Source organism: Paraburkholderia sp. 35.1 (assembly GCF_050436525.1).
Lineage (GTDB): Bacteria > Pseudomonadota > Gammaproteobacteria > Burkholderiales > Burkholderiaceae > Paraburkholderia > Paraburkholderia tuberum.
Genome location: NZ_JBNDMJ010000003.1, coordinates 1,947,105 through 2,062,123 on the forward strand (window position 1 = coordinate 1,947,105; position 115,019 = coordinate 2,062,123).

General features: G+C 63.7%; 102 protein-coding genes, 2 tRNA genes and 4 pseudogenes (2 of these 108 cut by a window edge). 55 read left to right on the top strand and 53 right to left on the bottom strand.

The annotated features are described in order from the left end of the window. Positions 1-352: the start of a LysR family transcriptional regulator gene (locus OKW27_RS29140; protein WP_090802307.1), read on the bottom strand. The gene continues 626 nt to the left of window position 1, outside the view; only the first 352 of its 978 coding nucleotides appear in the window; it begins with the start codon at positions 350-352; the stop codon falls past the left edge of the window. A gap of 172 nt (positions 353-524) precedes the next feature. On the opposite strand from OKW27_RS29140, the gene OKW27_RS29145 reads away from it, so the two are divergent. From OKW27_RS29145 to araH, 4 genes are all read left to right on the top strand, one after another. After that, positions 525-1,982, top strand: coding sequence for an aldehyde dehydrogenase family protein (locus OKW27_RS29145; RefSeq protein WP_429335541.1), 1,458 nt, complete (start codon positions 525-527; stop codon positions 1,980-1,982). A 151-nt stretch (positions 1,983-2,133) separates the two neighbouring features. Beyond that, the gene (locus OKW27_RS29150) at positions 2,134-3,138 is read left to right on the top strand and encodes an arabinose ABC transporter substrate-binding protein (RefSeq protein WP_429335542.1); all 1,005 of its coding nucleotides are present in this window, start codon (positions 2,134-2,136) and stop codon (positions 3,136-3,138) included. Positions 3,139-3,230: 92 nt separating this feature from the next. Further along, a complete protein-coding gene (gene araG / locus OKW27_RS29155; protein ID WP_429335543.1) occupies positions 3,231-4,790 on the top strand; it encodes an L-arabinose ABC transporter ATP-binding protein AraG in 1,560 nt (519 codons plus the stop codon). A gap of 74 nt (positions 4,791-4,864) precedes the next feature. Then, a complete protein-coding gene (gene araH, locus OKW27_RS29160; RefSeq protein ID WP_429335544.1) occupies positions 4,865-5,869 on the top strand; it encodes an L-arabinose ABC transporter permease AraH in 1,005 nt (334 codons plus the stop codon). Between the two features lie 252 nt (positions 5,870-6,121). Here araH and sap1 read toward each other — a convergent pair whose 3' ends face one another. Then, entirely contained in the window at positions 6,122-6,460 is a 339-nt protein-coding gene (gene sap1, locus OKW27_RS29165) for a surface attachment protein Sap1 (protein ID WP_018418921.1), read from the bottom strand. Between the two features lie 621 nt (positions 6,461-7,081). On the opposite strand from sap1, the gene OKW27_RS29170 reads away from it, so the two are divergent. Further along, a complete protein-coding gene (locus tag OKW27_RS29170; RefSeq protein ID WP_090805511.1) occupies positions 7,082-7,261 on the top strand; it encodes a hypothetical protein in 180 nt (59 codons plus the stop codon). Between the two features lie 204 nt (positions 7,262-7,465). Here OKW27_RS29170 and OKW27_RS29175 read toward each other — a convergent pair whose 3' ends face one another. Continuing rightward, positions 7,466-7,891, bottom strand: a complete 426-nt coding sequence (locus tag OKW27_RS29175; RefSeq protein ID WP_090805510.1) for an HIT family protein — start codon at positions 7,889-7,891, stop codon at positions 7,466-7,468. A gap of 102 nt (positions 7,892-7,993) precedes the next feature. Then, positions 7,994-8,929: a GlxA family transcriptional regulator gene (locus OKW27_RS29180; RefSeq protein WP_429335545.1), complete on the bottom strand. Its 936-nt coding sequence runs from the start codon at positions 8,927-8,929 to the stop codon at positions 7,994-7,996. A 175-nt stretch (positions 8,930-9,104) separates the two neighbouring features. On the opposite strand from OKW27_RS29180, the gene OKW27_RS29185 reads away from it, so the two are divergent. Continuing rightward, on the top strand, positions 9,105-9,944 hold the full coding sequence (locus OKW27_RS29185; protein ID WP_429335546.1) for an SDR family NAD(P)-dependent oxidoreductase: 840 nt from the start codon (positions 9,105-9,107) through the stop codon (positions 9,942-9,944). 29 nt (positions 9,945-9,973) lie between these two features. Here OKW27_RS29185 and OKW27_RS29190 read toward each other — a convergent pair whose 3' ends face one another. Then, positions 9,974-11,089 carry a diguanylate cyclase gene (locus OKW27_RS29190; RefSeq protein ID WP_429335547.1) on the bottom strand — a complete coding sequence of 372 codons (1,116 nt, stop codon included), beginning with the start codon at positions 11,087-11,089 and terminating at the stop codon, positions 9,974-9,976. Positions 11,090-11,374: 285 nt separating this feature from the next. Between OKW27_RS29190 and OKW27_RS29195 the strand changes: the two genes are divergently transcribed. Further along, positions 11,375-11,704, top strand: a complete 330-nt coding sequence (locus OKW27_RS29195; RefSeq protein ID WP_090802296.1) for an ecotin precursor — start codon at positions 11,375-11,377, stop codon at positions 11,702-11,704. A 99-nt stretch (positions 11,705-11,803) separates the two neighbouring features. On the opposite strand, the gene OKW27_RS29200 is transcribed toward OKW27_RS29195, so the two are convergent. The 3 genes from OKW27_RS29200 to mnmE form a co-directional block, all read right to left on the bottom strand. Next, a complete protein-coding gene (locus tag OKW27_RS29200; protein ID WP_167368611.1) occupies positions 11,804-11,965 on the bottom strand; it encodes a hypothetical protein in 162 nt (53 codons plus the stop codon). A 245-nt stretch (positions 11,966-12,210) separates the two neighbouring features. Next, on the bottom strand, positions 12,211-13,401 hold the full coding sequence (locus OKW27_RS29205; RefSeq protein ID WP_429335548.1) for a tyrosine-type recombinase/integrase: 1,191 nt from the start codon (positions 13,399-13,401) through the stop codon (positions 12,211-12,213). 183 nt (positions 13,402-13,584) lie between these two features. Next, complete coding sequence (gene mnmE, locus OKW27_RS29210) at positions 13,585-14,979, bottom strand: tRNA uridine-5-carboxymethylaminomethyl(34) synthesis GTPase MnmE (protein WP_429335549.1); 1,395 nt, start codon at positions 14,977-14,979, stop codon at positions 13,585-13,587. Positions 14,980-15,361: 382 nt separating this feature from the next. On the opposite strand from mnmE, the gene OKW27_RS29215 reads away from it, so the two are divergent. Continuing rightward, positions 15,362-15,769, top strand: a complete 408-nt coding sequence (locus OKW27_RS29215) for a helix-turn-helix domain-containing protein (RefSeq protein ID WP_018418931.1) — start codon at positions 15,362-15,364, stop codon at positions 15,767-15,769. A gap of 137 nt (positions 15,770-15,906) precedes the next feature. On the opposite strand, the gene yidC is transcribed toward OKW27_RS29215, so the two are convergent. From yidC to rpmH, 4 genes are all read right to left on the bottom strand, one after another. Continuing rightward, positions 15,907-17,565 (bottom strand): membrane protein insertase YidC, encoded by a 1,659-nt coding sequence (gene yidC, locus OKW27_RS29220; protein ID WP_429335550.1) that lies wholly within the window; start codon positions 17,563-17,565, stop codon positions 15,907-15,909. A gap of 30 nt (positions 17,566-17,595) precedes the next feature. Next, entirely contained in the window at positions 17,596-17,826 is a 231-nt protein-coding gene (gene yidD / locus OKW27_RS29225; RefSeq protein ID WP_167050029.1) for a membrane protein insertion efficiency factor YidD, read from the bottom strand. Between the two features lie 112 nt (positions 17,827-17,938). Then, the gene (gene rnpA, locus OKW27_RS29230) at positions 17,939-18,418 is read right to left on the bottom strand and encodes a ribonuclease P protein component (RefSeq protein ID WP_090802287.1); all 480 of its coding nucleotides are present in this window, start codon (positions 18,416-18,418) and stop codon (positions 17,939-17,941) included. 19 nt (positions 18,419-18,437) lie between these two features. Further along, complete coding sequence (rpmH, locus tag OKW27_RS29235) at positions 18,438-18,572, bottom strand: 50S ribosomal protein L34 (protein ID WP_004198824.1); 135 nt, start codon at positions 18,570-18,572, stop codon at positions 18,438-18,440. Between the two features lie 383 nt (positions 18,573-18,955). Between rpmH and dnaA the strand changes: the two genes are divergently transcribed. The 5 genes and pseudogenes from dnaA to OKW27_RS29260 all read left to right on the top strand — a co-directional run. Further along, positions 18,956-20,554, top strand: coding sequence for a chromosomal replication initiator protein DnaA (dnaA, locus tag OKW27_RS29240; protein ID WP_221309137.1), 1,599 nt, complete (start codon positions 18,956-18,958; stop codon positions 20,552-20,554). A gap of 530 nt (positions 20,555-21,084) precedes the next feature. Further along, positions 21,085-22,188 carry a DNA polymerase III subunit beta gene (dnaN, locus tag OKW27_RS29245; RefSeq protein ID WP_090802283.1) on the top strand — a complete coding sequence of 368 codons (1,104 nt, stop codon included), beginning with the start codon at positions 21,085-21,087 and terminating at the stop codon, positions 22,186-22,188. Between the two features lie 114 nt (positions 22,189-22,302). Then, on the top strand, positions 22,303-24,774 hold the full coding sequence (gene gyrB / locus OKW27_RS29250; protein WP_090802282.1) for a DNA topoisomerase (ATP-hydrolyzing) subunit B: 2,472 nt from the start codon (positions 22,303-22,305) through the stop codon (positions 24,772-24,774). A gap of 486 nt (positions 24,775-25,260) precedes the next feature. Next, positions 25,261-26,256 (top strand): dienelactone hydrolase family protein, encoded by a 996-nt coding sequence (locus OKW27_RS29255; RefSeq protein ID WP_429335551.1) that lies wholly within the window; start codon positions 25,261-25,263, stop codon positions 26,254-26,256. Positions 26,257-26,399: 143 nt separating this feature from the next. After that, positions 26,400-27,095 (top strand): annotated as a pseudogene (locus OKW27_RS29260) (IS256 family transposase); the annotation flags it as partial. Between the two features lie 59 nt (positions 27,096-27,154). Here OKW27_RS29260 and OKW27_RS29265 read toward each other — a convergent pair. From OKW27_RS29265 to OKW27_RS29295, 7 genes and pseudogenes are all read right to left on the bottom strand, one after another. Further along, a pseudogene (locus OKW27_RS29265) lies at positions 27,155-28,107 on the bottom strand (IS3 family transposase); the annotation flags it as partial. 72 nt (positions 28,108-28,179) lie between these two features. Beyond that, positions 28,180-29,315 (bottom strand): IS3 family transposase gene (locus OKW27_RS29270; protein WP_429333642.1). Its coding sequence is split into 2 segments (ribosomal slippage): positions 28,180-29,051 and positions 29,051-29,315, totalling 1,137 coding nucleotides; the frame shifts between segments, so codons are not numbered across the junction. A gap of 24 nt (positions 29,316-29,339) precedes the next feature. Continuing rightward, on the bottom strand, positions 29,340-29,750 hold the full coding sequence (locus OKW27_RS29275) for an AraC family transcriptional regulator (protein WP_429335552.1): 411 nt from the start codon (positions 29,748-29,750) through the stop codon (positions 29,340-29,342). Positions 29,751-29,764: 14 nt separating this feature from the next. Beyond that, entirely contained in the window at positions 29,765-31,321 is a 1,557-nt protein-coding gene (gene tnpC, locus OKW27_RS29280; RefSeq protein WP_429332362.1) for an IS66 family transposase, read from the bottom strand. A gap of 30 nt (positions 31,322-31,351) precedes the next feature. Continuing rightward, positions 31,352-31,660, bottom strand: a complete 309-nt coding sequence (tnpB, locus tag OKW27_RS29285; RefSeq protein ID WP_429332363.1) for an IS66 family insertion sequence element accessory protein TnpB — start codon at positions 31,658-31,660, stop codon at positions 31,352-31,354. A gap of 32 nt (positions 31,661-31,692) precedes the next feature. Beyond that, positions 31,693-32,121 carry an IS66-like element accessory protein TnpA gene (gene tnpA / locus OKW27_RS29290; protein ID WP_244144879.1) on the bottom strand — a complete coding sequence of 143 codons (429 nt, stop codon included), beginning with the start codon at positions 32,119-32,121 and terminating at the stop codon, positions 31,693-31,695. A 24-nt stretch (positions 32,122-32,145) separates the two neighbouring features. Further along, the gene (locus OKW27_RS29295) at positions 32,146-32,946 is read right to left on the bottom strand and encodes a helix-turn-helix domain-containing protein (protein ID WP_429335553.1); all 801 of its coding nucleotides are present in this window, start codon (positions 32,944-32,946) and stop codon (positions 32,146-32,148) included. A gap of 36 nt (positions 32,947-32,982) precedes the next feature. On the opposite strand from OKW27_RS29295, the gene OKW27_RS29300 reads away from it, so the two are divergent. Both OKW27_RS29300 and eutC read left to right on the top strand, forming a co-directional pair. Further along, positions 32,983-34,377: an ethanolamine ammonia-lyase subunit EutB gene (locus OKW27_RS29300; protein ID WP_429335554.1), complete on the top strand. Its 1,395-nt coding sequence runs from the start codon at positions 32,983-32,985 to the stop codon at positions 34,375-34,377. Further along, positions 34,374-35,165: an ethanolamine ammonia-lyase subunit EutC gene (gene eutC / locus OKW27_RS29305; RefSeq protein WP_429335555.1), complete on the top strand. Its 792-nt coding sequence runs from the start codon at positions 34,374-34,376 to the stop codon at positions 35,163-35,165. Before OKW27_RS29300 ends, eutC begins: the two co-directional genes overlap by 4 nt. 31 nt (positions 35,166-35,196) lie before the next feature. Here the strand turns inward: eutC and OKW27_RS29310 are convergent, their stop codons facing one another. Continuing rightward, entirely contained in the window at positions 35,197-37,515 is a 2,319-nt protein-coding gene (locus tag OKW27_RS29310; protein WP_429335556.1) for a heavy metal translocating P-type ATPase, read from the bottom strand. A gap of 81 nt (positions 37,516-37,596) precedes the next feature. On the opposite strand from OKW27_RS29310, the gene cadR reads away from it, so the two are divergent. The 6 genes and pseudogenes from cadR to OKW27_RS29340 all read left to right on the top strand — a co-directional run bounded on the left by cadR (position 37,597) and on the right by OKW27_RS29340 (position 42,963). Then, positions 37,597-38,028, top strand: a complete 432-nt coding sequence (gene cadR / locus OKW27_RS29315) for a Cd(II)/Pb(II)-responsive transcriptional regulator (RefSeq protein ID WP_090802273.1) — start codon at positions 37,597-37,599, stop codon at positions 38,026-38,028. Between the two features lie 122 nt (positions 38,029-38,150). Continuing rightward, positions 38,151-38,351, top strand: coding sequence for a hypothetical protein (locus OKW27_RS29320; RefSeq protein ID WP_090802271.1), 201 nt, complete (start codon positions 38,151-38,153; stop codon positions 38,349-38,351). A 23-nt stretch (positions 38,352-38,374) separates the two neighbouring features. Beyond that, complete coding sequence (gene dbpA / locus OKW27_RS29325) at positions 38,375-39,778, top strand: ATP-dependent RNA helicase DbpA (RefSeq protein ID WP_429335557.1); 1,404 nt, start codon at positions 38,375-38,377, stop codon at positions 39,776-39,778. A 341-nt stretch (positions 39,779-40,119) separates the two neighbouring features. After that, positions 40,120-41,274: a pyridoxal phosphate-dependent aminotransferase gene (locus OKW27_RS29330; protein WP_429335558.1), complete on the top strand. Its 1,155-nt coding sequence runs from the start codon at positions 40,120-40,122 to the stop codon at positions 41,272-41,274. Positions 41,275-41,338: 64 nt separating this feature from the next. Beyond that, entirely contained in the window at positions 41,339-42,133 is a 795-nt protein-coding gene (locus OKW27_RS29335; protein WP_090802267.1) for an ABC transporter substrate-binding protein, read from the top strand. 141 nt (positions 42,134-42,274) lie between these two features. Continuing rightward, a pseudogene (locus OKW27_RS29340) lies at positions 42,275-42,963 on the top strand (AraC family transcriptional regulator). A 40-nt stretch (positions 42,964-43,003) separates the two neighbouring features. On the opposite strand, the gene OKW27_RS29345 reads toward OKW27_RS29340, so the two are convergent. Then, positions 43,004-43,591, bottom strand: coding sequence for a LysE family translocator (locus tag OKW27_RS29345; RefSeq protein WP_429335559.1), 588 nt, complete (start codon positions 43,589-43,591; stop codon positions 43,004-43,006). 494 nt (positions 43,592-44,085) lie between these two features. Between OKW27_RS29345 and OKW27_RS29350 the strand changes: the two genes are divergently transcribed. The 3 genes from OKW27_RS29350 (at position 44,086) to OKW27_RS29360 (ending at position 46,922) form a co-directional block, all read left to right on the top strand. After that, a complete protein-coding gene (locus OKW27_RS29350; protein WP_429335560.1) occupies positions 44,086-45,543 on the top strand; it encodes a sensor domain-containing diguanylate cyclase in 1,458 nt (485 codons plus the stop codon). Positions 45,544-45,924: 381 nt separating this feature from the next. After that, a complete protein-coding gene (locus OKW27_RS29355) occupies positions 45,925-46,401 on the top strand; it encodes a hypothetical protein (protein WP_429335561.1) in 477 nt (158 codons plus the stop codon). Next, complete coding sequence (locus OKW27_RS29360; protein ID WP_429335562.1) at positions 46,398-46,922, top strand: hypothetical protein; 525 nt, start codon at positions 46,398-46,400, stop codon at positions 46,920-46,922. The genes OKW27_RS29355 and OKW27_RS29360 overlap by 4 nt, the downstream gene beginning before the upstream one ends. Positions 46,923-47,140: 218 nt before the next feature. On the opposite strand, the gene OKW27_RS29365 is transcribed toward OKW27_RS29360, so the two are convergent. Continuing rightward, a tRNA-Lys gene (locus OKW27_RS29365) sits at positions 47,141-47,216 on the bottom strand. 201 nt (positions 47,217-47,417) lie between these two features. On the opposite strand from OKW27_RS29365, the gene OKW27_RS29370 reads away from it, so the two are divergent. After that, the gene (locus OKW27_RS29370) at positions 47,418-47,822 is read left to right on the top strand and encodes a PaaI family thioesterase (protein WP_018418954.1); all 405 of its coding nucleotides are present in this window, start codon (positions 47,418-47,420) and stop codon (positions 47,820-47,822) included. A gap of 75 nt (positions 47,823-47,897) precedes the next feature. Beyond that, on the top strand, positions 47,898-48,776 hold the full coding sequence (locus tag OKW27_RS29375) for a patatin-like phospholipase family protein (protein ID WP_429335563.1): 879 nt from the start codon (positions 47,898-47,900) through the stop codon (positions 48,774-48,776). Between the two features lie 54 nt (positions 48,777-48,830). Here OKW27_RS29375 and OKW27_RS29380 read toward each other — a convergent pair whose 3' ends face one another. Next, positions 48,831-49,844 (bottom strand): D-2-hydroxyacid dehydrogenase family protein, encoded by a 1,014-nt coding sequence (locus OKW27_RS29380; protein ID WP_429335564.1) that lies wholly within the window; start codon positions 49,842-49,844, stop codon positions 48,831-48,833. 387 nt (positions 49,845-50,231) lie between these two features. Here OKW27_RS29380 and OKW27_RS29385 point away from each other — a divergent pair, with 387 nt between their 5' ends. Then, positions 50,232-52,088, top strand: a complete 1,857-nt coding sequence (locus tag OKW27_RS29385) for a phosphoenolpyruvate carboxykinase (GTP) (protein WP_429335565.1) — start codon at positions 50,232-50,234, stop codon at positions 52,086-52,088. A gap of 341 nt (positions 52,089-52,429) precedes the next feature. Further along, positions 52,430-53,536: a LysR family transcriptional regulator gene (locus tag OKW27_RS29390; protein ID WP_090802249.1), complete on the top strand. Its 1,107-nt coding sequence runs from the start codon at positions 52,430-52,432 to the stop codon at positions 53,534-53,536. A gap of 195 nt (positions 53,537-53,731) precedes the next feature. On the opposite strand, the gene OKW27_RS29395 is transcribed toward OKW27_RS29390, so the two are convergent. The 3 genes from OKW27_RS29395 to dprA all read right to left on the bottom strand — a co-directional run bounded on the left by OKW27_RS29395 (position 53,732) and on the right by dprA (position 58,416). Then, positions 53,732-56,398 carry a DNA topoisomerase III gene (locus OKW27_RS29395; RefSeq protein ID WP_090802248.1) on the bottom strand — a complete coding sequence of 889 codons (2,667 nt, stop codon included), beginning with the start codon at positions 56,396-56,398 and terminating at the stop codon, positions 53,732-53,734. Positions 56,399-56,707: 309 nt separating this feature from the next. Beyond that, the gene (locus OKW27_RS29400; RefSeq protein WP_018418960.1) at positions 56,708-57,085 is read right to left on the bottom strand and encodes a thioredoxin family protein; all 378 of its coding nucleotides are present in this window, start codon (positions 57,083-57,085) and stop codon (positions 56,708-56,710) included. Between the two features lie 101 nt (positions 57,086-57,186). Further along, positions 57,187-58,416 carry a DNA-processing protein DprA gene (gene dprA / locus OKW27_RS29405; protein ID WP_090802245.1) on the bottom strand — a complete coding sequence of 410 codons (1,230 nt, stop codon included), beginning with the start codon at positions 58,414-58,416 and terminating at the stop codon, positions 57,187-57,189. 277 nt (positions 58,417-58,693) lie between these two features. Here dprA and def point away from each other — a divergent pair, with 277 nt between their 5' ends. From def to OKW27_RS29475, 14 genes are all read left to right on the top strand, one after another. Continuing rightward, positions 58,694-59,197, top strand: coding sequence for a peptide deformylase (gene def / locus OKW27_RS29410; RefSeq protein ID WP_429335566.1), 504 nt, complete (start codon positions 58,694-58,696; stop codon positions 59,195-59,197). A gap of 30 nt (positions 59,198-59,227) precedes the next feature. Next, positions 59,228-60,223 (top strand): methionyl-tRNA formyltransferase, encoded by a 996-nt coding sequence (gene fmt / locus OKW27_RS29415; RefSeq protein WP_429335567.1) that lies wholly within the window; start codon positions 59,228-59,230, stop codon positions 60,221-60,223. Positions 60,224-60,339: 116 nt separating this feature from the next. After that, positions 60,340-60,981 (top strand): LysE family translocator, encoded by a 642-nt coding sequence (locus OKW27_RS29420; RefSeq protein WP_429335568.1) that lies wholly within the window; start codon positions 60,340-60,342, stop codon positions 60,979-60,981. A gap of 105 nt (positions 60,982-61,086) precedes the next feature. Then, entirely contained in the window at positions 61,087-61,944 is an 858-nt protein-coding gene (gene htpX, locus OKW27_RS29425) for a zinc metalloprotease HtpX (RefSeq protein ID WP_018418965.1), read from the top strand. Positions 61,945-62,143: 199 nt separating this feature from the next. Next, entirely contained in the window at positions 62,144-63,583 is a 1,440-nt protein-coding gene (gene rsmB, locus OKW27_RS29430) for a 16S rRNA (cytosine(967)-C(5))-methyltransferase RsmB (protein ID WP_429335569.1), read from the top strand. Then, on the top strand, positions 63,580-64,179 hold the full coding sequence (locus OKW27_RS29435) for a DUF4390 domain-containing protein (protein WP_090802240.1): 600 nt from the start codon (positions 63,580-63,582) through the stop codon (positions 64,177-64,179). Before rsmB ends, OKW27_RS29435 begins: the two co-directional genes overlap by 4 nt. Continuing rightward, positions 64,169-66,595 (top strand): ATP-binding protein, encoded by a 2,427-nt coding sequence (locus OKW27_RS29440; protein ID WP_429335570.1) that lies wholly within the window; start codon positions 64,169-64,171, stop codon positions 66,593-66,595. The genes OKW27_RS29435 and OKW27_RS29440 overlap by 11 nt, the downstream gene beginning before the upstream one ends. Continuing rightward, entirely contained in the window at positions 66,596-67,285 is a 690-nt protein-coding gene (gene esaR, locus OKW27_RS29445; RefSeq protein WP_184051110.1) for a response regulator transcription factor EsaR, read from the top strand. 93 nt (positions 67,286-67,378) lie between these two features. Then, positions 67,379-67,454, top strand: a tRNA-Phe gene (locus OKW27_RS29450). 395 nt (positions 67,455-67,849) lie between these two features. Next, the gene (gene queC, locus OKW27_RS29455) at positions 67,850-68,581 is read left to right on the top strand and encodes a 7-cyano-7-deazaguanine synthase QueC (protein ID WP_090802235.1); all 732 of its coding nucleotides are present in this window, start codon (positions 67,850-67,852) and stop codon (positions 68,579-68,581) included. 64 nt (positions 68,582-68,645) lie between these two features. Then, positions 68,646-69,278, top strand: coding sequence for a 7-carboxy-7-deazaguanine synthase (queE, locus tag OKW27_RS29460; protein WP_090802234.1), 633 nt, complete (start codon positions 68,646-68,648; stop codon positions 69,276-69,278). 9 nt (positions 69,279-69,287) lie between these two features. Next, positions 69,288-69,743, top strand: a complete 456-nt coding sequence (queD, locus tag OKW27_RS29465) for a 6-carboxytetrahydropterin synthase QueD (RefSeq protein ID WP_090805502.1) — start codon at positions 69,288-69,290, stop codon at positions 69,741-69,743. Between the two features lie 192 nt (positions 69,744-69,935). Further along, positions 69,936-70,718 (top strand): HpcH/HpaI aldolase family protein, encoded by a 783-nt coding sequence (locus OKW27_RS29470; RefSeq protein WP_187612103.1) that lies wholly within the window; start codon positions 69,936-69,938, stop codon positions 70,716-70,718. Further along, entirely contained in the window at positions 70,715-71,461 is a 747-nt protein-coding gene (locus OKW27_RS29475; RefSeq protein WP_429335571.1) for a tetratricopeptide repeat protein, read from the top strand. The genes OKW27_RS29470 and OKW27_RS29475 overlap by 4 nt, the downstream gene beginning before the upstream one ends. An 83-nt stretch (positions 71,462-71,544) precedes the next feature. On the opposite strand, the gene rodA is transcribed toward OKW27_RS29475, so the two are convergent. From rodA to OKW27_RS29500, 5 genes are all read right to left on the bottom strand, one after another. After that, positions 71,545-72,693: a rod shape-determining protein RodA gene (gene rodA, locus OKW27_RS29480; RefSeq protein ID WP_184025834.1), complete on the bottom strand. Its 1,149-nt coding sequence runs from the start codon at positions 72,691-72,693 to the stop codon at positions 71,545-71,547. Between the two features lie 10 nt (positions 72,694-72,703). Further along, positions 72,704-75,079, bottom strand: coding sequence for a penicillin-binding protein 2 (mrdA, locus tag OKW27_RS29485; RefSeq protein ID WP_429335572.1), 2,376 nt, complete (start codon positions 75,077-75,079; stop codon positions 72,704-72,706). A gap of 79 nt (positions 75,080-75,158) precedes the next feature. After that, the gene (gene mreD / locus OKW27_RS29490; RefSeq protein ID WP_090802227.1) at positions 75,159-75,671 is read right to left on the bottom strand and encodes a rod shape-determining protein MreD; all 513 of its coding nucleotides are present in this window, start codon (positions 75,669-75,671) and stop codon (positions 75,159-75,161) included. Continuing rightward, positions 75,668-76,804, bottom strand: a complete 1,137-nt coding sequence (gene mreC, locus OKW27_RS29495; RefSeq protein ID WP_187612099.1) for a rod shape-determining protein MreC — start codon at positions 76,802-76,804, stop codon at positions 75,668-75,670. Before mreC ends, mreD begins: the two co-directional genes overlap by 4 nt. A gap of 154 nt (positions 76,805-76,958) precedes the next feature. Beyond that, positions 76,959-78,002 (bottom strand): rod shape-determining protein, encoded by a 1,044-nt coding sequence (locus OKW27_RS29500; RefSeq protein WP_004189550.1) that lies wholly within the window; start codon positions 78,000-78,002, stop codon positions 76,959-76,961. A 372-nt stretch (positions 78,003-78,374) separates the two neighbouring features. Here OKW27_RS29500 and gatC point away from each other — a divergent pair, with 372 nt between their 5' ends. The 5 genes from gatC (at position 78,375) to OKW27_RS29525 (ending at position 83,616) form a co-directional block, all read left to right on the top strand. Then, positions 78,375-78,674, top strand: a complete 300-nt coding sequence (gatC, locus tag OKW27_RS29505; protein ID WP_018419087.1) for an Asp-tRNA(Asn)/Glu-tRNA(Gln) amidotransferase subunit GatC — start codon at positions 78,375-78,377, stop codon at positions 78,672-78,674. 158 nt (positions 78,675-78,832) lie between these two features. Beyond that, positions 78,833-80,320, top strand: coding sequence for an Asp-tRNA(Asn)/Glu-tRNA(Gln) amidotransferase subunit GatA (gene gatA, locus OKW27_RS29510; protein WP_429335573.1), 1,488 nt, complete (start codon positions 78,833-78,835; stop codon positions 80,318-80,320). A gap of 5 nt (positions 80,321-80,325) precedes the next feature. Next, positions 80,326-81,801 carry an Asp-tRNA(Asn)/Glu-tRNA(Gln) amidotransferase subunit GatB gene (gene gatB, locus OKW27_RS29515; RefSeq protein WP_429335574.1) on the top strand — a complete coding sequence of 492 codons (1,476 nt, stop codon included), beginning with the start codon at positions 80,326-80,328 and terminating at the stop codon, positions 81,799-81,801. Positions 81,802-81,944: 143 nt separating this feature from the next. Then, positions 81,945-82,784 (top strand): PPK2 family polyphosphate kinase, encoded by an 840-nt coding sequence (locus OKW27_RS29520; protein ID WP_429335575.1) that lies wholly within the window; start codon positions 81,945-81,947, stop codon positions 82,782-82,784. Between the two features lie 52 nt (positions 82,785-82,836). Next, the gene (locus OKW27_RS29525; RefSeq protein ID WP_090802219.1) at positions 82,837-83,616 is read left to right on the top strand and encodes an exodeoxyribonuclease III; all 780 of its coding nucleotides are present in this window, start codon (positions 82,837-82,839) and stop codon (positions 83,614-83,616) included. A gap of 59 nt (positions 83,617-83,675) precedes the next feature. Here the strand turns inward: OKW27_RS29525 and OKW27_RS29530 are convergent, their stop codons facing one another. The 7 genes from OKW27_RS29530 to argB form a co-directional block, all read right to left on the bottom strand. Continuing rightward, the gene (locus OKW27_RS29530; protein ID WP_429335576.1) at positions 83,676-84,980 is read right to left on the bottom strand and encodes a M48 family metallopeptidase; all 1,305 of its coding nucleotides are present in this window, start codon (positions 84,978-84,980) and stop codon (positions 83,676-83,678) included. Next, a complete protein-coding gene (locus tag OKW27_RS29535) occupies positions 84,977-86,371 on the bottom strand; it encodes an AmpG family muropeptide MFS transporter (RefSeq protein WP_429335577.1) in 1,395 nt (464 codons plus the stop codon). The genes OKW27_RS29530 and OKW27_RS29535 overlap by 4 nt, the downstream gene beginning before the upstream one ends. 14 nt (positions 86,372-86,385) lie before the next feature. After that, positions 86,386-86,994 (bottom strand): methionine biosynthesis protein MetW, encoded by a 609-nt coding sequence (metW, locus tag OKW27_RS29540; protein WP_090802214.1) that lies wholly within the window; start codon positions 86,992-86,994, stop codon positions 86,386-86,388. Then, positions 86,991-88,136, bottom strand: a complete 1,146-nt coding sequence (metX, locus tag OKW27_RS29545; protein WP_429335578.1) for a homoserine O-succinyltransferase MetX — start codon at positions 88,134-88,136, stop codon at positions 86,991-86,993. The genes metW and metX overlap by 4 nt, the downstream gene beginning before the upstream one ends. A 321-nt stretch (positions 88,137-88,457) precedes the next feature. Then, on the bottom strand, positions 88,458-89,168 hold the full coding sequence (gene slmA / locus OKW27_RS29550; RefSeq protein WP_429335579.1) for a nucleoid occlusion factor SlmA: 711 nt from the start codon (positions 89,166-89,168) through the stop codon (positions 88,458-88,460). Positions 89,169-89,209: 41 nt separating this feature from the next. Next, entirely contained in the window at positions 89,210-89,977 is a 768-nt protein-coding gene (locus tag OKW27_RS29555; RefSeq protein WP_429335580.1) for a pyrimidine 5'-nucleotidase, read from the bottom strand. 157 nt (positions 89,978-90,134) lie between these two features. Continuing rightward, positions 90,135-91,034, bottom strand: a complete 900-nt coding sequence (gene argB, locus OKW27_RS29560) for an acetylglutamate kinase (protein WP_018419098.1) — start codon at positions 91,032-91,034, stop codon at positions 90,135-90,137. 265 nt (positions 91,035-91,299) lie between these two features. Between argB and OKW27_RS29565 the strand changes: the two genes are divergently transcribed. From OKW27_RS29565 to OKW27_RS29575, 3 genes are all read left to right on the top strand, one after another. Beyond that, positions 91,300-91,524: a cysteine-rich CWC family protein gene (locus tag OKW27_RS29565; protein ID WP_429335581.1), complete on the top strand. Its 225-nt coding sequence runs from the start codon at positions 91,300-91,302 to the stop codon at positions 91,522-91,524. A 335-nt stretch (positions 91,525-91,859) separates the two neighbouring features. Beyond that, a complete protein-coding gene (locus tag OKW27_RS29570; protein WP_429335582.1) occupies positions 91,860-93,170 on the top strand; it encodes an ATP-binding protein in 1,311 nt (436 codons plus the stop codon). Beyond that, positions 93,167-93,709 carry a response regulator transcription factor gene (locus OKW27_RS29575; RefSeq protein ID WP_184025882.1) on the top strand — a complete coding sequence of 181 codons (543 nt, stop codon included), beginning with the start codon at positions 93,167-93,169 and terminating at the stop codon, positions 93,707-93,709. The genes OKW27_RS29570 and OKW27_RS29575 overlap by 4 nt, the downstream gene beginning before the upstream one ends. Positions 93,710-93,842: 133 nt before the next feature. On the opposite strand, the gene hslU is transcribed toward OKW27_RS29575, so the two are convergent. The 9 genes from hslU to OKW27_RS29620 all read right to left on the bottom strand — a co-directional run bounded on the left by hslU (position 93,843) and on the right by OKW27_RS29620 (position 103,529). Continuing rightward, positions 93,843-95,189 carry an ATP-dependent protease ATPase subunit HslU gene (gene hslU, locus OKW27_RS29580; protein WP_090802203.1) on the bottom strand — a complete coding sequence of 449 codons (1,347 nt, stop codon included), beginning with the start codon at positions 95,187-95,189 and terminating at the stop codon, positions 93,843-93,845. Positions 95,190-95,199: 10 nt separating this feature from the next. Continuing rightward, entirely contained in the window at positions 95,200-95,736 is a 537-nt protein-coding gene (gene hslV, locus OKW27_RS29585; protein ID WP_027199403.1) for an ATP-dependent protease subunit HslV, read from the bottom strand. 335 nt (positions 95,737-96,071) lie between these two features. Continuing rightward, entirely contained in the window at positions 96,072-96,491 is a 420-nt protein-coding gene (dksA, locus tag OKW27_RS29590) for an RNA polymerase-binding protein DksA (protein ID WP_090802202.1), read from the bottom strand. 682 nt (positions 96,492-97,173) lie between these two features. Further along, positions 97,174-98,274: a CobW family GTP-binding protein gene (locus tag OKW27_RS29595; RefSeq protein ID WP_429335583.1), complete on the bottom strand. Its 1,101-nt coding sequence runs from the start codon at positions 98,272-98,274 to the stop codon at positions 97,174-97,176. 230 nt (positions 98,275-98,504) lie between these two features. Next, the gene (locus OKW27_RS29600; RefSeq protein WP_429335584.1) at positions 98,505-99,707 is read right to left on the bottom strand and encodes a class I SAM-dependent rRNA methyltransferase; all 1,203 of its coding nucleotides are present in this window, start codon (positions 99,705-99,707) and stop codon (positions 98,505-98,507) included. Between the two features lie 61 nt (positions 99,708-99,768). Beyond that, a complete protein-coding gene (xerC, locus tag OKW27_RS29605; protein ID WP_429335585.1) occupies positions 99,769-100,692 on the bottom strand; it encodes a tyrosine recombinase XerC in 924 nt (307 codons plus the stop codon). 28 nt (positions 100,693-100,720) lie between these two features. Continuing rightward, complete coding sequence (locus OKW27_RS29610) at positions 100,721-101,479, bottom strand: DUF484 family protein (protein WP_187612090.1); 759 nt, start codon at positions 101,477-101,479, stop codon at positions 100,721-100,723. Positions 101,480-101,536: 57 nt separating this feature from the next. After that, complete coding sequence (gene dapF / locus OKW27_RS29615; protein ID WP_429336605.1) at positions 101,537-102,472, bottom strand: diaminopimelate epimerase; 936 nt, start codon at positions 102,470-102,472, stop codon at positions 101,537-101,539. Between the two features lie 172 nt (positions 102,473-102,644). Next, positions 102,645-103,529 (bottom strand): lipid A biosynthesis lauroyl acyltransferase, encoded by an 885-nt coding sequence (locus OKW27_RS29620; protein WP_429335586.1) that lies wholly within the window; start codon positions 103,527-103,529, stop codon positions 102,645-102,647. A 285-nt stretch (positions 103,530-103,814) separates the two neighbouring features. On the opposite strand from OKW27_RS29620, the gene metK reads away from it, so the two are divergent. Further along, positions 103,815-105,005, top strand: a complete 1,191-nt coding sequence (metK, locus tag OKW27_RS29625; RefSeq protein ID WP_090802193.1) for a methionine adenosyltransferase — start codon at positions 103,815-103,817, stop codon at positions 105,003-105,005. Positions 105,006-105,837: 832 nt separating this feature from the next. On the opposite strand, the gene OKW27_RS29630 is transcribed toward metK, so the two are convergent. Next, positions 105,838-106,206, bottom strand: a complete 369-nt coding sequence (locus OKW27_RS29630) for a hypothetical protein (RefSeq protein ID WP_429335587.1) — start codon at positions 106,204-106,206, stop codon at positions 105,838-105,840. Between the two features lie 572 nt (positions 106,207-106,778). Here OKW27_RS29630 and OKW27_RS29635 point away from each other — a divergent pair. Further along, positions 106,779-107,540, top strand: a complete 762-nt coding sequence (locus OKW27_RS29635; RefSeq protein ID WP_090802623.1) for a phytanoyl-CoA dioxygenase family protein — start codon at positions 106,779-106,781, stop codon at positions 107,538-107,540. 31 nt (positions 107,541-107,571) lie between these two features. On the opposite strand, the gene OKW27_RS29640 is transcribed toward OKW27_RS29635, so the two are convergent. After that, positions 107,572-107,778, bottom strand: coding sequence for a DUF3185 family protein (locus tag OKW27_RS29640; protein ID WP_018419114.1), 207 nt, complete (start codon positions 107,776-107,778; stop codon positions 107,572-107,574). A 228-nt stretch (positions 107,779-108,006) separates the two neighbouring features. Between OKW27_RS29640 and mgrA the strand changes: the two genes are divergently transcribed. Beyond that, positions 108,007-109,050, top strand: coding sequence for an L-glyceraldehyde 3-phosphate reductase (mgrA, locus tag OKW27_RS29645; protein WP_090802624.1), 1,044 nt, complete (start codon positions 108,007-108,009; stop codon positions 109,048-109,050). Positions 109,051-109,150: 100 nt separating this feature from the next. On the opposite strand, the gene OKW27_RS29650 is transcribed toward mgrA, so the two are convergent. From OKW27_RS29650 to OKW27_RS29660, 3 genes and pseudogenes are all read right to left on the bottom strand, one after another. Next, positions 109,151-109,333, bottom strand: coding sequence for a hypothetical protein (locus OKW27_RS29650; protein WP_090805541.1), 183 nt, complete (start codon positions 109,331-109,333; stop codon positions 109,151-109,153). A gap of 326 nt (positions 109,334-109,659) precedes the next feature. Next, positions 109,660-110,850: an MFS transporter gene (locus OKW27_RS29655; RefSeq protein ID WP_244145078.1), complete on the bottom strand. Its 1,191-nt coding sequence runs from the start codon at positions 110,848-110,850 to the stop codon at positions 109,660-109,662. 282 nt (positions 110,851-111,132) lie between these two features. Beyond that, a pseudogene (locus OKW27_RS29660) lies at positions 111,133-112,477 on the bottom strand (efflux RND transporter permease subunit); the annotation flags it as partial. Positions 112,478-112,895: 418 nt separating this feature from the next. On the opposite strand from OKW27_RS29660, the gene OKW27_RS29665 reads away from it, so the two are divergent. Then, positions 112,896-113,108: a hypothetical protein gene (locus OKW27_RS29665; protein ID WP_018419122.1), complete on the top strand. Its 213-nt coding sequence runs from the start codon at positions 112,896-112,898 to the stop codon at positions 113,106-113,108. Positions 113,109-113,317: 209 nt separating this feature from the next. Beyond that, a complete protein-coding gene (locus OKW27_RS29670; protein WP_429335588.1) occupies positions 113,318-114,364 on the top strand; it encodes a serine/threonine protein kinase in 1,047 nt (348 codons plus the stop codon). A gap of 11 nt (positions 114,365-114,375) precedes the next feature. Here the strand turns inward: OKW27_RS29670 and OKW27_RS29675 are convergent, their stop codons facing one another. Continuing rightward, positions 114,376-115,019 carry the final stretch of a DUF3857 domain-containing transglutaminase family protein gene (locus tag OKW27_RS29675; protein ID WP_429335589.1) on the bottom strand. Its footprint extends 1,255 nt past the window's final position, so 644 of the gene's 1,899 nt are visible here — the last part of the coding sequence; its start codon lies beyond the right edge, outside the window; it ends in the stop codon at positions 114,376-114,378.

The following is a 115,019-nucleotide window of genomic DNA, read 5'->3' on the forward strand; positions in this document are numbered from 1 at the left end:
TCGTCGCGGCGGCCGCGGCGATCACGCCGATACGCACCTGACCCGCGAGCCCCGAGCGCAGCGCCGAGATTTCGTCGTGCGCCTGGCTCAGGTTCGACAGCACCATGCGCGCGTGGCGGATCATCACCTCGCCGTACAGCGTCGCATGCATACCGTGCGGCGTGCGGTCGAACAGGCTCACGCCGAGCATGTCCTCGAGCTCTTTCAACAGGCGCGACGCGGCCGGCTGCGTCATGCCGAGCACGTCGGCCGCGCGGCGCACGTTGCCCTCCTCCTCCATCGCGGCAAGCAGCAGCAACTGGCGCGTCTTCAGCCGCGCGCGCACGAACCAGTTCGAATAGCTACGCGTCATCGCAGGGTCTCCTGGGTTTTTACGAGCGATTTTTGTACGTTCTTCCTCTGAAGCTCCATGATGCCATACCGAAACTGATATCGGAGAAGCCTAAAAAGGGATTGGAAAGTTATTGGGCCGGCTCATACCATTCGTGGACTTTTGTGAACTTACGGTGCGCTTTTTTTCGCCGATGAACCGCGATCCGCTCGTCCCCCTCGTTGCCAGCCCGTTTCGCCATTACATCAATGGCGGATGGGAGACTGGCGCGACCACGGGCGTGTCGCTCAATCCGTCGGATCTCGACGAGCCGGTCGGCGAATACGTGCGCGCGGACGTGCGGCAGACCGACAGCGCGATCGAGGCTGCGCACGCGGCGTTTCGCGACTGGTCGCTCGCCTCCGCACAGCGCCGCGCCGACGCGCTCGACGCGATCGGCAGCGAAATGCTCGCGCGCCGCGAGGAGTTGGCCCGGCTGCTCGCGCGTGAAGTCGGCAAGGTGCTGCCCGAGGCGCTCGCCGAAGCGACGCGCGCAGGGCAACTGTTCAAGCTGTTCGCGGCCGAGGCGCTGCGCGCGTTCGTCGAGCCGCTCGCGTCGGCGCGTGCCGGCGTCGAAATCGACGTGACGCGCGAGCCGCTCGGGGTGGTCGGCATCATCGCGCCGTGGAGCGCGCCGCTCGCGATCGCCGCGGCGAAGATCGGCGCCGCGCTCGCGCACGGCAACTGCGTCGTCTACAAGCCGGCCGAATCGGCGCCGGCCTGCGCGGCGGCGCTCGCGTCGATCGTCAGTCGCGCGGGCTTGCCGGCCGGCGTGTTCAACCTCGTGATGGGCAGCGGACGCAAGGTCGGTGCGCGCATCGTCGCACATCCGCTCGTCGCGGCGATCAGCTTCACCGGTTCGTCCGATACCGGCACGCGCGTGCTGCAGGCCGCCGCGACGCGCCAGGCGCGCGTGCAGCTCGAGATGGGCGGCAAGAATCCGTTCGTCGTGCTGGCCGACGCCGATCTCGACGGCGCGGTCGACGCGGCGCTCACCGGTGCCTTCAGCGCGACCGGCCAGCGCAGCACGGCTGCCGCGCGGCTGATCGTCGAACGCGCGGTGTTCGCGCCGTTCGTCGACGCGTTGCAGGCAAAGCTCGCGAAACTCACTGTCGATCACGCGTTGAAGCACGGCACCGATATCGGCCCGGTGGCGAACGTCGCGCAGCTCGAACGCAATCTCGACTACGTGCGCGTCGGCGAGCAGGAAGGCGCGCAGTTGCTGCGCGGCGGGCGGCGACTGGAGCGCGCGACGCGCGGCTATTTTTTCGAGCCGGCGCTGTTTATCGGCGAATCGGAGCATCGCATCGCGCGTGAAGAGATTTTCGGGCCGCTCGCGGTCGTGCTGCGCGCGGACGATTACGAACACGCGCTACATCTCGCGAACGACACCGCCTACGGACTGTGCGCCGGCATCTGCACGCGCTCGCTCGAACGCGCGCGGCATTTTCGCCGCCACGTGCAGAGCGGTCTCGTCACGATCAATCTGCCGACCACGGCCGTCGAGCATCACGGACCCGGCGGCGGGCGCAAGGCGTCGGCCTATGGCGCGAGCGATGCCGCGTTCTGGACCGCCGCGAAAACGGCGTACCTGGCGAGCTACCAGCAATGAGCCGCGCCACCGTTTTCACCGCGACTTGCGCGAACCGCCCGGCGTGCCGCGCGCAGATCCGCCCCGATTCGCGCGACGGCTGACGCCGCCCGCGTTACCCCGCTGCGACTACACGACATCAATGCAGCTTTTCACCCTCAGGAGACAGTAGATGACCAGCAAGCTTCGCCGTTTGACCCTGACCGCGATGGCCGCCGCCGCCCTCGCCGCCCCGTTCGCCGCACAACTGTCCGCCCACGCGGATGAGCCGCTCAAAGTCGGCTTCCTCGTGAAGATGCCCGAACAGGCGTGGTTCATCAACGAACAGAAAGCCGCGACCGCGCTCGGTAAGAAGGACGGCTTCTCGGTCGTCAACATCGGCACGCCCGACGGCGAAAAAGTGCTGGCCGCGATCGACAACCTCGGCGCGCAAGGCGCGAAAGGCTTCGTGATCTGCGCGCCCGACGTGCGCCTCGGACCGGCGATTCAGGCGCGCGCGAAGCGCTACAACATGAAGTTCGTGACCGTCGACGACCAGCTGGTCGATTCGACCGGCAAGCCGCTGGCGAACGTGCCGCACCTCGGCATGTCGGCCTTCAAGATCGGCAACCAGGTGGGCCAGGCGATCACCGACGAAATGAAGCGCCGCGGCTGGAAGCCTGAGGAAGTCGGCGCGCTGCGTATCACGGACTATGAGCTGCCGACCGCGAAGCTGCGCACCGACGGCGCGACGCAGTCGCTGCTCGCCGGCGGCTTCAAGAAGGAAAACGTCTTCGACGCGCCGCAGAAAACCACCGACGACGAAGGCGGCTTCAACGCGGTGTCGCCGGTGCTCGCGCAGCATCCGAACATCAAGAAGTGGGTGATCTTCGCGCTCAACGAGGAAAGCGTGCTCGGCGGCGTGCGCGCGACCGAACAGCTGCATATTCCGGCCGCGGACGTGATCGGCGTCGGCATCAACGGCGCGGGCGAGGCGTTCGCCGAGTTCCAGAAGAAGGAACCGACGGGCTTCTACGGCACGATCGCGGTCAGCTCGACGAACCACGGCAAGGAAAGCACCGAGAACCTTATCGAATGGATCAAGGACGGCAAGCAGCCGCCCGCCGACACGCAAACCACCGGCAAGCTGATGGTGCGCGGCAACTGGCAGGACGTGCGCAAGGAACTGGGTATTTAAGCGAGGTTCTCGCAGCAGACGGCGGGCCGCCTCGTGCCTCGCGTTTAGCGCGAGCGCGGCCCGCTCAGCTTTCATCCGTTCGAGGTTTTTCGATGACGTCCTTATTCACCGGGTCTCGTGCCGGCGAGGCGGTGCGCACGCCCTCGCCTGCATCGACGCCCGCATCCGACGCCCCCTATCTCCGGCTCGACGGCATCACCGTGCGCTTTCCGGGCGTGCTCGCGCTCGACCAGGTCTCGCTAGAAGTGCGCCGCGGCGAGGTGCACGGCCTGATGGGCGAAAACGGCGCCGGCAAATCGACGCTGCTGAAGGTGCTGTCCGGCGTCAATCATCCTGTCTCGGGCACGTTGTCGCTCGACGGCGTCGAGCAGCAGTTCGCGACGACCAAGGCGGCGATCGCCGCGGGCATCGCGATCATCTATCAGGAACTGCATCTGGTGCCGGAGCTGACGGTCGCCGAGAATCTGATGCTCGGCGCCCTGCCGAATCGCTTCGGCGTACTGGACGAAAAGGCTTTGGTCGCGCGTGCGATGCGCGAGCTCGAACGGCTCGGCGAAAAGCTCGATCCGTCGCAGCAGGTCAAGCATCTGTCGATCGGTCAGCGGCAGATGATCGAAATCGGCAAGGCGCTGATGCGCGACGCGCGCGTGATCGCGTTCGACGAACCGACCAGCTCGCTGTCGTCGCGCGAAACCACGCAACTGTTCCGCATCATCCGCGCGCTGAAGGCCGAAGGCCACGCGATCATCTACGTCACGCACCGGATGGATGAAGTCTACGAACTGTGCGATCGCGTCACCGTGTTTCGCGACGGCCGCCGCATCGATACCTTCGAGGCCGGCGCGGGACTCGACCGCGATCGGCTGATCCGCTGCATGGTGGGGCGCTCGATCACCGATGTGTACGGCTATCGCGCGCGCGAGCACGGCGACGTGCAGCTTCAGGTCGACGGCCTGATGGGACCGGGCCTGCGCGAACCGGCATCGTTTTCGGCGCGCAAGGGCGAGATCGTCGGCTTCTTCGGGCTCGTCGGCGCGGGCCGCTCCGAGCTGATGAAGCTGATCTACGGCGCGCTCAAGCCGAGCGCCGGCGAGGTCGCGCTGAAGGGCAAGCGCGTGCAGTTCGCCACGCCGCGCGACGCGGTGCGCGCCGGCGTCGCGCTGTGTCCCGAGGATCGCAAGCAGGAAGGCATCGTGTCGATCGCGTCGGTGTCGGACAACCTGAACATCAGCTGCCGCCGCCACTTCAGCCGCTTCAACGTGCTCAACGGCCGCAAGGAAGCGCAGACCACGCGTGAGTTCATCGGCAAGCTCGCGATCAAGACGCGCAACGGCGACACGCCGATCGGCACGCTGTCCGGCGGCAATCAGCAGAAGGTGATCCTGTCGCGCTGGCTCGCCGAAGAGATCGACGTGTTCCTGATGGACGAGCCGACGCGCGGCATCGACGTCGGGGCGCGCAGCGAGATCTATGGGCTGCTGTATGGGCTCGCCGAGGCGGGCCGCACGGTCATCGTCGTGTCGAGCGATCTCGCCGAGGTGATCGGCGTGACCGATCGCGTGATCGTGATGAAGGAAGGCCGCATCGTCGGCGATCTGCCGAAGGCGCAGGCCACGCCGGATGCGCTGATCAAGCTGGCATTGCCGCGCTGATCGCCCAACGGATCGCGCCACCAGACCTCTTACCGAATATCGCAACGAAAACGGCATTGAATGGAACAGACATCATGAATACACCTTCCACCGATTCCTCGACCCCCGCCGTCGCCTCCGTGGGCTTGACCGCGCGCGCCGCGCGCACCTGGGACCTGATCAACAAATCCGGCATCGTGATGGTGTTCATCGTCCTGTTCGCGGTGCTGTCGTTCACGGTCCCAGACTTTCTGAGCACGCGCAATATCCAGGGCCTGCTGCTGTCGGTCACGCTGATTGGCTCGATCTCCGTCACGATGATGTTCGTGCTCGCGCTCGGCGAGGTGGACCTGTCGGTGGCGTCGATCGTCGCGTTTTCGGGCGTGGTGGCTTCCGTGCTGATCACCGCGACGCACAGCGTGTTAGTCGGCATCACGGCCGGCGTGCTCGCGGGCGGCGCGGTCGGGCTCGTCAACGGCACGCTGGTCGCGCGCTACAAGATCAACTCGCTGATCGTCACGCTCGCGATGATGGAGGTCGTGCGCGGCCTCGCGTACATCACGTCGAACGGCGACGCGGTGATGATCTCCGAAGAGCGCTTCTTCGAGCTCGGCGGCGGCTCGTTCCTCGGCATTTCTTATCCGATCTGGAGCAACATCGTCGGCTTCGTTCTGTTCGGCTTCCTGCTGAAAAAGACCGTGTTCGGCAAGAACGTGCTGGCCGTCGGCGGCAATAGCGAAGCGGCTGTGCTCGCGGGGCTGCCCGTCACGCGGATCAAGATCACCGTGTTCGTGCTGCAAGGCCTCGTGACCGGCTTCGCGGGCGTGATGCTCGCGTCGCGCATGAGCCTCGGCGATCCGAAGACGTCGGTCGGGCTCGAGCTCGGCGTGATTTCCGCGTGCGTGCTCGGCGGTGTGTCGCTGACGGGCGGTGTCGCGACGATCTCCGGCGTGCTGGTCGGCGTGCTGATCATGGGCTCGGTGCAGGACGCCATGAGCCTGCTGAACGTACCGACGTTCTATCAGTATCTGATTCGCGGCGGCATCCTGCTGCTTGCGGTTCTGTTCGACCAGTACCGCCGCAGCAAGCGCGTGCACTGACGCGCCGTTGCTCGTGGCCGGTTTCCTGCGCTTTGCGAGAAGGCGTACTGCCGATGCGGGTCGATAAAACCCGCATCGGCTTTTTTATTGCAGGTGAAGCCTGGCAAGTATCAAAAGCAATAAAAAACGGCTTGGCATCGGAATGCCCAAGCCGTCTCTTTTAGCTCACGCGTTCACGCCTGCGACTTTTAAAGCCGCAGCGGATACGCATGCGACCGTATTCCGGCTTTTGCCGGAATACCGGTGTTGTACTTATTGCTTGATGAATCGGTCGTTCGCCCAGAGCCCCTCGGTATCGCTATTGGCTGAATTCACGAACTCGACGTCGTGGCCGACCACGCGCACCACGCGGAAACTCGAGTCGGTCGGAGTCGACACGCATTGATATCCGGAGAAGAATTCCTGCATCTGCTGCTGTTCACCGGCTTGCGCGTGGTGATCGGCGGCATCGAGCTTGTCCTTCGATACGCAGCCATAGGCATTGGCCTTGAACTGGATCGTTTGCTGCGGCTTGATCACGACGTCTTGCGCCTGAACGCTAGCGGCAGCCAAACCCGCGATGGCGAAAACAACGGCAATTCGAGTTTTCATTCGTTCCTCCGGGGCGGGCCGAAAACATCTCGGTTAGCTATGTATTTAACTTTAACGGTGGACCCGCATCTTGCACTTTAGGAGAACCGATGAGAACGACAAGCACATCTTGTGTGCGATCGCAATAGTGGCGAATTGTCGCACCTGCTGTCGAAGCTGATTAAAGCTTGAGCACACGCCCGACCGAATGGCAATGAAATGAATAACTAAAAATCCACTCTCGAACACGCCTTAGCTGGTAAAGCTTTGCGCGCGCATTCACGTAAACGCGTAGCGTCAATTAAGCGATTTAATACAATTTAATCAATGGGTTTGTGCGTTGCACACAAAGTCATTCCACAGGCAAAAGCGGCGATGCGCAATAACGAGGCAAGTGCAGAAAATAAACAGTGCCAGCCGTCTCTCAGGGCCTTGATGAAACGCTTGCAACGCGCCATTGCCGAAAACGCATGAAAAAAAGCCGCGCGGCGCAAAGCCGCGTGGACAGGCGAGGAGGGCGCGATCGCAGTGCGATGTACCCTTCGCGTGCGGCCTGAATCCAGGTGGATCTTCGTCGAGCCGGTATGCGGGTACAGGCGGTGCTCTACAATGAAAACGAATCTCCTGCACCCGGAGGCTATCGTGAACGAGCACGTCATACTCGGGATTTTTCTGGTCGTTCCGCTGCTGATCGTCATGTTTCTTTTTTCCGACGAACTGTGGCAGGAGCATCGAGACCTGCACGACGGACGGCCGTTGCGAGCGCGTCGCCGACGCATCGACTGGCGGCATCCGCTACGCCGTTCGCGCGAGCGGCTCTGAGATTGCGAAGCGGATCCCTAAAGAAAAAAAGCCTGCCACAGGGGCAGGCTGAAAAAAGAGATCCACACTCAATGCCTTGAACACAAGGCAATAGCAGTCTAGTCGCGACGCGCCAATCGGTGGTTTCAACGGCTTTTACAGTTGTTACCGGGCGTGACCGTAATGCGGGGCGCGACGTTGCGTCGGCAGCCCTCGCGTCGCGCTTCAATGGGCGCGCCAGTGCGCGCGAATCCGTTTGGCGAGCGCTTCGAGCGTGTCCGGATCGGCGACCTCGCGCGCATGCAGCTTCAGCGGTTGGCCTTCCCAGCGCGGAATCACGTGGAAATGGACGTGCGGCACTGTCTGTCCCGCCGCCGCGCCGTTGAACTGGCCGATGAACACGCCGTCAGGACGCAGTGCCGCGCGCACCGCGATCGCGAGCTTTTGCGCCATGCGCGTCGACGCGACGAGCGCCGCATCCGATAGATCGAAAATTTCCGCGACCGCTTCCTTCGGCACGACGAGCAGATGGCCGTCGGCCTGCGGCATCAAGTCCATGAAAGCCAGCGCCTGGTCGTTTTCGGCCACCTTGATGCACGGTAGTTCGCCGCGCAAGATTTTGGCGAACGGGTTGCTGTCGTTGTAGCTCATCGCGTTTCCTTTCATTTGGGCTGGGTTCGATTCACGGGTCGAGCGGGATACTTTTTTTTGCGTAGCTTCGCACCGCGGGTTTCCTATTCTCTACCCGAACGCTTACGCCACGCGTGCGGCACGCCGGATCGCTTGAGGTGGCTGGCCGAACGCGCGCAAAAACGCGCGCCGCATCCGCTCGGGGTCGATGAAGCCAGTGTCGGCTGCGACGGTTTCGATCGAATGACGGCCGGTTTCGAGCATCGTGCGAGCCGCTTCGACACGCAGCGCCTCGATCGCGCGGGCCGGCGACTGGCGCGTCTCGTCGCGAAACGCGCGGCTGAACTGGCGCGGGCTCAGATGCGCGACGTCGGCGAGCTGCTCGACGGTCAGCGGCTCGCGCAGATGGCTCTTCGCATACGACAGCGCGTTCTGGATCCGATCGGATTTCGGTTCGAGTTCGAGCATCGCGGAGTACTGCGATTGCCCGCCGGTGCGCCGGTGATAGACCACGAGCTTCTTCGCGATCGCGCGAGAAACCGCGACGCCGAGGTCGTTCTCGACGAGTGCGAGGCACAGATCGATACACGCGGTCATGCCGGCCGACGTCCACACCGAGCCGTCGACGATGAAGATGCGGTCCTCGTCGACCCGCGCGCGCGGAAAGCGCCGTTGCAAATCGCGCGCATGCGCCCAGTGCGTAGTCGCGTGACGGCCGTCGAGGATGCCCGCTTCGGCGAGCACGAATGCGCCGGTGCAGATGCTCGCGGTGCGGCGCGAGGCGGCGAGGGCGTCGTTCAGAAACGCGAGCAGCCCCGGCGACGACGGCGCGATCTCCATCGCGCCGGTGACGATCACCGTGTCGTAGGCGGGATCGCCGAACGGGCGCGTCGCGACCTCGACGCCCGCCGAACTGCGCACCATGCCGCCGTGCTCGGAGATCACCGCGACGTCGTACGCGGGCTCGCCGGTGTCCTGATTGGCGAGTTCGAAAATCGATACCGCGACCATGTCGAGGATCTGAAAGCCCGGAAAGACCGCCACGCCGATGCGTTTCATTTACGATGTCCGGAAACGAGGGAAATATGACATTTGAGACAAAACAGTACGCGCCTAAACTCAGCTCGTCAACCCCGCCGTATCAGCGCAAAAGCCGCCAGGCGGCGAGTTCACGGATGTTCCCATTCACCGGACAGGGCGGCCGCATCATGCGCAGCCCGCAAGGAGAGCTTCAATGGCAACGCAGGCAAACAAGGGCGCACAAGGCAATTCGAACGAAGGCAAGGGTACGGCGGTGGTCACGGGCGCATCGTCGGGTATCGGCGCGGTCTACGCGGACCGGCTCGCGCGACGCGGCTACGACCTGCTGCTGATCGCGCGCGACGGCGCACGCCTGAGCAGCCTCGCCGACCGGCTGACGAAGGAAACCGGCCGCCGCGTGAGCACCGTCAGCGCCGATCTGACCAACAAGGCCGACGTGCGCCGCATCGAGAACCAGTTGCGCGCCGAGCCAGGCATCACGATGCTGATCAACAACGCGGGCGTCGGCGCGACCGCGACGCTGGTCGACTCCGACATCGATGAACTCGAGCAGATGATCGAGCTGAACGTGACCTCGCTCACGCGCCTGACGGCGGCGGTGTTGCCGGGCTTCATCGCGCGCGGCGCCGGTACGGTGATCAATATCTCGTCGATCGTCGCGCTGGCGCCGGAATTGTTGAACGGCACCTATAGCGGCACCAAGGCCTACGTGTTGAATCTCACGCAGTCGCTGCATCACGAGGTGGGCGGCAAGGGCGTGCGGCTGCAAGCGGTGCTGCCGGGCGCGACGAGCACCGCGTTCTGGGATCGCGCGGGTCTCGCGGTCGAGAACCTGCCTTCGCAGATCGTGATGAGCGCCGAGGACATGGTCGACGCGGCGCTTGCCGGTCTCGATCAGGGCGAACTGGTGACGATCCCGTCGTTGCCCGATGCCGCCGACTGGGAGCGTCTGAACAGCGCGCGTTTGCATCTGCAGCCGAATCTGTCGCGCAGCGCGCCGGCCGGGCGCTATACGCGCGCCGTGGCCGCGTAAGCCGAAGGTTAAGGAGGGCGACGCCAGACTCAGCCGCTCACGGCCACCTGATTCTTGCCGTCGTGTTTCGCGCGATAAAGGCCGACGCCGGCGGCCTCGATCAGCGTCGTGACCGGTTCGGCGGCCGACGGCACCACCATCGCCGCGCCGATGCTGATCGTGACGACGCCCTCTGCCGAGCCCGCATGGGTGATCGCGCGGTCTTCGACCGCGATGCGGATTTTCTCCGCGAGCAGGCGCAAGCCGCCCGCCGACGTGTCCGGCACGACCACCGCGAACTCCTCGCCGCCGAAGCGCGCGGCGAGATCCAGTGAATGGCCGAGGCACGCTTCGATCGTATGCGCGACGCTCTTCAGCACTTCGTCGCCGGCGACGTGCCCATAGGTGTCGTTGTAGGCCTTGAAGTGATCGACGTCGATCATCAGGAGGCCGAGGCCGGTCTTGTCGCGGGTGCCGCGGTGCCATTCGGCCGCCAGATACTGGTCGAGGTAGCGGCGGTTCGACAGGCCGGTCAGACCGTCCGAATGCGTGAGCCGCTGCAACTCCAGATTCGTCGCCAGCAGTTGCCGCTGAGATTGCCGCAGCGCGCGGTACGCCTCGTCGCGTTGCAGCAGGTGTAGATACGAGCGCGAGTGATAGCGGATGCGCGCTATCAGCTCGATGCGGTCGGGCAGCTTCACGAGGTAGTCGCTCGAACCGGCCGCGAACGCCGCGCTTTTGACGAGCGGCTCTTCGTTGGTCGACAGCACGACGATCGGGATGTCGCGAGTGGCGGCATTCAGCCGGTATTGCCGCACCAGCGTCAGACCGTCGGTGCCCGGCATCACGAGATCTTGCAGGATCACCGTCGCGCGCGTTTCCTCGGCGCAGCGCACCGCGTCTTCCCATGACGCGCAGTTGCGAAAGTCGATGCCCGGCTCGTCGGCGAGCGCCTCGCGCACCCCCTCGGCGATGACCGCCTGGTCGCCGACCAGCAGCACCATGATCGGGCACTCGGCCGCCGGCGGGGCGGCGAGGATGCGCGCGAGCGCGTCGTCGCTGGCGAGATTGGGCGCATCCTCAGCGACGAGCGCGTGCGCCTGCGGGCTCCCGTCGTCTGCGGGATGCAGCGTTGCGGCATTCTGGGGCGGTTTAGAGGTATCCATGTGGTTCGGCCAGGATGAAGTTCAGGGAGGGCACGTCAGCTTTCGGGGAGGCGAGACGCTCGTTGACCACTGCCCTTGGTCAGATAATAGTCGGCGCCCGCATCAAGGCCAGCGCGGCGATCTTCCCCCCGATGCCTGGATGAAAAGCAGCGCAATGCCCTGCGTGGGTTAACGCGTCCAACGTTATGCACCTGTTACAGAGTAAATCTCTGGTTACCAACTGCAGCATCTATTTCCGCGCGCGCCGGCGACAATTCGTCCATGCCTGAACGGCGGGAGCTCAATATGAAAAAGATCGCAGTGGCGTTGGTAATGGCGGGTAGTTTGACGGTGGCGGGCCAGGCGTCCGCGCACGGACACGGCGGTGATGTGGTGGGTGCGCTGATTGGCGGCGCGGTGCTGGGCGCGGTGGTTACCTCGGCGTTGACGCCGGCGCCGGTGGTCGCGTATCCGCAGCCGGTCTATGCCGAGCCCGCGTACCAGCCCGCGCCGGCTTACGTGGCACCGCCGCCCGGATATTGCTACGACCAGTATCAGCGCGCCTATGTCGCGTGCGGCGCACCGCCGCCCGGACAGTACGGCTATGCGCAACCGCAACCCGAGCCGCAGTGGTGAGCGCGGCCAGGCTCTGATGCGCGGATGATTCAGCCGAACAACGCGCAGACAAAAAGGCCGTCGCCCAATGCGACGGCCTTTTTCCATTTGAGGCACGGCTTAATGCTTGTGATGCAGCCACTCCGCGTAATGCGTGTCGAGCCAGCGCTCGAGCTTGGGCGGCCTGGACGGGTCGCGGTGACGCGACATCATCCAGATGGCAAGGCCGACCACCAGCATGACGGCGGGCCCCATCAGATAAGCGAGCATTGATTCAGGCATCGGAACCTCCGTATCGGCTTGCATCCATCTCTCAGTGTAGGCGAAGGAAGCGGGGAAAGAACGACGATGTCAAACGTTCCAGAGAAGCTAAAAAAGGCGCATTTGCGCCCGGTCTGGAAACCTGTTTTTTGATGACTTTTCCTTTATTTGCTTAGCGTCTGGGCGAGGTCGCCTTAGCCTGTGTACCATCCTGTTACCGGCCTGACGGCAAGCGTCACATGGCGCCAAAACCCATGACAATGCCGTCAAGCCGTCCCGTTCGCCGTCTGCCGCGCGACTTCCATCTGGCTATCGACAAAGTCCGCCCAACTCTGAAGCATGCGACCCTGCCACGCCGCTTCGTCGGTTGCTTCACGCTTCGCGATGTCGCCCCCCGCAGCTGTTTGCTGTTCCATGTCGCGCAGATGCGACGACGCGGTGCGACGAAAGTCGTGCAGCACGAAATGCTCCACGTCGAGCCCCAATGCCTTGACTGCCTGGTTCAGCGTGCTTTTCGCGATCGGCCGATCGTCGCCCCTGACGCTCGGGAACACGAACGTCTCGCTGGTGCGCCCGCGCTGCAGCTCGCGCAGCAGCGCAACCGCCTGACGCGGCAGACGGACGACGCGGTCCTCGCGCGCGTTCAGGCGCGCGGCGGGGATCGTCCACAGCGCATCGTCGAGATCGAACTCGGCCCATGTCGATTCGACGAGGTCCGCTTTGCGTGCCATCGTCAGCACCAGCAGATGCAGCGCGAGCTTCAGCGGACGGCGGATATTGGATGTGTCGATCGTGCGCAGCATGACACCGATCTCGGCGCCGGACAGCACGCGGGTGCGGCTGTCGAAGGTCGCGATCGAGCGCGCCGGTACGACTTCCGCGGGATTGCTGGTCGCGAGCTGGCGCGCGATCAGATATGCGTACAGGCGCTTCACGACGTTGCGCGTGTGCAGCGCCATTTTCGGCGAGCCGCGGCTTTTGATGCGCTCGCAGATCGCGACGACGTCGTCAGCGGTGACCGCGCCGATCGGCTTGTTGCCGATCGCGGGCAGCACGTCCTTGTCGAGCGCACGCCGCGTGGTGCGGCGATATTCATCCGACTTGCCGGCCAGCGCCGTCGCGAGATAAAGCTCGGCCGCTTCGCGCAGCACGTCGGCCTTGCTCTCGGCACCGCGATCGCGCCGCGCGGTTGCGACCGGCGAGATGCCCTGCGCGACGAGCGCCGCGTACCTCTGCGCCTTCGCGCGCGCGACGCGCAGCGAAATCATCCGGTAATCGCCGATGGTCGCGAGCGGCTGACGCTTGCCGTTCAACGTATAGCGGAAGCGCCAGACCTTGGTGCCGGTCGTCATGACCTCGATCACGAGGCCGTTGCCGTCGGCGACGCAGTAGCGGGTCGCGCGCGGTTCGAGCGCGCGGATCTCGGATTCGGTGAGCGGGGTGGCGAGGCGGGGCATGCTTTGGGGACGCTGTACGTTTAGGCTCGGACAGCTGGATTCTAAACCTTTGCACGGTTGTGTACCAAAAATCCGGTGGCTTTTTGGCCGACGGAGTGCGATTTTCGCGTGTGCGGCAGCGGCGCCGATTCGGCCGAGAGAGCCTATATGACGGCCGCATTGCGGCGACGTACAAGTTCGGCGTTACTTGCCGATACAGAATCGGCTGAAAATCACGCCGAGCAGATCGTCCGAACTGAACTCACCGGTGATCGAGTTCAGTTGATCCTGCGCGAGCCGCAATTCCTCGGCGAACAGATCGAGCGCCTGCGCGTTCTGCTCCGCATGCGCGGCGGCGGTCGCCAGATGCTCGTCGGCCGCGCGCAACGCGATCAGGTGCCGCTCGCGCGCGAGATAGACGCTCTCCGCGCCCGCCTGCCAGCCGGCAATCCGCAGCAGTTCGTCGCGCAGCAGCGCGACGCCGTCACCCTTCTTCGCCGACAGCCGCACCTCGCTAAGTTCGAGGTCGGCGTCGAGCGCCTGCGTCGCGGGCGCGAGCCCTGTCAGGTCGGTCTTGTTCAGCACGCGGACGACGGGCACGCCGCGCGGAAAGCGTCCGGCGATCGTTTCGTCGCCGGCCGTCATTCCGGCGCGCGCGTCGAGCAGATGCAGCACCACGTCCGCGCGCTCGATCTCGCCCCACGTGCGCTCGATGCCGATCTTCTCGACCTCGTCCTCGGTCTCGCGCAGGCCGGCCGTGTCGATCACGTGCAGCGGGATGCCTTCGATCTGGATCGTCTGCGCGACCTTGTCGCGCGTCGTGCCGGCGATCGGCGTGACGATCGCGAGTTCGGCGCCGGCGAGCGCGTTCAGCAGCGACGACTTGCCGACGTTCGGCTGCCCCGCCAGCACGACCGACAAACCTTCGCGCAGCAACGCGCCCTGGCGCGCCTCGCTCAGCACGTGCGCGAGACGCTCGCGTATGCGCACGAGCTTGCCGCGCGCGTCGGCGGCTTCGAGGAAGTCGATTTCCTCTTCCGGGAAGTCGAGCGTCGCTTCGACCAGCATCCGCAGCGTGATCACCTCTTCGACCAGCGCGTGGATGTCGCGCGAGAACGCGCCGTCGAGCGAGCGGCCGGCCGAACGCGCGGCGGCCTCGGTGCTTGCCTCGATCAGATCGGCGACGGCCTCGGCCTGCGCGAGGTCGAGCTTGTCGTTCAGAAACGCGCGACGCGTGAATTCGCCGGGCTCGGCGAGCCGTAGACCGAACGCGCGGCCGGCGTCGATGCAGCGCTGCAGGACCAATTGCAGCACGACCGGGCCGCCATGGCCTTGCAGTTCAAGCACGTGCTCGCCGGTGTACGAGTGCGGCGCCGGAAAGTACAGCGCGATGCCGCGATCGAGCGGATTGCCGCTCGCGTCGAGAAACGGCACGTAGCTCGCGTGACGCGCCGCGAGCGTCTGGCCGGTGAGGGCCTGCATCAACGGCTGGGCCGCCGCCGCGCCAGCGCGGCCGAACGAAATCCGCACGACGCCGATGCCTCCCCGGCCGGGCGCGGTAGCAATGGCAACGATGGGATCGGAGTCGGTCGTGAGCATGTGAAGTCGGCTGAAACGGGAGGGGAGGAGCAGGGCCGCGTCGGTCGAGCCGGCGCGAGGCATTGTAACGCGCGCGCCTCGCACGGAAGGGCTGGCGACAAGGACGCGAAGCGGATGACGCGCCCGTTCGCCCCTATCGTTTGAACAACTCAGATTTATCTCAATTAAGCTAGGATTGTTACCGCGCTACTTAGGAATTGTTGAGACTCGGCAGGAACTGTGGTTCAGGCAAAGCCAAGCCTGGCAATCGAGAGATGAAAAAAATCAAATTCGTGCAACGCGTTACGGGGCGCGCGCTACAAGCTAAAACTATCTCAAATAAGAGAAAACAAAGCTTGATCGGTTGTCAACTGGCTGAACTCCGAATTGCACAATCTCGCCCATGCCGACCGACAAAGAAAAAGCCGCCTTCGCCAAGAGGCTGAAGGATCTGCTCGAGCCGCTGAAAATCCGCGGTGGGACCAAACTCGCCGAGCAATTCAATCTTCGCTATTACGGCGAGCGGCCCGTGACGCCCCAGACCGCACACAAATGGCTGACGGGCACGACGATCCCGAAGCCGGACAAGTTGCGCACGCTGGCCGAATGGTTGAACGTCAAGGAGCACTGGCTCCATTACGGACCACCGCCCGGCGCCAGCGCACGACCGATGGCACGTGGCGAAAAATATCCGCCGACACCCGAAACGATCGAACTCGCTTCGAAGATCGCATCGTTGACCCCGAAGGACCGGAATCTGGTCGAGGAAATGATCGTGCGTTTTTACGGCGAAGATTCCGACGAAGAGTGAACGACGAAACTCAAGCGCAGCCGCCCGCCGCATTTCCTTCAGCCGCACCATAAAAAAAGCCGCCCGGTTCGCACCGGGCGGCTTTTCGTTTTGAGCTTGCGTCACGGCGGCCCTGCGGGCTGCCACCGGACGGAACCTCAGGCCGGCTTCGCCTTCGAGCTGCCCATCATCCGCGTGATGTAGTACTGCTGCGCGATCGACAGCACGTTGTTCACGACGTAGTACAACACGAGACCTGCGGGGAAGAAGAAGAACATCACCGAGAACGCGATCGGCATGAACATCATCATCTTCGCCTGGACTGGGTCCGGCGGCGTCGGGTTCAAGCGGGTCTGCAAGAACATCGACACGGCCATCAGGATCGGCAGGATGAAGTACGGGTCCTGCTGTGACAGATCATGGATCCATAGAATCCACGGCGCGCCGCGCATTTCCACCGACGACAGCAACACCCAGTACAGCGAGATGAACACCGGGATCTGGATCACGACCGGCAGACAGCCGCCGAACGGATTGACCTTCTCGGTCTTGTACAGCTCCATCAGCGCCGCGTTCATCTTCTGCGGATCGCCCTTGAAACGCTCGCGCAGCGCCTGCATGCGCGGCGTGATCGCCTTCATGCGCGCCATCGACTTGTAGCTCGCGGCCGACAGCGGGAAGAACACCGCCTTGATCAGCACCGTGAGCAGCACGATCGACCAGCCCCAGTTGCCGACATAGCCGTGGATCTTCGACAGCAGCCAGAACAGCGGCTTCGCGATGATCGTGACCCAGCCGTAGTCCTTCACCAGATCGAGACCCGGCGCGATACCTGCGAGCATCTTTTCTTCTTCCGGACCGGCGAACAGACGCGCGGACACGCTGACGGTCTGGCCCGGCTGGATGGTCGGCATCGCCTCCTTCATGCCGACGCGATACAGCGACGGATCGATCTTCTCGGCGTAGAACTCGCGCTTCACGCCTTCCTGCGGAATCCAGGCCGACGCGAAGTAGTGCTGGACCATCGCGACCCAGCCGTCGTTGGCCGACGTTGCGAAGTTTTGCTTGTTCTTGTCGAGATCGCTGAACGTCATCTTCTGGAAGTGATGCTCGTTCGTGTAGACAGCCGGTCCGATGAACGTGTGCGAGAAGCGCGGCGTTTCGACCGGCTGGTCGTCGCGCACGAGTTCCATATAGAGCTGCGGCGTCACCGGCGTGGTGCCGACGTTCTGGACCTTCGTCTCGACGCCGATCACGTAGCTGCCGCGCGTGAACGTATACGTCTTGATGACCCGGAGGCCGCCCTTTTCCGGCGACTCGAAGCTCATCTGGAACGAGTTCTGGCCGTCGGCCAGATGGGTCGGCTGATTCGGCATCAGCGTAAAGATGTCGTTGTGATTCGGGAAGTCACCGCCGAGCAGGCCAGTGCGCGCCAGATACGTGTGATTGTTCGTTTTGTCGAACAGCGTGATCACGAGATCCGGCTGCTTGCCGTCGCCCTGCTTGACGAGCGACAGGCGCGACAAGGTGGCACCGCGGGTGTCGATTTCGCCGCTATAGACGTCGGTGCCGAACTTCACGAGCTGCGATTGTTCGGCCGCTGGCGCGTTGCCCGGCGCGGCCGCGTTGGTTGTCGCCAGATCGGCTTGCTGGGTGCCCGGTGTCGTGGTGCCCGGCGCGGCGCTGCCGGCGGTCTGGGTCGGCGTCGTGCTCGGGAAGAACATCGACGGGCGTCCGTGGTCGCGTTGCCAGTTGTCGAACAGCATGACAGCTGACATGAAAAAGATGACCCATAGGACGGTGCGTTTGATATCCATGCGTTGTCTCAGTGTCGATGGAACGGCGCGTCAGCGCTTTTCAGAAGTGGGTGGCGGGACGAGATCGATGCCGCCCGCGGAAAACGGGTGGCAGCGGCAAACACGCCTCACGGCGAGATAAGTCCCGCGCGCGGCGCCATGATACTGGATTGCCTCGCGCGCGTAATCAGAGCAGGAAGGGTAAAAACGGCACCGGTTGCCGAGCATGGGGCTCACGGCAAGCTTGTAAAAGCGCAATAAAGCGAAGAGTACCGTTTGCATGGCAGGTGCGGCCGTACGGCGCCGGGCAACGTGAAGTACAGGACGACGCCCGCGCTCTAAAGCTGCCGGCGCAATGCCCATTGCGGCGACCATGGTGCGGGCGGTCACTGCGTCATTCCGTCTTGGGCGCCTCCGCGGGCGGCGCCTGACGACGGGTAATTTCGCGCGCTGCCTTGTCGAGCAGCGCCTCGATTTCGCTGCGGCACAGCGCCTTCAACGGCGACGACGACGCGCTCGGCAAAGCTTTTTTGTCGAAACGCGTGTGTAGACGCAGCAGCACATCCCAACCGCCGAATTCCGCGCGACGCAGCCGGAAGGCTTCGCGCGCGATCCGGCGCACCAGATTCCGCGTGGCCGCGCGCGGCGCATACTTCTTACCGATCACGAGGCCAAGACGCGCCTCGTTGCCGGTGGGCCGGCCGTACACGACAAAGTGTGCGGTACGGCGCCACGGCCGCAAACGAAAAACGGATGAAAATTCATCCGTTTTTAGCAGCCTTGCGGCTTTGGGGAAGGCGGCTTGCGCTCGCAACGGAACCGAGCCCGGTTGCTGCGCCCCGGCCGCTCCCGCTTCGCCGCGGGTTTCGGTCACAGCGCGCAATCCGCTTGCCTTAGATCGCGAGGCGCTTGCGGCCCTTCGCGCGACGTGCGTTGATGACCTTGCGGCCGCCAGCGGTCTTCATGCGAACGCGGAAGCCATGGGTGCGCTTGCGACGGGTAACGGAAGGTTGGTAAGTACGTTTCATGTTGCTCTCACTTGATCGAAAAAAACCGCGCGATCATCGCTGAAAGCGCAATGGCCGGTGGTTTACTGAAATTGGTTTTCGCGGAACCCGCTATTTAAACTGGTTTTCCGTTGGCCGTCAATAGCTTAGCCGTCGTCTGGCGCAGCCGGGGGTTGCCGGACCAAGCGATCGGTCCCTGTGGATAACTCACTTTCGGGTTCGTTTTGGCGTTAGAATCTCGCCTTACTTCCCAAAAATGTTGCACGCCGCTCCGGCACGCTTGTCCCGCAGACCCTTGTGGCACAGGCGCCCGGGGCCGTTACGCCTGGCTGCTCAGGGCCTTGTTGCGCGTGCGCGACAGGGGCAGCGGCGACCGCCGTGCACACCATAACGATAGCAACTTGATGAACGAATTCTGGCAACACTGTTCCGCATTGCTGGAGCGTGAGCTTACGCCCCAGCAGTACGTGACGTGGATCAAACCCTTGGCCCCGGTCGCCTTCGACGCCGATGCGAACACGTTGAGCATTGCCGCGCCGAACCGCTTCAAGCTCGACTGGGTCAAGAGCCAGTTCTCCGGCCGCATCGCGGATATGGCCCGCGATTTCTGGCATGCGCCGGTGGACGTGCAATTCGTATTGGATCCGAAGGCAGGCATGCGTAGCCCAACGGCCGCGGCGCCGGCTCCGTCGTCGGCACGCCCGGCTTCGGCCGCGCCGCAGGGCGGTAATGCCGGCGGCGTCGCGGCCGTCGATGCGGCTGTCGGCGCCGTGCACGCCGCGCATGCCGCGCGCGCGAATCCCGCAGCCGCGGCTGCGGCGCTCGCAGCGCAAAACGCTAATTCGCGCAGCGCCGCCGAAGACGTCGCAGACCTCGATCTGCCGAGCCTGGACGCGAACGAAGCCGCCGCCGGACGTCGCACGTGGCGCCCAGGCCAAGGCGTGGGCGCGACGGCATCCAGCGAGAGCGACTCGATGTACGAGCGCTCGAAGCTGAACCCCGTGCTGACCTTCGACAACTTCGTGACCGGTAAGGCGAATCAGCTCGCGCGCGCCGCGGCGATCCAGGTCGCCGACAACCCCGGCATTTCGTATAACCCGCTGTTCCTGTACGGTGGCGTGGGCCTCGGCAAGACACACCTGATCCATGCTATTGGAAATCAGTTGCTGATGGACAAACCCGGCGCGCGGATTCGCTACATCCATGCGGAACAGTACGTGTCCGATGTCGTGAAGGCGTACCAGCGCAAGGCGTTCGACGACTTCAAGCGCTACTACCACTCGCTCGACCTGCTGCTGATCGACGATATTCAGTTCTTCTCGGGCAAGTCGCGCACGCAGGAGGAATTCTTCTACGCTTTTGAGGCGCTGGTCGCCAACAAGGCGCAAGTGATCATCACGAGCGATACGTATCCGAAGGAAATCTCGGGTATCGACGATCGCCTGATCTCGCGCTTCGACTCCGGCCTGACGGTGGCGATCGAGCCGCCCGAACTCGAAATGCGCGTCGCGATTCTGATGCGCAAGGCGCAATCGGAGTTCGTGAGCCTGAATGAGGATGTCGCGTTCTTCGTCGCGAAGCATCTCCGCTCGAACGTGCGCGAGCTCGAGGGCGCGCTGCGCAAGATCCTCGCGTATTCGAAGTTCCACGGCCGCGAAATCACGATCGAACTGACCAAGGAAGCGCTGAAAGACCTGCTGACGGTGCAGAACCGGCAGATTTCGGTGGAAAACATCCAGAAAACGGTCGCCGACTTCTACAGCATCAAGGTCGCGGACATGTATTCGAAGAAGCGTCCGGCGAACATCGCGCGGCCGCGGCAGATCGCGATGTACCTGGCGAAGGAATTGACGCAGAAGAGTCTGCCGGAAATCGGCGAGCTTTTCGGCGGGCGTGACCACACGACGGTGCTGCACGCGGTGCGCAAGATCGCCGACGAGCGCAGCAAGGACGCGCAGCTGAATCACGAACTGCACGTGCTGGAGCAGACGCTGAAGGGCTAAACGGGCTGGCCGCACGCGACCGTGAAACGGACGTCGGCGGCAGGAAACGCTGGAAGCGGCTACGCAGTGGTTTGAATGAGGCCGCGAAAACGCTGTAAATCGAGAAACGGGCAGGGGACTCACAACCCGGCGGCGCTGTCGGGTCCGGACGGGAAATGACAAGGAACGCGACGGTAAGCGGGCAGAAGCGACGTAAAAAGCGCGGCAAACCCGTGACGAATTTGCGGCGCAACCGGCCAGAAGTGGCGGAACAACAAGCCTGCGAACCGGTAGCGCCGCGCAGCGGCGCGACAAGTCGGCGGCAGCCCGGACCACGCCCTACAAAATCGACCTGTTTATTCCCGAACTCGCCCCCATTTTAGTGAGGCGGTCCCGTTTTCAGGCACAATACAGGTTTAACCGCCCGGCGGCGACGGGCGGATTTCACGCCGTGTCGGGCGCTTTTCAGGGCGCCGGCGGGGAGCCGTGGCTGCGCGCTGAAACGCTTGTCCCGTAAGGCGTGCAGGCCGTTATACCAACGAAGGAACCCTATGCAACTGGTCAAGACCGAACGCGACAACCTCCTCAGGCCGCTGCAAACCGTGAGCGGCATCGTCGAACGCCGCCATACGTTGCCGATCCTCGCCAATTTGCTGATCACCAAGAACGGTCCTGACGTATCGTTCCTGTCGACCGACCTGGAGTTGCAGATCACCACGCGCGCCGATTTCGGCGTGGGCGGCGATTCGGTCGCGACCACGGTGGCAGCGCGCAAGCTCCTCGACATTCTGCGCGCGATGCCTGACGGCCAGGTCACGCTGACGCTGAACGACAAGCGTCTGACCGTGCAATCCGGCAAGAGCCGCTTTGCGCTGCAGACGCTCGCCGCGGACGAATTCCCGACCGTCGCTCAGGCCAAAGACTACGGCGCGAGCCTGGTGGTTCCTCAAAAGACGTTCCGCCAGTTGCTCGGCATGGTCCATTTCTCGATGGCCCAGCAGGACATCCGCTACTACCTGAACGGCATGCTGCTGGTGGTGGACGGCGATCAGCTGATGGCGGTCGCGACCGACGGTCACCGTCTCGCGTTCTCGTCGATGAAGATCGAGGGCTCCTTCGCGCGCCACGAAGTGATCATTCCGCGCAAGACGATTCTCGAACTGCAGCGCCTGCTCGAAGACATCGACGACACGCTGAAGATCGACATCGCGCAGACGCAGGTCAAGTTCACGTTCGGTCAGGTTGAACTCGTGTCGAAGCTCGTGGAAGGCAAGTTCCCCGACTTCCAGCGCGTGATTCCGAAGTCGCACAAGAACAAATTCCAGATTGGCCGCGAAGAACTGCAGCGTTCGCTGCAACGCGCGGCGATTCTGACGTCGGATAAGTTCAAGGGCGTGCGCTGCATCGTCGAGCCGGGCCAGTTGAAGATCATGTCGACCAACGCCGATCAGGAAGAGGCGCAGGAAGAACTGGAAATCGCATACGACGGCGACAGCGTCGATATCGGGTTCAACGTCACGTACCTGCTCGACGTGCTCGCGAATCTGAAGGTCGACATGCTGCAGGTGAGCCTGGGTGATGCCAGTTCCAGCGCGTTGATCACGATTCCCGAGAACGACGAATTCAAGTACGTGGTGATGCCGATGCGCATCTGACGCGTCCAACATCAAGAAGAACACCAAGGGGCGCAGCGCCCCTTTGGCGTTTTTATGGCGTTTTGAAAAGTCCAGAGCAGCAACCTTGCAGTAACGCAGAACCGGAAAAAATCCATGACTGAAACGAACAATACGCAGCCCGATAACAGCTACGGCGCCTCGTCCATCCAGATCCTCGAAGGTCTGGAAGCCGTGCGCAAGCGGCCTGGGATGTACATCGGGGATACATCGGATGGCACCGGTTTGCACCACCTCGTGTTCGAAGTGCTCGACAACTCGATCGACGAAGCGCTCGCCGGGCATTGCAACGACATCCAGGTGATCATCCACGCGGACAACTCGATCTCGATCACCGACAACGGCCGCGGCGTGCCGACCGGCCTCAAGATGGACGACAAGCACGATCCGAAGCGCAGCGCCGCCGAAATCGTGATGACCGAGCTGCACGCCGGCGGCAAGTTCGACCAGAACAGCTACAAGGTGTCGGGCGGCCTGCACGGCGTGGGCGTGTCGTGCGTGAACGCGCTGTCGGCGTGGTTGCGCCTCACCGTGCGCCGCGACGGCAAGAAGCACTTCATGGAATTCCACCGTGGTGTGCCGCAGAACCGCGTGCTCGAAGAGATCGACGGCGTGACCACGTCGCCGATACAGGTGATCGGCGACACCGAAAACCGCGGCACCGAAGTGCATTTCATGGCCGATGAAAAGATTTTCGGCAATGTTGAATACCACTACGACATTCTCGCGAAGCGGATTCGTGAGCTTTCGTTCCTCAATAACGGCGTGCGGATTCGATTGGTGGATCAGCGCTCGGGTAAGGAAGAGGATTTCGCGTTCGTCGGCGGCGTGAAGGGTTTTGTCGAGTACATCAACAAGAACAAGTCCGTGCTGCACCCGAACATCTTCCACATCATCGGCGAGAAGGATGGTGTGGGTGTCGAAGTGGCGATGCAGTGGAACGACAGCTACAACGAAAACGTGCTGTGCTTCACGAACAACATTCCGCAGCGCGATGGCGGCACGCACCTTACCGGTCTGCGTGCGGCGATGACGCGCGTGCTGAACAAGTACATCGCCGATCACGAAGTCGCGAAGAAGGCGAAGGTCGAAACGTCGGGCGATGACATGCGTGAAGGGCTGTCGTGCGTGCTGTCGGTGAAGGTGCCGGAGCCGAAGTTCAGCTCGCAGACGAAGGACAAGCTGGTGTCGTCGGAAGTGCGCGCGCCGGTGGAAGAAGTGGTCGCAAAGGCGCTCGAGGAATTCCTGCTCGAGACGCCGGGCGACGCGAAGATCATCTGCGGCAAGATCGTCGATGCGGCGCGTGCGCGCGACGCGGCGCGCAAGGCGCGTGAGATGACGCGCCGTAAGGGCGTGCTCGATGGCGTCGGTTTGCCCGGCAAGCTCGCCGATTGCCAGGAGAAGGATCCGGCGAAGTCGGAGATTTATATCGTCGAGGGTGACTCGGCGGGTGGGTCGGCGAAGCAGGGGCGTGATCGGAAGTTTCAGGCTATCTTGCCGCTGCGCGGCAAGGTGCTGAACGTCGAGAAGGCGCGCTACGACAAGCTGCTTTCTTCCGAGCAGATCGTTACGCTGATTACCGCGCTTGGCTGCGGGATCGGCAAGGAAGATTACAACCTCGACAAGCTGCGCTATCACCGCATCATCATCATGACCGATGCTGACGTCGATGGCGCGCACATCCGGACGCTGTTGTTGACGTTCTTCTATCGGCAGATGCCGGAGATGATCGAGCGCGGGTATATCTATATCGCGCAGCCGCCGCTTTACAAGATCAAGGCGGGGAAGGATGAGCGGTATCTGAAGGATGAGTCGGAAGTCAACGCTCATATTCTTCGGCTCGCGTTGCAGGGGTCGGAGTTGGTGGCTTCTGAAGGTGCGACTCCGATTACCGGGGATGCGTTGGGTGAGTTGGCTCGGGCTTATCTGTTGGCGCAGGCAGTGGTTGATCGGTTGAGCCGGCTGTATGACGCGGGTGCGCTCGAGGCCGTGATGGATGGCGTCGTTATCGACCTCTCCAGCGAGCAGGCGGCCGAAGCTTCGGCTCGCGCGCTTGAGGCGAAGCTGCGGGATGATGCGCTGAAGCCGGAAGTGCGCGTTACGACGATGTATGACCCGGTGCGGGAGCTGCGCTCGCTGCGCGTCGCGCGGACGCATCATGGGAATCAGAAGATTTCTGTGATCGATGAAGAGTTTCAGTTGACTGCGGATTATCAGCAGCTTGTGACCACCGCTAATACGTTCAAGGGGTTGATCGGCTCTGGCGCTGTGATCAAGCGTGGGGAGCGGAGTATGGCTGTCACCGACTTTAAGAGTGCGATGAAGTGGCTGCTGGCTGATGCTGAGAGGAATATGTCCAAGCAGCGCTATAAAGGCCTCGGGGAGATGAATCCGGAGCAGCTTTGGGAGACGACTATGGATCCTGCGGTGCGGCGTCTTCTTCGGGTGCAGATCGAGGATGCTATTGCTGCTGATGGCATCTTTACTACGCTCATGGGGGATGATGTGGAGCCGCGCAGGGCTTTTATTGAGTCGAATGCGTTGAGGGCGGGGAATATCGACGTTTGAGGGTGTATGTAGGTAGACGCATAACCTGAGAAAACGGGCCCGTAAGTTGAGAAACTTATGGGTCTTTTTATTAATAGTCAGGCTGATGAACAATACGTCGACGTGCTGATACTGCTTGAGCTTTTCTTCCTGCTCGCGGAGTCGACATTCAGGCCAAACAGCTGTTGGTGGCTTTCTTCGAGTTTTTGCTCCTCTCCCGTTCAGGAATCAACCTGGGGGCGGCGAAGTGAAATGGGCGCTACGCTCGCGCGTCGACCGCGCTCGGCGGTTCCGGACGGCTAAAGCGACTCGAATCCTCGACTTTCTGGACATGCGCGACCCGGCGAATCGATAAAGTGCCTGCCGTCTGCCGTCTGCCGTCTGCCGTCTGCCGTCTGCCGTCACTGTCTGTCGTATCACGACAATTCTGTCATTTGCATTGCATTCCTGCCCGGACCGCCTATAACGCTGCATAAATAACTCTGTCCGTACTCATGGGAGACGGCCATGTTCGCAAGTGTGAGAGGCTTGCCGTTCCTTTTGCTAGTCCTTGTGCTCCTTTGCATTCCGCGCGTCCCCTACGCGCAGGTGGCGCGAATCGAAGTCATTCCATTCGAGTCGATGACGCTCACAGACGAGCAATTTCTGGCCGGAAGCGAAGACGGCAAGCGCGTGACGATAGCCGGTGAATTGCGGCTGCCTCGACCCGGGACCGACAGGCTGCCCGCCGTCATACTGCTGCACCCGTCTGGGGGTATCGGCGGCCAGATAGCGGACTGGGAGCAGTGGTTCCTGTCCTTGGGCGTTGCCACTTTCGTTGTCGACAGTTTCACGAGCCGAGGCATAGAAAACACAATCAATGACCAGAGTCAGCTTGGCAGACTCGCTCAGACAGAAGACGCGTATCGCGCGCTCAGCCTTATTTCCAAAAACCCTCATGTCGACGCGAGCCGCGTGATGCTAATGGGCTTTTCCCGTGGAGGGCAAGACACGCTCTACGCGAGCATGGTGCGCTTCCAGAAAGCGCATGCCGATGCGTCGAGTCCAGGATTTGCAGCCTATGTTCCGCTTTACCCAGACTGCAGTGCCCACTACCTCGATGACGACAACGTATCAAAGGCTCCCATTCGCATATTCCATGGAAGCGCAGACAACTATGACCCGGTCGCGCCTTGCAAGGCCTATGTGGAACGGCTGAAAGCCAAGGGGGCGGACGTAGAGCTGACCGAGTTTGCCGGGGTTAATCATATTTTCGATGCGCGCGCCTTCGCACATCCAACCTCCCTGCCGAAAGCGCAAACAGTGCGCAATTGTGCATGGGAAGAACACAGTGCGGGACATTTGCTTAACGTCAAAAGCAACCTGCCGTTCTCATATGCGGACCCCTGTGTCGAACGGGGCGTGACAATCGGGTACGACGAGAGCGCGACGGAGCAAACGAAGAAGGCAATAGCCAACCTGGTTACCACTACGCTTAAGCCGACACCGACACGTGCCCCGTGATTCCGTCGAGACTGGCGGGAACAGCATTGCTTTGGGCTGTTACGTAAAACGCGCGGAGATTTGCTTTCTGCGAGATCTTGAGGGTGTAAAAATTTTTGTGTAAACGGTCATTTGGCAGGAAACTGTCAGCAACAGGAGCACAGATGACCGTAGCGAAACGCAACAAAAGAGAAAACCCCGATCCTGAACTCGTCAAGCTGGCAGACAGCCTGCTGGCGAACTACCAGAAGCCGGAAGATCTGATAGGCGAGAACGGGTTGCTCAAGCAGCTCACGAAGATGCTGGTGGAGCGAGCGCTTGAGACGGAGATGTCCGAGCACCTGGGCCATGGCAAGAGCGAAGCGGTGACTAATGCCACTGGCAACACCCGGAATGGGCATAGCGCCAAGACATTGCAGGGGGAGTTTGGCGAGTTGCCGCTCAATATTCCGCGCGACCGTCAGGGCGCATTCGAGCCGAAGCTTGTGGAGCGTCATCAGACGCGCTGGACGGGCTTCGACGATAAGATCATTTCGTTGTACGCGCGAGGTCTGAGCGTGCGCGAGATCCAGGGCCATCTGGAAGAGATGTACGGCACGGAGGTGTCGCCCACGCTCATCTCGGCGGTCACCGACGCCGTCAGCGAGGAGGTGAAGGTCTGGCAAGGCCGTGCGCTCGATGCGCTTTACCCGATCGTCTATCTCGACTGCATCCACGTCAAGGTGCGCGACAGCGGCGCGGTGCGCACCAAGGCAGTGTACCTGGCCATCGGCGTGAACATGACCGGTCACAAGGAGGTTCTGGGACTGTGGATTGCCCAGACCGAGGGTGCAAAGTTCTGGTTGCAAGTGGTCACTGAGAGGTGGCCTCGTTCGTTCAGACAGGATCTGCGAGTTTTTAAGTGGAATCGCTGAGGCAGTCAAGCTGCCGATTTTATCGCTGGCAGCGTCGCGAAGTATGCTTCATCCGGTGTCTGGTCGGCGAGCTTCGAATGAGGCCGGTTCTGGTTATACCAGTTCAGGTAATTGCCGATTGAGCGGCGGGCGTGGCTGACCGAGTCATATGCTTTCAGATAAACCTCTTCATATTTGACGCTGCGCCACACCCGTTCGACGAACACATTGTCACGCCAGGCACCCTTTCCATCCATGGACAGAAGAACGTTCCGGCTGAGTACCGCGTCGGTGAATTCGGTTGCGGTGAACTGGCTGCCTTGATCCGTGTTGACGATCTCAGGCAGCCCGTATTTCGCAAACGCTTCCTCCAGCGCCTCGACAGCATGGCAACTCTCCAGTGTGATCGCCACCCGGTGTGCCAGCACCCGACGGCTCGCCCAGTCCACTACGGCTGTCAGATAAACGAAGCCGCGCGCCATCGGGATGTAGCTCGTATCGAGTGCCCAGACCTGATTGGCCCGATCGATCTTCCTGTTGCGCAGCAGGTACGGCCAGATCCTGTGGGCCGCATGCTTGCGGCTCGTGTTGGGCTTGCGATACAACGCCTCGATGCCCATGCGCTTCATCAGGGTGCCGACGTGCCTGCGTCCGACCTTGATGCCTTCGCGACGCAGCAGCCGTGCCAGCATTCGCGCCCCTGCAAATGGATGCTCAAGGTGAAGCTCGTCAATCCGGCGCATCAATTTCAGATCCGCTTCGCTGACGCCACGCGATCGGTAATAGACGCTCGACCGGCTGATGCCTACCAGCCGGGCCTGCTGTGTCATCGGCAGGGCGTGATCACGATCGATCATCGCCTTACGCCCAGCAGTCCCGCCTTGCTGAGCGCGCTTTCTAAAAAATCGTTCTCCAGCGTCAACTGCCCAATCTTCGCGTGCAGCACCTTCACGTCAACGGGCGGTGCCGCCGACGCCGCGTTGCCCGCTTAGAGGTGGCCTCGTTCGTTCAGACAGGATCTGCGAGTTTTTAAGTGGAATCGCTGAGGCAGTCAAGCTGCCGATTTTATCGCTGGCAGCGTCGCGAAGTATGCTTCATCCGGTGTCTGGTCGGCGAGCTTCGAATGAGGCCGGTTCTGGTTATACCAGTTCAGGTAATTGCCGATTGAGCGGCGGGCGTGGCTGACCGAGTCATATGCTTTCAGATAAACCTCTTCATATTTGACGCTGCGCCACACCCGTTCGACGAACACATTGTCACGCCAGGCACCCTTTCCATCCATGGACAGAAGAACGTTCCGGCTGAGTACCGCGTCGGTGAATTCGGTTGCGGTGAACTGGCTGCCTTGATCCGTGTTGACGATCTCAGGCAGCCCGTATTTCGCAAACGCTTCCTCCAGCGCCTCGACAGCATGGCAACTCTCCAGTGTGATCGCCACCCGGTGTGCCAGCACCCGACGGCTCGCCCAGTCCACTACGGCTGTCAGATAAACGAAGCCGCGCGCCATCGGGATGTAGCTCGTATCGAGTGCCCAGACCTGATTGGCCCGATCGATCTTCCTGTTGCGCAGCAGGTACGGCCAGATCCTGTGGGCCGCATGCTTGCGGCTCGTGTTGGGCTTGCGATACAACGCCTCGATGCCCATGCGCTTCATCAGGGTGCCGACGTGCCTGCGTCCGACCTTGATGCCTTCGCGACGCAGCAGCCGTGCCAGCATTCGCGCCCCTGCAAATGGATGCTCAAGGTGAAGCTCGTCAATCCGGCGCATCAATTTCAGATCCGCTTCGCTGACGCCACGCGATCGGTAATAGACGCTCGACCGGCTGATGCCTACCAGCCGGGCCTGCTGTGTCATCGGCAGGGCGTGATCACGATCGATCATCGCCTTACGCCCAGCAGTCCCGCCTTGCTGAGCGCGCTTTCTAAAAAATCGTTCTCCAGCGTCAACTGCCCAATCTTCGCGTGCAGCACCTTCACGTCAACGGGCGGTGCCGCCGACGCCGCGTTGCCCGCTTCGAACACATCGGCAACCCGCTCCTGCAGTTGCTTCTTCCAGTCCGTGATCTGGTTTGGATGGACATCAAACTGCTGGGCCAGTTCTGCCAGCGTCTTGTCGCCCTTAAGCGCCGCGAGTGCCACCTTTGCCTTGAACGCCGGTGAGTGTGTCCGTCGGTTTCGTTTCGTCATCTTCTGGTTCCTTGTCGCCGGCCATTATGACCGACTCACGCCCCAGCTTTTCCACTCAACGAACTGTCCGAATTCTCGGCGCCACCTCTCCCTCCCAGACTGCACGAGCCAGGTCCCGTACAACCACTCATAAGCCGCTCGCATATCGCTATACGGCCCCACATGCCGCAACACCGCATATTCCCCACTGCGTATACGCGTAGCAGAAACCGCCCCACCCATCCCAACAGCCGAAGCCACTTCAGCCATCACGGGCCCCGGCAACACCACACCCGCCTTCGACCGCAACGCCTTCTCCTCGACCACCCCCGGATCATCGAAGTAAACCCCGATCATCCGCATCTGCGCCTCCAGCAGATTATGTTTCGCAAGCCACCCCAACAAAGGTAAGCACCTCGCGACGGCCGTCCGCAACGCGGCGCCCGCGTGAGGCATGATCGGGAATCGGGTTACGTGTCAGCAGACGCCGATGGGCCAGACTGCCGAGGCAGCTTCGTGGCCACGTTCCAGGGCAACAGTTCGTCGATGCGGTTAATGGGATGGTCAGCGATATGGGTCAGGACGTATTCGAGGTAGGCGCGCGGGTTGATCCCGTTGAGCTTGCATGTGCCGATCAGACCGTACATCGCGGCTGCCCGCTCGCCTCCGCTGTCGGAGCCGGCGAACAGGAAGTTCTTGCGGCCCAGACTCACACAGCGCAGCGCGTTTTCCGCCAGGGCGTTGCTGATCTCGGCACGGCCCTCTTCGCAATACAGCACGAGCGCATCCCACTGGTTGAGCGAGTAACGGATCGCTTTGGCCAGTTCGGATTTCTTCGACAGCGTTGCGAGCTTGTCCGTCATCCACGTCTTGATGGTCGCCAGCAGCGGCACGCTTTTCTCCTGCCGCACGCGCAGCCGTTCAGCGGCGGGTTTGCCGCGGATGTCCGCCTCGATGCCGTAAAGTGCACCGATCAGCTCGAGCACCTCCCGGGTCGCCTCGGTAGGCGTTCGGGCATGCACGTCGTATATGTACCGTCTCGCGTGGTCCCAGCATGCAGCCTCGCGAATCTTGCCGCTCTCGTACAGTTCGTTGAAGCCGCTGTAGGCGTCGGCCTGAAGGATGCCCTCGAATCCGGCCAGATGGGTCTGGGGATGGATGCCTTTGCGGTCCGGCGAGTAAGCAAACCACACTGCGGCCGGTTCGGTCGAGCCCGAACGGGTGTCATCGCGCACATACACCCACAGGCGCCCAGTCTTCGTCTTCTTCTTGCCCGGCTCGAGCACCGGGATAGGCGTGTCATCCGCGTGCAGCTTCGACGGTGCCACCGTGTAGCGGCGCAGTGCCTCGGTCAGTGCATCGCAAAGGGCCTCGCACTGGCCGACCCAGCGGCCCATGCTGGCCGGGTCGAGCTTCACGCCGTCGCGCGCGGCAATCTGCGACTGCCGGTACAACGGGGCGTGGTCAGCGTACTTCGAGACGACGATGTCGGCCAGCAGGCTCGGATGGGCGATGCTGCGCGTAATCGGCAGGCCGGGCATCGGCGGCTGCGAGAAGTGGTGGCCGCACGGACAGACCGTCTTGCGCCGGATCGTGCGAATCACCTTGAACATTGCCGCGACGCGGGCGAGCTGCTCGGACACGTCTTCTCCGAGCGGCTGCATGGCGCTGCCGCACTTCGGGCAGGTCGCGTCGGCGTCGAGTACGCGTTCTTCGCGTGGCAGATGCGGCGGCAGCGCTTCTTTCGGCGATGCGTCGCCCACAGGCGTGCTCGCGCTTGATTGGCGGGCGCGCCGCACATCAGAGACGCCGCGCTCGCCCGTCAAGTCCTCGAGCGCGGTTTCGAGCCGTGCAACCTCCCGGTCCAACTGCTCGGACTTGCGCCCGAATTGCATACGCCTAAGCTTGTCGAGCTGCGCCTTGAGCTGCTCGATCTCCAGATCGCGCTCGGCAAGCTGGGCACGAGCCTCGACCAGCAAGGCTCGCAGGGTTGCAACATCGTCAGGAAGTTCGGCGCCGTTCGACATGCGGCGCAGTTTACGAGTCTTCTGCTCGGTTTACAACATCGACAGTGCAGCGGTGCGACGCGGCTGCCGCCAATCGATGCCTTCGAGCAACATCGACAATTGCGCCGCCGTCAGATGGACCTTGCCGCCATCGGCCTGCGGCCAGACGAAGCGGCCCCGCTCAAGCCGCTTCGCAAGAAGCCAGAGCCCGTCCTCGGTCGCCCACATGACCTTCACGAGATCGCCGCGCCGGCCCCGGAAGATGAACACGTTGCCACTCAGCGGATTGTCCTCGAGCGCCGTCTGCACCTTCGCCGCCAGCCCCTGGAATCCGCAGCGCATGTCGGTGACGCCTGCCACCAGCCAGACGCGTGTACCCGTGGGAAGAGAGATCACGATCGCACGCTGCCCAGCACGACGCGTAGCGTGTCGGCGTCGACGATGCCGTCCACCTTGACTACCAGGTCACCGAACCGGATCTCGATTGTCCCGGCTCGTGTAGTCCGGTTGCCGACGGCCCCTGCATCCGAGGGCATCGTCACGCGCTGCGGCGGCGTTTCATGGACCACCGCCACGGGAATCAGCGACGTCGTTTCCGCCTGCAATTGCTCGCGATAGCGACGCCGCCAGGTGAACAGCATGTTTGCATTGATGCCATTGTCCCGCGCCAGCTTCGCGACCGACGCACCAGGCTCGCATGCCGCGGCCGCAAGCCGGCGTCGAAACTCGGGATCATAATTCGGGCGTCCCTTGCGGCTACCCGGCTTGGCTTCCGACTCTGTCACAGTGATGTCCATCAAATCGAAAATGATGGGCACCACTTTGATGTCGCTTCTCGCCGTCGTCTACGACGGTCGTCGTGAGGTGCTTACCAACAAAGCATCAAAAGCCTTTCCGATCTGCATATAAGGTCCGACATGATCGACCGACAAAATCTCCATCGACTCCACATAACGAATCACGACCTCACGAATCATCGTCATCTGTTCGTCTCCTGAAAGCGCCGGACGAAACCGGCTATGCGTGCCTTGCCTGCGATACTGCGCCGGCGGCACACCAAACACCGCGCGAAACGTCCGCGAAAAAGACTGCAAACTGCTATACCCCGAACGCTCGGCAATCTGAGCAATCGGCATCGAACTACTCGCAAGAAAACCCGCTGCGCGATGCAACCGTAAACGCCGCACGGTCGTCGCGACCGTCTCGCCATACATCGCCTGATAAATCCGGTGCCAGTGATACGGCGACAGACACGCAATCTCCGCAAGCCGTCCTATATCGAGCGGTTCGTCGAGGTGATCGTAGATATGGTCGAGCACGCGTGCGAGTCGCGTCTCGTATCGAGCCCGATGGTCTGATTCGTTCATGACTGGACCGCAGAAAATTGGCGCGAGAGGATGCGAACAAAGTATCACGTCAGCGAGTGTCGGCCGTTTACCAAATCCTGCGGATTTCAAGCGGTGCGCACAAAGGCGATTGAGCGCCTGTTGACCGCGCCCGTGGACGCGAGCAGGAGCGCCAAACACAGCATCGGCAAACAGCCCCAATCTCCGCAACGTGACGCTGCCGCCGTTTGGCGCTATCGTGTAGTGAGCAGCACCAGCACCGGCAGCAAGCAACCTGCAGCATGTAACCGCCGTTCCCATTCCTACCCGCGTTCGCGAGGCGATGGAGCCGCAAACATGAGCTACACCGAGTCGATCGGCAGTCGCACGTACCGCTTCGCCGACCTGAAGACCCTGCTCGCGAAAGCGAGCCCGCAACGCTCGGGCGACCAGCTCGCAAGCATCGCGGCAGCGAGCGAAGAAGAGCGGGTCGCCGCCAAAATGGCGCTCGCCGAGGTGCCGCTACGCACGTTCCTGAACGAACCGCTGATCCCCTACGAAACCGACGAAGTCACCCGCCTGATCATCGACGATCACTCGCCAGCAGCCTTCGCCGAAATCTCGCATCTGACGGTAGGCGACTTCCGCAATTGGCTACTCAGCACCACAACCGACACCGACGCACTCACCCGCATCACCGAGGGCCTAACACCAGAAATGGTCGCCGCCGTCTCAAAGCTGATGCGCAACCAGGACCTGATCACCGCCGCCCGTAAACGCCCGGTCATCACACGCTTTCGCAACACGGTCGGTTTACCGGGCCGCATGTCCGTACGCCTGCAACCGAACCATCCAACCGACGACGTCAAAGGCATCGCCGCCTCGATGCTCGACGGCCTGATGTACGCCTGCGGCGACGCGCTGATCGGCATCAACCCCGCGAGCGACAACCTCGCCGCGATCACGAAGCTGCTGCAGATGATCGACGACTTCCGCCAGCGCTATCAGGTACCGACGCAGTCGTGCGTACTCACGCACGTGACGAGCACGATCGCCGCGATGGAAAAAGGCGCGCCGGTCGATCTCGTATTCCAGTCGATCGCCGGTACCGAAAAAGCGAACGCGAGCTTTGGCATTTCGCTCGCGCTGCTGCAGGAAGCGTACGAGGCGGGGCTGTCGCTCCAACGCGGCACCGTCGGCAGCAATCTGATGTACTTCGAAACGGGGCAGGGCAGCGCGTTGTCGGCGGATGCGCATTTCGGCGTTGACCAGCAGACCTGCGAGGCGCGCGCCTATGCGGTCGCGCGCAAGTTCAGGCCGTTTCTGGTGAACACGGTAGTCGGTTTCATCGGCCCCGAGTATTTGTACGATGGCAAGCAGATCACGCGCGCGGGTCTCGAGGATCACTTCTGCGGCAAGCTGCTCGGCGTGCCGATGGGTTGCGACATCTGCTACACGAACCACGCCGAAGCGGACCAGGACGACATGGACAATCTGCTGACGCTGCTCGGCGTAGCGGGCATCAATTTCATCATGGGCGTACCTGGCGCGGACGACGTCATGCTCAACTATCAGAGCACGTCCTTTCACGACGCGCTGTACGTGCGCGACGTGCTCGGTTTGCGCCGCGCGCCGGAATTCGAGGAATGGCTGGAGTCGATGCAGATCATCGACGCACGCGGCGCGTTGATCGGCCCATCGGCGCGGCAACCGCTGCTCGAAGGTGCGCGCGACTGGATGGGGATCGCATGAGCGAGAACGACGCACTCGACAAGGACCCGTGGAGCGCACTGCGTCGGTTTACGCAGGCACGCATCGCGTTGGGCCGCGCGGGCAACAGCCTCCCGACCGCACCATTGCTCGCGTTCAATCTCGCGCATGCGCAGGCGCGCGACGCCGTGCACCATCCGCTCGACGTGGACCCGCTGCACGCACAACTGCGCGCGCAAGGTTTCAACACGCTCGACGTGCATAGCGCCGCGCCGGATCGCGAGCATTATTTGCGGCGCCCTGATCTTGGGCGGCGTCTGTCGGAGGAGAGTCGCGCGACGCTTGCCCGACTGCCATCGCAATCAAGCGATGTGCTGTTTGTGATCGGCGATGGTCTATCGGCGTTCGCCGCATCGAAGCAGGCTGTACCGTTGCTGCAAGCTATACATCCAAAGCTCGCGGGTTGGACCATCGGTCCCGTAGTGGTCGCGCGTCAGGCGCGCGTCGCACTCGGCGACGAGATCGGCGAATTGCTCGACGCGAAAATCGTTGTGATGCTGATCGGCGAGCGACCGGGTTTGAGTTCGCCGGATAGCCTTGGCATCTACGTCACGTACGCGCCGAAAACGGGGTTCAGCGACGCCCAGCGCAACTGCATTTCCAACGTGCGCCCGCAAGGCCTCGACTATCCGCAGGCCGCGCACAAGCTGCACTATCTGCTCACGCAGGCGAGGAAGCTGAGACTGACAGGGGTGGGCTTGAAAGACGACAGCGATGAGCTGCTAGCCAGCGCTCCGACGCATCCTGCCGTGAACGACGGTTCAGCGTAGGAAGCAACGAGCGTAAACCTCGCACGCCCACTCACTTGCGCAACAACCTCAACCCATTGGCCACTACCAGCAAACTCGCACCGACATCTGCGCACACCGCCATCCACATCGTGCCGAAGCCCATCAACGTCAGCACGAGGAACACGCTCTTGATGCCAAGCGCGAGCGCGATGTTCTGCACCAGCACCCCGTACGTCGCCTTTGACAACCGGATAAACGCCGGAATCTTCCGCAGATCGTCGTCCATCAACGCGACGTCGGCGGTTTCGATCGCGGTGTCGGTACCCATCGCACCCATCGCGAAGCCGATGTCAGCGCGCGCGAGCGCGGGCGCATCGTTGATGCCGTCGCCGACCATGCCGACCGTCGCGCCATCGCTCGACCATTGCGTGAGCGCGTCGAGCTTGTCCTCGGGCAACTGATCGCCGCGCGCTTCATCGACGCCGACCTGCTGCGCGATCGCCGCGGCGGTATGACGGTTGTCGCCGGTCAGCATCGTGGTGCCGACGCCGAGCCGCCGCAATTCGGCGACGGCGGCGCGGCTCGTTTCCTTCACCGTGTCAGCGACCGCAAACAGCGCGAGCACGCGCTGCGCATCGGCGAGCATCACGACGGTTTTGCCGTGCTGTTCGAGCGCATCGAGACGCGCTTCGAGTTGCGGCGAGCAGCGGCTCAACTCTTCGACCAGGCGATGATTGCCGAGCCAGTACGCGATACCGTCGATATCGCCGCGCACGCCGCGTCCAGCGATCGCCTGGAACGCATCGACGTGCAGGTGTTCGACGCCGTCGTCATTGGCGGCAGCAGCGATCGCCATCGAAACAGGGTGGTCGGAGCGGCCCCCGAGGCTTGCCGCGAGCGTGCGGTATCGGAACGTTTCACGCGCGTCACCAACCACCTCAAACTCCGTCTGCACTGGCTTCCCGTGCGTAATCGTCCCGGTCTTATCGAGCGCCAACCGGGTCAGCTTGCGACCCTGTTCGAGATAAACGCCACCCTTGATCAGAATCCCCTTGCGCGCCGCGGCCGCGAGCCCGCTGACGATCGTCACCGGCGTCGAAATCACGAGCGCGCACGGACACGCGATCACGAGCAGCACCAGCGCCTTGTACACCCACGCGTGCCACGCTCCACCGAACACGAGTGGTGGGACCAGAGCGACGGCGAGCGCAATCGCGAACACGATCGGCGTATAAACGCGCGCGAATTCATCGACGAAGCGCTGCGTCGGCGCCTTCGTGCCCTGCGCCTCCTCGACCGCGTGGATGATCCGCGCGAGCGTCGTGTTGCCGGCGGCCGCCGTCACTTGATAATCGAACGAGCCCGCCTGGTTGATCGTGCCGGCGAATACGGCGTCGCCGATCGCCTTGTCGACGGGCAGGCTCTCGCCGGTGATCGGCGCCTGATCGACGCTCGAGCGGCCCGCGACGATTTCGCCATCGAGCGCGATCCGCTCGCCCGGCTTCACGCGCACGAGCGTCCCGGGCACGATCGCGTCGACGCGGACGGGCTGCCACGCTCCATCGGGCTGCTGCACGCTGGCCTGTTCGGGCGTGAGCCGCAGGAGCCCTTCGATCGCGTTGCGCGCGCGGTCGAGCGAGCGCACCTCGATCAGCTCGGCGATCGTGAAGAGCACCATCACCATTGCGGCTTCGGGCCACTGGCCGAGCAGCGCCGCGCCGGTCACGGCGATGCTCATCAGCGCGTTGATGTTCAAGTTGCCGTTGCGCAGCGCGACCCAGCCCTTGCGATATGTCGTGAGGCCACAGGAGGCAATCGCGACGACCGCCATACCCGCCACCACCCAGGCCGGCGCGCCGAGCCAGCTAGCGGCTTCTGAGGCTCCCGCGACGATGCCGGCGAGGATCAGGGGCCACCACGGCTTACGCATTGCGTCAGTGGCTGCTTGGGGCACCGCGTCGGCGTTCCCACCCTTTCCGGCGTCGCTTGCCAGTTCGGGCGTGAAGTCGAGCGAGCGCAGGGCGGCGAGGACCGACCCGAGCGCCTCCGGCGCGTGGACGACAGTCAGCACGCGCTGCATCAGGTTGAAGTCCATGCTACGCACGACCGGCATACGGCCGAGTTTCTTGCGGATCAGCGCTTCCTCGGTCGGGCAGTCCATCTGCAGGATGCGGATTGCGGTGCGAAGGTCGTCGTCGAGGGCTTCGGACGGAGGCAGGCGCAGCGACGCAGGCGCAAAAGCGCTAGCGGCGCAGCAAGCGACAGCAGCGTGATCATGGGCGTGGTCGTGATCATGGTCGCGCCGCGCATCAACGTCGCCGCAACCCCCGTGCATACAGGCCTCGTCCAGTTCCGGACGATCGGTGGCAATACGGCTGCTGTCAGGCATTGGTGGCTTCCTCGTGCGATTTGTGGTCTAGTAAACACCCTGAAGCCACTACAAGGTCAAGGCCGCGTGGAGGAAGGGTCCATGAAAATCGGCGAACTGGCGAAAATCGCCCATTGCACGACGGAAACCATCCGTTTCTACGAGAAAGAGCGCCTGCTGCCCGAGGCGGAGCGCACCGAAGCCAATTACCGCAGTTACACGGCAAAGCATGTCGAGCGCCTGCGCTTTATCCGCAATTGCCGCGCGCTCGACATGACTCACGACGAAATCCGCGCATTGCTGCGTCTGACCGACGCGCCGGCGAACGGCTGCGGCGGCATGCATACGCTGGTCGACGAGCACATCGCGCACGTCGACACGCGTATCGAAGAACTGCAGCAGCTGAAGGCGCAACTGACGACGCTGCGCGACCAATGCCACGGCGAGCATCCGGTCGAAGACTGCGGCATCGTGCACGGCCTGACCGACATGGATGTGGCCGTGCCGCGTCCGCGGCATACGCATCTCGGCTGACGCCATGCTTGCCGTCGAGCGCTATCGCGTCACGACGCAGCGCCGGCGCGGCAACCCCATACACGGCAAGGCCGCATGTGCGACCTTGCCGATCGATCATCGAATCCAGTTGGAGAATCAACGTGTTCACCTGTAGAAATCAGTCCTGCGGCGCGCAGTGGGAGCAATCCGACGTCGTCATCAAGAACGAAGGCCAGGGGCTGCTGTTCCGCTGCCCGCTGTGCGGCGCGCGCAATTACGTCGAGCGTTTCGACGGCGACAACGGCGCGGTGCTGTACGAGCAGTTGCCGGGCCGCCCCGATCAGGGCCCGATGGCCGAGTAATCTCGATTCCTACAGACGATCCTATGAACAGTCCAACCCCCGCCGGCGCCGCATTCAGCGAGCTGCCGCTACCGCCCGCCACGCTCGCGAACCTGACGCAGCTCGGCTACGTCGAGATGACGCCGATCCAGGCCGCGAGCCTGCCGATCGCGCTCGCCGGTCAAGATCTGATCGCGCAGGCGAAAACCGGTAGCGGCAAGACCGCGGCGTTTTCGCTGGCGCTGCTCGCGCGCCTCGATGTACGCAAATTCGGCACCCAGGCAATGGTGCTGTGCCCGACGCGCGAACTCGCCGATCAGGTCACGCAGGAAATCCGCCGTCTCGCGCGCGCGGAAGAAAACATCAAGGTGCTGACCTTGTGCGGCGGCACACCGATGCGTCCGCAGACGGCGAGCCTCGAACATGGCGCGCACGTCGTGGTCGGCACGCCGGGCCGCATCATGGATCACCTCGAACGCGGCAGCCTCGATCTGCAATCGCTGAACACGCTCGTGCTCGACGAAGCCGACCGCATGCTCGACATGGGTTTCTTCGACGACATCGCGAAGGTCGCAAGGCAATGCCCGAAAGAGCGCCAAACGCTGCTGTTTTCGGCGACGTACCCTGAGGGCATCGCGAAGCTGAGCCAGCAATTCCTGCGAAACCCGAAGGAAGTCAAACTCGCCGAGCGGCACGACGACAGCAAGATCCGTCAGCGCTTCTACGAAGTGACCGAAGACGAACGTCTGCACGCGGTCGGTCTGCTGTTGAATCACTATCGTCCGGTCAGCACGATCGCGTTCTGCAACACGAAGCAGCAGTGCCGCGATCTGCTCGACGTGCTGCGCGCGCAGGGCTTCCATGCGCTTGCGCTGCACGGCGAACTCGATCAGCGCGAGCGCGATCAGGTGCTGATCCAGTTCGCGAACCGCAGCTGCTCGGTGCTCGTCGCAACCGACGTCGCCGCGCGCGGCCTCGACATCGCGCAACTCGAAGCGGTGATCAACGTCGACGTGACGCCGGACCCGGAAGTGCACACGCATCGCATCGGCCGCACGGGCCGCGCCGATCAGGAAGGCTGGGCGCTGAGTCTCGCGACAATGAACGAGATGGGGCGCGTCGGTGGGATCGAGCAGGCGCACAAGCGCGACGTCGAATGGCACAAGCTGGCCGAGCTGAAGGCGGGCAACAACGAACCGCTGCTGCCGCCGATGGAAACGCTGCAGATCCTCGGCGGCCGCAAGGACAAGATCCGTCCCGGCGACGTGCTCGGCGCGCTGACCGGCGACGCCGGCTTCGCGGGCTCGCAGATCGGCAAGATCAACGTGACCGACATGTCGACCTATGTCGCGGTGGAGCGCAGCATCGCGCGCGAGGCGGTGCGCCGGCTCAGCGCGGGCAAGCTGAAGGGGCGCAAGGTCAAGGTTCGTTTGATGGATGAAGCTTGATTCACCCGAAGCTCCGGCTTTCATTGAAAGTCCAATAACTCGAAAAACGGCCGCGTTAGCGGCCGTTTTCGCGACCGGGCCGCTCAGCATCACATTCCTTCATACCTACGCAGTTACCCGCATTCCCCGAAATCCACACCGCGTCCCCGTAAACCATGAACCCGCCGGCTTAGGCCTGCGTCGAGCGGCTTCGCGCGAGCCATGAAGAAAACGCATGCCGCGCATGACAAAGTTTCGATTGTGAGCGTTCTTTGGCTGATGCCTAATCACCCCACCGGAAGTAACGCCCCGCCGCCGCCATTCGCGCGGCCGCCGGCGGGTGTAGATAGGGAGAAAGTCTTATGCAGAGCGCCATGCAAGCCCGCTCGAAACTGCCGGACGTCGGCACCACCATTTTTACCGTGATCGGCCAACTGGCCGCGCAACACGATGCGTTGAACCTGTCGCAGGGCGCGCCGAATTTCGCGCCGGACCCGAAGCTCGTCGACGGCGTCGCGCAGGCGATGCGCGCCGGCCACAACCAGTACGCGCCGATGGCCGGCATCGGCGCGCTGCGCGACGCGCTCGCCGACAAGGTCGAAACGCTGTACGGCGTGCGCTACGACCCCGCCAGCGAGGTGACCGTGCTCGCGAGCGCGAGCGAAGGTCTTTATTCGACGATCAGCGCGCTCGTGCATCCGGGCGACGAAGTGATCTACTTCGAGCCGTCGTTCGACAGCTACGGTCCGATCGTGCGCCTGCAGGGCGCGAAGCCGGTCGCGATCAAGCTGTCGCTCGATCACTTCCGCGTGAACTGGGATGAAGTCGCCGCCGCGATCACGCCGAAGACGCGCATGATCATCGTCAACACACCGCACAATCCGACCGCGACGATTTTTAGCGACGCCGATATCGAGCGGCTGAAGGCGCTCACGCGCAACACCGACATCGTGATTCTGTCCGACGAGGTCTACGAACACGTCGTGTTCGACGACGCGAAGCATCAGAGCATGGCGCGCCATCAGGAACTCGCCGAGCGCAGCGTGATCGTGTCGTCGTTCGGCAAGTCGTACCACGTGACCGGCTGGCGCGTCGGCTACTGCCTCGCGCCCGCCGCGCTGATGGACGAGATCCGCAAGGTCCATCAGTTCATGGTGTTCTCCGCCGATACGCCGATGCAACACGCGTTCGTCGACGCGCTCGCCAATCGCGACAGCTACCTCGGCCTGTCCGACTTCTATCAGAAGAAACGCGATCTGCTCGCGCATGCGCTGCGCGAATCGCGCTTCGAGCTGTTGCCGAGCGAAGGCAGTTTCTTTATGCTCGCCCGGTTCCGCGGCTTCTCCGATGAAAGCGACAGCGATTTCGTGCTGCGCCTGATCCGCGATGCGCGCGTCGCGACGATTCCGTTGTCGGCGTTCTACACCGACGGCACGGATTCGGGGCTGATTCGCCTGAGTTTCTCGAAGGACGACGCAACGCTGCTCGAAGGCGCGCGGCGTTTGTGTGAAATCTGAGCGGGCGAGAGCACACTCAAAGTATCGAAGTCGTCAAAGTATTCGAAGAATGAAGGGAGATGTCATGAAGTTGCTCAAGTGCTTGTTGGCGCTGGCCTGTGCCGGCGCGTCGCTCGCAACATCGTCGGCGGCAAGCGCCGCCGATACCGCGACGCTGCGTTTCGGCGTCGAAGCGCAGTACCCGCCGTTCGAGTCGAAAGGACCGAACGGCGAACTGCAAGGGCTCGATATCGACGTGGGCAACGCGGTCTGCGCTGCCGCGCACATGACGTGCAAGTGGGTCGAAACCTCGTTCGACGGCCTGATTCCGGCGCTGCAAGGCCGCAAGTTCGACGCGATCAATTCAGCGATGAACGCGACCGAGCAGCGCCGCCAGGCGATCGATTTCACGACCGTCGTCTATCGCGTGCCGTCGCAGCTGATCGCGCGCAGCGACAGCGGTTTGCAGCCGACGCCCGAGTCGCTGAAGGGCAAGCGCATCGGCGTACTGCAAGGCTCGATTCAGGAGACCTTCGCTAAGGTGCATTGGGAACCGGCCGGCGTGATCGTGCTGCCGTATCAGGATCAGAACCAGGTCTATGCCGATCTGACGGCTGGCCGTCTCGACGGCACGCTCGTGCTCGCACCGGCCGGACAAACGGGCTTTCTGTCGAAGCCCGAAGGTAAGGGCTACGCGTTCGTCGGTCAGCCTGTGCGTGACGACAAGATTCTCGGCAGCGGCATCGCATACGGCATTCGCAAGGGTGATACCGCGCTGCGCGATCAGTTGAACGCCGCGATCGCGAAGGTGCAAGCCGACGGCACGGTGAAGACGCTCGCCGCGAAATATCTCGGCAATATCGACGTCAGCGCGAAGTAATCGCGTCGCGTTCGGGCGGCGGCGCCGTTTGCGAGCGGCGCCGCGCGTTCGCTTGTTGGCCATGCGTTTGACGGCTACGATACGTAGGCTTCGCGAAGTCGGAGACAACGGCGAAGTCGGCGGATCAACCGGAGAGTGCGCATGAGCGAGACGATCGAAGCGGCAAGCGCTGCGAACACCGCACGCGCAAATGGCGCAGACGCGCCGCGCTTCTGGCGCAGCGCGGCGCTGCCGTTCATCGAGGCGCGTTCCATCGACGATGGCCGCAAGGTCTGCTACGCCAAACATTCGCACGAAACGTTTTCGATCGGCGCGGTGACGGGAGGCCGCAGCGTGTACCTGAACCGCCACGCGCGGGAATGGGTCGGCGCGGGCGCCGTCGTGATGATGAGCCCCGACGATGTGCACGCGTGCAACCCGGTTGCCGGTGAGCGGTGGTCGTATCGGATGCTGCACGTCGACGTTGCATGGTTCACGAAACTGCAGCACGAGCTGGGCTTCAACGAGAATCATGCGTTCCGCGCGTTTTCGCAGATCATGACGCTCGACGCCGCGCTGTTCGACGGCGTGCGCTGAAACTCGACGATGTGTGCGAAGCCGCCGGGCTGTCCGCGTCGCACCTGATACGCGCGTTCAAGCTGCGCTACGGCATGACGCCCCACGCGTATCTGATCAACCGACGCATCCAGTACAGTCGCGCGCAACTGCGGCGCGGCGCACTGATCGCCGATGTCGCGCTCGATGCCGGCTTCGCCGATCAGGCGCATTTGCAGCGCACCTTCAAGCGGCTGGTGGCGGCGACGCCGGGCCAATATCGCAGCGGAGCGTGACGCGGCATGAAGCCGCCTCAGGAAGCAGGCGCGGCTCGCGTCACTCCACGAGCAGATACATCGCACTGAGCGCGAGCAGCGCCGCCATCACGCGATTGAACGCCCGGACCCGCTTCGCTTCACGCAGATGCCTGCGCAAAAACGTGCCGGCATACGCCCAGCTCGCGATCGATAGATAGCAGATCACGAAGTACAGCGTCGTGAATTGCCAGACGAGCCCGCCGTCGCCGCCTGCCGCATACGCGCCCATGCCGGCCAGCGACGCGAGCCACGCCTTCGGATTGAGCCATTGCATGGCCGCGCCTTGCGCGAACGACGGCCCGCGCGCCGGCTTGTCCGCGCCGAGCTGGCCGTCATCGATGGTGAGCTTGTGGGCCATATAGAGCAGAAAGCCCACGCCCGCCCATTTGACGATCTCGATCAGATTGGGAAAGCGCGCGAGCAATTCGTGCAGGCCGAGGCCGATCAACAGAAGCAGCAACGTGAAACCGACCGTCGCGCCAGTGACGTGCCGCAGACTCGCGGCGAGCCCGTGCTGCGCGCCGGCGCTCAGCGCGACGACGTTGACCGGGCCGGGAGAAATGGAACTGGCGAGCGCGAACGCGGCCATCGGGAGTAATGCGGTCATCGGATGCCTCGAACGTGAGTGTGCGAATGGATTGCGACGCTCAACGGTAACGAGGCGGCGAGGGCATGTATTGAAGGAAATTGCCCAATCGATAAGAAGGTAAAACCGCTGCGGCTTCAACGGTTCACAAAAACATTAGGCGATGACGCGATGATTCGATAACAAACACGCGTCTGAATTTAGAAAAGAAATACGCGCAAACGTTACCGAGGAACAACGATTTTTGAATTATCAGGTAAATTCTATTTATCGAAACTTATGATATGCCCCTATGTAGCGGGCGATTATTCGGCCCGATAAACAGTCCGAAGCCTCGAAAATGCGTGATTCCACTTGCGGATGGATTCGCTATCTGCTGGTGCTCTGTCTCAACAAACCGGAAGCGTAGTGAGCACTTCGACAAACTGAGTCCCGCCGTTGGAAACGCAGAGCACATGATCCACAAAAGAAAGGCCCGGTTTCGCGTCCTGATCGCACGGGCGCGCAGATGGCGGATGCCACGCGATGGCGTCATCTACGCGGGATGCGGTGTGGTGCTCGCAATGCTCGCGCTGTGTGGCTACGCGCTGTATCAGAGCCGCGAGGATGCGATTGCGCGCGCACTCGATTCGACGCGCGATGTCGCGACGATCACCGAGCGCGACATCGCGCGCAATTTCGAGCTGTACGCGCTGTCGCTGCAGGCCGTCGCCGATGGCCTCGGGCGTCCGGGCGTGCTCGATTCGCCGCGTTTGCGGCGCGAGATCCTGTTCGATCGCGCGGCGACCGGGCAATACGTCGGCGCGATGGTGGTGATCGACGCACTGGGCAACGTCGTGATCGATTCGGATAGCGACGTGCCGCGCGGGGGAAACCTCTCGGACCGTCCGTACTTCACGATTCATCGTGAAGATCCGGATCTCGGGCTCGATGTCAGCGCGCCGTACAACTCGAGACTCAGATCCGGTTCGCGCAGCATCGCGCTGAGCCGGCGACTGTCCCGGCCTGACGGATCGTTTGCGGGAATCGTCGCGCTCGGTATCGATCAGGAGTATTTCACGAGCCTGTTCGCGGATCTGCGGATCGGGCAGCATGGCTCGGTGTCGATCGTCAGAACGGACGGCACGATCATCGTGCGACGGCCCGACGATCGACACGTGACGGGCAGCGACATTAGCAAGACGGCGTTCTTCCAGCACCTGCTCGCGAAAGACGAGGGCAGCTTAATCGCGTCTTCGCCGCTCGATGGCGCCGAGCGGCTTTACTCGTTCAGACGGATTCCGCAATTGCCGCTGATCGTGCTGGTCGCCGAGGCGACCGACGATATCTATGCGGGCTGGTGGGGGCGCGCGCTGACGATCGGTTCGCTGATGCTGATCTTCGGGATCGGCGTGATCGTGTTGGCGGCGTGGCTCGGCGCCGAGTTGCGGCGGCGGCAGCGGGTGGAGCACGAGCTCGAACGGCTTGCCGGCACGGACGGACTCACCGGCCTGCCCAATCGCCGCGCGCTGTGTGAAACGCTCGAGCGCGAATGGCTGCGCGCGCGCCGCACGGGCAGCGTGTTGTCGCTACTGTTCGTCGATATCGATCACTTCAAAGCCTATAACGATACGTATGGTCATCAGGCCGGCGACGTCGCGCTGACCGCGGTCGCGCGCTGCATCCGCAGGGTGATCCAGCGGCCGGGCGATTGCGTCGGTCGATACGGCGGCGAGGAGTTTGTCGTGGTGCTGCCGGATACCGACGCCGCCGGTGCCGGGGTGGTCGGCGAGAACATCCGCGTGGCGATCGGCGAGTTGGGCATCGCGCACCAGGGCGGCGAGTTCGGTCGCGTGACGGTCAGCATCGGCGCGACCACGTCGCGCTCGGATCGGGTGACGGATGTCAGCGTCGTCGTTCGGGCTGCCGATGAGGCGTTGTATACGGCAAAGGCCGGTGGCAGGAATAGGGTCGCGCAGATGGGAGTTGGGTGACCGGTCGCTCCTGATTTTTCTGCGCCGGAAATGAAGAAGGGTTGCGACGCTTTCGCGTGCAACCCTTTCTGATTTCCGCGACGTGCTACCTCGCGCCGGTTGTCGATTTCACGGTTATGCCGCCACTGTTGCCTTGGTGCAGGTTGTGTGTGGAGTTTTCGTGGCTCGCTACGCCACTGTGCTGGCGCTCCTTGATTTGCACGTCGGTAATGGCGGTGGCCGAGCATTACGTTCGGGAACGAAAAGGTGACAAAGTTGAGCCGACTCGATAGCTCTGGGGATGATCTGCAGGGCATTAGAAACGGGGATAAATGCCGAGGAATTCACCACCACCAAATGTTCGCTTGGCGCTAAACTGCCTCGCACTGTTCGGGAGACCACATGCCGCTGCAGCTCAAGGATCTTGCCAAGCTGAACCAAATCATTGAACGAATCCAGACCGGTCGCTTCGATGCGAACGATGTCGACAACCTGCTCATGAAGCTTCGCCCCTATGCAGTGGATAAGACGGTTTTCCTTGAGGTGGCGAACTTCGTTGCCCACTCAGATGCGCGTGATAGGGGTCTGGCGCAGCAGTCCATCACAGCATTCGTTGATTCGATACAGTTTTTCCGGGAATATGTTGCAGAAAAACGTCCGTTGGACGTTCGCGAGCCTTTCCCCGCGTACATCTATCGGTTGTTTCTTTCGCAAACACGGCTATCGGATGAGCGCCTGCTGAAAACAGACCATAAGATGAGTCATGCAACTCTCATAAAAAAATCGAGAGCAATTTCGCGGTTGATAAGAAATTGGGTACATGCAGCTTACGAAACAACAAAGGCGGCACTGAGCTGTTCGCTGCTCTTCAGTTTGTGACGGGATTCATCCATTCACGAGCGGCCTTCCATATCCGCGATTTCCACAGAGACCTGAAGGATGTTTTGCATGCGCAAAACGTCAATTTTGACGATGCGGCTTGGGACGCCCAAGCGGACCGTATATCGCTCGCGATTCTTTGTCTTGTATCAAACACGGAATTTCTGCTTGCGAACGGGAACCTGGCAAGCTGCAAGTTGCAGACCGAGCACCATTTCAGACTTCTCAGTGGACAGCGTCGACTACCGACCGGGATCATGACCTCTGAGCCAACAAGCTTCGGATGCTTGATGATTTTGGGTGAAGCGACGATCAACCGCGCGACCAGTGGTCCACTGAGGGTCATTTTTCCGCTGATCGCCACTGACCTCGACCCTCACGAGCACTGCGATCCCGAACTGTTTCTTCGCGACCGAGCGGTCGAGACCGTTGAAAACGGCGAGCTCGAAATCGTCAATTTGGCGCCGGACATGTCATTGTCAGATCGCTTCAAACTTGTGCGGACCGATTCACTCGTTTGATGATAGGCGGGGATTCGGTGGATAACACCTGCCTTGCGGGAGGCCGCGAATCCCGAAAACCGCAGGGATGATTGGTAGGGGACGCGAGCTTCCCTGCCTTCGGTCCCATGGCCTTGTCGGGCTGCTGATGTGGGTATTGCTAGTTGGATTTGCGGAGCATCGCCGTTATTGCGGAGCAAAGAAAAAGGGCCTAGCCGAAGCTAAGCCCTTGAATTCTTTGGTGGGGCGTGAGTGACTCGAACACTCGACCTACGGATTAAGAGTCCGCTGCTCTACCAACTGAGCTAACGCCCCCAACAGAAGCGGAATTATGCAGGATCTTTTTGAGATTGCCAAGCCCTTTTCGCAGTGTTATTAAAAAGATCGCATCGCCCGAACTTGAGCGTTCCCTCGACAAAGCCGCCATCCCGAAAATATCGACGCGTCCAACGCTGCCGGTATCATGTCGCGGACACCTCCCGCACGCAGCATCGCGACTTTCGCCCGGGGATTCCCATGGATGACAAAGAGATTACCGAGCTGCTCGACCGAGTTCTCGCCCCATGGGTCCGGGCGCTCACGTTGACGCCGATCAAGGTCGACGAGGAAAGTGCCACGCTGCGTCTGCCGTTCTCTGGCGAGTGGCGACACTCGGGCGGCATGATCAGCGGCCAGGTATTCATGGCGGCCGCGGATACGGCGATGGTCGTCGCCATCACCGCCGCGCTCGGCGGCTTCAAGCCGATGAGCACGGTGTCGCTGAACATCAACTTCATGCGCGCGGTCCGCAAGGGCGATGTGCTGATCAAGGCGCGCGTGCTGCGCATGGGCCGCAATCTCGTGTTTGGCGAAGTCGAACTGTTCGACGAAGGCGGCAACATGGCGGTTCAAGCCACTACGACTTACGCGCTGCTCGAGTGAATGCGCGTCGGACCCGAGGGGGCCGCCAACACAATCTGCGCGCAGCAAGAGCAAAGGAAAGCAAGGAAAAGCAGCATGTTCGATCAGGTCGTATTCGCGGGCGGCGGCAACCGCTGCTGGTGGCAGGCGGGTTTCTGGGACGTCGTGCAGCCGCAGCTCGACATCCGTCCGCGCGTGATCACCGGCATTTCGGCCGGCGCCGCAACCGCGTGCATGATTTACACGCGCGGCGACGCCGACTGGGTTATGCGCTATTACGAAGACGCACTGCGCCATAACACGCGCAACGCCTACTGGGGCAATCTGCTGCGCGGCGAGTCGGTGTTCCCGCATTACCGGATCTACCGTCAGGCGCTGCTCGATATCTATGGCGACAAGTTTTCCAGGCTCGCGCAGGCGCCGGAAATCCGCATCGGCGTGTCGCATCTGCCGCGCTGGCTCGGCGCGAGAAGTGCGGTCGCGGCAGGGCTGGTCGCGTACAACATCGAAAAATACGTGCGCAAGACGCTGCATCCGACGCTCGGTCGGACGCTTGGCTTTCATCCGGAATTCGTGCGCGCGCAGGATTGCGCGAGCGTCGCCGAGTTGGCCGACCTGATCCTGCAATCGTCGAGTACACCGCCGTTCACGCCGGTTCTGCGGCGCAACGGCCGGCCGGTGCTGGACGGCGGCATGGTCGACAACGTGCCGGTCGGCGCGCTAGATGCCGACGCGCCGGGCAACGTGCTCGTGATGGTCACGCGTCTTTATCCGCGGCCGCAGATGTTCGTCGTGCCACACGGCGTGCAGCAGCGGCTTTACGTGCAACCGTCGCGCAAGGTGCCGATTTCGAGTTGGGATTACACGAGTCAGTCGCAGATGGTGCACGCCTATAACCTTGGCCGTGCCGACGGTGAGGTCTTCCTTGAACGCATCCCTGCATTGATGGGGGCGGGAGCGCACGAAGCGCGATGAGCGACGCGGTGGGGCGGGCACACAGCTGATCCGCCGGCCGGCCACGCCCACCAATTACCGCCGACGGCCGCCCTGCAACGCCTCCGGATTCGCGACACTGGCGGTATCGCCGGCATCGAACGCGAGGACGTTGTTGAACGCCGCCGAAAAATACAGCTCGTAGCTCTCCCGCTCCACGTAGCCGATGTGCGGCGTGCAGATCACGTTCTCCATGCGCAGCAGGCTGTAGCCTTGCAGGATCGGCTCGCTTTCGTAGACGTCGATCGCGACCATCCCCGGACGGTTGTGCGACAGCGCGTTCACCAGCGCACTCTCTTCGAGCAGCTCGGCGCGGCTCGTGTTCACGAGCAGCGCGGTCGGTTTCATGCGCATCAAATCGTCCTGCTTGACGATGCCACGCGTGTCGTCGTGCAGACGCAGATGCAGGGACAGCACATCGCTGGTCTCGAACAGTTCCTCACGACTCGCCGCGACGCTGTAACCATCGGCTCGAGCGGCTTCGCGCGAGTGCTCGCGGCCCCAGATCAGCACGTTCATGCCGAACGCCTTGCCGTAGCCAGCGAGGAGTCGGCCGATCTTGCCGTAGCCCCAGATCCCTAGCGTCTGTCCGCGCAGCACTTGCCCCAAACCGAAGTTCGGCGGCAGCGCCGACGTCTTCAGCCCCGACTGTTGCCAGGCGCCCTGTTTAAGGTTTGCCACGTATTGCGGAATACGCCGTTGGGCGGCCATGATGAGTGCCCACGTCAGTTCGGCCGGCGCGACCGGCGAACCGCTGCCCTCGAGCACGGCAATGCCGCGCTCGGTACAGGCCGCTAGATCGATGTGGCTCGACACTTTGCCAGTCTGACTGATCATGCGCAAACGCGGCAGCTTGTCGAGTAGCTGCGACGTGACGCGGGTACGTTCGCGAATCAGGACGAGGGCGTCGACTTCCGCAAGACGGCTCGCAAGTTGTCCGAGACCGCGCACGGTATTGTTGAATACTTTGACTTCCTGGTCGGCCAGCAATTGAAAGCAGTCGAGCTTGCGAACGGCGTCCTGGTAATCGTCGAGGATGGCAATCTTCATGGTATGTAATTTGCGGTGCACCTCGTTGGTGCGAACCGAATGTTATGCTGACTGTCCCACCATGTGACTTAGGTCACACGTTAGTCTGGCTAGATGCCCTACCGTAGAAGCTGTCGCACACAAAAGAACGGCAACGCTACGTGAGGGCGAATTGAGAACGTTTTTAGCAGTTTGTTGCGTGTTGAGGCAAGCCGCTTTACACAAGGTTGCAGAAGCCTTGTAGGAAGCGCGCCTCCGCCTGGCAAGCTGTGTGGCCCAGGACGATCTGCGCAATCATGCGCCGCCAGTGGAAAATTGACACGTCGGCGCGATGAATTCAATGCCACTCGCATGCAGCGTCCCGCGGGCTTGTACCGTTTTTCTATTGCTTCAAACGGAGACAAGTCGATGAATCATCCCTCGTTCGAAGGCCAGCCCACTATCGAGGCGCCCACATGGATCAAACACCGCAAGCTGATCGACTGGGTCCAGCGCATCGCCGCGCTGACCAAGCCTGAAAAAGTGGTCTGGTGCGACGGCTCGCAGGAAGAATATGACCGCCTGTGCGCGCAGATGGTCGAAGCCGGAACGCTGAAGAAACTCAACCCCGCCAAGCGTCCCAATTCCTATCTCGCCTGGTCCGATCCGTCCGACGTCGCGCGCGTCGAGGATCGCACCTTCATCTGCTCGCAGCGCGCCGAGGACGCCGGCCCCACCAACAACTGGATCGCCCCGGCCGAAATGCGCTCGACGCTCGACGGCCTGTTCGATGGCGCGATGCGCGGCCGCACGATGTACGTGGTGCCGTTCTCGATGGGCCCGCTCGGCTCGCCGATCGCGCATATCGGCGTCGAGTTGAGCGACAGCCCGTACGTCGCGACCAATATGCGCATCATGACGCGCATGGGCCGCAAGGTGTATGACGTGCTCGGCGAGGACGGCGAGTTCGTGCCATGCGTGCATTCGGTCGGCGCGCCGCTCGCGGCGGGCGAGCAGGACGTGTCGTGGCCTTGCAACAAGACCAAGTACATCGTGCATTTCCCCGAATCGCGCGAAATCTGGAGCTTTGGCTCGGGCTATGGCGGCAATGCGCTGCTCGGCAAGAAGTGCTTCGCGCTGCGCATCGCATCGACGATGGGCCGCGACGAGGGCTGGCTCGCCGAACACATGCTGATTCTCGGCGTCACCTCGCCGGAAGGGCGCAAGCATCACGTGGCGGCGGCGTTCCCGTCGGCGTGCGGCAAGACCAACTTTGCGATGCTGATCCCGCCGGCGGGCCTGAACGGCTGGAAAATCTCGACGATCGGCGACGACATCGCGTGGATCAAACCGGGCAAGGACGGCCGCCTGTACGCGATCAATCCGGAAGCCGGCTACTTCGGCGTCGCGCCGGGCACGAGCGAAAAGACCAACTACAACGCGCTCGCCACGTTGAAGGAAAACGTGATCTTCACGAACGTCGCGCTGACCGACGACGGCGACGTCTGGTGGGAAGGCATGACCGACGAGCCGCCGGCGCATCTGATCGACTGGCAGGGCAAGGACTGGACGCCGGCCGAGGCAAAGGAAACCGGCCGCAAGGCGGCGCATCCGAACGCGCGCTTCACGGCGCCGGCTTCGCAGTGCCCGTCGATCGACGCGGACTGGGAAAACCCGGCCGGTGTCGCAATCGACGCATTCATCTTCGGTGGCCGCCGCTCGACCACCGTGCCGCTCGTCACTGAAGCGCGCAACTGGGTCGAGGGCGTCTACATGGCGGCGACGATGGGCTCTGAAACGACCGCCGCGGCGGCTGGACAGCAGGGCGTGGTGCGCCGCGATCCGTTCGCGATGCTGCCGTTCTGCGGCTACAACATGAGCGACTATTTCACTCATTGGCTGAAGACCGGCGAGCGTCTGCAGCAGTTGAGCGCGAAGCTGCCGAAAATCTTCTGCGTGAACTGGTTCCGCAAGGGCGCGGACGGCAAGTTCGTGTGGCCTGGCTTCGGCGAGAACATGCGCGTGCTGAGCTGGATGGTCGGCCGCATCGAAGGCACCGCGCAGGGCGAAGAGCATGCGTTCGGCATTTCGCCGCACTATGAGGACATCGACTGGAGCGGGCTGAACTTCAGCCGCGAGCAGTTCGAGCAGGTGATTTCCGTCGATGACGCTGCATGGCGCGACGAGCTCGTGTTGCACGCGAAGCTGTTTGACACGCTGCAACACGGTCTGCCGCCGGCACTGACTGAGGCGAAGCGCGCGCTCGAGGAAAAACTCGCAGCTTGATTATGTGTGTGCTCACTCAGCATAAAAGCCGCCCTCGGGCGGTTTTTTCGTTTGGGCGCCCGGTTTATTTCCGTTTTTTCGAGTTCCGCAACGGCCGAACGACCGTTGCGTCTGTTCGAACAAAAAAGACGGAGCAGATGCAGCGCAGCAGATTGTTTCTGATTTGGGAATAATCGCTGGTCAGGCCCCGGTTTTATCGACACAGTCATACCAAAATTGACAATATTTCCTATTTTGCGGGCAACTTCTGCACGATTTTGCGAGTCGTAGGAGAATTCCAAGTTCGCTTCACTGGTTTTCACCAATTGTCAGGAAGCAGTAACAAGGCAGGGAGTTGTCCTATGGATCATTTGCAGTCGATGCGAGTTTTCGTCAAGGTGGCGGATCTCGGCAGTTTTGCCCGCGCCGCGAGCGCCATGGATATTTCCAACGCGGTCGCCACCCGTCACGTTGCCGACCTCGAGGGCCGTCTTGGTACGCGGCTGCTCAATCGCACGACCCGCAGCTTGTCGCTGACCGAATCCGGTCAGGTCTACCTCGAGCGCGCCCGTCAGATTCTCGACGAACTGGAAGACGTCGAACAGATGGTGGTCGCTCGCAATCACGAACCCGTCGGCACGCTACGCATCGTCGCGCCCGTCGTGTTCGGGCTGCATAACCTCGCGCCCGTGCTGCAAACGTACGCGGAGCGCTATCCGAAAGTCATTCCCGACGTCACGCTGGTCGATCGTCAGGTGGACCTCGTCGAGGAGGGCTTCGACGTCGGCGTCGTGATCGCGCGGCAAATGCGCAGCGCGAGTATCGTTACGCGGCGTCTGACCACGGGCTGCATGACCGTCTGCGCGACGCCGGCTTATCTGGAAAAGCATGGCATGCCGACGCGTCCCGAACATCTGCTCGAGCACCCGTGCCTGAGCCTGCCATCCGAATACTGGGGCGATGAACGCGTGTTTACGGGGCCGGAAGGAGAAGTGCGCGTGCGGCCGTCGAACGTGATCGTCGCGAACAACACGGAGATGCTGAGACAGTTTGCGCTGCTCGGCATGGGCACCGCGATTCTGCCGAGCTATCTGATCGGTCGCGACATGACGCGCGGCCGGCTCGTGCGTTTGCTCGGCGATTACCGTTTGCCGCAGGTCGAGATCAATATTGCGTACCCAAGCCGCCGTCACCTGCCGGCCAAGGTGCGCACGTTCATCGATCATCTGGTCGAGCACTTCAACCAGACGCCGAACAGCGTGCTCGGCGAGCAGTGGATCAAGGACGGTCTGGAGCGTCCGGCGACGTCGGCCGCGTTCGAGACTGCCGAGTCGCGCGCACCGGAAGCGTTCGATGGCGCCGAGCCGCTGTCGCGGCTTCTCGATAGCGAGCTGTCGCCGGCCGTGCCGAAGCCGATGACGAAGTCGTCCAATCGCAGTCCACGCCCGACTGCGTTATCGCCGCTGTAAATCTCTGAATGTCGAAGCCCGCAGCGATGCGGGCCGGCATTAAAAAGGCGCAGTCACCTCAAGTGACTGCGCCTTTTTTCTTTTTTCATGGACAGATGCGGACTACACCGCGGGCTGTGCACGGATCGCCGACTGCGGTGGCTAATGTAGCTATTCCTGCTACCACCGCGAGCCGCCGATCCGAATCTCGCCCTACTAGCCGGTTTTTCGCGCCGCGGCCTTTTTCGCCGGTGCCTTCTTGGCCGCCGCGGTCTTGGCGGCGGGCGCCTTCTTCGCCGCCACCTTCTTTTCCGCCGGCTCGGCCTTCACGGCGACCGCGGTATCACCTTCGTCCGCTTCCGGCATCGCCTTGGCCGCGGAACGAGCACCCGAAGTCTTCGCCGCTGCGGTCTTCGCCGCCGCCGGCTCCTTCTTCTCGAATTCGAAGCCGATCTTGCCGTCGTTCTGCTTGACGAGGAAAGCTTTGAAGTTACGGCCGGTACGCGACGACTTGAAGTTCGTCAGCAGATCGGTGCGACCCTCCTCGAGCAGTTTGGCCATCTGCTCGCGGGCGATTTCCTGCTGCAGGATCACCTTGCCGGAACGGAAGTCGCACGACTTCGGATTCGCCACCGAGTTTTCGCAGACGTAGCTCATGCCATGCTCGAAAACGCGGCCTTGGCACTTCGGACACGCGCCGACCGGCTGCTGATCGGAGAAGTCGGGCGGCTCGCCGTCTTCGCCGGCCGCGTCCTGGCCGAAGTCGAACTCGAGCTTGTAATTCTTGATCTCGTCGTCGAGCGACAGTTTCAGGATCGCCGAGAACGGCCGCCCCATCTTGCTGCGGAAGCCCGACAGCGGCCCGATCGTCTTGTTCTGCAGCAGTTCTTCGACTTCGGCGATCTCGAACTGACGGCCGCCCGGAATCTTCGAGATCGAGAACTCGCACTTCGAGCACGCGAAACGCCGGTAGTTTTCCTTCACCTGGCCACCGCAATTCGGGCAAGGTGTCTGCAATGTCGCGTAATCGCCCGGGATCGTGTCGGAATCGTATTCCTTCGCGCGCTTGACGATAGTCTGCGTCATGCGCGCGATTTCCTGCATGAATGCGTCGCGTGGCAGGTTGCCGCGCTCCATCTGCGACAGCTTGTATTCCCATTCGCCGGTTAGCTCCGGCGCAGTCAGCTCCTTCACGCCGAGGCCGCGCAGCAGCGTCATCAGCTGGAAGGCCTTGGCGGTCGGAATCAGATCACGGCCTTCGCGGATCAGGTACTTTTCGGTGAGCAGACCTTCGATGATCGCCGCGCGCGTTGCCGGCGTGCCGAGCCCCTTGGCCGCCATCGCTTCGCGCAATTCGTCGTCTTCGACCAGTTTTCCCGCACCTTCCATCGCCGACAGCAGCGTCGCTTCGTTGTAGCGTGCGGGCGGCTTCGTGATCAGTTGCTGCGCGGCGATCTTGTCGGTCTTGACCTTTTCGTCCTTCTGCACCGGCACGAGGTTCGCGTCATCGCCGCTGGTTTCACGGCCGTAGATCTGCAGCCAACCCGGCTCGACGAGCACCTTGCCTTCGGTCTTGAAGTGATGGCCGACCACCTCGGTGATACGCGTCGTCACTCGGGATTCGGCGGCAGGGAAGAACACGGCGAGGAAGCGCTTCACGACGAGGTCGTAGAGCTTCTGCTCCGGCTCGGACAGATTCTTCGGTGCCTGCAGCGTCGGGATGATTGCGAAGTGGTCGCTGATCTTCGAGTTGTCGAAGATGCGCTTGTTCGGCTTCACCCAGCCCTTGTCGAGCACCTGCTTCGCGAACGGCAGGTAGTTGTTGCTCTCCTTGAGCATGCCGAGCGTCTGCTTGACCGTGTCCAGATAGTCTTCCGGCAGCGCGCGCGCGTCGGTACGCGGATAGGTCAGAACCTTGTGCTTTTCGTACAGCGCCTGAGCGAGACCCAGCGTGTTCTTCGCCGAAAAGCCGAAGCGGCCGTTGGCTTCTCGCTGCAGACTGGTCAGGTCGAAGAGCGCGGGCGACAGCTGTGTCGACGGTTTCGACTCCTCGGTCACCGTGCCGAGCTGTCCGCGGCAAGCCGCGACGATCGTCTCTGCCGCTGGCAACGCCCAGAGGCGCGAATCGCGCTTCTCCGGATCGAACTCGTCGCGCTTGAATTTCGGATCGAACCAGCGGCCTTCGTAGAAGCCGCCCGCGCAGACGAACTCCGCCTTCACTTCCCAGTAGTCGCGCGGCACGAAGCGTCGAATCTTCTCTTCGCGCTCGACGACGATCGAAAGCGTCGGCGTCTGCACGCGCCCGACCGTGGTCAGGAAAAAGCCGCCGCCCTTGCTGTTGAACGCGGTCATCGCGCGCGTGCCGTTGATGCCGACGAGCCAGTCCGCCTCCGAGCGGCAGCGCGCCGCGTCGGCGAGCGGCTGCATCTCTTCGTCGCTGCGCAGACGCGCGAAACCGTCGCGGATCGAGCCGGCCGTCATCGACTGCAGCCACAGCCGTTGCACCGGCTGTTTGGCTTTCGCGTGCTGCGCGATCAGGCGGAAAATCAGTTCGCCCTCGCGCCCCGCGTCGCATGCGTTGATCAGACGGTCGATGTCCTTACGCTTCATCAGCCTGGTCAGCACCTTCAGGCGCGACTCGCTCTTCGCGATCGGATTCAGATCGAAATGCGGAGGAATGACGGGCAGATTGGCAAAGCTCCACTTGCCGCGCTTGACTTCGTAGTCGTCGGGCGCGGCGATTTCCAGCAGGTGGCCCACTGCCGACGAAAGGACGTAGTCGTCGCTTTCGTAGTACTCGTCATGCTTGGTAAAGCCGCCCAAAGCGCGCGCGATGTCGTTCGCGACAGAAGGCTTTTCGGCGATGATCAGTGCTTTGGACATGACTCGATGTGAGGTTGGTAGATCCGGGTTGGTGGCCTTGAGCGCCAACATGGCGCGCGGCGCTCGCTTTGAGACCTCTTTCGACCCAATAACGACCGCTTTATAGCACAAGGTGCGAACCCAACGGGCCAAGTGCCATAAAAGCGCGTCATCATAATTGCGCGTCCAGCGGTTGATCAACTGCGGCAAACGCCGCGTGCGGACAGCGATGCCAGCCGCGATGCTGTCCCAAATGATCGGCGGGGGCCTGTGCCGCAAGCCGCGCGTCGCGAGACTTTCCGTTTGACCGGGCGGCGCGCGAGGCCGCCTTCAGGCGACCGCCAGCGCCGGTCGCAGCTTCGGCGCACCGGTTACGCCGGGCAGCGCGGTCAGATCCGACAGCATCCGCTCGACGATCGACACCTGTGGCAAAACCGTACCGAAAAACCGTGTCGTCACCGAGTCTTCGATCAGGACGGTCGGGAAATTCTCGACGTCCAGATCGTCGAACCGATCCGCATGAGTTTCGATGTCGATCCATGCGAAACAGACTTCCGGGTGCCGCTCGGCCAGTTGGTTGAAGGAGTCCCGGTACTCGCGACACGTTCCGCACCACTCCGCGCACAGGCATGCAACGAACAGCGTGTCGGGTTCGTTGACGCGCTCGGCGATCCGGTCCTGGTCGGTGTCGAGGTTCAGCGCGGGCATGAAGTGATTTCCTTGTGTGTTTTGTCGGGTGCTTTGGCGCGAATGTAGCATGGCCGGTCGCGAAAAGTTGCCAATCTGCATTGACGCCGGTCAGTCTCGGCTCAGTCATGATGGGCTCGCATGAAGCGGCCGCCGGGCAGCAGCGTGACCTCGCCGGCGAGTTCGAGCCGGAGCAAGGCGGCGTGCAGGGCGGCATTCTCCATCTCGGTACGGGCGGCGAGAATTTCAAGCGTGGTCGGCGAATGGCCGAGCGCGGCGAGCAGACGCTGCGCGTCAGGGGCGAGCGCCGGCTGCGGGGCCGGCCCGGACGCCGGTGAGTCGGCGAAGGCTGCGGTCGTAGCGGGCAAAGCGGTCCCACCCGACGAAACGTGCAAACCCGCATGCTCCAGCGGCACGGCCCGCTTCGCCGAGCGTCTCGCATCGCCCGCCGGCCGCCGGGCAAAACCGAGCTCCTCCAGCACCTCGTCAGGCGTTTCCACGAGCCGCGCTCCCTGCTTGATCATCCGATGACAGCCGCGCGACAACGGCGCGTAAATCGATCCGGGCAACGCGAACACGTCGCGCCCCATCTCATTGGCAAGCCGCGCGGTAATGAGCGAACCGGAACGCATAGCCGCCTCGACGATCACGACTCCGCTGACCAACCCAGCGATCAGCCGGTTGCGCTGTGGGAAGTTGGCGGCGCGTGCCGGCGTGCCGAGCGGCCACTCCGAGAGAATCGCACCCTGCGCCGCGATCTGCCGCGCGAGCGCTTGATGCGCGGCGGGATAGACGAGGTCCGCGCCGGTGCCGACCACCGCGACCGTTCCGCCGACACCTTCCAACCCGCCCCGATGCGCGGCGCCGTCGATGCCGAGTGCGAGCCCCGATACGACCGTCACGCCCGCCGCCGACAGCTCTCGCGCGAACCGCCGCGCATCCTCGATGCCCTGCGGCGTCGCGCTGCGGCTGCCTACCAGCGCGACCGCGCGCGTATGCAGCAGATCAAGCCGGCCCTTTATATATAGGAGCGGTGGCGGATCGGGCAACGTCAGCAGCGCGGGCGGATAGGCGGGATCGTCGAGCGTGACGATCTGGTTGCCCGGCTGCTCGCGCCATGCGAGCACCGCATCGAGCTGGCCGTCGAACGCTGGACCCGGCGGCGCCAGCACCGCGCGCGCCGCGGCGTCTCCGGCGACCTCCGCGAGCGTCTCCGGCGACTGCGCCAACAGCGCCTGCGGCAGCCCGAATGCGCCCAGCAACAGGCGCAACGCCGCGGGTTTTAGGCCCGGCGCAAGTGACAACCGCAGCCAGGCGGCAAGTTCGATACGGGTCGCGGGCAAGGTCTGCATGCGGGTCGCTCCTCTGGCGGGGCCTGCGGGCAGGCGGGCGCCATGCTAAAATTTTCATCATCCGAAATAAAAACGCGGAAATAAAACGGCAATGAGCCGCGAATAATCGCGGCGCCGCGCTTACCGGCGCGGGTTCGTCGTCGGGCGCACGAGGCGCGTTGAATCGAACCGGTTCGACATCATCTATCCTCTGCGTATTACGACGGGCTCACAACCTGGCCAAATGGCCAACGCGAGCCTCCAACGGTTGGCGGCGTCTCAAATCACACTCGAAATCATGGCTTTACTGAGCATCCTCAATTACCCGGACAAACGGCTGCACAAGGTGGCGAAGCCGGTCCCGGAGGTCAACGACCGTATCCGCCGTCTCGTCGCGGACATGGCCGAAACGATGTACGCGGCGCCCGGCGTCGGCCTCGCCGCCACCCAGGTGGACGTGCACGAACGCGTGATCGTGATCGACGTGTCGGAAACGCACGACGAACTGCTCGCGTTCATCAATCCGGAAATCGTCTGGTCGAGCGAAGAGAGGAAGTTGTCGGAAGAGGGCTGCCTGTCGGTGCCCGGGATCTACGACAACGTCGAGCGTGCCGAGAAAGTGCGCGTGCGTGCGCTCAACGAGAAGGGCGAAACGTTCGAGCTCGATTGCGAGGGGCTGCTCGCCGTGTGCATTCAGCACGAAATGGATCACCTGATGGGCCACGTGTTCGTCGAGTATCTGTCGCCGCTGAAGCAAACGCGCATCAAGAGCAAGATGAAGAAGCTCGCCCACGCGATGTAACGCGCTTTCAACTTGCCTACCGCCCCATTCATGAGTCATTCGTTGCGCGTCATCTTTGCCGGCACACCGGAATTCGCCGCGGCCGCGCTGGCCGCGATTCATGGCGCCGGGTTTGCCGTGCCGCTCGTCTTGACGCAGCCGGACCGGCCGGCGGGTCGCGGCATGAAGCTGCACGCGAGTCCGGTCAAGCGCTACGCGCAGGAGCACGGCCTCGCGGTTGCGCAGCCCACGTCGCTGCGCCGCGCTGGCAAATATCCACAGGAAGCCGCCGCCGGCATCGAGCAACTGCGCGCGACGCCGCACGACGTGATGGTTGTCGCCGCCTATGGACTGATCCTGCCGCAGGAAGTGCTCGACATTCCGCGCTTCGGCTGCATCAACATCCACGCGTCGCTGCTGCCACGCTGGCGCGGCGCAGCGCCGATTCATCGCGCGATCGAGGCGGGCGACGCGCAAACCGGCATCACGCTGATGCAGATGGACGCTGGACTCGACACCGGCGCGATGATTTCGGAAGTACGCACCCCCATCTCCGCCGACGACACCACCGCCACGCTGCACGACCGCCTCGCCGCGGACGGCGCGCAACTGATCGTCGACGCACTGATCGAGCTCGAGCGCAGCGGCAAGCTGACGTCGATCCCGCAACCGGCCGACGGCGTGACCTACGCCGAGAAAATCGCCAAGCACGAAGCGGCGCTCGACTGGCGCCGGCCGGCCGAGGCGCTTGCGCGTCAGGTGCGCGCGTTCGACCCGTTCCCCGGCGGCGCCGGCACGCTCGACGACGGCAGCACCGTCAAGATCTGGGCCGCCACCGCCGTGGCCTCGCCGGCGTCGGGCAGCAACAAGGCGCCAGGCACCATCGTCGAGGTTGCGCCCGCCGGCGTGCTGGTCGCTTGCGGCGAAGGTGCACTGCGTCTGACGCAATTGCAGAAGCCCGGCGGCAAGCGCCTGCCGGTGCGCGAATTCCTTGCTGGCTCGCCGCTCGCCGCAGGCCAGCGCTTCCAGCTTCCCAAGGCGCAATAAGCGCGTGTCGCACGCCGGAGCATCGTCCATTCGGCCGGTGTTCTCCGCGCCCGCCGCGAGCGCGACGCGCGTTAGAATCCTCCATGCAGCAGACCGGGTTTTCGAGGGTGCATCACATGTTCGGCATCGTCCATTTCGAGTTTTTCATCGTCGCGGTTTTTCTCCTGAACATCACGCCGGGGCCGGATACCGCTTATATCGTCGGGCGCAGCGTCGCCCAAGGCCGCGGCGCGGGGCTGATGTCGGCGCTCGGCATTTCGGCGGGCTGCTGCATTCACTCGCTTGCCTGCGCGTTTGGGCTGACCGCGCTGCTGGCCGCGTCGGCCACGGCGTTCACCATCGTCAAATTCGTCGGCGCGATTTATCTGATCTATCTGGGGGTGCGCCTGATCTTCGCGAAGCCGGCCGCTGATGCGCCGGTCGGCGATGCGCGCGCGTCGTCCACGCCCAAGTCGCTGCGGCAGTTGTTCCTGCAGGGCTTCTGGACCAACGTTCTGAACCCGAAAGTCGTGCTGTTCTTCGTGTCGTTCTTCCCGCAATTCGTCACGACGGGCAGCGAACACAAGACCTTCGCGTTTCTCACGCTCGGCGCGGTCTTCGTGCTGATGAGCATGGTCTGGAACAGCTTCGTCGCGTGGATCGCGGGAAGCGTCACGCAGCGTTTCTCGGGCAAACCGGCGGTCAAGCGCTGGCTCGATCGCGGCGTCGGCAGCGCGTTCGTCGGCCTGGGCATCAAACTCGCGAGCGCCTCGCGATGATTGAATTTTCCCGCATCGCCCATATCTAACATTTCGCTTACAATCTGGCGCCGCAATCGCGCGGCACGGAGATGAAGGCCACGCTCGGGGCAAGGAGTTGCAGACATGTTTAACTGGGTGAAAACCGCGATGTTGATGGCCGCGATTACGGCCCTTTTCATCGTGATCGGCGGGATGATCGGCGGGTCGCGCGGCATGATGGTCGCGCTCGTGATCGCTCTTGGGATGAATTTCTTCTCGTACTGGTTCTCCGACAAGATGGTCCTGCGCATGTACAACGCGCAGGAAGTCGACGAAAACAGCGCGCCGCAGTTCTATCGGATGGTGCGCGATCTCGCCACGCGCGCGAACCTGCCGATGCCGCGCGTCTACCTGATCAACGAAGACGCGCCGAACGCGTTCGCCACCGGCCGCAACCCGGAGCACGCGGCAGTCGCGGCGACCACCGGCATTCTGCGCGTACTGTCCGAGCGCGAAATGCGCGGCGTAATGGCGCACGAACTCGCGCACGTGAAGCATCGCGACATTCTGATCTCGACGATTTCGGCGACCATGGCCGGCGCGATTTCCGCGTTGGCGAACTTCGCGATGTTCTTCGGCGGCCGCGACGAAAACGGCCGTCCCGCGAACCCGATCGCGAGCATCGCGGTTGCGCTGCTCGCGCCGATTGCCGGTGCGTTGATCCAGATGGCGATTTCGCGTGCGCGCGAATTCGAAGCCGACCGGGGCGGCGCGCAGATTTCGGGCGACCCGCAGGCACTGGCGTCGGCGCTCGACAAGATCCATCGCTATGCGAGCGGCATTCCGTTCCCGACGGCCGAGGCGCATCCGGCCACCGCGCAGATGATGATCATGAATCCGCTGTCGGGCGGCGGTATCGCGAGTCTGTTCTCGACGCACCCGGCGACCGAGGAACGCATCGCGCGTTTGATGGAAATGGCGCGCACCGGGCGCTTCGACTGAGGCGCCGCGTCGCTCGGCGCGTCGAGCCTGAAGTACTGAAGAGCGGGCCCGCGAGGCCCGCTTTTTTTCACACTGTTCGTCGCCACTGCACGACAGCGTCTGCGGCCACCACCCACGCATGGCGGCGCCCCACCGGCGCCACGCTACAATGTGCGCTGATTGCGCCGCGCGCACCGTGCGGCTTGCCCTTGCTCCCTTCATGACTCCAAAGCCTTCTTCGCGTTCTGCTTCCTCGTCGGCGCGTTCGCGCGAATCCCGTTTGTCGACGCTGCAACTGTCGCCCGAATCGCTCGGGTTCGCACTCGATTGCGCGGCCCAGGCCGTTGGCGCCGTGCGTCTCGGCGCGGCCTTGCCCGCGGCGCTGCAAAGCGTTTTCGTGGCGGTGCCCGAGGACAACGCCGCAGCGGCGCGCGGCGCGGTGCAGGATATCGCCTATCGCACGCTGCGCCGTCTCGCAACCGCCGAGTGGCTGATCGCGAAGCTGGTGAAGAAGGCGCCTCCGCCGCACGTCGCGCATGTGCTCGCGTGCGCGCTCGCGCTGCTCGTCGACGACGAAGCGAGCGCTGCCTACACGCCGTTCACGGTCGTCGACCAGGCGGTCAGGGTGATTGGCGCGCGTCGCGAGTTCGCGTTCGCGAAGGGGCTCGTCAACGCGGTGCTGCGCAACTTCTTGCGCGAGCGCGACACGTTGCTCGCCTCCGTGCAAGCCGATGAAGTAGCGCGCTGGAACTATCCGGCCTGGTGGATCGACGCGGTGAAGCGCGCATGGCCCGAGGCGTGGCAATCGGTGCTGGCCGCCGGCAACACGCAAGGTCCGCTGACGTTGCGCGTGAACGCGCGCCATTCGACGGTCGACGCCTATCTGCAAGTGCTGCAACGCCAGCAGATCGCCGCAAGCAAGGCTGGCGAGTACGCGGTCACGCTCGCGACGCCAATGCCGGTCGAGCGCATTCCGGGCTTCAGCGAAGGTGTCGTGTCCGTGCAGGACGCAGGGGCGCAACTCGCCGCGCAATTGCTCGGCGTGCGCGACGGCATGCGCGTGCTCGACGCATGCGCGGCCCCTGGCGGCAAGACCGGGCATCTGCTCGAACTCGCCAACATTCAACTGGTCGCGCTCGAAAGCGATGCGTCTCGCGCGCGCCGCATCGGCGAAAACCTGCGGCGTCTGAAGCTCGAAGCGGAAGTGCGCATCGGCGACGCGGGCAACCCCGCGCAATGGCACGACGACCTCGACCAGCCGTTCGACCGCATCCTCGCCGACGTGCCGTGCTCGGCGTCGGGCATCGTGCGGCGTCATCCGGATATTCGCTGGCTGCGTCGTCAGTCCGATATCGCCGCGCTCGTCGCCGAACAGCGCCGCATTCTCGACGCGCTGTGGCCGCTCGTGAAACCGGGCGGCGAGTTGCTTTACGTCACCTGTTCGATCTTCCCCGAAGAGGGCGAGTTGCAGGCACAGTGGTTTGGAAACCAGCACCAGGATGCGGTACGATTGGACGCGCCGGGGCAGCTTTTACCCTCAGTTGCCCGCGCGCCCGCCGACCCATCGGCCGGTTCTCATGCTGGACGACCCGCTGAATTCAGCTCCGGCACGAACTCAGACCACGACGGATTTTTCTACGCGCGCTTTCAGAAACGGTGACCATAAAACGCTTCTTCCCGCTTCGGCTCGCTGCCGTGCTCTGGATCGCGCTGGCCGTCTGGCTTGCAGCGCCGGGCGCGGCGCACGCTGACTCGATCGCGGTGCAGCGGGCGTCGCTGCAGGCCGACAACGGCGGCTGGAGTCTCGACGCGCATTTCGAATTCGAGCTGAACAGCAATCTCGAAGACGCGGTCAACAAAGGCATTCCGCTTTATTTCACGACCGATTTCGAACTGAGCCGGCCGCGCTGGTACTGGTTCGACGAGCAGCCGGTCAGCGTGTCGCAAAGTTTGCGGCTGTCGTTCCAGCCACTCACGCGCGAATATCGCGTGTCGAGCGTGCAGTCGGGCGGCTTGCAACTCGGCTTTTCCACGCTCAACGATGCGCTCGCGGTGATCAAACACGTGACGTCGTGGCACGTGATCGACCGCAATCAGGTGCGGGTCGGTGAAACCTATAACGCGTCCGTGCGCATGCAACTCGACATCGGGCTGATGCCCAAGCCGTTCCAGATCGACGCGGTGAACAACCGCGACTGGAACCTCGCCTCCGATTGGAAGCGCTTCACTTTCACGGCCGCCGATCGTGCTAAATAAAGTGCGCTCATCTTCCACCAGTGTCAGCAGCATCGTCGTGCGCGTGCTCGTGTCGACGGTCGCGGTGACGGCCGTGTTGCTGCTCGTGTTGCTGGCCGCCGCCAGCGCGAACACCGAATTCTTCGACCGCTATTACCAGTGGCTGTATGCGGCCAACGTCGCGGTCGCGTTGATCTTTCTGCTGGTGGTGGCGACGCTCGTCGTCATCATCATCGTGCGATTACGCACGGGCAAATTCGGCACACGGCTGCTCGCGAAGCTCGCGTTCTTCATGGCGCTGGTCGGTGTGGTGCCGGGCGGCATCATCTACATCGTGTCGTATCAGTTCGTGTCGCGCAGCATCGAGTCGTGGTTCGACGTGAACGTCGAAACCGCGCTCGCGTCCGGCCTCAACCTCGGGCGCGGCATGCTCGACGCGTCGCTGTCCGATCTGCAGACGAAGGCGCGTCTGATGTCCGAGCAGCTCGCGAGCGCGGATGCGGCCGGCACCACGTTGACGCTGCTGCGTTTGCGCGACCAGTTCGGTGTGCAGGACGCGACGATCGTCGAGCCGACCCGCAGCATGTCTGGCGCGACGCCGGACATGCACGTGGTCGCGCAGGCGTCCGGCAACTACGCGATGCTGCTGCCGAACGATCTGCCGACACCGCTGATGATCGAGCAGGCGCGTGGCCACGGCTATGCGGCGATCGAAGGCGAAGTGGACGGCGATCCGAATGCGCACGGCGGCAAGGGAGCGCTGCGTCTGCGCGTGGTGCAGCGTATTCCCGATGCGAACGCGTCGCTATTGCAGCCCGCCGAGCGCTTCCTGCAACTGACGCAGCCGGTCTCGACGACACTCGCGCGCAATGCCGACTCGGTGCAGCGCGCGTATCGCGAGTATCAGGAGAAGGCGCTCGGCCGCACCGGCTTGCGCAAGATGTACATCGGCACGCTGACCCTGTCGCTGTTTCTCGCGACCTTCATCGCGATGATGCTCGCGCTGGCGCTCGGCAATCAGCTCGCGCGGCCGCTATTCCTGCTCGCGCAGGGCACGAAGGAAATCACCGAGGGCGACTACACGCCAAAGCGCGAGATCAAGTCGCGCGACGAACTCGGTTTCCTCACGCAGTCGTTCAATGCGATGACGCGGCAGTTGTCGGAAGCGCGCGGGGCGGTCGAGAAAAATCGTATCGCGCTCGAGCATTCGAAGGCGTATCTCGAGAGCATCCTCGCGAACCTGACCGCGGGTGTGTTCGTGTTCGACCGGCAATTCCGGCTGACCACCGCGAATCGAGGCGCCGAGCGGATTTTCCGTCAGCCGTTCCAGACGGTGCTCGGCTCGTCGCTCGATCAGATCGGCGTGCTCGGCGAATTCGGCGCGATTGTGCGCAAGGCATTCGCCGATCGCGAAGCGGCGAGTGAAGACGGCCATGACGACAACGGCCATTGGCAGCAGCAGTTCTCGGTGCCGGTGCCCGGCGAAACCGAGCCGCTCACGCTGCTCGTGCGCGGCGCGCGCCTCCTCGCGGCGAACGAGCGCGACGCTGAAGGCATGCAGACCGCGGGCTACGTGATCGTGTTCGACGACATCTCCGACGTGATCTCCGCGCAGCGTTCGATCGCATGGGGCGAAGTCGCGCGGCGCCTCGCGCACGAGATCAAGAATCCGCTCACGCCGATTCAACTGTCGGCCGAACGGTTGCAGATGAAGCTCGCCGACAAGCTTGCGCCGTCGGATGCGGACGTGCTGAAGCGCGGCGCGACGACGATCGTCAATCAGGTCGCCGCGATGAAGCAGATGGTCGACGATTTCCGCGACTACGCGCGCACACCGCCCGCGGTACTCGCGCATCTGCAATTGAATGGTCTGGTCAGCGAGGTGCTCACGCTGTACGGTATCGAAGAAGGCAAGGGCGCGATCCAGGTCGAGCTGGCGGCCTTGCCCGCGATACGCGGCGACGCGACGCAGTTGCGTCAGGTGATCCACAACCTGCTGCAGAACGCGCAGGACGCGGTCGCCGAAGTCGCGCATCCGCGTGTTTTGCTCGAGACGAGGACAGTAGAATACGGAGACCCCGACGCGCAAGGCAAGGCGCGCGTCGCGGTCCGTCTGACAGTGTCGGACAACGGACCAGGCTTCCCCGCGCGTATCCTCACGCGCGCGTTCGAGCCGTACGTGACGACCAAGGCCAAGGGTACGGGTCTAGGGCTTGCGATGGTCAAGAAGATCGTCGACGAACATGGCGCGCGCATCGACATTCGCAATCGCATGAAGGCCGGCGACGTGATCGAAGGCGCGCAGATTTCGATTCTCTTCCTTCAACTGGCGGACGACCCCGCGCAGCCGGGTGCACCTGGTTCGGGTGCCCATCCGGCGCACGGCGGCGCGTCGCAGGGAACGACAAAAGCAACAGTGCAGACAAGGGCAGCGTAAATGGCAACCATCCTGGTGGTAGATGATGAAATGGGCATCCGGGAACTGCTCTCGGAGATCCTCAGCGACGAGGGACACGTCGTGGAGGCCGCTGAAAACGCGCAGGAGGCGCGCGAGTTCCGTCTGCGTCAGGCGCCGGACCTCGTGCTGCTCGACATCTGGATGCCGGACACCGACGGCGTGACGCTGCTCAAGGAATGGGCCGCGCAAGGTCAATTGACGATGCCCGTGATCATGATGTCCGGTCACGCGACGATCGACACCGCGGTCGAGGCCACCAAGATCGGCGCGCTCAACTTCCTCGAAAAGCCGATCGCGTTGCAGAAGCTATTAAAGGCGGTCGAGCAGGGACTCGCGCGTGGTAACGCGGCGGCCGTGCCTGGCGGCGTGGCTGCGAAGCCGGCGTTGCCGGTCAGCGCATCGTCAGTCGCGTCGGCGGCCGCGTTGCCGATACTGTCGTCCGATGGCGTCGGCGGCGGCACGCTCGTCGCGCAAACCGCGTCGATCTCGTTCGACATTCCGCTGCGCGATGCGCGCGATGCGTTCGAGCGCGCGTACTTCGAATATCACCTCGCGCGCGAGAACGGCAGCATGACGCGTGTCGCGGAGAAGACCGGTCTCGAGCGCACGCATCTTTATCGCAAGCTGAAGCAACTCGGCGTCGATCTCGGCAAGAACAAAGGGGAGTGAGCGCCACGTATTGCATGCGAACGCGGCCCGGCAGATTATTTATGAAAGGGCTTGCTGAACTGCGGATCGCTTGATATAGTTTCGTTCTTCGTTGGCCCGGTAGCTCAGTTGGTAGAGCAGCGGATTGAAAATCCGCGTGTCGGTGGTTCGATTCCGCCCCAGGCCACCAGGATTCAGCCCCAGGAAATCGCAAGATTCCCTGGGGCTTTTCCGTTTGGCGGACAAGTCGTCACTTCGGCTTGCCATGCAGTTGAAGCCGCGCGGGTGGGACAGCTGGCGTCGGCGACATTCGGTGTCGCGTGATAAAATCGCGCCAGTTCAAGGACTTGCATGCAGGCATCGCACGCGGTCGTGCGCCGCGCGAATGCAGTGCCGAGCATGTCGCACCGAAGCACCCAATCCTTCGCCCGACGATCGGCGGTATAAGCGCCCAGCCACGTTCCCGCGCAACGCGCGACCTATACTGCTTTGGGCCGGCACAGTGCCGGCACACGTCGCGCCGCGTTGCTTGCATGGCGCACCTCGCGCAGCGCGACGTGGCACTCTCATTCACGGAGTATCACGGTGATCCGCAAAGACGCTAAGCGTAGCGCGCTCGTGCTGTTTTCCGGCGGCCAGGATTCCGCCACGTGTCTTGCGTGGGCGCTCGACCGTTACGACACGGTCGAAACGGTCGGCTTCGATTATGGTCAGCGTCATCGTGTCGAACTCGAATGCCGCGAAGGATTCCGTCAGGCCGTCGTGCGTGCGTTTCCGGCGTGGGCCGATCGTCTCGGCGACGATCACACGATCGACCTGTCGCTGCTCGGCGCGATCAGCGACACCGCGATGACGCGCGAGATCGAAATCGAAGCCACGGCCAATGGCTTGCCGAACACGTTCGTGCCGGGCCGCAATCTGATGTTCATGACGATCGCCGCGGCCATCGCGTATCGGCGAGGTTTGCAGGTGCTGGTCGGCGGGATGTGCGAGACGGACTTCTCGGGCTACCCCGATTGCCGCGACGACACGATGAAGGCGCTGCAGGTCGCGCTGAATCTCGGCATGGACGCGCGTTTCGCGCTGGAGACGCCGCTGATGTGGCTCGACAAGGCCGACACGTGGCGCCTCGCGCGCGCGCTCGGCGGCGACGCATTGGTGGAACTGGTGCGCGTCGAGACGCATACCTGCTACGTCGGCGAACGGGCCGAGTTGCACTCATGGGGCTTCGGCTGCGGCGAATGCCCGGCATGCCGGTTGCGCAAACGTGGCTATGAGGCCTACCTCGCCGGCGAAAAAGTCACCGAGCCGGTCTGACGGCTCGCGCGAGAGCGCCCATCATTGAGCATCGTTGATTCAGGAACACAGGACAGAAAGCAGCATGACGTACGCGGTCAAGGAAATTTTCTACACGTTGCAGGGCGAGGGCGCGAATGCCGGGCGGCCGGCCGTGTTCTGCCGTTTCGCGGGCTGCAATCTGTGGTCCGGCCGCGAAGAGGATCGCGCGGACGCCGTCTGCCGTTTCTGCGACACCGACTTCGTCGGCACCGACGGCGAGAACGGCGGCAAGTACCGCACACCTGACGAACTGGTCGCGATGATCGCGTCGCAATGGCCGCAAGGCGAGGGCGAACGCTTCGTCGTGTGCACTGGCGGCGAGCCGATGCTGCAGCTCGATCAGCCGCTCGTCGACGCGCTGCACGCGGCCGGCTTCGAGATCGCGATCGAGACCAACGGCTCGCTGCCGGTGCTCGACACGATCGACTGGATCTGCGTGAGCCCGAAGGCCGACGCGCCGCTCGTCGTGACGAAGGGCAACGAACTGAAGGTCGTGATCCCGCAGGACAACCAGCGCCTCGCCGACTACGCCAAGCTCGACTTCGAGTATTTCCTCGTCCAGCCGATGGACGGCCCGTCGCGCGACATCAACACGAAGCTCGCGATCGACTGGTGCAAACGTCATCCGCAGTGGCGCCTGTCGATGCAGACTCACAAGTATCTGAACATTCCCTGATTTGCCGTGCTGACGATTACCCGAAAACTCGAATTCGACGCGGGCCACCGCATTCCCGATCACCGCAGCCAGTGCCGTAATCTGCATGGCCATCGCTACGTGCTCGAAATCACGCTGCTAGGCGATCTGGTCGACACCGAAGGCGCGCCCGATCGCGGCATGGTGATGGACTTTGCCGACGTGAAGTCGCTCGCCAACGAGCACCTGGTCGACAAGTGGGACCACGCGTTTCTCGTCTACGAAGGCGACACGCAGGTGCGTGGCTTCCTCGACAGCATGGCGGATCACAAGACGGTCGTGATCGATCGCATTCCGACCGTCGAAAACCTCGCCGCGGTTGCGTTCGACATTCTCGCGAACGTCTACGACGCGCACTACGGCGTGAACCTGCGCCTGCACAAAGTGCGTCTGTACGAGACGCCGAATTGCTGGGCCGAGGTGGTCCGCGACTCGCTTCCCACCTGAATCCACGCCCCGCCGCGCGAACGAACTTCTCGCGTTATTGTCACGGTATGATCGTTCCGACCAACACACGGAGCGAGACATGCCGGTCACCGCATCGCGTCGCAGCAGGCAACGAGGCCGTCAGCGCCCCGGTGCCTGCCTGATCCACTATCTGGCCCCGCTTCGCATTGCAAACCTGCGCGAGGCCAGCCGATGAGCACCTTCACCAACTCCCTCAAACAACGTCTGAAGGACAATGCGCCGCTGATCGGGCTGTGGTTGTCGCTCGGCAGCGAGGCCGCCGCGGAAGCACTCGCGCACGCCGGCTTCGACTGGCTGCTGATCGACATGGAGCACGCGCCCAACGATAGCGGCGGCGTCGAATCGCAATTGCGCGCGATTGCCGCCGCCCATCTGCCGAGCGAGCCGGTGGTGCGGGTGCCCGCGAGCGAGCCGTGGCTCGTCAAGCGCGTGCTCGACGCCGGCGCGCGCACGCTGATGTTCCCGAACATCGAATCCGCTGAAGACGCGGCACGCGCCGTGCGGCTCACCCAATATCCGACCGCCGAGGCGCTCGACGGCCTGCGCGGCGTCGCGGGCGTCGTGCGCGCGGCCGGTTACGGCATGCGGCGTGATTACGTGCAGACGGCCAACGCACAGATCGCGACGATTGTGCAGATCGAATCGGCGCGCGGCTTGCAGGAGGTCGAGCAGATCGCGGCGACGCCGGGCGTCGATTGCCTGTTCGTCGGGCCGGCCGATCTGGCCGCGAGCCTTGGTCATCTCGGCGACGCGAAACACGCGGACGTGCAGGCGGCGATGGCGCGTATCGTCAGCGCGGCGGACAAAGCCGGCATTGCCGCCGGCATCTTCGCGATGGACGTGGCGAGCGCGCGGCAGCATCGCGACGCCGGTTTTCGCTTCGTCGCGCTAGCCGCCGACGTGATCTGGATGTTGCGCGCGACGCGCCAGGCATTACAGGAGGTGAGGTCATGAACGGCAGAGTGCAGAGGGGCGCCGGGCGGATGATCACGCGAGTGACCGCGCAAGTGACCGCGCAAGTGACCATGGCGGTGGCGCTGCTCGCGACTGGCGCGTGGAACGCCGCGTATGCACAGGATCACGTCGCCAAGGCGAACGATCCGCAGACGCAATCCGCGGTGGCCGACTACAACGCCGGCAATCTTGGCGCGGCGCTGAGCGAATTCCGCCAGGCCGCCGAGCGCGGCAGCCGGCTTGCGCAGTTCAACTACGCGATGATGCTGCTCAACGGCGAAGGCACGCCGGTCAACGTCGACGAAGGCAAGAAGTGGCTGCGTAAGGCCGCCGACGCGAACATGTCGCACGCGCAATACGTGTACGGCAAGATGTACGACGATGGCGAGTTCGTCGGGCGCGATCCGGTGGAGGCGCATCGCTGGTTCATGAAGGCGGCCGCGCAGGGCCATGTGCAGGCGGAGCTCGCACTCGCGAATCAGTTCCTCGACGGACGCGGTACCGAGCGTGACAACAAGCAGGCGTTCGTCTGGTACAAGAAAGCGGCGCAGGGCGGCGACATGACCGCGCAGTATGTGACCGGCTCGTTCTACGAGCGTGGCGGCGATGGCGTCGACCGGAATCTGAATGTGGCGCGCGCATATTACGCGGCCGCGGCGGCGCAGGGCGATCCGGCCGCGCGCCTGAAGTATCAGCAGTTGAGCGCGCAGCTGCGCGATCAGAAGGAAGTGAAGCCGCAGTAATGAAGCAGCAATAAAGCAAAAGGGCGCTCGCAACGAGCGCCCTTTTTTGCATTGTCGTTTGCTAGCGTGCCGCTAGCTACGGGTTAGCTCTGCATCAACCGCTTCTGTCGCGCGACGCTCATGATCAGCCCGATCGCGACGCCCAATGTAGTCAGCGCGGTGCCACCGTAACTCATGAACGGCAACGGCACGCCGACCACCGGCAGAATCCCGCTCACCATGCCGATATTGACGAACGCGTACGTGAAGAACGCCATCGTCAACGAGCCGGCCAATAATCGCCCGAACAATGTCGCGCCGTTGGCCGCGATGTAGAGCCCGCGCGCGATCAATAGCATGTACAGCGTGAGCAGCACGATTCCGCCTGCCAAACCGAACTCTTCCGAAAACACCGCGAAGATGAAGTCGGTGTGCTTCTCGGGGATGAACTCCAGATGCGCCTGCGTACCCTTCAGCCAACCCTTGCCGAGCGGGCCGCCCGAGCCGATCGCGATCACCGCTTGAATCGTGTGGAAGCCTTTGCCGAGCGGGTCCGAGGTCGGATCGAGCAGCGTGCAGATGCGGTGCTTCTGGTAGTCGTGCATCAGCGGCCACTGCACTTCGGGCTGACAGATCTTGTCCTGGAACGCCGCGATCGACGCAACCGCAATCACGGCCGCGATCAGCACCGGCACGATCAGCTTGAAGCTCAGCCCCGCGAAGTAAATCACGAACAGGCCGGCCGCGAACACGAGCACGGCCGTGCCGAGGTCGGGCTGCTTCGCGATCAGGCCGACCGGCACGATCAGGATCACGAAGCCGACCAGGTAGTCGTACCAGCGCATCACGCCTTCGCGGCGCTGGTAGTACCAGGCGAGCATCAGCGGTGTGGCGATCTTCATGATTTCCGATGGCTGGATCACCACGCCGACGTTGATCCAGCGCTTCGCGCCCTTGCGCGTAAGGCCGAACATAGCGACCGCGACCAGTAGCGCGATCCCGAACGCGTAGAGCGGGACCGCGAAGCGCATCAGCGTATTGGGCGGCACATTGGCGAGCCCCCACATCAGCACGAAGGTGAGCAGGATGTTGCGCAACTGGTCTTCGACACGGCCCGGCATATCGAGCGTCGCGCTGTACAGCGTGACGATGCCGACGCACAGCAGCAGAAACACGATCAGTGCGAGCGGACGGTCGAAGCCTACGAACATCCGCTTGATGCGCTCGAGCCAGGCGCGCTTGTCGAATTGCATGCCTTTCTCCTTATTCGTCGATGCCGCCGGCGGCCGGCTGGCGCGGCGACGCGCCCTGGAAGCTGTCCTCGCGCGATGGTGCCGCGACGCTCGGCGCCGGCTCGCTTGCCGGACGGGGCTGGTGCGGGGCGCCGGACGTACGCGACGCGGACTTCTTTGCCACGGACGAAGCCGATGCCGGCTTCGCCGCCGAGGCCGCGCGCGCTGCGGTGGCCGAAGCCGCTGCCGGCGCGGTGGCCGGCACCGTTGCCGCCGCGCCAGACGACGCCGCCACCGGCGCAGACGCGCCATTCGCGCCCGAAGCCGCAACGGCCGCCGACGCACCGGAGGCCACCGCGGCAGCCGCCGCCCCTGGCATCGGCAGTGCCTTGAAGCCCGCCGCAATCTTGAGCGGCTGAGCGCCATCATGCGACACAGGCGTATCGCCGACCTGCGGCGCGGATGCTTCGAGCGTGGTCGATGCCGCTACCGCGACGGCCGCTTCTTCCGCGCCGGGCTTGTTCTTGCCGACCAGGTAATAGTCGAGCACCCTGCGCGCGATCGGACCGGCCGCCTCCGCGCCCCAACCGCCGTTTTCGACGACCAGCGCGAGTGCGATCTTCGGTTGATCGGCCGGCGCGAAGGCGATGAACAGCGCGTGATCGCGCAAATTCTCCGCAACCGCGTGACCTTTGTAGTTCGCGCCTTGGAGCGAGTACACCTGCGCGGTACCGGTCTTGCCGGCCGCCTGATATGGCGCGCCCGCGAATACTTTGGCCGCCGTGCCGTTCGTGACCACGCCTTCCATCGCGCGCTTGATGAAGTCGATGTCCTGCTGCTTGACCGCGATCTTGTCGCTCGGATCGCGCACCACCGGCCGCGTGTCCTTCGTGATCGGATTCTCGATGTCGCGCACGAGGTGCGGCTTCATCACGACGCCGTTGTTCGCGAGCGTTGCGGTGGCATGGGCGAGCTGCAGGATCGTGAACGAGTTGTAGCCCTGGCCGATGCCGAGGCTGACCGTTTCGCCTTCGTACCACTTCTGCTGCTCGGGGCGGCGGTACGCGTGGCGCTTCCAGTCGGTCGACGGCAGGATGCCCTTCGCTTCGCCGGCGATGTCGATGCCGGTGATCTGCCCGAAGCCCCACGGCTTCATGAAGTTCGCGATGTTGTTGACGCCGAGATCGTGCGCGAGCATGTAGAAGTACGTGTCGTTCGACACGACGATCGCGCGGTTCATGTCGATCCAGCCTTGGCCCGAGCGCACGTCGTTGCGGAACGTGTGGCCGCCGAACGTGTAGTAACCGGGGTCCTGGAAGCCCCAGCTCGGCGTGCGCTTGTGCAGCGTCAGCGCGGCGAGCGCCATGAACGGCTTGTAGGTCGAGCCCGGCGGATAGGTGCCGTGCAGCGGCCGGTTCAGGAGCGGATGGTCGGGCGAGTTGTTCAGCTCGTCCCAGCTCTGCTGGTCGATGCCGTCGACGAAGGAATTCGGATCGAAGCTCGGCGCCGACACGAATGCGAGCACGTCGCCGGTGGACGGCTCGATCGCGACGAGCGCGCCGCGGTGTCCGGCGAACGCCTGCTCGGCGACCTGCTGAAGGCCGATGTCGAGCGACAGCACGAGGTTGTTGCCCGGGGTCGCCTGGGTGCGCGACAGCGTACGCACCGGGCGGCCGCCCGCCGTCACCTCGACTTCCTCGAAACCGGTCTGGCCGTGCAGCTCGGTCTCGTAGCTCTGCTCGACGCCGATCTTGCCGATGTAATCGGTGCCCTTGTAGTTGTTCGCGTCAAGACGCGGATCGTAGTGATCCGGATCGCTGTCGTTCTGATCGCTGGCGTCGTCGATGCGGTCCTGGTCGCGTTGCGAAATCCGTCCGATGTAGCCGATCACGTGCGCGGCGGTCGGCCCGAGCGGGTACTGGCGGAACAGCCGCGCGCGCACTTCGACGCCAGGGAAGCGGAAGCGCTGCGCGGTGAAGCGCGCGACTTCGTCGTCGGTCAGGCGCGTGCGGATCGGCAGACTTTCGAAGTTCTTCGAGTCTTCCTGCAGCTTCTTGAAGCGGCGACGGTCGCGCGCATCGATCGACACGACGGTGGCGAGGTTGTCGATCACGTTATCGAGCGTGTCGTTCAGCTTCGACGGGGTGATTTCAAGCGTATAGGCCGAGTAGTTCTTCGCGAGCACGACGCCGTTCCGGTCGGTGATGATGCCGCGGTTCGGCACGATCGGCGCGACGGAGATGCGGTTTTCATCGGCTTGCAGCGAGTACTTGCTGTAGTGCCAGACCTGCAGGAACAGGAAGCGGAAGCCGATCAGCCCGAAGCAGACAAACACGAACAGGCCCGCCGCCGCGACGCGCAGGCGGAATTTCGTGAGCTGCTGTTGAGTGTCCTTGAATTCGGTCATGCGATTCTGCAAAAGGCCGGCATGCGGCCATCAAGAGTGTGCGCCCAAACTGGCCGCGGCCGGTGGGCCCGATGCGGGATCAAATGGGGCGAGTATCGTCCGGGTCGGCGGGGCGGCGCTGCGGCATCAGCAGCAAGATGCTGGCGACCGGCCATAGCGCCGCTTCGACGAAACCGTCGATCAGATAACTCCAGCCTGGAAACGCCGCGCCGGTCAACAACCGGATCACGAACGGCACCAGTTGCGCGACGACGAGCAGCGGCATCACCGCGAACATTTGCACGCCGAGCGACATCCACAGCACGCGGCGGTGAATCGTGATCGCGCCGTACGAGAGCAGCGTGTAGGCGAGCGCGTGCTCGCCGAGCAGGCTCGCGTTGTGCACGTCCATCAGCAGACCGAGCAGAAAAGCGATGCCCATGCCCACCTTGCGCGGCTGATGGACATTCCAGAACAGCAGCACGAGTGCGACGAAATCGGGCACGCCGGCGAGACGCCCCCACGGCATCAGGTTCAGCAGGAACGCGGAAGCGAGGCTGAACGCGATGAAGTACGGGTTGACAGGCTGCAGGATGTATTGCGGGCGATTCATGGCTGAGCCCCCGGCTCGGCTTGCGGCTTCACGTTCTTCGCGGCGGCCGGCTTTTCGGCTTTCCTGTCGGCTGCGGGCTTGTCGGACTTCTTGTCGGCCGCAGCTTTGCCCGGCGCCTTTTCCACGGATTTGGCTGCGGGCTTTTCGGTCGCCGCTTTGTCGGCGGCGTTCCTGTCGGCTGGCCTGGCGGCGGATTTGTCCGCCGCGCCCTTGCCGTCCGCTGCTTTGGCGCCCTTCTTCGCTTTCGCTTCCTTCGCGACGGTTGCCGCGTCGGGTTCGTCCGCCGGGCGCGGCGGCGCGTTGTTCTGGACGTGCAGCACGAGCACCTGACGCGCACCGCGCACCGCGGCGACCGGCAGACTGACTACGCGCGCAAACGCGGTGTCGGCCTGCTTGTCGACGCGCACGACCTTCGCGACCGGCAGCCCCGGCGGATACACGCCGTCGAGGCCGCTCGTGACGAGCTCGTCGCCGGTCTGGACGTCGGCGCTGATCGGCACGAAGCGCAGATCGAGCGTGTCGCCCTTCGGCGTACCGTAGATCACGCTGCGCAAGCCGGTGCGCAGAATTTCGACCGGCACCGCCTGGTCCTTGTCCGTCAGCAGCGTGACTTCGGCCTGCAGCGGGAACACCCGTGTGACCTGGCCGATCACGCCATCTTCGTCGACGACCGGCGAGCCGTTCTGGATGCCTTGCTGCGCGCCGCGTCCGATCACGACCTTCTGCGTGAACGGATCGCGCGTGTCGTACTGGATTTCGGCGGGCAGCGATTGCGTGGTGAGGCTCTGCGACAGTTGCATCAGCGCGCGCAGATGGCCATTTTCGGCGGCGAGCGACGCGGCCAGATTGGCCTGCTGCGACAGCCGCAGATCCTTCGCGCGCAGTTTCGCGTTCTCGTCGCGCAGCGTGGCGCTCGTCACGGCGAGGTCGGCGGCGCCCATGAAGATGTCGCGCGGCACGAGCGCTGCGCGCTGCAAAGGATAAAGACCCGCGCCGAGCACGCCGCGGACGATTTCGAGCGTCTGGAAGCGGGCATCGGAGATCAGCAGGGCGAGCGCCAGCACGACGAAGAACACCAGTCGGGCCAGAGCGGAGGGGCCTTGCTTGAACAGGGGCGGCGGACTGTATTCCATGGTCGGCGCCGGGGGCGTGAGCGGTTGGGTGAGACGGCGACGCGCAAGGCGCGCGCGGTCAGCGAGCGGAGGCTGGTCGGCCCAGCCAACGACAAAGCGGCCCGCAAGGGGCCGTGTGCCAGATCCGCGCTACTGACATGGGAGGAAGGCTCGCTTACTCGTACGAGAAGATGCTGCCGAGCTTGTCCATGCGTTCGAGCGCCATGCCCGAGCCGCGCACGACGCAGGTCAGCGGGTCTTCGGCGACGAGCACCGGCAGGCCGGTTTCTTCGGCGAGCAGGCGATCGAGGTCGCGCAGCAGCGCGCCACCGCCGGTCAGCATCATGCCGCGCTCGGCGATGTCCGCGCCGAGTTCCGGCGGCGTCTGTTCCAGTGCGATCTTCACCGACGACACGATCTGGTTCAGCGGATCGGTCAGCGCTTCGAGGATTTCGTTGCTGGAGATCGTGAAGCTGCGCGGAATGCCTTCCGACAGATTGCGGCCCTTCACTTCCATTTCCTTGACTTCGGAGCCCGGGAACGCGGAGCCGATTTCCTTCTTGATGGCTTCGGCGGTCTGTTCGCCGATCAGCATGCCGTAGTTGCGGCGGATGTAGTTGACGATCGCTTCGTCGAACTTGTCGCCGCCGACGCGCACCGAGCCCTTGTACACGATGCCGCCGAGCGAGATCACGCCGACTTCTGTCGTGCCGCCGCCGATGTCGACGACCATCGAACCCGTTGCTTCCGACACCGGCAGGCCCGCGCCGATCGCGGCAGCCATCGGTTCTTCGATCAGATACACCTGCGAGGCGCCCGCGCCGTGCGCGGCTTCCTTGATCGCGCGACGCTCGACCTGGGTCGAACCGCACGGCACGCAGATGATGATCCGAGGCGACGGCGAGAACATGCGCGATTCGTGAGCAGTCTTGATGAACTGCTTGATCATCTGCTCGGTGACGGTGAAGTCGGCGATCACGCCGTCTTTCATCGGGCGGATCGCCTCGATGTTGCCCGGCACCTTGCCGAGCATCTGCTTGGCTTCCTTGCCGACTGCCTGAATGGTCTTCTTGCCGTTGGGGCCGCCTTCCTGGCGGATCGACACGACCGACGGTTCGTCGAGAACGATGCCCTTGCCGCGCATGTAGATAAGGGTGTTGGCGGTGCCGAGGTCAATCGCCAGATCGTTAGAGAAGTAGCTGCGCAAAAAACCGAACATTCAAAATCCTGTCTCGCTGGGGGCCGGGCCTCGCACCGTATGCGTAGGGCGGCAGCGGAAAAATAACAGCTTCAACCGGGCGGTAGCGACGCCACATGAACTTGAAGCCGCGGGGGAGTCTACCGGAGGCCGTTGCAAAGCCAGGGCGGAAAGCGCCGGACGTTCTTGGAATTGTCCGCAAGGCCTTGGTAAGTCGGTCCGGGTTTGGGTCGAACGCGTAATGATACCTTATAATTTTGGATGTTTTGAAGGAAACGGAGCGCACATTTTGTCATTGCCGCTCCTTTTTCAGGATTGTCCTATCTTGTCGTAACCCGCTGTTACAACGCGACTTTTTAACTGTTGTGACATTCCACCCTTTCCGGTGACTGCATGGCTCTGACCCTGACCGATGTAAAACGCATCGCGCATCTCGCGCGACTCGAACTGGCCGATGCCGACGCCGAGCACACGCGTGCCCAGCTCAATGATTTTTTCGGCCTCGTCGAGCAGATGCAGGCGGTCGATACCACCGGCATCGCGCCGCTTGCCCACCCGATCGAGCAGATCGAAGACGTCGCGCTGCGTCTGCGTGACGACGCCGTCACGGAGACGGTCGAGCGCGAGGCTTTCCAGCGCCCCGCGCCGGCCGTTCAGGACGGCCTGTACCTCGTGCCGAAGGTGATCGAATAAGACCCGCCGGGCAGACCCCGGGTCTGGCGTCGGCGCGAGCCTCCGTGGTCCAGACGCGCGTCCTCGCCGCGAACCTTGCCGGACCGGTCTGCCGACGGGCAACCGAAGGCCTCCACGGCGGCGTGACCACGCTGCCGCGCTTTCCAGGATAAAACGCAATGCATGAAAAAAGTTTGAGCGAACTGCGCGCCGCGCTCGCGGGCAAGGAATGCTCCGCAGTCGAACTGGCGCAGCTGTACCTGAAGCGGATCGACGCGGCCAATAGCCTGAACGCGTTCATTCAGGTCGATCCGGAACTGACGCTCGCGCAGGCGAAAGCCGCCGACGCGCTGCTGCACACCGGCCATGCGGGCCCGCTGGTCGGCCTGCCGATCGCGCACAAGGATGTGTTCGTCACGAAGGGCTGGCGCTCCACGGCCGGCTCGAAGATGCTCGCGAACTACGAAAGCCCGTTCGACGCGACCGTGGTCGCGCGTCTGCAGAACGCCGGCATGGTGTGCGTGGGCAAGACCAACATGGACGAGTTCGCGATGGGTTCGTCCAACGAGAATTCGTATTTCGGCGCCGTGCAGAATCCGTGGGACCGCAAGGCCGTGCCGGGCGGTTCGTCGGGCGGCTCGGCTGCCGCCGTGGCCGCGCGTCTCGCGCCCGCCGCGACCGGCACCGACACCGGCGGCTCGATCCGCCAGCCGGCGTCGTTCTCGGGCATCACCGGCATCAAGCCGACGTACGGCCGGGTGTCGCGCTACGGCATGATCGCGTTCGCGTCGTCGCTCGACCAGGGCGGCCCGATGGCGCAAAGCGCCGCGGACTGCGCGACGCTGCTCAACGCGATGGCCGGCTTCGACGAGCGCGATTCGACGAGCCTCTCGCACGAGCGCGAGGACTACACGCGCTATCTCGGCAAGTCGTGGCAGGACGGCGGCACGGACAAGCCGCTCGCCGGTCTGCGCATCGGCCTGCCGAAGGAGTATTTCGGCCCCGGTCTCGCCGACGACGTGCGCGCGTCGATCGACGCCGCCTTGAAGCAGTACGAAGCGCTCGGCGCGACGCTCGTCGAGGTGTCGCTGCCGAAGACCGAACTGTCGATCCCGGTCTACTACGTGATCGCGCCGGCCGAAGCATCGTCGAACCTGTCGCGTTTCGATGGCGTGCGGTTTGGCCATCGCGCGGCCGAGTACCGCGATCTGCTCGACATGTACAAGAAGTCGCGCGCCGAAGGCTTCGGCCCGGAAGTGAAGCGCCGCATTCTGGTCGGCACCTACGTGCTGTCGCACGGCTACTACGACGCGTACTACCTGCAGGCGCAGAAGATCCGCCGCATCATCGCGCAGGACTTCCAGCAAGCGTTCAAGCAGTGCGACGTGATCATGGGACCGGTCGCGCCGTCGGTGGCGTGGGACATCGGCGCGAAGGGCGACGATCCGGTGCAGATGTATCTGGCCGACATCTATACGCTGTCGGTGAGCCTCGCCGGCCTGCCTGGCATGAGCGTGCCGTGCGGTTTCGGCGCGGGCGCGAATGCGCAGCGTCCGGTCGGTCTGCAGATCATCGGCAACTATTTCAACGAAGCCCGGATGCTGCAGGTGGCCGACGCGTTCCAGCGCGCGACCGACTGGCACCGTCAGGCACCGGCAGGAGTGTGAGCACCATGACCAAACAATGGGAAGTCGTGATCGGTCTGGAGACCCACACGCAGTTGTCGACGCATTCGAAAATCTTCTCGGGCACCGCGACCCAATTCGGCGCCGCGCCGAACACGCAGGCCAGCCCCGTCGATCTGGCCTTGCCGGGCACGCTGCCGGTGATGAACCGCGGCGCGGTCGAACGCGCCATTCAGTTCGGCCTCGCGATCGGCGCAACGGTGGCGCCGCGCAGCATCTTCGCGCGCAAGAATTATTTCTACCCGGACCTGCCGAAGGGCTACCAGATCAGCCAGTACGAAATCCCCGTCGTGCAGGGCGGTCAGGTGACGATCCAGGTACCGGCCAATGAAAAGGCGGGCAAGGAAGCGTACGAAAAAACCGTCAACCTGACGCGCGCCCACCTCGAGGAAGACGCGGGCAAGTCGCTGCACGAAGACTTCGCGGGCATGACCGGCATCGACCTGAATCGCGCCGGCACGCCGCTGCTCGAAATCGTCACCGAGCCGGAAATGCGCAGCGCGGCCGAGGCCGTTGCCTACGCGAAGTCGCTGCACACGCTCGTCGTGTGGCTTGGCATCTGCGACGGCAACATGCAGGAAGGCTCGTTCCGCTGCGACGCGAACGTGTCGGTGCGTCCGGTCGGCCAGAAGGAATTCGGCACGCGCACCGAGACCAAGAACCTGAACTCGTTCCGCTTCCTCGAAGAAGCGATCCAGTACGAAGTGCGTCGCCAGATCGAGCTGATCGAAGACGGCGGCACGGTGGTGCAGGAAACGCGTCTGTACGATCCGGACAAGCGCGAGACGCGTTCGATGCGCAGCAAGGAAGACGCGCATGACTACCGCTATTTCCCCGACCCCGACCTGATGCCGCTCGTGATCGACGCCGCGTGGGTCGAGCGCGTGAAGAGCGAGATGCCCGAACTGCCGGAAGCGATCCAGCGGCGCTTCGTGTCGCAGTACGGACTCACGCCGTACGACGCGAACGTGCTGACCTCGAGCAAGGCGACGGCCGCTTACTACGAAGCGGTAGTCGCCAAGTTCGGTGCGGCCAACGCGAAGGTCGCGGCGAACTGGGTGATGGGTGAAGTGTCGTCGCAGCTCAACCGCGAAGGCCTCGACATTGCCGCGTGCCCGGTCTCGGCCGCGCAGCTGGCGCTGGTTCTGCAACGTATTGCCGACGGTACGATCTCGAACAAGATCGCGAAGGAAATCTTCCTCGCGATCTGGGAAGACAAGGCCACCGACGAAGCCGCCGCCGACCGCATCATCGAGGCGAAAGGCTTGAAGCAGATTTCGGACACCGGCGCGCTCGAAGCGATCATCGACGAAGTGCTCGCCGCGAACCAGAAGTCGGTCGACGAATATCGCGCCGGCAAGGAAAAGGCGTTCAACGCGCTGATCGGCCAGGCGATGAAAGCAACCAAGGGTAAGGCCAACCCTGCTCAGGTCAATGAATTGCTCAAGAAGAAGTTGTCCTGAGTTGAAGTGCCGCGGGCCGGGCGTGATCGCGCCCGTGTCACCACGGGCCGTTGCCGGATCGAAGCAGGGCAACGGCCCGTTTTATTTTGCGGACCCGCTTCAGCCGGTTAAGCATAGGTAAGCGTAGACCTTGGAGTGTATGCATGACAAAGCAACCCGATCTCGACGATTTCCGCGTGCCGTATTTCGACGACGGCAAGAAAAAAAACCACTTCTCGCTCGACCATTTCGATCCGAAGGCGAAGCCGTTTTCGAGCGGCTCGAAAGACGCTGACCGCGCGCGTCTGTCGGAAGTAGGCCTGCTGCTCGACAACCTGCAGGAGCGGCTGCACGCGCAGCGCAAGCGCCGCGTTCTGCTAGTGCTGCAAGGCATGGACACGAGCGGCAAGGACGGCACGATCCGCGCGGTATTTCACGAAGTCGACCCGCTCGGCTTGCGCATCGTGCCGTTCAAGGCGCCGACGCCCGTCGAACTCGCGCACGACTTCCTGTGGCGCGTGCATGCGCAGGCACCCGCGGCCGGCGAGCTGACGATCTTCAACCGCAGTCACTACGAAGACCTGCTCGTGCCGACCGTGCTGGGCGCGCTCGACGCCGCGGCGTTCCAGCAGCGGTGCCGCCACATCCGTCAGTTCGAGGAGATGCTCGCCGACAGCGGCGCGACGATTCTCAAGTGCATGCTGCACATTTCAAGGGACGAGCAGCGTGTGCGTTTGCAGGAGCGCATCGACGATCCGTTGAAGCACTGGAAATTCGACGTGTCGGATCTCGAAGCGCGCAAGCAGTGGGACGCGTATCAGTCCGCGTATCGCGACACACTGGCCGCGACGTCGACCGAATACGCGCCGTGGTACGTGATTCCGGCCGACTCGAAGACGCATCGCAACGTGATGGTCGCCGAACTGCTGCTGCGCACGCTCGACGCGCTAAAGCTCGAATATCCGCCGGCCAAGGAATCGCTGAAGGGCGTCAAGGTCGAGTGAACGCGGCCTTGCCCCTTGGCTTCAGAAACGAATCGAACAAAAGAGGAAAGACATGTTGCGTGTGATTACCGCCAACCTCAACGGCATCCGCTCGGCGGCGAAGAAGGGCTTTTTCGACTGGTTCGGCGAACAGGGCGCCGACGTGCTTTGCGTGCAGGAAATCAAATGCTCGCAGGACGACATGACGCCGGAGTTTATGGCGCCGCATGATTTCACCGGCTATTTCCAGCATGCGGTAAAAAAGGGTTATAGCGGCGCGGGCGTCTATACGCGTCATGAGCCGGACGAAGTGGTCATCGGCTTCGGCAGCGAGGAGTTCGACCCGGAAGGGCGCTATGTCGAGTTGCGTTTCGGCAAGCTGTCGGTGGTCTCGGTGTATGTGCCGTCGGGGTCGAGCGGCGACGAGCGCCAGCAGGCCAAGTTCCGTTTCATGGACGAGTTCATGCCGCATCTCGCCGAGCTGGCGAAGGAGCGCGAGGTGATCGTGTGCGGCGACGTGAACATCGTGCACAAGGAAATCGACATCAAGAACTGGAAGAGCAACCAGAAGAATTCGGGCTGCCTGCCCGAAGAGCGCGCATGGCTCGACAAACTGTTCGACGAAGTCGGTTATGTGGACGTGTTCCGCACACTCGACCAGCGGCCCGAGCAGTACACGTGGTGGAGCAATCGCGGTCAGGCGTATGCGAAGAACGTCGGGTGGCGGATCGATTACCAGATCGCGACGCCGGGCATCGCAAGCAAGGCGAAGCGCACCGACGTGTTCCGCGACATCAAGTTCAGCGACCATGCGCCGCTGACCGTCGACTACGACCATAAGGTCAAAAAGTAAGCCCACCGGCCGCGACGCGTGCAGCGCCGTGGCCCGCCGGCAGTCGTAGAACCGGGGTATCAGTCGCGCGCAGGCTTGCGGGTCGGCCGACCGATGCCTGCATAATCGGGCAACTCGTCGACGCTCTTGCCGATTGCCTTCGCGTACAGCGGCAGCATGTCCGGCAGCCGCTTGATGATGTCGTCGCGGCGCGCCGGCGTGTACGGGTGCACGTAGATGAAGCCCTGCTTGCGACTGCTGCGCGTCGCCTGCGCGAGCTTATCCCACAGCGTGACCGCCGCGCGCGGATCGAAGCCGGCGCGCGACGCGATATCGCTGCCAATCACGTCGGCTTCGGTTTCGTCGGTGCTCTCGTACTTCATTTCCAGCAGACGCGAACCGATGCCGAGCGGCGCCATGCCCAGATCGGCGAGGCCGAACAGTTGCGAAATCGTGCCGGACGAATCGAGCTGGCTCGCCTGCAACTGACCGAGCCGCATGCGCGCGTGCTCGCGCAACGCGTGCGCGATCTCATGGCCGATCAGCATGCCGACCTCGTCGTCGTTCAGGCGGACGCGATCGAGAATCCCGCTATAGACGACGATCTTGCCGCCCGGCAGGCAGTACATGCGGATGTCGTTCGAGCGCACCACCGCGACTTCCCACTTCCAGAGCTTGGCTCGCTCGTTCCATTTCAACGAGTACGGAATCATCCGGTCGATGATCGAGCGCACGCGCGTCACGCGCGCGTCCGTCTCGCCGTACAGGCGGTTCGCGTGGCTGGCGCCGTAGACGATCTGGTTGAACTCCTCGGCGGCCTGCGCCTCGAGCATCGACGACGGGATCAGGTTGCGAAACACCATGTAGCCACCGTAGCGCAGTTGCGGGCTCACGTAGTAGGGCGGCGGGACGGCCCCGGGGGCCGATGCCGCGGCGGGCGCTTTGGCGGTGGCGGGGGCGTGCGCGGGCTGCGGCGCGGAGCCGGAAGTAGCGGCGCCCGGAGCGCCACCGCTAGCGCTGGGCGTGCCCGGGGCACCGGCGTTGGCACCGGTGCTGTTATTCGCGCCAGGATTGGCACCGCCGGCGCTGTTGTTGCCGCTGTTGCCGGCTGCAGCCGAAGTCGCGTTTTCCGCGGCGCTGGTGCCGCTGGTCGCGGACCTGGCCGCAGGCATCGGGGCTGGGTTGGGCGTCGCACCGCTGGTGGTCGCGGCGGCGGCGGCGGCCGGCGCGGGCGCTTGCGCGCCGCTCACCGGGCTGGCGCCAATCGCCGGCGTGCCGGCCGCATAGGCGCCCGCCGGCATCGCCAGCGCGACGCTCGCGCAACCGAGGACGCTTACGGCGCCGAGTGCGGTGCGGCGCGCGCGGGTCGGAAGCGGTACCTTCACGACCGGTCCCTCCACGGCGCGATACGCACCAGTAGCAGCATGCCGGGCACCGCGAGCGCGGTGCAGAGGATGAAGTAGTCGAACCAGCCCATCCGCGCGACCACATAGCCGCTCGCCGCCGACGCGAGCGTGCGCGGCACCGACGCGAGGCTCGTGAACAGCGCGAACTGCGTCGCGGTGTAGCGCGGATCGGTGGTGCTCGCGATATACGCGGTGAACGCGGCCATCGTGAGACCGGTGGCGAAGGTCTCGAAGCCGTACACGAGCGCGAGCGCGACCGAGCGTGGATCGAACTGCACGCTCCAGTCGATGCCGACGAACGACAGCAGCTTCGTCGTCCCCTGGCTCAGTGCGACGGCAATGTTGTAAATCGCGGCAAGTCCGGGCGAGTCCGGGCCGAGATGCGCGAGCCACGCGAAGCCGAGCGTCGACACGATCTGCAGCAAACCGAAGATCCACAAGCCGCGGCCGATGCCGATCTTCATCAGCCAGATCCCGCCGACGATGCCGCCCGCGAGACTCGCGCCGAACGCCGTGGTCTTGGCGATCACGCCGATCTGCGTGCGCGAAAAACCGATGTCGAGGAAGAACGACGTGGACAGCGTGGTCGCCATCGTATCGCCGAGCTTGTACAGGAAGATGAAGCCGAGCACGAAAAGGGCGGTGCGCCAGCCGTCGCGCTGAATGAATTCCCTGAACGGCTCGACGATCGCCTCGCGCAGATTCTTCGGCGGCTCGCCGTGCACCTCGGGCTCGCGCACGACCAGCGTCATCAGAACGCCCGGCAGCATGAACGCGGCCGTCACGATGAACACGGTGCTCCACGGCAGATGATCGGACAAAATCAGCGCGAGCGAACCGGGCACGAGCGCCGCGATCTTGTACGCGTTCACGTGCACCGCGTTGCCGAGGCCCTGCTGCGTGTCGCTGAGCAATTCACGCCGGTACGCGTCGATCACGATGTCGGAGCTCGCGCCGAAGAACGCGACCAGAGCGGTCAGCGCGGCGACGGTCCAGATCGATTCGCGTGGCGACACGAAACCGAGCGTCGCCATCGCGCCGGCCACGAGCAATTGCGTGACGAGCATCCAGCCGCGCCGTCTGCCGGGCCGCCAACCGGGCACGCGCGGTACGTAGCGGTCCATCAGCGGTGCCCAGACGAATTTCCAGGTGTACGGAAACTGGATCAGCGCGAAGAGGCCGATTTCCTTCAGATTGACGCCTTCCGAGCGCAGCCACGCCTGCACGAGGTAGACGAGCGTAAACAGCGGCAATCCCGACGTGAAGCCGAGAAAGACGCAAATCAGCATGCGCGTATTCAAAAACGCGCGCCAGCCGGGATGTTCTTCGTGAGCGGTAAGTGCGGGCGCCTCGTGCGGCGGGTTCGACATGTGGATAAGTGACGTTAGCTTTTCTTGACGCGATAGACCGCAAGACTACCACGCCAGTTCACGCCCCAACGCACCACCTGTCCGTCATGCAGCACGACGCGATCGAGAATCTCGATGCCGACCTCGGGCGCGAGCGCTTCGAAGTCCTTGATCGTCAGCACACGCACGTTCGGCGTGTTGTGCCATTGATAAGGCAGCGACTTCGACACCGGCATACGCCCCTGCAATACCGACAGCCGATGCGCCCAATAGCCGAAATTCGGAAACGACACGATGCATTGCTTGCCGACGCGCACCGTCTCGCGCAGGATCGCCGCGGTCTGATGAATCGTCTGCAGCGTCTGCGACAGCACCGCGAAATCGAAGCTGCCGTCTTCGAACAGGCGCAGGCCGTCTTCGAGATTCTGCTGGATCACGTTGACGCCCTTCTGCGTCGCGGCGAGCACGCCGGCGTCGTTGATCTCGATGCCGTAGCCCTGCACGTCCAGTTCTTCGTTCAGCAGCGACAGCAACGAGCCGTCCGCGCAGCCGAGATCGAGCACGGTCGCGCGCGGTTCGACCCAACGGGCGATCGCGCGGAAGTCCGGGCGCAATGCCAGGTAATCAAGTGCTCGCTGGTTCATGCGTTGACCTCGTTTGCAATGCGTTCGTAGTAGGCGCGCAGCAGGTTGTGATAGCGCGCATCGTCGAGCAGGAAGGCGTCGTGGCCGTGCGGCGCGTCGATCTCCGCATAGGTGACCGTGCGCTTGTGGTCGAGCAGCGCCTTCACCAGTTCGCGCGAGCGTGCCGGCGCGAAACGCCAGTCGGTCGAGAAGCTCGCGATCAGATACTTCGCGGTGGTGTGCGCTAGCGCGGCGGTCAGATCGCCGTCGAAGGCCTTGGCCGGATCGAAGTAGTCGAGCGCGCGCGTGATCAGCAGGTAGGTGTTCGCGTCGAAGTAGTCGGCGAACTTGTCGCCCTGATAGCGCAGATACGATTCCACTTCGAATTCGACGTCGAAGCTGAAGTTGTAGTCATCGAGCGCGCCTTCCGCGCGACGCAGCGAGCGGCCGAATTTTTCGGCCATGTCGTCGTCCGACAGATACGTGATGTGGCCGATCATCCGCGCGACGCGAAGGCCGCGCTTCGGTTTCACGCCGTGCGCGTAGTAGTTGCCGCCGTGGAAGTCGGGGTCTGACAGGATCGCCGAGCGTGCGACCTCGTTGAACGCGATGTTCTGCGCGGACAGTTTCGGCGTCGATGCGACCACGATGCAATGCGCGACCCGCTCCGGATACATCATGCTCCACGCGAGCGCCTGCATGCCGCCGAGACTGCCGCCCATCACGGCGGCGAAGCGCGTGATGGCCAACCCGTCGGCGACGCGCGCCTGAGCGTTGACCCAGTCTTCGACGGTGACGACCGGAAAGGTCGCGCCATACGGCTTGCCGGTCGCGGGGTCGATGCTCATCGGCCCGGTCGAGCCGAAGCACGAGCCGAGGTTGTTCACGCCGATCACGAAAAATTTGTCGGTATCGAGCGGCTTGCCCGGGCCGACCATGTTGTCCCACCAGCCGATGTCCTTCGGATCGTCGGCGTACACGCCCGCCACGTGATGCGATGCGTTCAGCGCGTGGCACACGAGCACCGCATTGCTGCGCGCGGCATTGAGCGTGCCGTAGGTCTCGACCATCAGGTCGTAGCCTGCGAGCGAGCTGCCGTTGCGCAATGGCAGCGGCTCGGTGAAATGCATTTTTTGGGGAGCGACGATGCCGATGGATTCCATTCATTCCGCCATTGAGTCAACAGGGCGGCTAAACGGCGTCGGCGAAGCACGAAGAGAAGGACGGTGTGCGCAGCTGACGACCTCTTTAGCCGCATTTATAGTGAACCGCGGGCCTGGGGCCAAGGGTTCGCGCGCCCGCAATCGAGTCAGCAAATCGGCGCGTGAAGGGGTGTGAAACCGGGTGCGACGTGTTTCGGGATGCCTTGGCGCGGTCCGTTATGCATCGGAAGGCCGCGGCAACATCAGGCGCAAAGTATAGCGGAAAATTCCGCGCGGCAGCGGCACGGGCGATGCCGCGCGAAGGGTGCGAGTCCTCGCGGACTACTGAAGAATCAGCAGCAATTGCTCGTCCGCGTGTTCGGCAGGCGGCCGCGCGAAACCGCTGCGCACATAGCGATGCCAGCGGCCGATTACATAGCTCACTACCAGGCTCGCGCGAATGGCGGGATCGTAGCCGGCAGGCAACGCAGTGGATTGCGGTGCGGTCTGCGGGCCGGCGTTGCCTGTGACGTCGTTATCCGCACGGGCAAGCGCTTCGGTCTGCGCGAGCCGCAAGCACTGCTTCAGCGATGCCTCGACGCGCTCGAGCATCTGGTTCACGCGCTCGGTGAGTCGCTCGTGCTCGCCGATCAGCGCCTCGCAGGTCAGCACGCGCGTCATGCCGGGATTTTTCGCGGGAAAGTTGAGCAGCATCAGCGCGATCGCGCGCGCCTGCAGCACGCCGTTGTTTTCGTGATTGGTGATCTGGTTGATGAGGCCGAACAGCGTCTGCTCGATGAACTCGATCAGCCCTTCGAACATCTGCGCCTTGCTGGCGAAATGGCGATACAGCGCGGCTTCCGACACACCGAGCCGGGCGGCGAGCGCCGCCGTGGTGACCTTCTCGCGCTTCGGCGCCTCGAGCATGCTGGCAAGCGTCTGCAGGATGTGCACGCGACGCTCGCCCGGCTTCGGACGCGGCGAGCGTGTGGCGGCCGGCGCCGCGGGGGAGGCTGCGGCTGAGGTTTCGTCAGGCTTGTCGATCGGCTGCATGGCTGTGGTCCCCCGGCTGATGTCGTTGGCGGCTTTCGTCCCTACTGTCCCGGCTTGCGTCCCTTCCATCGAACCGAGCGCGTGCCCAGTCGTAGCGATTTTAGCGAACGAATGCTGCGGTCGACATAATGCGGCCGGCCGGTGCCCGGCAGGCGCGTCGGTACACCGTCCGCGTGCGGCTGGCGCGGCAGGTGCCCGGTGATCCACACGGTGCGGATGCCGAGCCGTCGATAGTTTTTCAGGTGCGAACGCGTGTCCTCGACGAGGATCGCGTCTTTCAGCGACACGTGCGCGTCGCGCATCGCGCGGCGCAGCATCGCGTGATCGGGCTTCGCGCGCCATCGGCGGCGATCGCGCATGTGCTCGATCGCGATCACGCGCTCGAATAGCCGCTCGATGCGCAACTCGGCGAGCACTGCGCGCGCGTAGGTTTCGGGCGCGTTGGTCAGCACGATCTTGCGGCCCGGCAGCGCCGCGATCAGACGCGCAACGCCGCGCTCGTGGCGGATCATCGAGCAGAGGTCGGGGAACGTGTGCACGACCTTCAGGAAGTCGTGCGCGTCGAGCGGATGGTGGCGCGTGAGACCGAGCAGTGCTGCGCCGTAGCGCAGCGTGTAGCCGGTGCGCAGACGGTTGGCTTCGTCGATGTCGACTTGCAGCGCGTCGATGATGTACTGGGTCATGCCGCGATTGATCGCGGGGAAAATGGCATGTGACGCGCGGTGCAGCGTGTTGTCGAGATCGAACAGCCAGACGGGCTTGCCGCCTGCGAGGTCAGGACGGCGGCGCCGCGAAGAGGGGGTGCGCATGGTGGATTTCTTCACCCGCTGACGGGCGTTTCATGCTGCGGATGCGCAGAGATTGCCGCATCAACGCTCGGGGGCGCGCATGGACTGCCGGCCGCGAGGTGGGGCACAGGCGTCGCGCCGCTCGGACGCAACCCCTGTGCCGGGGATGCCGCAACGATCAATGCGAGCGGATCATCGTGCCGAACGGCTGTTCGGTCAGAATTTCGAGCAGCACCGAGTGCTCGATGCGGCCGTCGATGATGTGCACCGAGCGCACGCCGCTCTTCGCCGCATCGAGCGCGGACGAGATCTTCGGCAGCATGCCGCCGGAGATCGTGCCGTCTTCGAACAGACCGTCGATTTCGCGCGCCGACAGGTCGGTCAGCAGATTGCCTTCCTTGTCCATCACGCCGGGGATGTTGGTCATCATGACGAGCTTTTCGGCGTTCAGCACGACCGCCAGCTTGCCCGCGACGAGATCCGCGTTGATGTTGTACGACAGGCCGTCTTCGCCGAAGCCGATCGGCGAGATGACCGGAATGAACGCGTCGTCCTGCAACGCCTTCACGACCGCCGGGTTGATCGACTCGACTTCGCCGACCTGGCCGATGTCGACGTACTGGCCCGGAGTTTCGCGATCGGGCATCAGCATCTTGCGCGCGTGGATCAGGCCGCCATCCTTGCCGGTCAGGCCGACCGCGTGGCCGCCGAAGTGGTTGATCAGCATCACGATGTCCTGCTGCACCTCGCCCCCGAGCACCCATTCGACGACTTCCATCGTCTCTTCGTCGGTGACGCGCATGCCCTGAATGAACGTGCCCTGTTTGCCGATTTTCTTAAGCGCCTGGTCGATTTGCGGACCGCCGCCGTGCACGATGACCGGGTTGATGCCGACCAGCTTCAGCAGAATCACGTCGCGCGCGAAGCCCTGCTTCAGACGCTCTTCGGTCATGGCGTTGCCGCCGTATTTGATGACCACGGTCTTACCGTGATACTGACGGATGTAAGGCAGCGCCTCGGCCAGAATTTCGGCTTTCAGGGTGGGCGCAATCTGCGAGAGGTCGGGAAGCTCGGACATGGCGGCAGGCTCGGGCACGGAACAGTTAAAACAGCGCGAATTGTACAGGACTGGCGCGCTGCAACAGGGTTTTCGGCCGCGGCGCGAGCGACGGGCGGTGCAGGTTTGGCGTACCGCACCATGACGGGCCGCGGGGGTGTCGAACAGCAAGCGTAACGCACTTGCGTGACGGCTGTGCATTGGCCGAACGGACGACTGCACCTGAGCGTGTCAGTCATGGCATCATGGCTTGATCAATGTCCCCGGCCCTGAGCGCCGATCTGCGATGAAATCGTCTTCCCCCCGCTCCGAACGCAGCGCACGCTGTCCGCGTTGCGGCAATGCTTTCGACTGCGGCATGCAGACTGAGCCGTCCAACTGCTGGTGCCGCGCGCTGCCGCCGCTACCGGTCGAGCGGTTAAAGCCAGGCGGCCGGTGTCTGTGCCCGGAGTGTCTGGCCGCGGAGATTGCACAGGCGACATACGAGGCGAGTGAGCATGAGCGGCCGTGATGGTCGGATTCGCCCGGGGGCCGATCAGAAACCGCCGACGCGCGGCGATGCTGCGCCACCCGCGCCCGCAGATCGCGCACAATCGCTTCCGGCGCCCGCTCCCATTCGCCGAACCGCGGCTGCCGATCCGGGGCGATCGCGTCGGCGTGCCGGCTGGCCATCCGCAGCGTGTAGCCGGCGCGCAATTGTGCGACGGCGTTTCCCGGGTCGAGCGGGGCAATAATGGCGGGCGTCGTCGAGCGGGTGCAGTTTGGCCGCGGCGGCGAAGCCACGGGCTTCATCTGCCGCGGCGCCACTGGCTCGGGCCGCGGCGGCGTAACGGGTAGACTAGGGTCATGCACCGTATAACCAACACCGGCCGCGTCAATCTCGGTCATCTGTTCTGGCTGCGCAGCCTCGCAATCATCGGTCAGCTGCTGACGATCGCGTTCGTGCAGATCTTCATCGGCGCCAATCTGCCGTTGCCCGCGATGCTGCTGGTGATCGGGCTCGAAGTGCTGTTCAACGCGCTCACGTGGTGGCGCGTGTCGCAGCAGCGTCCCGAGTCCAACCTCGAGCTGTTCGGGCAGATCTGGGTCGATCTCGGGGCGTTGTCGGCGCTGCTGTTCCTGTCCGGCGGCACCACCAACCCGTTCGTGTCGCTGTACCTGCCATCGCTTGCGATCGCGGCGGCGGTGCTGCCGTGGTATCTGATGGCCTGGCTCGCGGCGTTCGCGGTCGCCTGCTACGCGATGCTCAGTTTCGATTCCGTGCCGCTCAATCTCGAGAATCCCGCCAACCTGTTCGACTACTACCGCGCGGGCATGTGGGTCAACTTCATGGTCAGCGTGGGGCTGATTGCGTGGTTCGTCGCGCGCATGTCCCGAGCGCTGCGGCTACGTGACGCAGCGCTTGGAGAAGCGCAGCAGCGCTTGCTCCACGACGAACGGGCGGTCGCGCTCGGCGTGCAGGCGGCCACCGTGGCCCACGAAATCGGCACCCCTCTGTCTACAATCGCGATGTTGTCCGAAGAATTGCGCGACGCGGCGCGGACCGACGCGGGACTCGCCCCCTACCGCGCCGATCTCGAGCTGCTCGAGCAGCAGATGATGCTGTGCACGTCGGCGCTCGCGCGGTTGCGCAGCCGCGCAACGACCACGACGAACCGCCAGCCGGTCGACGAATGGCTCGAATCATTTGCCGGGCAATGGCGCCTGCGCCATCCTCACGTGAAGTTCGAGCGGCTTGGCACACCGCCCGCCGATGTCAGTCTCAACGACACGGCGGCCGTCAGCCAGATACTGACGATCCTGCTCGACAACGCCGCGCGCGCGAGCCGCGATCACGTGACACTGTCCTGCGTGCTCGCGCCACGCGGCGACCAGATCGTGTTCGAAGTGTGTGACCACGGTCCGGGCATTCCGGCCGCGCTGCGCGGCTCGCTCGGCGCGATGCCGGTGGAGAGCACACAGGGCGGTCACGGCGTCGGCCTGTATCTGGCGTTTTCGGCGGCGGCGCGTCTGAAGGGATCGATCGAGCTGACCGACGCCAACGGCGGACGGCCGCGCGGCACGCGTGCGGTGCTGCGACTACCGCTCGCCGCACGCAAGATTTCCGGAGCGAGCCCACATGGCGCCGCGCCATCCAACACGGAGAAACAGGCATGAGCGAGAAGAATTTTCTGGTGATCGACGACGACGAAGTGTTCTCCGGCATCCTCGCGCGCGGCTTGACGCGGCGCGGCTACACGGTGACCGAAGCACACAACGCGGACGAGGCGATCCGGCTCGCGAATCAGCAGAAGTTCAGCGAGATCACCGTGGACCTGCATCTCGGCAACGACTCCGGCCTGACGCTCGTCGCGCCGTTACGCGATCTGCAGCCCGATGCGCGCATGCTCGTGCTGACCGGCTACGCGAGCATCGCCACCGCGGTGCAGGCGGTCAAGGACGGCGCCGACAACTATCTCGCAAAGCCCGCCAACGTCGAGACGATCCTGTCGGCGCTGCAAAGCGAGGCGAGCGCGTTGCAGGCCGAGGAGGCGATCGAGCATCCGCAGCCGCTGTCGGTGGCGCGGCTCGAATGGGAGCATATCCAGCGTGTGCTCGCAGAACACAACGGCAATATCTCGGCGACCGCGCGCGCGTTGAACATGCATCGGCGCACGTTGCAGCGCAAGTTGGCGAAGCGGCCGGTGAAGCAGTAGGCGGCGATCTTCTGCCGCGGCGTTGGCTGTTCGAGGCGCCGCCGCGGGAAGGGCGGCACCAAACAAAACGGGCTGCCTATGCGAAGGCAGCCCGTTTTTCATGCATCAGCGCTTCGCGCTGTCACCGCGCATGTCAAAGCACGTAGCGCGACAGATCCTCGTCTTCGGCGATTTCGTTCAACGCGCTATCGACATACGCCGCGTCGATCTGCACTGCATGGCCCGAATGATTGCCGGCCGAGAACGACACTTCTTCGAGCAGTTTTTCAATCACCGTATAAAGACGCCGCGCGCCGATGTTCTCGGTCTTCTCGTTGACCGAGTACGCGATCTCGGCGAGACGGCGGATGCCGTCGTCGGCGAATTCGAGGTGCACGTCTTCGGTCGCGAGCAGGGCCTGGTATTGCTTGACGAGGCTCGCGTCCGTCGACACGAGGATCGATTCGAAGTCGTTGACCGACAGCGAATCGAGCTCGACGCGAATCGGGAAGCGTCCCTGCAGCTCGGGAATCAGATCGCTCGGCTTCGCGAGATGAAACGCGCCGCTCGCGATGAACAGGATGTGATCGGTCTTCACCATGCCGTACTTGGTGTTGATCGTCGTGCCTTCGACGAGCGGCAGCAGATCGCGCTGCACGCCCTGACGGGACACTTCACCGCCGCCCGCTTCGTTGCGCGACGCGATCTTGTCGATTTCGTCGAGGAACACGATGCCGTTCTGCTCGACGTTCTGCACCGCCTTGCTCTTCACCTCTTCGTCGTTCAGCATCTTGCCGGCTTCTTCGTCGGTGAGCACCTTCAGCGCTTCCTTGACCTTCATCTTGCGGCGCATCTTCTTGCCGCCGCCGATATTGGCGAACATCGAGCGGATCTGCTCGGTCATGTCTTCCATGCCCGGCGGCCCCATGATGTCCATGCCGACCTGCGGCTGCTCGACGTCGAGCTCGATTTCCTTGTCGTCGAGCTGGCCTTCGCGCAGGCGCTTGCGGAACGTTTGACGCGTCGTGCTGCCTTCATCGGCGGTGTCGGTCGAGCTCGAGCTCGAACCGAAGCCGACCGGCCGTGCGGTTGGCAGCAGGATGTCGAGGATGCGGTCTTCGGCCAGATCGCCGGCCTTGGTCCGCACTTTGCGCATTTCGGTTTCGCGGGTCTGCTTGACCGAAATTTCGATCAGGTCGCGCACGATACTGTCGACGTCGCGGCCCACGTAGCCGACTTCGGTGAATTTGGTCGCTTCGATCTTGATGAACGGCGCGTCCGCGAGCTTCGCGAGACGCCGCGCGATTTCGGTCTTGCCGACGCCGGTCGGTCCGATCATCAGGATGTTCTTCGGCGTGATTTCCTGGCGCAGCGGTTCGTCGACCTGCTGACGGCGCCAGCGGTTGCGCAGCGCGACCGCCACGGCCTTCTTCGCGCGGCCTTGGCCGATGATGTGTTTGTCGAGTTCGGAGACGATCTCGGCGGGGGTCATGGTGCTCATCGATGGGTCCTTACTCGATCGTCTCAATGACGCGGTTATGGTTCGTGTAAATGCACATGTCGCCGGCGATTTCCAGCGACTTCTCCACGATGTCGCGCGGCGACAGCTCGGTGTTGTCGGCAAGCGCCTTCGCGGCCGCCTGCGCGTACGCACCGCCCGAGCCGATCGCACAGATGCCGCCTTCGGGATCGAGCACGTCGCCGTTGCCGGTGATGACGAGCGTGGTGCTCGCGTCCGCGGCGATCAGCATCGCCTCGAGACGACGCAGCATGCGGTCGGTGCGCCAGTCTTTCGCGAGCTCCACGGCCGCGCGCGTCAGATTGCCCTGATGTTTTTCCAGCTTCGCCTCGAAGCGGTCGAGCAGCGAGAAGGCATCCGCCGTGCCGCCGGCGAAGCCGACCAGCACCTTGCCGTTGTAGATGCGCCGGACCTTCTTCGCGCCGCCTTTCATGACGATGTTGCCGAGCGTGACCTGGCCGTCGCCGCCGAGCGCCACCTTGTTGCCGCGGCGCACGGAAACGATCGTCGTGCCGTGAAATTGCTCCATATGCGTTCCTCTTTGCAAAACGGGTAGAACGCGGCAGCGCTGTGCGCTACCGCATGAATCCAGTCAGCGGACGGCGCGCCGGGCGGCGCGCTCGTGAGCGCATGTCCGATCTATTTTAGGGCGCGCGCGGTCATATCAAGATCCGCCGGAAGGCATAGGACGAAAAACTGAAAATCCGCTTAGCCTGAGAAACGAGGCGGGAAGGGACGGCGGGGCGGGACGGATGGCGGAGCATGCGCGGATGTCGCGCAAAAAGAAAAGGCGCACGATTCACCGTGCGCCTCTCGACGAAGCAGCGTTTTCAGGGCGCCAAGCCGAAGCCGCGCCGCAGATAATCAGTCGCCGAACAGCTTCTGGCGCAGTTCGCGGCGCTCCTGGGCTTCGAGCGACAGCGTAGCCGTGGGCCGCGCGAGCAGACGCGGAATGCCGATCGGCTCGCCGGTTTCCTCGCACCAGCCATAGTCGCCCGCCTCGATTCGCGCGATCGATTGCTGCACCTTCTTCAGCAGCTTGCGTTCGCGGTCGCGCGTGCGCAGTTCGAGCGCATGCTCTTCCTCGATCGTGGCGCGATCGGCCGGGTCCGGCACGATGACCGTTTCGCGCAGGTTCTCGGTCGTCTGGCCGGCGTTGCGGAGAATGTCCGCCTGCAACTGTTCGAGCCTGTTCTTGAAGAAGGCGAGCTGATCCGCATTCATGTAATCCTTGTCGCTCATCTTCAGGATTTCGGCTTCGGTCAAGAGTCGTTTCGTCGTCATCTGGCTTACTTCTTCAATGTGAGGCAAAACTCATAGGGCCCGCACTTTCGTATTGCCCGCAAACGCGTCGCGCGGACGCGCAGCGCAGGGTGGCCACGAACGTTGGACTGTCGTGACGCCGAAGCGCCTGGCGCCCACACACCGGGCGTTGCTAGCTACGCCGCTGCGGGGCCGAACTCCTCTGGAAACCGATTCACACATGCTCCTGAGGCATCGCTCGCCGACGAGCGCGTGCCTTTTCAGGCCTTGCCCGCCGGCGTTTTCGGCGTGTCTCCGGACAAGGTTTTCCGGCGCCGTTTCAGGCCCGTCGCGGGATACGCGCGACCGGGCAATTCGTTGTCATTCTCCAGTGGGCACGTATTGTAACTGAATCACAATACGGCACCGCAACTGCTGAAAGCCAGCCTGCGGCGCTGAGATATCCCGAAAATATAACGCGCAGAAAGCCAAAAAGCGATGGTCGTGCACGCTTTAATACAGCAGGGTTTTCACGCGTTTTTCATATGGCCTGGATTCGAAAGGCCTCGGCGTCGCGGCGTCGCAGTTTCAGCAGAGGATTCACGCCCGCGCAGTCGGCGGCGGGCATCTCACCGCACTAGAAGTAGCACGGCGCATGCCGCGCTGCGCGCGGCGTGTCGTGGGCTTGCTCCGAGGCTTGCTTGCGCGACGGCGCTGCGCCCGCTCAGGCGAGGCAGGCGTCGAGACCGTCGGTGATCAGATCGCGCGGCAGCTCGATGCCGATGAACACCATCTTGTTGGTCTTCTTCTCGGCCGGTTGCCATTTCGCGGCGAGGTCACTGCCCATCATTTGATGCACGCCCTGGAACACGACCTTGCGATCGACGCCCTTCATGTACAGCACGCCCTTGTAGCGCAGCAGGTGCTCGCCATAGATCTGCAGGATGCCGCCGAGGAAGTCCTCGAGCTTGTTCGGATCGAACGGACGATCGCTGCGGTACACGAACGACTTGATCTTGTCGTCGTGATGCGCATGGTGGTGATGTCCGTGATCATGGCCTTCGTGATCGCAATGGCCATGGTCGTGATCGCAATTGGCGTGCTCGTGGTCATGGTCGCCTTGCGTGTGGCCGTGCTCGTCGTGCGCGTGCGCGTGGCTATGCGCGTGTTCGTCTTCACTCAGGAAGTCCGGATCGATTTCGAGCTTCGAGTTCAGGTTGAAGCCGCGCAGATCGAAAATTTCCTTGATGTCCGCCTCGCCGAAATTGACGACCTTGATCGCCGCCTTCGGGTTCATGTGTAGCAGACGGTGGCGCAGATCGCCCATGTGCCGCTCGTCGACGAGATCGGCCTTCGTGATGAACAGCCGGTCCGCGAAACCGACCTGGCGCTGCACCACTTCGTGCTGGTCGAGCTGATGGTTCGCGTGCTTCGCGTCGACCAGCGTGATGATCGCGTCGAGCAGGAATTCGCTCGCGATCTGGTCGTCCATGAAGAAGGTTTGCGCGACCGGGCCCGGATTCGCGAGGCCGGTGGTTTCGATCACGACGCGGTCGAAGTCCACTTCGCCCGCCTGCTTCTTCGCGGCCAGATCGTTGAGCACGCGCGACAGGTCGCCGCGAATCGTGCAGCAGATGCAGCCGTTGCTCATCTGGATGATCTGCTCGCTCGTGTCCTGCACGAGGATCTCGTTGTCGATGTTCTCTTCGCCGAACTCGTTCTCGATGACGGCGATCTTCATGCCGTGCTTTTCGTTCAGGATGCGCTTGAGCAGGGTGGTTTTGCCGCTGCCGAGAAAGCCGGTCAGGATGGTGACTGGAATCATGTGGGTCGCCTGTAAGTCGTGAAACGGTGCGTGATCGGACGCTAGCGCAAGGCTAGCCAGATGCGTTAGGCGGGCCGCCGCAGCCAGATGGCGCGAGCCCCGTCCAGCCGGTCATTGAAACATATTTGCCTGGCGGGCGCAGGGGCGGCCGCGCTGCGGCCGGCTGATGGCCGCCCTGCGCGGAGGCGGGCCGCCGCCGCCACGCGCAATCACCGGGAAAATGAGGGCGATCAGGCGATTTGCAACAGCAGCCCCTTCAGATACTCGCCTTCGGGGAACGCAGTGAGCAGCGGATGATCGACGCCCGCGCCAAGGCGCTTCAGGATGCGTGCGTCGACGCGTGCGTCGGCGGCCGCGCCCGACACGATCTTCTGGAACAGATCGGGATCGATCGCGCCCGAGCACGAGTACGTGAACAGCAAACCGCCCGGGCGCAGCAGCTTCAGGCCGGTCAGATTGATGTCCTTGTACGCGCGCGAGGCGCGGTCCACGTGCTCGCGCGATGGCGCGAATTTCGGCGGATCGAGCACGATCAGGTCGAAGCGTTCGCCTTCGTCGTAGAGGCGCCGCAATGTCTTGAACGCGTCGGCGTCGAGCCAGGTCGCGCGGTCGGCGTCGAAGCCGTTGGCCGCGACGTTCTGCTGCGCGAGCGCGAGCGCTTCACCCGACGAATCGACCGACACCACGCGCTTTGCGCCACCCCTGAGCGCCGCGAGCGAAAAGCCGCCGGTGTAGCAGAAGCAGTTCAGCACGTCGCGATCTTTCGCGAACTGCTGCACGAGCAGGCGGTTATCGCGCTGGTCGACATAGAAGCCGGTCTTGTGGCCGTTGCGCACGTCGACGTGATAGCGCACGCCGTTTTCGCTCGCGATCAGCTTCTCGGAAGGCGGCTCGCCCGCGAGCACGCCGGTGATCTGCTCGAGCCCTTCCTTCTGACGGATCGACACGTCCGAGCGCTCGTAGACGTTCGGGCAGCCGGTTGCGCCGACCAGCGCCGCGACGATCGCGTCCTTCCACGCTTCGACGCCGGCCGCCATGAACTGACAGACGATCTGGCTGCGCTGATCCGCGTCCTCGGCGACGTAGTAATCGACGATCAGGCCCGGCAGACCGTCCGCCTCGCCGAAGATCAGCCGCACGGCGCCGGTGTCGCGCACCATCGCCTGACGATGCGCGAACGCGCGCTGCACGCGGCGCTTGAAGAACGCGTGATCGATGGGCTCGGCTTCGTCGAAGCTCCAGACGCGCGCACGGATCTGCGAGTGCGGGCTGTAGGCGGCGCGGGCGAGAAAGCGGCCATCGTGCGCGCGCACGAGCACGGTCGCGCCGGGCGCGGGGCGGCCGTCGACGTGCTCGATCGCATTGGCATAAACCCACGGATGGCGGCGCAGCAGCGATTTTTCTTTCGACGGTTTGAGCGTAACGGTATTCATCAGGTGTAGGTAAGGTGCAAGCGAAGGCGGCGCGTCGTGGCGCGCGGCGTCAGTCGCGTGATCAGTTGCGTTTCTTTGCGCGAGGATGCGCGCTGTCGTAGACGTGGGCGAGGTGCTGGAAATCGAGGCCCGTATAAACCTGCGTCGCGGTGATGCTCGCGTGGCCGAGCAGTTCCTGCACGGCGCGCAGGTCGCCGCTCGACTGCAGCACGTGCGTCGCGAACGAATGGCGCAGCACGTGCGGATGCACGTTGGCCGGAATGCCGGCGGCGAGCGCCGCGCGCTTCACGCGCTCCCGCACGACGTTCGGCGACAGCCGGTTGCCGCGCGCCGACAGGAACAGCGGATGCGGATCGTGGCGGACCATCGGTTCGCGCACCGCGAGCCATGCGTTCAGCGCCGCGACCGCCTTGCTGCCCACCGGCACGACGCGGCGCCGATTGCCTTTGCCGAGCACTTCGACTTCGCCGGAATCGAGTGTCAGCCAGCCGGCCGAGCGATAGCCGTCGACGTCGGCGAAACGCACGTCGAGGCCGACCAGTTCGGCGAGGCGCAGGCCCGACGAGTAGAACAGCTCGAGCATCGCGTGATCGCGCAGGCCTTCGGGCGAGTCGGCGGGCGGGCTGTCCATCAGGCGCGCGGTGTCGTCGACGGAAAGCGCCTTCGGCAGCATTTTCGCCTGCTTCGGCGCGCGCACCGCGGCGACCGGATTGGCCGGCAACTCGACGTGGCCCGCGAGCCAGCGATAAAACGCCCGCCATGCCGACAGCCGATGGCCGATCGACCGCGCGGTGAGACCGCCCGCATGCGCGCGCGCGACGGCGCCGCGGATGTCGACGGCGGTGAGGCTTTCGAGCGCTCGGCCTTTGGCGAGCTGCTTCAGTTCCGCGAGCTCATGCGTGTAGCCGCGCAGGGTGTGCGCCGACAGCCGCCGCTCGTGCTCGAGATGCGACAGGTAGGCGGCGATCGGGTTGGCGGCGGTCACGGTACGCGGTGACGTTGCGTGGCGCGGCTCAGCGCGGCAGCAGCCGGCTCAGCGCGGCGCTCGCGAGCGCGCCGATCTGCGTGAGGAAATCGGTGGCCATGCCTTCGTGGAAGCGCCGCGGGTCGGATGAGCCCATCACGAGCAGGCCGAACGTCGGCGCGTCTTCGACACCTTCGGGGTCGCGCAGCGCGAGCAGCGCGATCGATTCGGTGCTCTGCGCCGTCCCGTTCGAGGCGACGCCGAGCTCGTCGGTCGCGCTCGTTGTCGCGCTTGCCGCCGGGTTGGTCGTCCCGTGGGACGCGACCGCAGCTTGCGCGAGCCATTGCGCGGCCTCGAAGCCGGTGTTTGCGCCGCAGTACGGCGTGCTCAGGCTGCCCGCGAAAATCCGCACTTCCTCGCTGACGTGGCGCGCGAAGTCCGCTTGCGCATACGGCTCGGCGACGTCCCACACGCGCAGAGCCGCTTGCGGCACGTCGAAGATGTCGCGCAGACCGCCGGCGATCGTGCGCGGCAGCGCGTAGGGATCGCGCTCGGCCATCACGCGGATGGTCCAGCGGTTGAATTTCGACGCGATGCTGTCGTTCTCGTGACCGTAGCGCAGCAGTTCGGCAAGACGCCGCTCCAGATGCTTGTTCTTGTCGCGCAGCATCTCCATCTGCCGCTCCTGCAGCGACACCGCGGCTTTGCCGTGCGGGTTCGCGAGCCGGATCGTCGCGAGCGTTTCCGCGTGTTCGACGAAGAATTCGGGATTGGCGAGCAGGTATTCGGCGACTTCGCGATCGTTCATGGTTTCGGCTAGAGGACTACGGGACGGCCGCCTCACGGCGGCGCGTCGGTCAATGAGTTAGACGGAGGGCGCCATGTCGGCCGGGCTGGACGGATTGTGCTGCGTCGAGTCCGACGAGGCGCTCGACGCCTCTTCGGCCAACTCGATCTCCCCTTCGAAGACGGTGGCCGCGGGGCCGGCCATCAGCAGCGGCGCGCCTGGGTGCGCGCTGTCCCACGTGATGGTCAGATCGCCGCCGTGCGTATGTACGAGCACCGTTGAATCCAGCAGCCCGCGCCGGATGCCAGCCGCGACCGCCGCGCACGCGCCGGTGCCGCACGCGAGCGTTTCGCCCGCGCCGCGTTCGTAGACGCGCAGCCTGATCTCGTTGCGGTTGACGATTTGCATGAAGCCCGCGTTGACCCGCTGCGGGAAGCGCGTGTGCCGCTCGATGGCCGGACCTTCGGCGAGCACCGGGAACACCTCGGCATCGTCGACGACCTGCACGGCGTGCGGATTGCCCATCGACACCACCGACATCCAGCGCGTCGCGCCGTTCACGTCGAGCGGCCAGAGCGTATCCTCGCCTTCGCGGCGGCCTTGCAGACCCTTGGTCGCGAACGGCACGAGTTCGGGATCGAACACGGGCGTGCCCATGTCGACGATCACTTCGCCGTTGTCCTGCATCGTCAGCGTGATCGTGCCTTTCTGGACCTGCACGCGCACGCTGCGCTGGTCGGTGAGACCGCGCTCGCGCACGAACTTGACGAAGCAGCGCGCGCCGTTGCCGCAGTGTTCGACCTCGCCGCCGTCGCAATTGAAGATGCGATATCTGAAATCGACGCCTTCGACGGTCGGCTTTTCGACCAGCAGCAACTGGTCGGCGCCGACGCCGAAATGGCGGTTCGCCAACGCGCGCACCTGCGCCGTGGTTAGATCAACCGGCTGGGTATAGCCGTCGAGTACGACGAAGTCGTTGCCCGCGCCGTGCATTTTGGTGAATTTGAGCTTCACGTTTTCCGTGTATCCGTTGCTGCGTAGGGCTTCGCGCGTGCGGGCGGAGCCGAAAATCCCGGCCTCACCGCCGTTGGGTGAATCACCCATTGGAGCCGTGCTCGGCCAATAGCAGATGATACACGTTGGCACATCGGAAACGGTACGGCATGCAAGGAGCCCAGCCCCACCTTCAATACACCCCCGGCACCCCCGGCGGGCGTGTCTTGAACCGCTTGTGCACCCAGTAATACTGCTCGGGCATCAGCGGAATCTGCTCTTCGAGAAACTCGTTCATGCGTCGCGCATCAGCGTCATCGTCGCCGGTCGGATAGTCGTCCCAAGGTTTGAAGACCTTGAGCCGGTAGCCCTTGTAGTTCGGCAGCACCTCGCCGATGAACGGTACGACCTGCGCGTGCCCGACCTTGGCGAGACGACCGACTGCGGTCAGCGTGCAGGTCGGCACGCCGAAGAACGGCACGAACGTCGAATTGCGCGCGCCGTAGTCCATGTCCGCGCCGAGCATCACCGGTTTGCGTTCGCGCAGCCAGCGCAGCACGACGCGCGCGCTGTCCGCGCGGCTCGCCATGTCCGCGCCGAAACGCGCGCGCGCTGCTTTGGCGGCTTCCTCGAACTCCTGATTCGACATCGGCTGATAGAGCGAGCCGCACTGGCGCTTCAGCGAGTAGTTCAGAAAGATCGAACCGGCCTCGATGCCGACAAAATGAAAGCCGAGAAACAATGTGGGCGGCAGGTTCGGATCCGTCAGGTCGATCGCGCTGTCGAGCTGGATCAGCTTGTCGAGCTTCTTCGCCGAGCCGAACCACTGCACGCTGCGCTCGACATAGCTGCGGATCGCATGACGGAAGTGCTTTTGCGCGACGTCCTCGCGGCGCTCGTCGCTCCAGTCGGGGAAGCACAGCTTGAGATTGGTATGAACGATGCGCTTGCGAGGGCTCGGGATCTGGTAGAGCAGCCAGCCGAGCCCGTCACCGAGACGGGCGACGAATCCGTAAGGCAACAGCGCAAAGAGTTTGAGGAGCCCGATCGCGAGCTTCGCGCCGTAGCGGCTCAGCATGCAGCCTCCAGGCGCGCGGCGCCGCAGGGGGCGAAATTGTGGAAAGCGGAAAAATTGACGTGATACCGCACTCGTTTCGGCTCTGTGACATTCAAAGGAAGTCGCTATAATAAAGGCTTCGCCGAGTTAATAGACAACTTGCGGGGCGAAGCTGGCGGGTGCGGTCCATGGGTTTTCATGGGTTATGCGTCCATCGGTCAGGTAATCCGCTAAAGCGTCGCCGCTTCAGACTCCCGAAGTCGGCTACGTGGAACGCAACCGTAACCACTAACAGGAGTCTGCAACGTGGCAAACGACTATCTCTTCACTTCCGAATCCGTTTCCGAAGGCCATCCCGACAAAGTCGCGGACCAGATCTCGGACGCGATCCTCGACGCCATCCTCGCTCAAGACAAGTACTCGCGTGTCGCGGCCGAAACGCTGTGCAACACGGGTCTCGTCGTGCTGGCCGGTGAAATCACCACCACCGCGAACGTCGACTACATCCAGATCGCGCGCAACACGATCAAGCGCATCGGCTACGACAACACCGACTACGGCATCGACTACCGCGGCTGCGCGGTGCTCGTCGCCTACGACAAGCAGTCGCCGGACATCGCCCAAGGCGTGGACCGCGCGCACGACAACAACCTCGATCAAGGCGCGGGCGACCAGGGCCTGATGTTCGGTTACGCGTGCGAGGAAACGCCGGAACTGATGCCGCTGCCGATCCACCTGTCGCACCGCCTCGTCGAGCGTCAGGCGAATCTGCGCCGCGACGGCCGTCTGCCCTGGCTGCGTCCGGATGCCAAGTCGCAGGTCACCGTGCGCTACGTCGACGGCAAGCCGCATTCGATCGACACCGTCGTACTGTCCACCCAGCATTCGCCGGACATCGCGCTCGACACGCTTCGCGAAGCGGTGATCGAGGAAGTGATCAAGCCGACGCTGCCGGCCGAACTGATCAAGGGTGACATCAAGTTCCTCGTGAACCCGACCGGTCGTTTCGTGATCGGTGGTCCGCAGGGCGATTGCGGTCTGACGGGCCGCAAGATCATCGTCGATACGTACGGCGGCGCGGCGCCGCACGGCGGCGGCGCATTCTCGGGCAAGGATCCGTCGAAGGTGGACCGCTCGGCAGCGTACGCCGGCCGTTACGTCGCCAAGAACATCGTGGCCGCGGGCCTCGCATCGCGCTGCCTGATCCAGGTGTCGTACGCGATCGGCGTCGCCCAGCCGACCTCGGTGATGGTCAACACGTTCGGCAGCGGCCGCGTGTCGGATGCGACGATCACGGAGCTCGTGCGTCAGCATTTCGACCTGCGTCCGAAGGGCATCATCCAGATGCTCGACCTGCTGCGCCCAGTCTACGAGAAGAGCGCGGCGTATGGTCATTTCGGCCGCGAAGAGCCGGAATTCACGTGGGAAGCCACCGACAAGGCGCTCGCACTCGCCGAAGCGGCAGGCACTGAGCCGGTCGCGGCGCTTGCCGAATAAGGGCGAGCCGATCGCCGTGACTGGCGCTGTCCGACCCGCTGTGGTGGCGAGCCGGATGACTTGGGGGTGAAAGTCCTCTGCACACCCGGCAAGGGGAAGTGCTAGCTGAACGGCAAGGGTGTCCGTCGTAAGGCGGAATCTGAAGGAAGCCGCAGGCAAAATGCTGGCCTGACGAACAGGAAGCGGATATCAGGCGGTGTGGCGGGGTGAGCAGTCCAAGATCTGTAAAGCCCAATACTTGCACGGAACGCCACGACGTAGATCCGACAGGCATAAGCAGGAAGGTCGCGCGCATTACCCTGGGAGCCCCGTCAGTCTGCCTTGTGCTACTGGCATCGCAAGGTGCCGGGATGGGCTGGCGGGAGTCAGCAGAGGCCATAGTAGCGGCTCGGAACCGGAGCAGTGAAGGGCCGAACCTGACGAGAGTGGATAGTCACGCGTGCTCTCTGAGCGTTTGGGCACAAGTCTCGGCACAGCCGGGAGCCTGCGATCAAACTTGACGGCCGGAAGCCTGAGAGAGGTTGGGGTGTCCATTGAACGACAGGCGACACGACGAACGAAACGAAGCTCGCTGGAGCAATCCAGTCGTCAGGAAACGCCGGATACGTGATCCGTACGTCCGGTGTTGTGGGAGGACGGCGGGGGCAACCCCGCCTCCTACCCGATTCTATCGATGGCGTAGCGATGCTGCCGCGCGAAGCACGTCGTCGAGGCGGCGCGCTCGAAGTCTTGCGGTGCTCTCGAAGTCAGCCCAGCGGTGAACGGCCAGCCGGTCGGCAGATCAGCGGTCTAGCCACTCAACGCGCAACTGCAACTCACCGGCCCAGCAATCTCACCGGCTCGCAAACGCAAACGCGAACGCGAACCACCCGCCGCTGCTCGTCGACAGGCGACGCGGTCGGCGGCTCGCAGGCGTGTGCACCGCCGGCGCGCGTTTCGCGACCGCGAGGCGCAACGGTGTCGGTTTGCGCAGCAGCGTGCGCAGCGACAGACGGCGCGTGCCGCTCTGCTGGCGTAGCGCCGAGAAGAACGTATGGAACCAGGTGCGAAAGCCGTCGACGGCCTTCGCGTCGCGCCACTGCTCGCCGAGCGCGCGGGTGCGCGCGGCATGATGGCGCAGCGCCCGCAACATATGGCGGCGCGCGGGACGCGCCGCTTTCAGCGCGGCGCGGGTAAGACGGGTGCTCAAAAGAGTATGCATGGCTTCACATTTAGGCAATGAACCGCACGTCGGCGCGTGCACCGGATGTGCACGGACAAACAGCACCATATGTGCCAATGACGGGGTTGCGATGAACGGCCTGAAAGCGGGAAATTCGGTGCGGGTCGTGGCGCGGGAGATTGCGACGCGAAACACGGCGCACAGCGCAGCGAAGGTACAACGCGGAGAAACCGACGGCACGGGCCCTGGCGGCCTGCGCACAAAAGAAAACTGCGTAAGCGACGATCGACATGCGAGCAGGCTACACGGGAATCGTGACGTCAGAAAGTCGGTTAATACCCTGCGCGAACCAGATTTCTCCCTGGATCGAATCGTCGCGGATGCCAGTCTGCTGTCACCCCTTACGGGCGATTTGCGTGCGCGTTTGCCCAACGAATGTGCGATGCGGGCGCGCCGCGCGCCTGAAACCGGTGCATTGGCGCGCCGCGAAAAGCGAAGGCGACCGGCGCAAAAGATCAGCAGGACGCAGGAGCCTCTCGCGGTGAACCAACGCATCCCGATCGCGCCCGTTTTACAATCGAACATCAGTCAGTCGACGGTAACGGAACGCCATGTCACTCCATTCGAAGAAAGAGCAGATTCAAACGTTGCGGGAGCAGGGTTTTGTCGTCGTGCCAGGACTCGTGTCGCCCGAGCGTTGCGACGAGCTGAAGCGGATCGCGCAGCGGCAGCTGCAGGAAGCGGCGGCGCCGATCGAATTCGAAGCGGATTTGCAGTATCCGGGCGCGCCGTCATCGAAGGATGCTCCAGGCGGACATACGGTGCGGCGCCTGCTCGACGCGTACGGTCGTCACCCCGCGTTCGCGCAATGGGCGACCGCACCCGAAATCCGTGGCTGGATGGAGCTGTATTTTGGCGAGGAGCCGCGTCTGTCGCGCGCGCATCACAACTGCATGATGACCAAGCACCCCGCGTACGGCAGCCTGACCGGCTGGCATCGCGACGTGCGCTACTGGTCGTTCGAGCGCGACGATCTGATGTCGGTGTGGCTCGCGGTCGGCCCGGAAACAGTCGATAACGGCGCGCTGTGGTTCGTGCCGCAATCGCACGGCGCCGCGTTCACATCGGACCGTTTCGACGAAGCGAAGTTTTTCCGCACGGATCTCGCCGAGAACGACGCCGCGATCCGCACGGCGGTGTCGCCCGAGCTGAAGACTGGCGACGTGGTGTTCTTTCACTGCAACACGCTGCACTCGGCCGGCAAGAATCTGAGCGACCAGGTGAAGTTCTCGCTGGTGTTCACCTATCACGGCGCAAGCAATGTGCCCCTGCCCGGCACGCGCTCGGCCGCGAAGCCCGAAATCGCGTTCTAGATTATTGTGGTCGCGGGCCTCGCGCCGACGCTCAGCGCTTGCGCCCCGACATCGCGATTCCCGTCAGCCCGGCGAGCGTCGCCACCACGCCCGCGACGATCAGCACGATCGCCTTGTTGCTCGGCGAGCCGGTAAAGAAGCGCGACACGTCGCTGCTCACCGAATTGAACGCCTGCCCGCCGAAATACAGCAGCACGATACCGCCGACAATCAGCGCGATCGAAATCGCTTTCGTCATCTGCACCTCCCATCAACCTGAACCGGCCAGAGTGTAGGTGAGGCGTGCGTGCTCGTCCATCCCGCATACTGGCTGCGCTGCAAGCGCCGCGTCGATTGGCTAACATAGCGGTCCGGCCGCACCGCGGCGACACCACAACAACAAATCTCCCCAGCAGCACGCCTCCCGCAACGCGCGAATCCTCACGCCCGCCATCCTCGGGCGATCTCATCGACAAGGACACTAGCAATGGCTTACGAAGCAGCTTCAGAACGCTATTCGGACATGCAATACCGCGTCTGCGGCAAGTCGGGTCTCAAACTGCCGGCGCTGTCGCTCGGCCTGTGGCACAACTTCGGCGACACCACGCCGATCTCGACGCAGCGTGACATCCTGCGCACGGCCTTCGACCTCGGCATCACGCACTTCGATCTGGCGAACAACTACGGCCCGCCGTACGGCAGCGCGGAAACCAACTTCGGCCGTCTGTTCAAGGACGATTTCAAACCGTATCGCGACGAGTTGCTGATTTCGTCGAAGGCCGGTTGGGATATGTGGCCCGGTCCGTACGGCCAGGGCGGCGGCTCGCGCAAATACGTGCTCGCGAGTCTCGATCAGAGCCTGAAGCGCATGGGCCTCGATTACGTCGACATCTTCTATTCGCATCGCTTCGACGCGCATACGCCGCTCGAGGAAACCGCGGGCGCGCTCGCGAGCGCGGTGCAGCAGGGCAAGGCGCTGTATATCGGCATCTCGTCGTACTCGTCGGCGAAGACGCGCGAAATGGCGAAGCTGCTCGCCGAATACAAGGTGCCGCTGCTGATCCATCAGCCGTCGTACAACATGCTGAACCGCTGGATCGAACACGACCTGCTCGATACGCTCGATGAAGTCGGCGCGGGCACGATCGCGTTCACGCCGCTCGCGCAGGGATTGTTGACCGGCAAGTACCTGAACGGCGTGCCGGAAGATGCGCGCGTCAACAAGCCGGGCGGCGGTTCGCTCAAAGACGAGCATCTGAGCCCGCGGAACATCGAGCACGTGCGGAAGCTCAACGACATCGCGCAGCGCCGTGGTCAGAGCCTCGCGCAGATGGCGCTCGCGTGGGCGTTGCGCGATCCACGCGTGAGCTCGGTGCTGATCGGCGCGAGCCGCGCGGAGCAGGTGCGCGAGAACGTCGGCGCGCTGAAGAAGCTCGCATTCTCGGCCGACGAACTCGCCGAAATCGATCGCTATGCGACCGAAGGCGGGATCAATCTGTGGGAAAAGCCGTCGACGGATCAGGCGATCTGATCGCGTGAGGAGCCGTCCGCGCAACAGGCGGACGGACGCAAGGGCAAAACGAAGCCGCACGCTCAGCGTGCGGCTTTTCTGCAGGTATTTCGCCGCGCCGCTACACGAGCGCCGGCAGACCCTCGACCAGCGCCACCGCGCACATCACACCGATCAGCGCGCCCAGCACACGCAGCCCGTTGTGTCGCAACTCGGTCTTGCAGGGCAGCGCGCCGACGAATAGCGCGCCCGCCAATGCCATCGGAATGACCAGGATGAAATCGCCGATCGTAAAGTAGGTCATCTTCGTCTCCTCCCATGCGGGATGGTTGCTATGTCGTTCCAGCAGAGGCCGCGGCTTCGAAATCATGCCGCGCCATTGCACGAATCGAGTATAGGAGACCGATCGAGCGGCGCGACGGCGCAAGCCGGCGCGTCGGCGCTTATTCGTAAGCTGCTGAACCCAGGCGCGGCGCGGCCCGCGGCGATTGGCGCGGCGCAACAAAACGCGGCGGAAAATATCAAACGTTCGCTTACGCAAGCCTTTCGTTTTGCCGCCGATCCATGCGGGTTGGATGATTGCGGCCGGCTCGCGGTGCCTGCACCGCGCAACGCGACCGATGCGCCGGGCTATTCGCGCCCGCGCAGGCGGCTCGCCGCGATCAAGCCGATCACGAGCAGCGCACCGACTAGCCCGACGACGCCGTTCCAGCCATGACCGGCCCACACATGGCCGCCATACGAACCGACCAGGCTCGAGCCGATGTAGTACGCGAGCAGATACAGCGCAGCGGCCTGGCCTTTCGCGTCTTTCGCCAGACGCCCGACCCAGCCGCTCGCGACCGAATGCCCGGCAAAGAACCCGAACGTCACGCAGGCGATACCGGTCGCGATCGCCGCGAGCGGATGCAGCATCGTCAGCGCGAGGCCGAGCACCATCAGCAGCAGGCTCCCGATCAGCACGCGCGCGCGGCCGAACGAGTCGGCCATGCGCCCGGACCATGGCGACGCGACCACGCCAACCAGATAGACGATGAAAATCGCGCCGATCTCCGTCTGATTCAACCGATACGGCGGCGCGAGCAGCCGGTAGCCGATGTAGTTGTACAGCGTGACGAAGCTGCCCATCAGCACGAAGCCGAGCAGGAACAGCAGCGGCAGACCCGGTCGCGTGAACTGGCGCAACAGCAGCGTGCGGTGATGCGCGAAGCCGAGCCCGCGGCGCGGCACGAAATGGCGCGACGGTGGCAACAGCGCGCGGAACGCGAGCATCGACAGCAGGCCGAGCACGCCGATCGTGCCGATCGCGATGCGCCACGAAAACAGATCCGCGACCACGCCGGTGATGACCCGCCCGGCCATGCCGCCGATCGCCGTGCCGCCGACGTACAGGCCCATCGCGAGGCCGAGGCCGTCGGGATGCACTTCCTCGGCGAGATAAGCCATCGCGACGGCCGGCACGCCGCCGAGCGCGAGCCCTTCGAGCGTACGCAGCACGAGCAGCTGGTGCCAGTGCGGCGCGACCGATACGCCAATCGTCAGCACCGACGACACCGTCAGCGACAGCGTCATCAGCTTGTGCCGGCTCCAACCCTCGGAGACGAAACCGGCGACGAAAATCGCGAGCGCGAGCGCGGCAGTGGATAGTGACAACGACAGACTGCTTTGCGCCGGCGTCACGTTGAACGCTTCGGAGAACGACGGCAGCAGCGGCTGCACGCAGTAGAGCAGTGAGAACGTCGCGTAGCCGGCGAACAGCAGCGCGAGGCTGGCACGCCAGTACGCGCGCGAGCCGCGTTCGAGATAAGGGATGTCCGACACGGTGGTGGTGCTTGCGCAAGCAGCTGAAGCTGCGCCGCGGGAGGGAACGGCAGATGCGGTCCGCTGGGATGGCGGCGGCAGGGTCACAACAAAACTCCTTGGGTCACACGGAAACGCGCAAAAGTGTTAAGGATACGCTGAAAACGCGTTTCAAGCCGGCGTCGCGGGCAACGTGGCGTGCCAATGGTGACCCGCAGCGCTCCATCCGCAGCACGTCGCGCGCCTGTCTCCCGGCGCTAGCCGTGCGCCCCGGCTTCACTGCCCGGCGCCGGCGCCCGCGTCGCCCCCGAAGTCGCCGTCGACGGATGCACGAGCGCGTCGTCGCCCGGCACTCGGATGATGATCAGGGTTCAGCGCGATCAGGATGTCCGAGTCGGATGTGCCGATCGTGCCCGTGTTGCTGTACGAAAGGGTTGACGCCCGACACCGGCAGACCGATGTTGTCGATGATCGAATGCAGTTCGCCGGCCGGAATCAGCTGACGGATGCGCGCATCGACACGATCGGTCAGCACCGCGGTTTCCTCGACGCGCATGCCGGTTTTCGCGCGCATGTGCAGCGCGATCGTGCCGGCATCGACGGCGGGGAAAAAGTCGCGGCCGATAAACGGCAGCAACAGCAGCGACGCGCAACAGCACGCGAGAAACAGCGTGACGAACAGTCCCGGTCGCGCGACTCGCGCTTCGAGAAATACGCGGTAGCGCTCGCGCAAACGCGAGAAACCGCGCTCGAACGCGTAGTGCATGCGCATCAACGGATTGCGCGTTTGCACCGGTGCGTGATGTAAATCCGCGGGCTTGTGGTGATAGCGCAGCAGATACTTCGCGAGCGTCGGCACGAGCGTACGCGAGAAGAAGTACGACGCGAGCATCGCGAACACCACCGCTTCGGCAAGCGGAATGAACAGATAGTGCGCGACACCGGTGAGCAGAAACATCGGCACGAACACGATACAGATCGACAGCGTCGACACCAGCGTCGGAATCGCGATCTGATGCGCGCCGTCGAGAATCGCCTGTTCTAGCGTCTTGCCCTGTTCGAGCTGATGGCTGATGTTTTCGATCGCGACGGTCGCATCGTCGACGCGAATCCCGACCGCGAGCGCGAGGCCGCCGAGCGTCATGATGTTGATCGTCTGACCGAGAGAGGACAACGCGATGATCATCGATGATCAGCGTCGTGCGCCAGTTGCCGAGGAACAGCAGAATCATCAGGCCCGTCAGGCACGCGGCGATCAGCGCTTCACGCAATACGCCCTGCACGGATGCACGCACGAACAGCGATTGGTCGGCGACGGGGTCGATATTCAGCGACGGCGGCACCAGATTGCGCAGCGTCGGCATCATCGTCTTGATGCGGTCGACGATATCGAGCGTGGACATTCCGTGTGTTCGATATCGTTGACCGCCACCGACAAGCCGCGCTCGTAGTTCAGCGCGATGCGCCGCTCCATTTCGTCGGCGGGCAGGCCGTTATACGACCCGATGACCGAGAGCACCGGAATATCGATGTTCGGAAAGATGTCGGTGGGCGTGCGCAGAATGGTCAACGGTCCGACGATCAGCAACAGCAGCGCCAGCACGACGAACGTATAGGGGCGCCGTAGCGCGAGACGAACGATCCACATGACTAGCGCAGACGGATGAAATGAGCGGCGAGCGCGCCGCGCGGATCGGAAACGAGGCGCGCACCTCGGCGCGAAGGCAGGTGCGAAGCCGCGCGGCGCCCGCATCTGGCAGATCGTTCCGGCCGTGCACGTTTTTGATGTCTCCCCCCGCAGGGTTTATGATGGTCTGCATTACGACGTCTGACGCCGAGATAATCGGCCGTGCGCAGCGTAATGGGAATAGGGCGAAACGACGGGTGAAAGCCTTCTATTCGCCTTCCCAAAGCCCCGCAAAGCGGGAACAATGACTCGAACCTCTTACGCGCCATGCGCGCGACAGATTAAGTGCGCACGCAACGTCAAATGCGAAGCGGCGTTTTTATCATCACCTCGACCGGCGTGAAATCATAAAGCCGGCTAAGGGAAGCGGGGAATTATCATGGAAGTCGGTTCCATTGTCCGATCGGTACATATCGCCGTGCCGCAAGGCGCGCGCGGAATCGTCATGCGCATTCTTGGCGACATGGCGATGGTGGCGTGGTACGCCGGCGAGCCCGGCGCCTCGCAGCAACTCAATACCGAACCCTTTTTCCTGGAAGATCTGATCGATACCGGCGACCTGATACGTCCGGCCGGCGCGCAGACGCATTGAACGAGAGGCTTACCGGTTGCTCATTGCCGTTGTGTGACCCGCAGGTGCGGGCTGTAGTGATGCTGTAAGGTCAGATCGGCTCGCCAGCATCGCCGTGGGCCGATGCGCGCGTCGATTCACGGCGCGTCCCAAATCAGCCCGTATTTCTAGCGATGCCACGCACGCATTGTGAGTCGTCGCCCTCGTCTTTACCCGCGGCGCGGCGCACAATGCGGGGCATGAACGACACCATTCCCGACAATTCCTATCCCGAGGCCGGCGCCGATGGCGCCGTGCCATTCGCGCGGCTCACGCCGGAAACCGTGCTCGACGCGATCGACGGCGTGCTCGCAACGACCGGCGTGCGTACCGACGGCCGTCTGCTGCCGCTCAACAGCTATGAAAATCGCGTGTATCAGGTCGGCGTCGAAGACGGTCCGCCCGTGGTCGCGAAGTTCTATCGTCCCGAGCGCTGGAGCGACGCGGGGATTCTCGAAGAGCACGCGTTCGTCGCCGAACTCGCCGCGCGCGAGATCCCGGCCGTGCCCGCGCGCGTGCTCGATGGCCGCACGCTGCACAGCTTCGACGGCTTCCGCTTCTCGGTCTTCGAGCGACGCGGCGGTCGCGCGCCGGATCTCGACCGGCGCGACACGCTGGAATGGCTGGGGCGTTTCATCGGACGCATTCATGCGATCGGGCAGACCCAGGACTACGTAGAACGTCCCACGCTAAACATCGGCACGTTCGGCTACGAGCCGCGCGACTTCCTGCTCGCGCACCGTTTCGTGCCCGACGATCTGCGCACCGCGTGGGAAACCGTCGTGAATCTCGCGCTCGAAGGCGTCGCGCGTGCGTTCGAGCGGGCTGGCGAGATTCGCAGGCTGCGTCTGCACGGCGACTGTCATCCGAGCAACGTGCTGTGGACCGACGCGGGCCCGCATTTCGTCGATTTCGACGACAGCCGCATGGGGCCCGCCATTCAGGATCTGTGGCTACTGCTGCCGGGCGAGCGTGCGGAGGCGTCGCGCGCGCTGGCCGATCTGCTCGCCGGTTACGAGGATTTCTGCGAATTCGATCCGCGCGAGCTGTATCTGATTGAAGCGCTGCGCACGTTGCGGCTGATTCACTATCAGGCATGGCTCGCGCGCCGCTGGAACGATCCGGCGTTTCCGGCCGCGTTTCCGTGGTTCAACACGCAGCGCTACTGGGAAGATCGCATCCTCGAGATGCGCGAGCAGATCGGCGCGATGCAGGAAGGGCCGTTGTGGCCGGTTTGACGTGTTGACGGTCAAGGCGCCTGCGACGCCACATTCGACGACTCCACCAACGTCGATCTGACGATCACCTCCGCGCGCACATCCCGCCCAATCGCTTCGATCGCGGGACGCATGCGCGTGAAATCGTCGGGCGTGCAGACGTCGCTGTCGAAATGGGTGGCGCCGTCGCGCGTCATCGTGACCACGTTGCTGCGCGGGTCGAACGCGTACTGCGACGTGAAATCGACGAAGCGGTCCTGCGTGCGTTGCGCCTCCGGCATGTCGAGCACGCGGAAATTGGCCGGCAGTTCGATGCGCGCGCGTTCGTGGATCGCGAGGTTGTGGCACACGAACGGCTGCGTGCGCTTGCGTTCGCCGAGCCAGTAGCGCGTGTCGGCTTCGACGCCGCCGCCGAGGCTCGTCAAGGCCGGAATCGAGGCCGTCATGCCGGTCACCACGAGACTCTCGAGCGTGCCTTTCATCGTCAGCGTGAGCGGGCCGTCGGCCGCGCTGAGGTCGCTCGTCGTCAGCGTCGCGGTGCCGCGCAGATTCGCGTTGCGTAACTCGGCCTGAATCGATTCCTCGCGTTGCGCGGGCGATTGCGTGCGCAGCCGCGCGCGGGCCTGCTCGGCGTACGGCCCGGCATCCTGCAGCCGATACGTGAAGCTCGCCGAGC

Excerpts from the sequence above, each read along its gene's own strand:
- OKW27_RS29145 (WP_429335541.1), top strand. The coding sequence starts at position 525 with ATGAACCGCGATCCGCTCGTCCCCCTCGTTGCCAGCCCGTTTCGCCAT.
- OKW27_RS29150 (WP_429335542.1), top strand. The coding sequence starts at position 2,134 with ATGACCAGCAAGCTTCGCCGTTTGACCCTGACCGCGATGGCCGCCGCC.
- araG (WP_429335543.1), top strand. The coding sequence starts at position 3,231 with ATGACGTCCTTATTCACCGGGTCTCGTGCCGGCGAGGCGGTGCGCACG.
- araH (WP_429335544.1), top strand. The coding sequence starts at position 4,865 with ATGAATACACCTTCCACCGATTCCTCGACCCCCGCCGTCGCCTCCGTG.
- sap1 (WP_018418921.1), bottom strand. The coding sequence starts at position 6,460 with ATGAAAACTCGAATTGCCGTTGTTTTCGCCATCGCGGGTTTGGCTGCC.
- OKW27_RS29175 (WP_090805510.1), bottom strand. The coding sequence starts at position 7,891 with ATGAGCTACAACGACAGCAACCCGTTCGCCAAAATCTTGCGCGGCGAA.
- OKW27_RS29180 (WP_429335545.1), bottom strand. The coding sequence starts at position 8,929 with ATGAAACGCATCGGCGTGGCGGTCTTTCCGGGCTTTCAGATCCTCGAC.
- OKW27_RS29185 (WP_429335546.1), top strand. The coding sequence starts at position 9,105 with ATGGCAACGCAGGCAAACAAGGGCGCACAAGGCAATTCGAACGAAGGC.
- OKW27_RS29190 (WP_429335547.1), bottom strand. The coding sequence starts at position 11,089 with ATGGATACCTCTAAACCGCCCCAGAATGCCGCAACGCTGCATCCCGCA.
- OKW27_RS29195 (WP_090802296.1), top strand. The coding sequence starts at position 11,375 with ATGAAAAAGATCGCAGTGGCGTTGGTAATGGCGGGTAGTTTGACGGTG.
- OKW27_RS29200 (WP_167368611.1), bottom strand. The coding sequence starts at position 11,965 with ATGCCTGAATCAATGCTCGCTTATCTGATGGGGCCCGCCGTCATGCTG.
- OKW27_RS29205 (WP_429335548.1), bottom strand. The coding sequence starts at position 13,401 with ATGCCCCGCCTCGCCACCCCGCTCACCGAATCCGAGATCCGCGCGCTC.
- mnmE (WP_429335549.1), bottom strand. The coding sequence starts at position 14,979 with ATGCTCACGACCGACTCCGATCCCATCGTTGCCATTGCTACCGCGCCC.
- OKW27_RS29215 (WP_018418931.1), top strand. The coding sequence starts at position 15,362 with ATGCCGACCGACAAAGAAAAAGCCGCCTTCGCCAAGAGGCTGAAGGAT.
- yidC (WP_429335550.1), bottom strand. The coding sequence starts at position 17,565 with ATGGATATCAAACGCACCGTCCTATGGGTCATCTTTTTCATGTCAGCT.
- yidD (WP_167050029.1), bottom strand. The coding sequence starts at position 17,826 with ATGCAAACGGTACTCTTCGCTTTATTGCGCTTTTACAAGCTTGCCGTG.
- rpmH (WP_004198824.1), bottom strand. The coding sequence starts at position 18,572 with ATGAAACGTACTTACCAACCTTCCGTTACCCGTCGCAAGCGCACCCAT.
- dnaA (WP_221309137.1), top strand. The coding sequence starts at position 18,956 with ATGAACGAATTCTGGCAACACTGTTCCGCATTGCTGGAGCGTGAGCTT.
- dnaN (WP_090802283.1), top strand. The coding sequence starts at position 21,085 with ATGCAACTGGTCAAGACCGAACGCGACAACCTCCTCAGGCCGCTGCAA.
- gyrB (WP_090802282.1), top strand. The coding sequence starts at position 22,303 with ATGACTGAAACGAACAATACGCAGCCCGATAACAGCTACGGCGCCTCG.
- OKW27_RS29255 (WP_429335551.1), top strand. The coding sequence starts at position 25,261 with ATGTTCGCAAGTGTGAGAGGCTTGCCGTTCCTTTTGCTAGTCCTTGTG.
- OKW27_RS29275 (WP_429335552.1), bottom strand. The coding sequence starts at position 29,750 with ATGCCTCACGCGGGCGCCGCGTTGCGGACGGCCGTCGCGAGGTGCTTA.
- tnpC (WP_429332362.1), bottom strand. The coding sequence starts at position 31,321 with ATGTCGAACGGCGCCGAACTTCCTGACGATGTTGCAACCCTGCGAGCC.
- OKW27_RS29295 (WP_429335553.1), bottom strand. The coding sequence starts at position 32,946 with ATGGGAACGGCGGTTACATGCTGCAGGTTGCTTGCTGCCGGTGCTGGT.
- OKW27_RS29300 (WP_429335554.1), top strand. The coding sequence starts at position 32,983 with ATGAGCTACACCGAGTCGATCGGCAGTCGCACGTACCGCTTCGCCGAC.
- eutC (WP_429335555.1), top strand. The coding sequence starts at position 34,374 with ATGAGCGAGAACGACGCACTCGACAAGGACCCGTGGAGCGCACTGCGT.
- OKW27_RS29310 (WP_429335556.1), bottom strand. The coding sequence starts at position 37,515 with ATGCCTGACAGCAGCCGTATTGCCACCGATCGTCCGGAACTGGACGAG.
- cadR (WP_090802273.1), top strand. The coding sequence starts at position 37,597 with ATGAAAATCGGCGAACTGGCGAAAATCGCCCATTGCACGACGGAAACC.
- dbpA (WP_429335557.1), top strand. The coding sequence starts at position 38,375 with ATGAACAGTCCAACCCCCGCCGGCGCCGCATTCAGCGAGCTGCCGCTA.
- OKW27_RS29330 (WP_429335558.1), top strand. The coding sequence starts at position 40,120 with ATGCAGAGCGCCATGCAAGCCCGCTCGAAACTGCCGGACGTCGGCACC.
- OKW27_RS29335 (WP_090802267.1), top strand. The coding sequence starts at position 41,339 with ATGAAGTTGCTCAAGTGCTTGTTGGCGCTGGCCTGTGCCGGCGCGTCG.
- OKW27_RS29345 (WP_429335559.1), bottom strand. The coding sequence starts at position 43,591 with ATGACCGCATTACTCCCGATGGCCGCGTTCGCGCTCGCCAGTTCCATT.
- OKW27_RS29350 (WP_429335560.1), top strand. The coding sequence starts at position 44,086 with ATGCCACGCGATGGCGTCATCTACGCGGGATGCGGTGTGGTGCTCGCA.
- OKW27_RS29355 (WP_429335561.1), top strand. The coding sequence starts at position 45,925 with ATGCCGCTGCAGCTCAAGGATCTTGCCAAGCTGAACCAAATCATTGAA.
- OKW27_RS29370 (WP_018418954.1), top strand. The coding sequence starts at position 47,418 with ATGGATGACAAAGAGATTACCGAGCTGCTCGACCGAGTTCTCGCCCCA.
- OKW27_RS29375 (WP_429335563.1), top strand. The coding sequence starts at position 47,898 with ATGTTCGATCAGGTCGTATTCGCGGGCGGCGGCAACCGCTGCTGGTGG.
- OKW27_RS29380 (WP_429335564.1), bottom strand. The coding sequence starts at position 49,844 with ATGAAGATTGCCATCCTCGACGATTACCAGGACGCCGTTCGCAAGCTC.
- OKW27_RS29385 (WP_429335565.1), top strand. The coding sequence starts at position 50,232 with ATGAATCATCCCTCGTTCGAAGGCCAGCCCACTATCGAGGCGCCCACA.
- OKW27_RS29390 (WP_090802249.1), top strand. The coding sequence starts at position 52,430 with ATGGATCATTTGCAGTCGATGCGAGTTTTCGTCAAGGTGGCGGATCTC.
- OKW27_RS29395 (WP_090802248.1), bottom strand. The coding sequence starts at position 56,398 with ATGTCCAAAGCACTGATCATCGCCGAAAAGCCTTCTGTCGCGAACGAC.
- OKW27_RS29400 (WP_018418960.1), bottom strand. The coding sequence starts at position 57,085 with ATGCCCGCGCTGAACCTCGACACCGACCAGGACCGGATCGCCGAGCGC.
- dprA (WP_090802245.1), bottom strand. The coding sequence starts at position 58,416 with ATGCAGACCTTGCCCGCGACCCGTATCGAACTTGCCGCCTGGCTGCGG.
- def (WP_429335566.1), top strand. The coding sequence starts at position 58,694 with ATGGCTTTACTGAGCATCCTCAATTACCCGGACAAACGGCTGCACAAG.
- fmt (WP_429335567.1), top strand. The coding sequence starts at position 59,228 with ATGAGTCATTCGTTGCGCGTCATCTTTGCCGGCACACCGGAATTCGCC.
- OKW27_RS29420 (WP_429335568.1), top strand. The coding sequence starts at position 60,340 with ATGTTCGGCATCGTCCATTTCGAGTTTTTCATCGTCGCGGTTTTTCTC.
- htpX (WP_018418965.1), top strand. The coding sequence starts at position 61,087 with ATGTTTAACTGGGTGAAAACCGCGATGTTGATGGCCGCGATTACGGCC.
- rsmB (WP_429335569.1), top strand. The coding sequence starts at position 62,144 with ATGACTCCAAAGCCTTCTTCGCGTTCTGCTTCCTCGTCGGCGCGTTCG.
- esaR (WP_184051110.1), top strand. The coding sequence starts at position 66,596 with ATGGCAACCATCCTGGTGGTAGATGATGAAATGGGCATCCGGGAACTG.
- queE (WP_090802234.1), top strand. The coding sequence starts at position 68,646 with ATGACGTACGCGGTCAAGGAAATTTTCTACACGTTGCAGGGCGAGGGC.
- OKW27_RS29470 (WP_187612103.1), top strand. The coding sequence starts at position 69,936 with ATGAGCACCTTCACCAACTCCCTCAAACAACGTCTGAAGGACAATGCG.
- OKW27_RS29475 (WP_429335571.1), top strand. The coding sequence starts at position 70,715 with ATGAACGGCAGAGTGCAGAGGGGCGCCGGGCGGATGATCACGCGAGTG.
- rodA (WP_184025834.1), bottom strand. The coding sequence starts at position 72,693 with ATGCAATTCGACAAGCGCGCCTGGCTCGAGCGCATCAAGCGGATGTTC.
- mrdA (WP_429335572.1), bottom strand. The coding sequence starts at position 75,079 with ATGACCGAATTCAAGGACACTCAACAGCAGCTCACGAAATTCCGCCTG.
- mreD (WP_090802227.1), bottom strand. The coding sequence starts at position 75,671 with ATGAATCGCCCGCAATACATCCTGCAGCCTGTCAACCCGTACTTCATC.
- mreC (WP_187612099.1), bottom strand. The coding sequence starts at position 76,804 with ATGGAATACAGTCCGCCGCCCCTGTTCAAGCAAGGCCCCTCCGCTCTG.
- OKW27_RS29500 (WP_004189550.1), bottom strand. The coding sequence starts at position 78,002 with ATGTTCGGTTTTTTGCGCAGCTACTTCTCTAACGATCTGGCGATTGAC.
- gatC (WP_018419087.1), top strand. The coding sequence starts at position 78,375 with ATGGCTCTGACCCTGACCGATGTAAAACGCATCGCGCATCTCGCGCGA.
- gatA (WP_429335573.1), top strand. The coding sequence starts at position 78,833 with ATGCATGAAAAAAGTTTGAGCGAACTGCGCGCCGCGCTCGCGGGCAAG.
- gatB (WP_429335574.1), top strand. The coding sequence starts at position 80,326 with ATGACCAAACAATGGGAAGTCGTGATCGGTCTGGAGACCCACACGCAG.
- OKW27_RS29520 (WP_429335575.1), top strand. The coding sequence starts at position 81,945 with ATGACAAAGCAACCCGATCTCGACGATTTCCGCGTGCCGTATTTCGAC.
- OKW27_RS29525 (WP_090802219.1), top strand. The coding sequence starts at position 82,837 with ATGTTGCGTGTGATTACCGCCAACCTCAACGGCATCCGCTCGGCGGCG.
- OKW27_RS29535 (WP_429335577.1), bottom strand. The coding sequence starts at position 86,371 with ATGTCGAACCCGCCGCACGAGGCGCCCGCACTTACCGCTCACGAAGAA.
- metW (WP_090802214.1), bottom strand. The coding sequence starts at position 86,994 with ATGAACCAGCGAGCACTTGATTACCTGGCATTGCGCCCGGACTTCCGC.
- metX (WP_429335578.1), bottom strand. The coding sequence starts at position 88,136 with ATGGAATCCATCGGCATCGTCGCTCCCCAAAAAATGCATTTCACCGAG.
- slmA (WP_429335579.1), bottom strand. The coding sequence starts at position 89,168 with ATGCAGCCGATCGACAAGCCTGACGAAACCTCAGCCGCAGCCTCCCCC.
- OKW27_RS29555 (WP_429335580.1), bottom strand. The coding sequence starts at position 89,977 with ATGCGCACCCCCTCTTCGCGGCGCCGCCGTCCTGACCTCGCAGGCGGC.
- argB (WP_018419098.1), bottom strand. The coding sequence starts at position 91,034 with ATGTCCGAGCTTCCCGACCTCTCGCAGATTGCGCCCACCCTGAAAGCC.
- OKW27_RS29565 (WP_429335581.1), top strand. The coding sequence starts at position 91,300 with ATGAAATCGTCTTCCCCCCGCTCCGAACGCAGCGCACGCTGTCCGCGT.
- OKW27_RS29570 (WP_429335582.1), top strand. The coding sequence starts at position 91,860 with ATGCACCGTATAACCAACACCGGCCGCGTCAATCTCGGTCATCTGTTC.
- OKW27_RS29575 (WP_184025882.1), top strand. The coding sequence starts at position 93,167 with ATGAGCGAGAAGAATTTTCTGGTGATCGACGACGACGAAGTGTTCTCC.
- hslU (WP_090802203.1), bottom strand. The coding sequence starts at position 95,189 with ATGAGCACCATGACCCCCGCCGAGATCGTCTCCGAACTCGACAAACAC.
- hslV (WP_027199403.1), bottom strand. The coding sequence starts at position 95,736 with ATGGAGCAATTTCACGGCACGACGATCGTTTCCGTGCGCCGCGGCAAC.
- dksA (WP_090802202.1), bottom strand. The coding sequence starts at position 96,491 with ATGACGACGAAACGACTCTTGACCGAAGCCGAAATCCTGAAGATGAGC.
- OKW27_RS29595 (WP_429335583.1), bottom strand. The coding sequence starts at position 98,274 with ATGATTCCAGTCACCATCCTGACCGGCTTTCTCGGCAGCGGCAAAACC.
- OKW27_RS29600 (WP_429335584.1), bottom strand. The coding sequence starts at position 99,707 with ATGAATACCGTTACGCTCAAACCGTCGAAAGAAAAATCGCTGCTGCGC.
- OKW27_RS29610 (WP_187612090.1), bottom strand. The coding sequence starts at position 101,479 with ATGAACGATCGCGAAGTCGCCGAATACCTGCTCGCCAATCCCGAATTC.
- OKW27_RS29620 (WP_429335586.1), bottom strand. The coding sequence starts at position 103,529 with ATGCTGAGCCGCTACGGCGCGAAGCTCGCGATCGGGCTCCTCAAACTC.
- OKW27_RS29630 (WP_429335587.1), bottom strand. The coding sequence starts at position 106,206 with ATGCATACTCTTTTGAGCACCCGTCTTACCCGCGCCGCGCTGAAAGCG.
- OKW27_RS29635 (WP_090802623.1), top strand. The coding sequence starts at position 106,779 with ATGTCACTCCATTCGAAGAAAGAGCAGATTCAAACGTTGCGGGAGCAG.
- OKW27_RS29640 (WP_018419114.1), bottom strand. The coding sequence starts at position 107,778 with ATGACGAAAGCGATTTCGATCGCGCTGATTGTCGGCGGTATCGTGCTG.
- mgrA (WP_090802624.1), top strand. The coding sequence starts at position 108,007 with ATGGCTTACGAAGCAGCTTCAGAACGCTATTCGGACATGCAATACCGC.
- OKW27_RS29650 (WP_090805541.1), bottom strand. The coding sequence starts at position 109,333 with ATGACCTACTTTACGATCGGCGATTTCATCCTGGTCATTCCGATGGCA.
- OKW27_RS29665 (WP_018419122.1), top strand. The coding sequence starts at position 112,896 with ATGGAAGTCGGTTCCATTGTCCGATCGGTACATATCGCCGTGCCGCAA.
- OKW27_RS29670 (WP_429335588.1), top strand. The coding sequence starts at position 113,318 with ATGCGGGGCATGAACGACACCATTCCCGACAATTCCTATCCCGAGGCC.